The 85,974-nt window shown below is 61.4% G+C and carries 74 protein-coding genes and 4 tRNA genes; 27 read left to right on the top strand and 51 right to left on the bottom strand.

Annotated features, from left to right (window positions below):
- Positions 1-785 precede the first annotated feature (785 nt).
- From VMA09_03485 to VMA09_03500, 4 genes are all read right to left on the bottom strand, one after another.
- A tRNA-Lys gene (locus VMA09_03485) sits at positions 786-861 on the bottom strand.
- Positions 862-891: 30 nt separating this feature from the next.
- Positions 892-967 (bottom strand) — tRNA-His (locus tag VMA09_03490).
- A gap of 46 nt (positions 968-1,013) precedes the next feature.
- Positions 1,014-1,090: transfer RNA gene (locus VMA09_03495), tRNA-Arg, on the bottom strand.
- 6 nt (positions 1,091-1,096) lie between these two features.
- Positions 1,097-1,170, bottom strand: a tRNA-Pro gene (locus VMA09_03500).
- 545 nt (positions 1,171-1,715) lie between these two features.
- Here VMA09_03500 and VMA09_03505 point away from each other — a divergent pair.
- Positions 1,716-2,699, top strand: a complete 984-nt coding sequence (locus VMA09_03505) for a Gfo/Idh/MocA family oxidoreductase (protein ID HUA32641.1) — start codon at positions 1,716-1,718, stop codon at positions 2,697-2,699.
- On the opposite strand, the gene VMA09_03510 is transcribed toward VMA09_03505, so the two are convergent.
- Positions 2,663-3,400 (bottom strand): YqgE/AlgH family protein, encoded by a 738-nt coding sequence (locus tag VMA09_03510; GenBank protein ID HUA32642.1) that lies wholly within the window; start codon positions 3,398-3,400, stop codon positions 2,663-2,665. The genes VMA09_03505 and VMA09_03510 overlap by 37 nt on opposite strands.
- 148 nt (positions 3,401-3,548) lie before the next feature.
- Between VMA09_03510 and VMA09_03515 the strand changes: the two genes are divergently transcribed.
- Both VMA09_03515 and VMA09_03520 read left to right on the top strand, forming a co-directional pair.
- A complete protein-coding gene (locus VMA09_03515; protein HUA32643.1) occupies positions 3,549-4,433 on the top strand; it encodes an alpha/beta hydrolase in 885 nt (294 codons plus the stop codon).
- Positions 4,434-4,493: 60 nt separating this feature from the next.
- Complete coding sequence (locus tag VMA09_03520) at positions 4,494-5,354, top strand: dienelactone hydrolase family protein (protein HUA32644.1); 861 nt, start codon at positions 4,494-4,496, stop codon at positions 5,352-5,354.
- A gap of 358 nt (positions 5,355-5,712) precedes the next feature.
- Here the strand turns inward: VMA09_03520 and VMA09_03525 are convergent, their stop codons facing one another.
- The gene (locus tag VMA09_03525; GenBank protein HUA32645.1) at positions 5,713-7,155 is read right to left on the bottom strand and encodes an amidase; all 1,443 of its coding nucleotides are present in this window, start codon (positions 7,153-7,155) and stop codon (positions 5,713-5,715) included.
- 58 nt (positions 7,156-7,213) lie between these two features.
- Between VMA09_03525 and VMA09_03530 the strand changes: the two genes are divergently transcribed.
- Entirely contained in the window at positions 7,214-7,591 is a 378-nt protein-coding gene (locus VMA09_03530; GenBank protein HUA32646.1) for an MmcQ/YjbR family DNA-binding protein, read from the top strand.
- 32 nt (positions 7,592-7,623) lie between these two features.
- Positions 7,624-8,508 (top strand): LLM class F420-dependent oxidoreductase, encoded by an 885-nt coding sequence (locus VMA09_03535; protein ID HUA32647.1) that lies wholly within the window; start codon positions 7,624-7,626, stop codon positions 8,506-8,508.
- A 426-nt stretch (positions 8,509-8,934) separates the two neighbouring features.
- Here the strand turns inward: VMA09_03535 and VMA09_03540 are convergent, their stop codons facing one another.
- Both VMA09_03540 and VMA09_03545 read right to left on the bottom strand, forming a co-directional pair.
- On the bottom strand, positions 8,935-10,266 hold the full coding sequence (locus VMA09_03540) for an LLM class flavin-dependent oxidoreductase (GenBank protein ID HUA32648.1): 1,332 nt from the start codon (positions 10,264-10,266) through the stop codon (positions 8,935-8,937).
- A 24-nt stretch (positions 10,267-10,290) separates the two neighbouring features.
- Positions 10,291-11,076 carry an alpha/beta hydrolase gene (locus VMA09_03545; GenBank protein HUA32649.1) on the bottom strand — a complete coding sequence of 262 codons (786 nt, stop codon included), beginning with the start codon at positions 11,074-11,076 and terminating at the stop codon, positions 10,291-10,293.
- Positions 11,077-11,297: 221 nt separating this feature from the next.
- Here VMA09_03545 and VMA09_03550 point away from each other — a divergent pair, with 221 nt between their 5' ends.
- Positions 11,298-15,191 (top strand): DUF748 domain-containing protein, encoded by a 3,894-nt coding sequence (locus VMA09_03550; protein ID HUA32650.1) that lies wholly within the window; start codon positions 11,298-11,300, stop codon positions 15,189-15,191.
- A gap of 9 nt (positions 15,192-15,200) precedes the next feature.
- On the opposite strand, the gene VMA09_03555 is transcribed toward VMA09_03550, so the two are convergent.
- A complete protein-coding gene (locus VMA09_03555) occupies positions 15,201-16,613 on the bottom strand; it encodes a M20 family metallopeptidase (GenBank protein HUA32651.1) in 1,413 nt (470 codons plus the stop codon).
- A gap of 100 nt (positions 16,614-16,713) precedes the next feature.
- Here VMA09_03555 and VMA09_03560 point away from each other — a divergent pair, with 100 nt between their 5' ends.
- Positions 16,714-17,940: an MFS transporter gene (locus tag VMA09_03560; GenBank protein ID HUA32652.1), complete on the top strand. Its 1,227-nt coding sequence runs from the start codon at positions 16,714-16,716 to the stop codon at positions 17,938-17,940.
- A gap of 93 nt (positions 17,941-18,033) precedes the next feature.
- Positions 18,034-19,077 (top strand): PHB depolymerase family esterase, encoded by a 1,044-nt coding sequence (locus VMA09_03565; protein HUA32653.1) that lies wholly within the window; start codon positions 18,034-18,036, stop codon positions 19,075-19,077.
- Between the two features lie 80 nt (positions 19,078-19,157).
- Here VMA09_03565 and VMA09_03570 read toward each other — a convergent pair whose 3' ends face one another.
- The 12 genes from VMA09_03570 to VMA09_03625 all read right to left on the bottom strand — a co-directional run bounded on the left by VMA09_03570 (position 19,158) and on the right by VMA09_03625 (position 36,776).
- Positions 19,158-20,171, bottom strand: a complete 1,014-nt coding sequence (locus VMA09_03570; GenBank protein HUA32654.1) for an aldo/keto reductase — start codon at positions 20,169-20,171, stop codon at positions 19,158-19,160.
- A gap of 24 nt (positions 20,172-20,195) precedes the next feature.
- Complete coding sequence (locus tag VMA09_03575; GenBank protein HUA32655.1) at positions 20,196-21,353, bottom strand: efflux RND transporter periplasmic adaptor subunit; 1,158 nt, start codon at positions 21,351-21,353, stop codon at positions 20,196-20,198.
- A 15-nt stretch (positions 21,354-21,368) separates the two neighbouring features.
- On the bottom strand, positions 21,369-24,551 hold the full coding sequence (locus VMA09_03580) for an efflux RND transporter permease subunit (protein HUA32656.1): 3,183 nt from the start codon (positions 24,549-24,551) through the stop codon (positions 21,369-21,371).
- Between the two features lie 167 nt (positions 24,552-24,718).
- The gene (locus VMA09_03585) at positions 24,719-26,050 is read right to left on the bottom strand and encodes a sigma-54 dependent transcriptional regulator (protein ID HUA32657.1); all 1,332 of its coding nucleotides are present in this window, start codon (positions 26,048-26,050) and stop codon (positions 24,719-24,721) included.
- Positions 26,050-27,837 (bottom strand): ATP-binding protein, encoded by a 1,788-nt coding sequence (locus VMA09_03590; GenBank protein HUA32658.1) that lies wholly within the window; start codon positions 27,835-27,837, stop codon positions 26,050-26,052. Before VMA09_03590 ends, VMA09_03585 begins: the two co-directional genes overlap by 1 nt.
- Entirely contained in the window at positions 27,834-28,994 is a 1,161-nt protein-coding gene (locus VMA09_03595) for a universal stress protein (protein ID HUA32659.1), read from the bottom strand. The genes VMA09_03590 and VMA09_03595 overlap by 4 nt, the downstream gene beginning before the upstream one ends.
- 172 nt (positions 28,995-29,166) lie before the next feature.
- On the bottom strand, positions 29,167-29,796 hold the full coding sequence (kdpC, locus tag VMA09_03600) for a potassium-transporting ATPase subunit KdpC (GenBank protein HUA32660.1): 630 nt from the start codon (positions 29,794-29,796) through the stop codon (positions 29,167-29,169).
- An 11-nt stretch (positions 29,797-29,807) separates the two neighbouring features.
- Complete coding sequence (gene kdpB, locus VMA09_03605) at positions 29,808-31,853, bottom strand: potassium-transporting ATPase subunit KdpB (GenBank protein ID HUA32661.1); 2,046 nt, start codon at positions 31,851-31,853, stop codon at positions 29,808-29,810.
- Positions 31,854-31,873: 20 nt separating this feature from the next.
- Complete coding sequence (gene kdpA / locus VMA09_03610; GenBank protein HUA32662.1) at positions 31,874-33,601, bottom strand: potassium-transporting ATPase subunit KdpA; 1,728 nt, start codon at positions 33,599-33,601, stop codon at positions 31,874-31,876.
- A 410-nt stretch (positions 33,602-34,011) separates the two neighbouring features.
- Positions 34,012-34,362 (bottom strand): hypothetical protein, encoded by a 351-nt coding sequence (locus tag VMA09_03615; protein ID HUA32663.1) that lies wholly within the window; start codon positions 34,360-34,362, stop codon positions 34,012-34,014.
- 197 nt (positions 34,363-34,559) lie between these two features.
- Positions 34,560-35,807, bottom strand: a complete 1,248-nt coding sequence (locus VMA09_03620) for an aldo/keto reductase (GenBank protein ID HUA32664.1) — start codon at positions 35,805-35,807, stop codon at positions 34,560-34,562.
- A gap of 117 nt (positions 35,808-35,924) precedes the next feature.
- Positions 35,925-36,776 (bottom strand): LLM class flavin-dependent oxidoreductase, encoded by an 852-nt coding sequence (locus tag VMA09_03625; protein ID HUA32665.1) that lies wholly within the window; start codon positions 36,774-36,776, stop codon positions 35,925-35,927.
- 197 nt (positions 36,777-36,973) lie between these two features.
- Between VMA09_03625 and VMA09_03630 the strand changes: the two genes are divergently transcribed.
- Complete coding sequence (locus VMA09_03630; protein ID HUA32666.1) at positions 36,974-37,231, top strand: hypothetical protein; 258 nt, start codon at positions 36,974-36,976, stop codon at positions 37,229-37,231.
- A gap of 47 nt (positions 37,232-37,278) precedes the next feature.
- On the opposite strand, the gene VMA09_03635 is transcribed toward VMA09_03630, so the two are convergent.
- On the bottom strand, positions 37,279-37,527 hold the full coding sequence (locus VMA09_03635; protein ID HUA32667.1) for a zf-HC2 domain-containing protein: 249 nt from the start codon (positions 37,525-37,527) through the stop codon (positions 37,279-37,281).
- A 263-nt stretch (positions 37,528-37,790) separates the two neighbouring features.
- On the opposite strand from VMA09_03635, the gene VMA09_03640 reads away from it, so the two are divergent.
- Entirely contained in the window at positions 37,791-39,773 is a 1,983-nt protein-coding gene (locus tag VMA09_03640; GenBank protein HUA32668.1) for a sigma 54-interacting transcriptional regulator, read from the top strand.
- 116 nt (positions 39,774-39,889) lie between these two features.
- Complete coding sequence (locus tag VMA09_03645; protein HUA32669.1) at positions 39,890-40,762, top strand: sigma-70 family RNA polymerase sigma factor; 873 nt, start codon at positions 39,890-39,892, stop codon at positions 40,760-40,762.
- A 6-nt stretch (positions 40,763-40,768) separates the two neighbouring features.
- Here the strand turns inward: VMA09_03645 and VMA09_03650 are convergent, their stop codons facing one another.
- Positions 40,769-41,173 (bottom strand): hypothetical protein, encoded by a 405-nt coding sequence (locus VMA09_03650; GenBank protein ID HUA32670.1) that lies wholly within the window; start codon positions 41,171-41,173, stop codon positions 40,769-40,771.
- A gap of 161 nt (positions 41,174-41,334) precedes the next feature.
- Between VMA09_03650 and VMA09_03655 the strand changes: the two genes are divergently transcribed.
- Positions 41,335-43,263, top strand: coding sequence for a hypothetical protein (locus VMA09_03655; protein HUA32671.1), 1,929 nt, complete (start codon positions 41,335-41,337; stop codon positions 43,261-43,263).
- Here the strand turns inward: VMA09_03655 and VMA09_03660 are convergent.
- Positions 43,258-44,139: an alpha/beta hydrolase gene (locus tag VMA09_03660; protein ID HUA32672.1), complete on the bottom strand. Its 882-nt coding sequence runs from the start codon at positions 44,137-44,139 to the stop codon at positions 43,258-43,260. The two genes, VMA09_03655 and VMA09_03660, sit on opposite strands and share 6 nt — an antisense overlap.
- Positions 44,140-44,250: 111 nt before the next feature.
- Between VMA09_03660 and chrA the strand changes: the two genes are divergently transcribed.
- The 7 genes from chrA (at position 44,251) to mscL (ending at position 51,309) form a co-directional block, all read left to right on the top strand.
- On the top strand, positions 44,251-45,423 hold the full coding sequence (gene chrA, locus VMA09_03665; GenBank protein ID HUA32673.1) for a chromate efflux transporter: 1,173 nt from the start codon (positions 44,251-44,253) through the stop codon (positions 45,421-45,423).
- Positions 45,424-45,455: 32 nt separating this feature from the next.
- Entirely contained in the window at positions 45,456-45,875 is a 420-nt protein-coding gene (locus VMA09_03670) for a cytochrome c (protein HUA32674.1), read from the top strand.
- A 194-nt stretch (positions 45,876-46,069) separates the two neighbouring features.
- Positions 46,070-46,945, top strand: coding sequence for a fatty acid desaturase (locus tag VMA09_03675; GenBank protein ID HUA32675.1), 876 nt, complete (start codon positions 46,070-46,072; stop codon positions 46,943-46,945).
- Between the two features lie 49 nt (positions 46,946-46,994).
- Complete coding sequence (locus tag VMA09_03680) at positions 46,995-47,852, top strand: ribose-phosphate diphosphokinase (protein ID HUA32676.1); 858 nt, start codon at positions 46,995-46,997, stop codon at positions 47,850-47,852.
- Positions 47,849-49,255, top strand: a complete 1,407-nt coding sequence (locus VMA09_03685; GenBank protein ID HUA32677.1) for an MBL fold metallo-hydrolase — start codon at positions 47,849-47,851, stop codon at positions 49,253-49,255. The genes VMA09_03680 and VMA09_03685 overlap by 4 nt, the downstream gene beginning before the upstream one ends.
- Positions 49,256-49,266: 11 nt before the next feature.
- The gene (locus VMA09_03690; GenBank protein ID HUA32678.1) at positions 49,267-50,772 is read left to right on the top strand and encodes a thymidine phosphorylase family protein; all 1,506 of its coding nucleotides are present in this window, start codon (positions 49,267-49,269) and stop codon (positions 50,770-50,772) included.
- 96 nt (positions 50,773-50,868) lie between these two features.
- Positions 50,869-51,309 (top strand): large-conductance mechanosensitive channel protein MscL, encoded by a 441-nt coding sequence (mscL, locus tag VMA09_03695; protein ID HUA32679.1) that lies wholly within the window; start codon positions 50,869-50,871, stop codon positions 51,307-51,309.
- 7 nt (positions 51,310-51,316) lie between these two features.
- Here mscL and VMA09_03700 read toward each other — a convergent pair whose 3' ends face one another.
- Together VMA09_03700 and VMA09_03705 are read right to left on the bottom strand one after the other, a co-directional pair.
- Positions 51,317-52,978 carry a multicopper oxidase gene (locus tag VMA09_03700; GenBank protein ID HUA32680.1) on the bottom strand — a complete coding sequence of 554 codons (1,662 nt, stop codon included), beginning with the start codon at positions 52,976-52,978 and terminating at the stop codon, positions 51,317-51,319.
- A gap of 88 nt (positions 52,979-53,066) precedes the next feature.
- Positions 53,067-54,737 (bottom strand): alkaline phosphatase family protein, encoded by a 1,671-nt coding sequence (locus VMA09_03705; GenBank protein HUA32681.1) that lies wholly within the window; start codon positions 54,735-54,737, stop codon positions 53,067-53,069.
- 230 nt (positions 54,738-54,967) lie between these two features.
- On the opposite strand from VMA09_03705, the gene VMA09_03710 reads away from it, so the two are divergent.
- Positions 54,968-55,456, top strand: a complete 489-nt coding sequence (locus VMA09_03710) for a VOC family protein (GenBank protein HUA32682.1) — start codon at positions 54,968-54,970, stop codon at positions 55,454-55,456.
- A 2-nt stretch (positions 55,457-55,458) separates the two neighbouring features.
- On the opposite strand, the gene VMA09_03715 is transcribed toward VMA09_03710, so the two are convergent.
- The 13 genes from VMA09_03715 to VMA09_03775 form a co-directional block, all read right to left on the bottom strand.
- Positions 55,459-56,715 carry an aminotransferase class III-fold pyridoxal phosphate-dependent enzyme gene (locus VMA09_03715; GenBank protein ID HUA32683.1) on the bottom strand — a complete coding sequence of 419 codons (1,257 nt, stop codon included), beginning with the start codon at positions 56,713-56,715 and terminating at the stop codon, positions 55,459-55,461.
- 31 nt (positions 56,716-56,746) lie between these two features.
- Positions 56,747-57,550: a class I SAM-dependent methyltransferase gene (locus VMA09_03720; protein ID HUA32684.1), complete on the bottom strand. Its 804-nt coding sequence runs from the start codon at positions 57,548-57,550 to the stop codon at positions 56,747-56,749.
- Positions 57,551-57,601: 51 nt separating this feature from the next.
- Positions 57,602-58,789, bottom strand: a complete 1,188-nt coding sequence (locus tag VMA09_03725) for a cytochrome P450 (GenBank protein ID HUA32685.1) — start codon at positions 58,787-58,789, stop codon at positions 57,602-57,604.
- An 11-nt stretch (positions 58,790-58,800) separates the two neighbouring features.
- On the bottom strand, positions 58,801-59,202 hold the full coding sequence (locus VMA09_03730; protein ID HUA32686.1) for a RidA family protein: 402 nt from the start codon (positions 59,200-59,202) through the stop codon (positions 58,801-58,803).
- Between the two features lie 29 nt (positions 59,203-59,231).
- Positions 59,232-59,573: a DUF190 domain-containing protein gene (locus tag VMA09_03735; GenBank protein ID HUA32687.1), complete on the bottom strand. Its 342-nt coding sequence runs from the start codon at positions 59,571-59,573 to the stop codon at positions 59,232-59,234.
- Between the two features lie 2 nt (positions 59,574-59,575).
- Complete coding sequence (gene crcB / locus VMA09_03740) at positions 59,576-59,968, bottom strand: fluoride efflux transporter CrcB (GenBank protein HUA32688.1); 393 nt, start codon at positions 59,966-59,968, stop codon at positions 59,576-59,578.
- Between the two features lie 3 nt (positions 59,969-59,971).
- Positions 59,972-60,172: a hypothetical protein gene (locus tag VMA09_03745; GenBank protein ID HUA32689.1), complete on the bottom strand. Its 201-nt coding sequence runs from the start codon at positions 60,170-60,172 to the stop codon at positions 59,972-59,974.
- 24 nt (positions 60,173-60,196) lie between these two features.
- On the bottom strand, positions 60,197-61,213 hold the full coding sequence (lpxD, locus tag VMA09_03750; GenBank protein HUA32690.1) for a UDP-3-O-(3-hydroxymyristoyl)glucosamine N-acyltransferase: 1,017 nt from the start codon (positions 61,211-61,213) through the stop codon (positions 60,197-60,199).
- An 86-nt stretch (positions 61,214-61,299) separates the two neighbouring features.
- Complete coding sequence (gene waaF / locus VMA09_03755) at positions 61,300-62,391, bottom strand: lipopolysaccharide heptosyltransferase II (protein HUA32691.1); 1,092 nt, start codon at positions 62,389-62,391, stop codon at positions 61,300-61,302.
- A 96-nt stretch (positions 62,392-62,487) separates the two neighbouring features.
- Positions 62,488-63,009 (bottom strand): UGSC family (seleno)protein, encoded by a 522-nt coding sequence (locus tag VMA09_03760; GenBank protein ID HUA32692.1) that lies wholly within the window; start codon positions 63,007-63,009, stop codon positions 62,488-62,490.
- On the bottom strand, positions 63,006-64,595 hold the full coding sequence (locus VMA09_03765; GenBank protein HUA32693.1) for a TlpA disulfide reductase family protein: 1,590 nt from the start codon (positions 64,593-64,595) through the stop codon (positions 63,006-63,008). The genes VMA09_03760 and VMA09_03765 overlap by 4 nt, the downstream gene beginning before the upstream one ends.
- A 7-nt stretch (positions 64,596-64,602) precedes the next feature.
- On the bottom strand, positions 64,603-65,895 hold the full coding sequence (locus tag VMA09_03770) for an ACS family MFS transporter (protein ID HUA32694.1): 1,293 nt from the start codon (positions 65,893-65,895) through the stop codon (positions 64,603-64,605).
- A 5-nt stretch (positions 65,896-65,900) separates the two neighbouring features.
- A complete protein-coding gene (locus tag VMA09_03775) occupies positions 65,901-67,175 on the bottom strand; it encodes a kelch repeat-containing protein (GenBank protein HUA32695.1) in 1,275 nt (424 codons plus the stop codon).
- Between the two features lie 99 nt (positions 67,176-67,274).
- Between VMA09_03775 and VMA09_03780 the strand changes: the two genes are divergently transcribed.
- A complete protein-coding gene (locus tag VMA09_03780) occupies positions 67,275-67,727 on the top strand; it encodes a hypothetical protein (GenBank protein HUA32696.1) in 453 nt (150 codons plus the stop codon).
- Here the strand turns inward: VMA09_03780 and VMA09_03785 are convergent.
- Both VMA09_03785 and VMA09_03790 read right to left on the bottom strand, forming a co-directional pair.
- Entirely contained in the window at positions 67,719-68,396 is a 678-nt protein-coding gene (locus tag VMA09_03785; GenBank protein HUA32697.1) for a hypothetical protein, read from the bottom strand. The two genes, VMA09_03780 and VMA09_03785, sit on opposite strands and share 9 nt — an antisense overlap.
- 467 nt (positions 68,397-68,863) lie before the next feature.
- Positions 68,864-69,643 carry an SDR family oxidoreductase gene (locus VMA09_03790; protein HUA32698.1) on the bottom strand — a complete coding sequence of 260 codons (780 nt, stop codon included), beginning with the start codon at positions 69,641-69,643 and terminating at the stop codon, positions 68,864-68,866.
- A 145-nt stretch (positions 69,644-69,788) separates the two neighbouring features.
- On the opposite strand from VMA09_03790, the gene VMA09_03795 reads away from it, so the two are divergent.
- A complete protein-coding gene (locus tag VMA09_03795; GenBank protein HUA32699.1) occupies positions 69,789-70,616 on the top strand; it encodes an enoyl-CoA hydratase-related protein in 828 nt (275 codons plus the stop codon).
- A 17-nt stretch (positions 70,617-70,633) separates the two neighbouring features.
- Positions 70,634-71,356 (top strand): phosphatase PAP2-related protein, encoded by a 723-nt coding sequence (locus tag VMA09_03800; protein ID HUA32700.1) that lies wholly within the window; start codon positions 70,634-70,636, stop codon positions 71,354-71,356.
- Here the strand turns inward: VMA09_03800 and VMA09_03805 are convergent.
- The 4 genes from VMA09_03805 to VMA09_03820 all read right to left on the bottom strand — a co-directional run bounded on the left by VMA09_03805 (position 71,324) and on the right by VMA09_03820 (position 77,151).
- Positions 71,324-72,490: an acyl-CoA dehydrogenase family protein gene (locus VMA09_03805; GenBank protein ID HUA32701.1), complete on the bottom strand. Its 1,167-nt coding sequence runs from the start codon at positions 72,488-72,490 to the stop codon at positions 71,324-71,326. The genes VMA09_03800 and VMA09_03805 overlap by 33 nt on opposite strands.
- Before the next feature lie 8 nt (positions 72,491-72,498).
- Positions 72,499-73,995, bottom strand: a complete 1,497-nt coding sequence (locus VMA09_03810) for a CoA-acylating methylmalonate-semialdehyde dehydrogenase (GenBank protein ID HUA32702.1) — start codon at positions 73,993-73,995, stop codon at positions 72,499-72,501.
- Between the two features lie 619 nt (positions 73,996-74,614).
- Positions 74,615-75,844, bottom strand: coding sequence for an acetyl-CoA acetyltransferase (locus tag VMA09_03815; protein HUA32703.1), 1,230 nt, complete (start codon positions 75,842-75,844; stop codon positions 74,615-74,617).
- 20 nt (positions 75,845-75,864) lie between these two features.
- The gene (locus VMA09_03820; GenBank protein HUA32704.1) at positions 75,865-77,151 is read right to left on the bottom strand and encodes a 3-hydroxyacyl-CoA dehydrogenase family protein; all 1,287 of its coding nucleotides are present in this window, start codon (positions 77,149-77,151) and stop codon (positions 75,865-75,867) included.
- Positions 77,152-77,479: 328 nt separating this feature from the next.
- Here VMA09_03820 and VMA09_03825 point away from each other — a divergent pair, with 328 nt between their 5' ends.
- Positions 77,480-78,292 (top strand): enoyl-CoA hydratase/isomerase family protein, encoded by an 813-nt coding sequence (locus tag VMA09_03825; GenBank protein ID HUA32705.1) that lies wholly within the window; start codon positions 77,480-77,482, stop codon positions 78,290-78,292.
- Between the two features lie 2 nt (positions 78,293-78,294).
- Here the strand turns inward: VMA09_03825 and VMA09_03830 are convergent, their stop codons facing one another.
- From VMA09_03830 to VMA09_03855, 6 genes are all read right to left on the bottom strand, one after another.
- A complete protein-coding gene (locus VMA09_03830) occupies positions 78,295-79,443 on the bottom strand; it encodes an FtsX-like permease family protein (protein HUA32706.1) in 1,149 nt (382 codons plus the stop codon).
- A 155-nt stretch (positions 79,444-79,598) separates the two neighbouring features.
- Positions 79,599-80,147 (bottom strand): hypothetical protein, encoded by a 549-nt coding sequence (locus VMA09_03835; protein ID HUA32707.1) that lies wholly within the window; start codon positions 80,145-80,147, stop codon positions 79,599-79,601.
- Positions 80,147-80,743 carry a hypothetical protein gene (locus VMA09_03840; protein HUA32708.1) on the bottom strand — a complete coding sequence of 199 codons (597 nt, stop codon included), beginning with the start codon at positions 80,741-80,743 and terminating at the stop codon, positions 80,147-80,149. The genes VMA09_03835 and VMA09_03840 overlap by 1 nt, the downstream gene beginning before the upstream one ends.
- 347 nt (positions 80,744-81,090) lie before the next feature.
- Positions 81,091-82,299: a CoA transferase gene (locus VMA09_03845; protein HUA32709.1), complete on the bottom strand. Its 1,209-nt coding sequence runs from the start codon at positions 82,297-82,299 to the stop codon at positions 81,091-81,093.
- 113 nt (positions 82,300-82,412) lie between these two features.
- Positions 82,413-82,859, bottom strand: a complete 447-nt coding sequence (locus VMA09_03850; GenBank protein ID HUA32710.1) for a hypothetical protein — start codon at positions 82,857-82,859, stop codon at positions 82,413-82,415.
- Between the two features lie 265 nt (positions 82,860-83,124).
- Positions 83,125-83,865: a methyltransferase domain-containing protein gene (locus VMA09_03855; protein ID HUA32711.1), complete on the bottom strand. Its 741-nt coding sequence runs from the start codon at positions 83,863-83,865 to the stop codon at positions 83,125-83,127.
- Positions 83,866-84,011: 146 nt separating this feature from the next.
- Here VMA09_03855 and VMA09_03860 point away from each other — a divergent pair, with 146 nt between their 5' ends.
- From VMA09_03860 to VMA09_03870, 3 genes are all read left to right on the top strand, one after another.
- Positions 84,012-84,344 (top strand): carboxymuconolactone decarboxylase family protein, encoded by a 333-nt coding sequence (locus tag VMA09_03860; GenBank protein ID HUA32712.1) that lies wholly within the window; start codon positions 84,012-84,014, stop codon positions 84,342-84,344.
- Positions 84,345-84,392: 48 nt separating this feature from the next.
- Positions 84,393-85,535, top strand: coding sequence for a (E)-4-hydroxy-3-methylbut-2-enyl-diphosphate synthase (gene ispG, locus VMA09_03865; GenBank protein ID HUA32713.1), 1,143 nt, complete (start codon positions 84,393-84,395; stop codon positions 85,533-85,535).
- A gap of 224 nt (positions 85,536-85,759) precedes the next feature.
- On the top strand, positions 85,760-85,974 hold a 215-nt coding region (locus VMA09_03870), incomplete at its 3' end, for a tetratricopeptide repeat protein (GenBank protein ID HUA32714.1).

An 85,974-nucleotide genomic window follows, 5' to 3' on the forward strand; every position in this document is an offset into this window, starting at 1 on the left:
CCAACGACTGCGGCATGCTGCGCGAGCGGACCAAGGCCTGCAGTTTCAGGCGCTCAGCTTCGCCAATCAGCAACGCCGTGTTCGCTCTGCTCATCCTCGCCACCTCCCTCGCTACCCTAGCAGTCCGCTACCAATCTGTAAGGTTTTTAATGGGACGTCACACTAGGTTGCCCTTGGTTTTGTGGCGCGACGACTTAAAAGGGCCCTTTTGGATCGAGCGGCAACAATCGTCCGGAGGGCCAGCGCGGCGCGGCACCAGCCACTTACCCGGCAGGCGGCACAACTCCCCGCAAACAAGGGACTTTCCTTGACAGGCAGCTTGGAGCGCCTAACCCACAGTTATTGGGTCGCAATGCCGTAGTCGCTCGCGAGCAGCGGCTTCGCGCAGGCGCGTGCCGCGTGCGTAAGCGACACGTAATCGGAGGGCGCAATTTGCGGCGTCAGTTTTCCTTGCCGTAAGCGAGGCCGGGCAGCCAACCGCGATGCGCCAGCGGCCACGCAGTAGCGCCGCACGTCGGGGGACAGGCGGACGAGAAAGCGGCGACAAGCGCACCCACGGCGCGGCACGCAGGGCCCCGACCCAAACCCTCGCCTGCCAAACCTGCCAAGCACCTGCCAACGAGATATTCTGCACCAATCCTACGGAATCTGACATAATTGGCAGGAATGGCAGGTAAAAGTATACGACACGTACGGGGCGATTACGTCTGATCGCAACGCTTACGCGGCGCTTACTCGGGTCCGATCCGGTTATTCGCCAAGTGCGAGAAAAGCGAGGTATTTATTGGTGGGCCGTTCCGGGCTCGAACCGGAGACCCGCTGATTAAGAGTCAGCTGCTCTACCAACTGAGCTAACGGCCCACCGAGGACTGTTCTTCGTAGCAGGAAGCTTGGGGTGAGTGAAGGGATTTGAACCCTCGACCGCCGGAGCCACAATCCGATGCTCTGCCAACTGAGCTACACTCACCTCTGTATCAACGATCTTCATCGCCGCACGCGGCGATTCCCTCTACTGGCGCGCCAGAAGGGATTCGAACCCCTGACCCACGGCTTAGAAGGCCGTTGCTCTTTCCTACTGAGCTACTGGCGCTTTAAATCGGGGCGAGCCGATTTGAACGGCCGACCCCCTGCTCCCAAGGCAGGTGCGCTACCAGGCTGCGCCACGCCCCGAGCCTTAAAGAGGTACCACAGGGCGGATCCGCTCTCAACATTGTACCGCTTTTCTGTGCCTCTTCTATCAACCGAAGTTTCTGCTTGTGCATTCTTCCGATATGCAGGTGCAAGAAAAAAGATCGTCAGGCTGCATCACAGCTGCGGCACTATCTGCTTTGAATGTTTCGCACTCCGCAACTGCGCGATCGCGTTCGCATCGTGCAAACCTCGGACTCGCGCCGAATTTATGCGATTTTCGCGAGGAATCGCGACGATTGATCGCAAAACGAGAAGCGGGCTCTCGAAGCCGTCAAGGTTTTATGCAGGATTTTCGTCGGCACAGCGATTGCTGTCCATCTCTCCAGCGCTGAAATCTCCTCCCCCGAGAATGACAGCGCCTGTCCCCAAGCTAGGCCGGGCTACTTAACCGTTGGCTCCCCACCCACGGTCCCCACATGTAGCCCGGCCATTTTTTATCTTCACCATCGAGTTCCCGCACAGACGAAATCGCGCGCCTTTGCTAGATTGCCTGCGGTCACGCGACCGCGATCACAGGAGCGACGATGCCATCGACGTTACGAATCGGGACCCTCGGCGCCGCGAGGATCACACCCAACGCTCTCATCAAGCCGGCCGAACAAATCGACGGCGTCGAAGTCACCGCTATCGCCGCGCGCGATTCTCGCCGCGCCGAGGAATTCGCCAAGGCAAATCGAATCCCGCGCGTGCTCGCCACTTACGACGATCTCATCAGCGACCCCGGTATCGACATCATTTACAATCCACTGCCCAACTCGCTTCATTGCGAATGGACGATCCGCGCGCTGCATGCCGGCAAGCATGTGCTGTGCGAGAAGCCGCTCGCGTCCAACGCCGCGGAGGCCGAGCGGATGGCGCAGGCCGCATCGGCATCGGGACGGATCCTCGGTGACGCGTTTCATTACTGCTATCACCCGCTGGCGGCTCGCGTGCGCGAGCTCATCAGCAACGGCACGCTGGGCAAGCTGGTCTATGTCGAAAGCAGCTTCGCCGCGCCGATCGCGCCACCGAATATCCGCTATGACTGGAGCCTCGCGGGGGGCGCGACGATGGACCTCGGATGCTACCCGCTGCACATGATTCGATTCTTCACCGGCATCACTCCGCGCGTCGTGCGCGCCGCGGCCAGCACGGTTGCAGAGAATATCGACGTCGCGATGGACGTGAATATGGAGCTCGGTCCGGGCGTGACGGCGCGGATGACGTGCGCGATGGGCAAGGATGTTCAATTCGGTGCAAGCTTCATCGCGCGAGGCGATCGCGGTGAGGGGAAGGTCGTGAATCCCATCGCGCCGCATCGCGGGCATCAGCTCACCATCAAGACCAACGCCGGAGAAACGCAGGAATCGGTGCCCGGGGATCCGACCTACACTTACCAGTTGCGCGCTTTCGCTGATGCCGTCCGAGGCCAGGGAAAATTTCAGACCGATGGCGCGGATGGTGTCGTCAGCATGCGCATAATCGATGCGGTCTATCGCGCCGCGGGACTTCCGCCGCGCGGCACCTGAACCGGCCAGGCGCATCGGAGCAGCTCGAAGGCGGCGGGCGGCGCAGGTACATAGACCTCGAGCAGTTGCGAATGCTTCACGAGGTCGCGCCACACTCCGATCGGGTCGGCGGTGAAGACATCTTCCACTGTCGCCGGCGCCTTGTACCATGAGCCCTCGGCAATCTCGGCATGCAACTGATCGTCGGTCCATTGCGAGCGGCCCATGATCAGGCGCAGGTCGCCACCCGTGGCGCCCTTCTTCAAGAGGTCCGCGACCGCGTCCGGATCAGTCACGAGATAGAGATCGTCCAGCAGGCGCATCGAGCCCTTGGCGTTTGCGCCGTCCGGGCCACGCATCAGGATCGAGGGATCGCTGGGTTCGACCGGGCCGCCAAAAAACGCGCTCACCGCTTTGCCCTTTAGGTCTCCCGACTTGGGAAAGATCTGCTTCACCTCCACCGACGTCGGCTTGTTGACGATGAGCCCGACGACGAGCTGCTCTTCGCCCGAGCCTTCAGCCTGCGGCAGTATCAGGATTACGGATTCCTCGAACACCGGATCGGGCAGATCGGGAGTTGCTACCAGAAAGTAGGGTTTTCCTTCTGCGAATGCGATCCTAGGCGCGAGTAGCAGAACGAGCAGCGTCAGCGCGCCGGCCAGCAGCCCGAAACCGGCGCGACGCCGATACGAGCGTGAGCAACTGGAACTAAACGGCGCCATCGTCATCGTCGCATCACAAGGTTACGCCTTTTCCTTTTTGGGAGCATAGCGGAACGTCAACTTTTCGCCGTTGTTCGACGATGGACGCGAGCCTGTTTCGATGTATAACGAAAATGCGCCCTTACACTCGAGCAAGGAGACTCCGCCGATGGCAAGCGAGCAGAACAAAAAGGTAATCGAGCTGATCAAGTCGCGGCCGATGAACCCCAACGCCTCGATCGAAGCGCGGCGCGCCGGCATGGAGAAAATATCGGAGCGCGTCGCGGCCGATATTTCCTGCACGCCGGTCGATGTCGGCGGAATGCGCGGCGAATGGGTTTCAGCGCCGGGCGCAGATCCGAACCGCGCGATTCTTTACCTGCATGGCGGTGGCTACGTGACCGGCTCAATCGTGACCCATCGCGCGATGGTGGCGCGGATGTCGCGGGCCTCGGGAGCGCGCGTGCTTATCATCGACTATCGCCTCGCGCCGGAGCATCCGTATCCGGCCGCCGTTCAGGATGCGACTGCGGCGTACAAATGGATGCTGGCGCAAGGGCTGACGCCGAGGCATATCGCGATCGCGGGAGATTCGGCGGGCGGCGGACTCACGATCGCGACCTTGCTCGCACTGCGCGATTCGCATCAGCCGATGCCGGCCTGCGCCGTCGCGATTTCACCGTGGACCGATATGGAAGGCACGGGGGAATCGGTGAAGACCAAGGCCGCAAAGGATCCGATGGTTTCGGGCGGCAATCTGACCGACTCAGCCAAGGCGTACTATGCGCATCACGATCCGAAGCATCCGCTGATCTCTCAGATTCACGCCGATTTTCACGGACTGCCGCCGTTGCTGATCCAGGTCGGCGAAGCGGAGATCCTGCTCGACGACTCAACCCGCGTCGCCGAGCGCGCCAAGGCGCACGGCGTCAAAGTCGAACTCGAAATCTGGGACGAGATGGTCCACGTCTGGCACGTCTTCGCCAAGATTCTCCCCGAGGGCCAGCAAGCAATCGACAAGCTCGGCGCATATGTCCGCGCGCAGATGAAATAGGCAGGGGGGCCTCTCTGTCCGCCATGAATTCGGCGCGCTGCGCGCTCTCGACGCCGCATAATGGAAGTGCGAAAAGGCTCGCACATCTTAATTAACGATCCATCAAATCCGGCGCAGGACTCAATCTTGCTCTCACGTCTGCTATCATTCTGTCTTGTAGCAACAGCATTGTTAGTCTGTCAGCGCTCTTACGCAGGAGTAGAGCCCACCGCCGGCACGTTCATTTACGACGGCACGCCAATCGATGAGTTTCATTGTGTACCGGCGGATAGCGGCCAGCATCCGGCTGTTATCATGATCCACTCGTGTGGCAAAATTGGCTTCGGTCACGAAGAGTACCGACAAATGTGCAGATCTTTGGCAGAACATTCCTACTACGCCGAGTTTGTCGAATACTATTCAAAAACCGGCGCCCCGAATTGCGCTCAATTCTCAATCGATCCCGAGAATAATCTTTCCGCCCAATTGCCTCTCCCATCTGAAGTCTATATTCGGACGATCCACGCAGCCATCGATTCGCTGCAGGACAACCCACACGTGGATGCGACTCGTATAGGACTACTGGCCTTTGGAGATGGCGTTGTCGAAGCCTTGACGATAGGACCCGACCGTCCGGCCAATGTGCGTGCAATAGTTGGATACTACGCCAATGTGACGCCTCGCCTTAAAGCGGGCGTCATCAAAGCAAAACTATTTCCACCCACCTTGATGCTTCGTGGTGATGGCGACAGCCGAGTAAGCGGCAGCTACTCCGCCGAACTGGAGGATGACATCGCGGAACACGGCGGGGAACACGAGGTCCATGTATATCCAGGTGCGGAGCACGGGTTTAACTTTCACGAGGCTCGCGGGTTTGATGCTTACGCGTCGAAAGATGCGTGGACGCGAACTCTCGCGTTCCTCGACGCTCATCTACTGTAGCTGCGCTGGGATTCCTGCCGGCAGTCGCCACATGCTCGTCCGATCCTGTCCATGCACGTTGGTCTTCGCCTAAGAGTCGCCGCAGTGTCTTACCGCGTCCCTCTAAATATTGAAAACGTCGATTGACGCTTAATGGCGAGCAGCGACGGTCGCCTTACTACTTTTTCTGCTTTTGCTCAGTTCCCTCTCCTTATCCCAGGAGAGGGTAAGGGAGGTGCAACGCTGGAAACCACACTCCGCAATGACTTCAGGCAATAATAGACGACCCTCACCCGGCGGCGCGATGCGCCGCCGACCTCTCCCTGGTCAGGCAGAGGGATTACTCACTGATGCGCAAATATCGTTTAAAGGTCTATAATTACTTAGTAGCTATTGGCGGTGGATATTTAGTTACCCATTCCGTGGCTTGGTCGTAGGCGTGCGCAAGTTGAAGACAGGCAAATTCGGAGTGATTGGGGCCGACGATTTGTATGCCCATTGGCAAGCCGGCGGTGCTGAATCCGGCGGGGGCCGCTAATGATGGGCAGCCGGACATCGTGACGGGGATCATCACTTCCATCCAGCGATGATAGGTGTCCATCGCGCGGCCGTTGATTTCCTTGGGCCAGTGCATTTTCGCGTCGAATGGGAAAACCTGGCCTGCCGGCAGGATCCAGAAATCGTATTTCTCGAACATCGCGCGCACCGCCTGGTACCAGTGGCTGCGCACTGCCGACGCGTCGGCGATATCGAGCGCGGTGATCTTGAGCGCGCTTTCGATTTCCCATTGCGCTTCGGGCTTGAGTAGTTCGCGCCGCGCCGGATCGCGATACGCGCCGTGCAGCAATGCGGCCACCTGCCAGGCGCGGAGCTTAAGCCAGTTGCGCCAGACCTCTTCGATCGGAAAGTCGGGCGCCGCCTCTTCGACGATACATCCGAGATCTTCGAATGCTTTCAGCGCGCGTTCGCATAGATCGATCACGCCGGGCTCGAACGGCAGGTAGCCTTTGAAATCGCGGCTCCACGCGATACGCGGGCCCTTAAAGTCGCGCTCGAGCGGCGCAGCGAATTGCGCGGGATCTTCCCGAATCGAAAGCGGCACGCGCGAGTCGTGACCGGCGATCACCGACAGCAGCATCGCCAGATCGCGCGGGTTGCGCGCCATCGGTCCGTGCACCGAGAGCGCGGGCATGAAAACTTCGCTCGCGTCGGACGGCACGCGGCCGAACGCGGTGCGAAATCCGAAGACGTTGTTGAACGCAGCCGGATTGCGTAGCGAGCCGCCGTGATCGCTGCCGTCCGCCACAGGAGCCATCCTGAGCGCGATCGCGACCGCGGCACCGCCGCTGCTGCCGCCGCTGGTTCGCGATTGATCGTACCCGTTGAGCGTCGTGCCGAAGATCGGATTGTAAGTCTGCGAGCCGAGACCGAACTCGGGAACGTTGGTCTTGCCGATAATGATCGAGCCGGCGCGCCGAATACGCTCGACCATGATCGAGTCGGTCTTTGGAATGAAATTGCGAAACAGCGGCGAGCCGAGTGTGGTGCGAATTCCGGCGACGGGCTCCAGGTCCTTCACTGCGTGCGGAAACCCATGCATCCAGCCGAGATACTCACCGCGTGCGAGCTGCGCGTCGCGCTCGCTCGCCTCTGCAACGAGCGCCTCGCGATCGCGCATCGAAACGATCGCGTTGACGACAGGATTCAGCCGCTCGATGCGATCGAGGTACGCGTTCATCACCGCGACGCATGACACGTGCCGCGATTTGATTGCGTCCGCCAGCGCCACTGCGTCGAGCATCGCTATGTCGTTCGTCGCCATCGCGTTGGTTTACCGTATCGTTTGTAAGGAAGCGCTGCCAAGGCTAGGTTTCGATCCGATGAAGAAGCCGCGCACCGATCCGCTCGAGCGCGTGCGCAAGATCGCTCTCGCGCTGCCTAACGTCTTCGAGAAAGAGGCGTGGGGTGAGGCGACTTTCCGCGCGCCGGGCGGGATGTTCGCGATGTACTCGAACAACCATCATAACGACGGCAAGATCGCGATCACGTGCAAGGCGCCGCTCGGCTACCAGGCGGAGATGGTGCGGATCGCGCCCGAGCGCTTCTACGTTCCGCCTTACGTCGGCGTCAGCGGATGGGTCGGGTTGCGGCTCGACGTAGATGTCGATTGGGACGAAGTCGCGAGCGTTATCGAGCAGGCCTATAAAATGTGCGCGGAGAGATCGAAACCTCGCCGCACGCCGCGCAATCCAAGCTAGAGCGCAAAACGGCCGCGCTGAAGGAGTATCGCATGAAGATCGGAGCATTCTCACTGTCACTCGCAATGGCCAAAGGCAACAAGCTTTCGGCCGCCTTCGCCATGAACGCCGAGCGCCTCGGATACTCGACGCTGTGGGTGCCGGAGCATGTCGTGCTGCTCGACAAATACTCGTCGAAATATCCCTACAGCACCGACGGCGTCTTGCCCGCGCCGACCAACGCGCCGATTCCCGATCCTTTCATTGCTCTGTGCGCGATGGCCGCCGTCACGGAGAAAATCCGGCTCGCGACCGGAATCTGTCTGGTGCCCGAGCACAATCCTGTCGTGCTCGCGAAGGTCATCGCGTCGCTCGACTGGCTGAGCGACGGACGGGTTGCGCTGGGCGTCGGCATCGGATGGCTCGAAGAGGAATTCGTCGCGATAGGTATCCCGTGGGAGCGGCGCGCGCAGCGCACGCGCGAGTGTATTGAGGCGATGCAGAAGCTGTGGGGCGACGATGTCAGTTCATACAAGGGCGAGTTCGTGAGCTTCGAAGGCGTCCGCTCGTATCCGAAACCAGTAAGCGGCGCGAAGCTGCCGATCATATTCGGCGGCGAAAGCACGCCCGCACTCAGGCGCGTCGCCGAGTACGGCACCGGATGGTTCGGCTTCAATCTCCTGCCCGATGAAGCCGCGGCGAAAATCAAGAAGCTCGAAGATCTGCTCCGCGCCAACGGCCGCAAGCTCTCGGACGTTGAGCTGATCGTGTCGCCCAGCGGCAAGCCGATCACGCCCGACGACCTGAAGCGCTACCGCGACGCCGGCGTCTCCGAGGTCGTGATCACAACGCTCGGCCTGCCGCGCACGCCGGAGCAAGCCAAGGAAATCCTCGAAAAAGGCGCAAAGAACTGGCTCGAACCCGCGTCGAAGCTTTGAGTCTCTGGTCCCTCTCCTTATTCTAGGTGGGATAAGGAGAGGGGACAGAAAATGAGCGCGCGCAAACCGTCTGACAGCGCAAAATAAATCAAAAAGGAATACGACTTCCGCCGCGCACGCCGCGGGCCTCTCTTGTTCCACCGACGCCGGGCAAGACTCGAATCACGATCCGGCTCGATAGCTCGGTTATCGAGCACTTTCAGAAGATCGTCGATCAGGCCGGCGGCGGCAACTGTCAGTCGCTGATCAACGGCGCACTGCGCGAATACATCCGAAGCGAACGCCTCGAGGATGTCGTTCGCGAGACGATCCGCAAAGAGTTGCGCGCGTTGAAAAAGACCGCCTAGCTCAGTTCGATTTGGTTCCCAAAAAAGAAGCGAGCGGCGGGTGCCGCTCGCTTTTCGTTTTCGTGATTCGATGCTCCGCCTACGCGAGGCCGATTTCTTTCAGCGGGCCTTTGTCTGATACCGGGACGCGTTTGGCGCCCGACTGGATCTTCGACTGGCCCGGATGACGCTCCAGCGCATCGACGAGGTCGATCTGGCTCGCGTGCTCCTTCAGCGCCGGCATCACTTCCTGCGCGATGAGCCGCATGCTGGTCTGGCGATCCTCATTGCTCACGGGGCCTTGCACGCTGAACAGCACCACCGCTCCGGGGCGCAGCACGCTCATGATCGTCTTGAGCTTCTTGGTCACGTTCTGCGGATTGCCGATGACGAATTGCAGGTTTTCCTGGGCGCGCTTGTAGCCGGGCTCGAGCTTCCGGTGGATTTCCGCGATATCGATCTTCGTATCTTTGGTTTCCTCGGTATGCTGGCGCATCTTGTCGCCGCTAACTCCTAGCCAACTTCCCTGCGGCTGCTTGGCAAGCCGGCGAATCGCGTCCTTCGAGTTGTATCCTGGCGGCAGCGTGTGCTCGACGCGGGCGAAGCTGTTCTGCCCGCCGCCGTAGAGGAATCCCTTGCCCAGTTCCTGCGCGCGCTCCTCGGTCTCGGCGCAGAACGTGGGGATTACATAGCCGAAATTTTCGGGCCCGGCCTGGTAGCCGTGTTGCTGCGCGATATCGGCGTAGTACTCCCACAAGTCGCAGGTCGGACCGAGCGAAGTGCCAAGGCCGAAGTACGGATAAGCGTGCTCAGCGCACCACTTCACTGTCTCAGGGCTGATTACGCCGGGTATCCACATCGGCGGATGCGGCTTCTGATATGGCAGCGCCCAAGGATTCACGTGGCGATAGTGAAAATGCTTGCCCTCGTAGCGCCACGGCCCGGGCCTGGTCCATGCCTGCACGATAAAATCGTGCGCCTCTTCGAAGTACTCGCGATTGTAAGCGGGATTGGCGTTGTTGAAGAACTGCTCGCTGCCCGCCCCGCGCACCCATCCGGTGATGAGGCGTCCGCGCGAGATCAGATCGATCTCGGCAAGCTCTTCAGCCATCCTGAGCGGATGCTTGATAACCGGCAGAGGATTTCCGATCAGCAGGATGCGCGGCTTCTTGGTCAGGCGCGCCAGGATTCCGGCCTCGACGTTCATTACGCTGCCCATGCAGAAGGGATTGCCGTGATGCTCATTGAGCGCGAGGATGTCGTAGCCGAGTTCCTCGCCGTAAAGATATTCGTCGATCCAGTAGTTGTAATCGTCGGCGGCCTTTTCGCGATCGAAGTAGCTATTCGAGACCGCGAAATGCGCGCCGTTTTTGAGGATGACTTCCTCGGGGACCCAGCGGACGGGGCGTTCGGTGAAATATCCAACTTTCATGACGGCCGCACCTCTTAAGATTTTTCAGGCGGACAAAAAGGTCCGCACCACGCGCTCGAACTCGTTTGAATTTTCAATCTCCGGTCGATGTCCGGCTTTATCGATCAAGGCGACTTGCGGATTTCCGATCGCTTCCTTGTATGCGTCGATACATCCGCGCGGCACGACGCGGTCCGCCGTGCCCCACACGATGAGCGTCGGAGTCTTAATCCCGCGCAGGCGGTAGGGCAGACTCGGATCGTGCATGTAAGGTTCCCATCCGATGCGCGCGGTCTCGGCCCGCGCATCCTCGAAACCCTCAAAGACTTCGGGCGTCATCTCGCCGCCGTAGAGGCGCGAGAACTCCGGACTGTTGACCGGATCGGCGACAGTCGCCAGCAGATGCGTGCGAATCGTAATCGGAAAGATGTCCATGATCTCGCCCTGCCTGGGCTTGATACCCATCGGCGCGACCAGAACCATCTTTGAGAAGATCTTCGGGTCGGCCGCGGCCATCTCCGCCGCGATATATCCGCCTGCCGAAAATCCGATCACGTCGATCGGGTCGAGCTTCATCTCACGCACCACTTGCGCGTAGAAGCCGGCCAGGTCGCGATAATCGCGCACCCAATCGATACGCGGTGACTTGCCGAAGCCTGGCTGCAGCGGAATCAGGAGAGTGTGTTCGTGGCCGAAGCTCTCGTTCCACGTCATCCAGCCGGGGTAGCCGAGTTCGTCATGGAAAATGAGCAGCGGCTTGCCCGTACCGCCCTTGACCATCGTCAGCGTTTGTCCGGCCGCCTTAAGATTTTCTTCTGTCGTTTTGATCACTGCACTAATCCTCAACCGCGGTGGCTCGTCTCGCTTTAAAAATATTCCTTAGCACAGGATTGGAAATTCTGTACGACCTACCGATCGGTATGGTGAGGCCGATTGTTCATTTCTTACAGGCCTCTGCTTCGGCGGTTAGTCGCAACACGGATGGCAGGATGCTATACGGTTCGGTGACTTGCGGGGGCGAGGGACTCTGAAACGGTGCGGGAGCGGCGCGATTGAGTCCGAATCTCAACGATGAACGCGCGCGCGAGGTGCTCGCGCGCGCGGTGGAAATCGGTCGTTCACGGCGCACACGCAAGATCGTCACGATCGTTCTCGCCGTCGTCGTTTTCCTCGGAATCGCAGCCTACTTCGCGGTGCCGCGCATTCTGCGCGGTGTCCTGAGCAAACAGGTCGCGACCGCGCTCCATCGCCCTGTCACCGTTGGCGACGTCAGCTTCAATCTCTACACGCTGCGGCTGAAGATCCACGACCTGCATATCGGCGAGCCGAGCGGCGACGGTAGCTTCGTAGATCTCGGCGGATTCAACATCAAGGTTTCCTGGAAGACGCTCTTTCACCTGGCTCCGGTCGTTTCCGATGTAACCGTCGAGCGGCCGCGGATTCACGTTGTCCGCAACGCCGACGGCACCTTCAACTTCAGCGACCTCCTGCAGAAGCCCGCGAACGCTCCGCCGCCGAAACCCGAAAAGCCGGGTGCCCCGCTCAAGTTCGCGGTCTCGAATATCCGGCTTATCGACGGCGACGTGAGATTCGACGACAAGATGCTGAATCAGCAGCACGCCATCGAGAAGATCCAGATCGGCGTGCCGTTTATCGCGAATTTCACTTCCGACGTCGATGTCGTCGTGAAGCCTCTGCTCGAGATGCTGATCGACGGCAGCCCGGTGCTTATCACCGGTGAGACCAAGCCGTTCGGCGCGACGCGCGATTCAGTCGTCGATCTGAAACTCCATCGCCTCGATCTGCCGCGCTACGCCGCGTATATCCCGAAGAGCGTTCCTATCAAGCTCAACTCGGGCGCGCTCTCCTTCGATGTGTTAGTGCACTTTGTGCAGACCGAGGCAGCGCCAAGTATCCGCGCTAACGGTGCGATTGCGCTCGATCAGTTCGACCTGCGTGATGCGGCCAACGCTCCCGTGCTCGCGCTGAACCATGGCGAGATTCGGATGAGGGACGTCGAGCCGCTGTCGCGAATCGCCTATATCGAAGCGATCGTTATCGACGGACTCAAGTCGAATCTCGTGCGCAATCACGACGGCACGACGAATCTGTCAGCGCTGAGTTCACCCGCGGCCGCGCCTGGAGCACCCGCGCCCGCCGCCACACCCACGCTCTCGATGCCGACGCCGGCCGCGGTGCCGACGTTCGCGCCTTCGCTCGTTGCATCGGCGCCCTCCGCGCAGGCGTCGATTACCGCTGCGGCGCCGCCTCCGTCGGCGCAGTTCGACGCGGCTATCGACTCGTTCCAGATGACCGACAGCACCATGAACCTCACCGACCTGACCGGTGCAAAGCCCGCCGTGTTAGAGCTCGATGGAATTCATGTCGCGGCGAGCAATCTGCGCACGAGCGGACAGGCGCAGGGAAACTTTGACGTCGCCGCAATAATCAAAAGCGGCGGCGCGCTCGATCTCAAAGGCACAGTGAACCTGCCGTCGTCGCAGGCCGAGCTGAATCTCACCGCTGACAAGATTGATTTGCCGGGATTGCAGGATTTCGCGCAGGCGGCGTTCGCGGGCACGATCGATTCGGGCAAGGTCACGGCGCATGCGGACGTGAAGGCGCTTTTTGCTCCTGGTAAATTCAATGTCAGCGTTGAGCCTGCAGATGCATCGCTCGATGATCTCGCGATCAGCGCGCCGCGCAGCAAAGAGAAACCGATTACCTGGAAGCACTTCGGCGTCACGCTGGGCCAGTTGGATCTCGCGTCGAAGCACGCGACGGTCAAGGAAGTTCAATCCGACGGCTTGCACGTTTACGCGATGCGCTCGTCCAATGGCACGCTCAGCCTGATGTCGCTGATGCGCAAGCCTGGGCCTCCGCCGCGTGAGACTCGCGAAGAGCGGCTCGAGCGTCTGCGCAAAGCTCGCGAGGAACGCTTCGCGCGTCTGCGCAAAGAGCGCGAAGAACGCGAGGCGGAACGAAGAGCGCGCCGCAATCGAAGGATCGCGAAGGCGGCGCCGCCGCCAGGCCCCGCGCAGCAGCCGTGGACTTACGATGTCGAGTCGATCGCGTTCACCGACACCGACGTGCGCGCCTATGATCGCGGCGGCAACCGCCCGGTGCGCGTCGACCTCGGCCCCGTCACGCTTCATGTGAAGGGCGTGAGCAGCGATTTCGCCAAGCCTTTCGATCTCGACCTCGAAGGCGCACTGAACAAAACCGGCACCTTCAAAGTGTCGGGAACGGCCGCGATCGATCCGCTCAAAGCTGATCTGAAGATCTCAACCAAGCGGCTCCAGCTTCGCGAGGCGCAGGCCTACGTGAACACCAAGCTCAACGCGGAGATCACGAGCGCCGCGCTCACGATGGAAGGCGACGCGCATGTGTCGCGAAAGGGCAAGGACTTTCACGCGAGCTATCTCGGCGACGTGTCGCTGGTCGATCTCGCCGCGATCGACAAGCTGACCGGCGACGACTTCTTGAAATGGGACGTGCTGCGCTTCGCGAAGATCGACGCCGACATCGGCGACGGTCCGCCCAAGGTCAGTATCGAAAAAATTTCGCTCGCGGATTTCTACGCCCGAATCATCCTGAACAGCACGGGCAAGATGAACCTCAACGACATCGTTGCCAAGCCCGAGCAGGCTCCTACTTCATTGACGCGCGCCGAGGGTGAGCCGGGTGCGACAGCGCCGCAGCCGACGGCCGCGGCGACTCCCGCGCCAGCGCCGCCGGCTAGCGCAGCCGCGGCACAATCGCAGCCGATTCCTGCCGACATCAAGGTCAACGAGACGGTTCTCGAGGACGGCAAGGTCGATTACACGGACGATTTCATTCAGCCGCATTATTCAGCGAATCTCAGCGATATCGCGGGCAAGGTTGGCACCATCGGCACCCAGGTCAACGAGCCCGCCGACGTTGATCTCCAGGGACACGTCAACGGCAGCGCGCCGCTAAATATCAGCGGCTCGATAAACCCCCTCGCGCCGATGGCATCGCTCGATATCAAGGCCAAGGCCGACGGAATCGAGCTGATGGGACTGTCGCCCTACACGACCAAGTACACGGGCTACCCGATCGAGAAAGGCACCCTGACGGTCGACGTTCACTACCTGTTAAATCAGGGCGAGCTCAAGGCCGACAATCATATCTTCATCGAGCAGCTCACTTTCGGTGACAAGGTTCAGAACTCGACTGCGATGAATCTGCCGATTCGTCTTGCGGTCTCGCTGCTCAAGAACTCCAAGGGCGAGATCGATCTCAACATCCCGATTTCGGGCTCACTGTCGGATCCGAAGTTCAGCCTCGGCAGTGTGATCCTGCATGCCTTCGTCAATCTGATCATGAAGGCCGTCACCTCGCCGTTCAGTCTGCTGGCCTCCGCGATCGGATCCGCCAACGGTCAAGATCTCTCGTACGTCGCGTTCAAGCCCGGGTACTCGACGCTCACTGCCGACAATAAGTCGCAGCTGGATGCGATCGCGAAGGCGCTCCAGGAGCGGGCGTCACTCAAGATGAGCATCTGCGGCCGCGTCGATCCCAGTCTCGATCGCGACGGACTTAAACACGCGAAGGTCGATGACGCGATCGAAGCCCAGCAGATCAAATACCTCGGCAATGACGCGAAGGATAAGAAGGTGTCGGAGGAGGAATACGACAAGTTCGTCAAGCGCGCCTACTCCAAGGCGGATTTCAAGAAGCCGCGCGATGCGATCGGACTCGCGAAATCGCTGCCGACCGACGAAATGAAAAAGCTGATGGTCGAGAACACCAAGGTCGGCGACGATGATTTGAAGAAGCTCGCCGACGCGCGCGCCGACGCCGTGCGCAGTTATATCGGCAGCAAGATCGATCCGGCGCGGCTCTTTCTCGTCACCCCCAAGCTCAACGCCGACGGTATCAAGGACGCGCCGACCACGCGCGCCGATCTCTCACTGCAATAGCGCTTCCTTCTACCTGGTGCGGCGATGATGATCGGCGATCACGCTCGCGACGCATGCCGTCAGTTTCTTCGCCGTCGGGATATGCAGGAACTCGTTGGGGCCGTGTGCGTTCGCGTGCGGGCCGAGGACTCCCGTGATCAGGAACTGCGCCTCTGGAAAACGCTCGCCGAGCATGCTCATGAACGGAATCGTTCCACCTTCACCCATGAATGCTGGAGGCTTGCCGAAGAATGAGTGCGACGCCGTCTCGAGCGCGCGATGCAGCCACGGCGCGAGCGGAGGCGCGTCCCATCCCTGCGCGCCCCAGTTCGGCTCGAACTTCACCGACGCGCCGTGCGGAGGATTTTCCTCGAGCATCGATTTGAGCTTCGGCAGCGCCTTTTTCGGATCGCAGGTCGGCGGCAGCCGCAGCGACAGTTTCACAGTCGTCGTTGGCCGCAGAACGTTGCCGGCGTTCTCCGCGGGTGGCAGGCCGTCGGCGCCGATCACAGCAAGGGCAGGGCGCCACGTGCGATTCAGCACCAGTTCCGTCAGATGCTCCGTCATCGGGCGCATCCGCGAGACAAAAGGAAACTTGCGATAGAGCTCCTCGCCGAGCACCGCCGCAGTTTCCGCTGCCTGCTGGCTGCGCTCCTCCGGGATCGCGGCATGGAACTCGTCGGCGCGGATCGCGCCGGTCTCTTCATCCTCGACCCGGCTTAACAACTGGCGAACGATTCGAAAACTATCAGGCACCACGCCGCCGGCGTCGCCGGAGTGCATTCCCTCGGTGAGCACATCGACCTTGAGCGTGCCGCCGACGAGTCCGCGCAGCGAAGTGGTGCACCATAGCTGCTCATAGTTGCCGCATCCAGAATCGAGCGCGATCACGAGGCTCGGCTGGCCGATTCGCGGCGCTAGATGATCGATGTACGGCGGCAGATCGAAGCTGCCGCTCTCCTCGCACGCCTCGATCAGCACGACGCATCGCGCATGCGGAATCTGCTGCGCCTGGAGCGCGCCAATCGACGCGAGACACGCGAATGTGGCGTAGCCGTCGTCGGCGGCGCCGCGCCCATACAGGCGATCGCCTTCGCGCACCGGAGTCCACGGACCGAGCCCGTCGCGCCATCCCGCCATCTCGGGCTGCTTGTCCATGTGACCATAAAGAAGGATGCAATCGTTCGACGCGCCCGGGATATCCATGAAGATCACCGGCGTGCGATTTGCGAGCCGCACCACCTCGACCGTCATCCCTTTGATATTCTGGCTGCGCGCCCACGTCTCGAAGCGGGCGACGACGCGATTCATGTGCCCGTGGGATTCCCATTGCGGATCAAAGGCGACCGACTTGTTTGGAATGCGGATATATTCGGTGAGCTCCGCGATAATCGAGCGGTCCCACAGGTCATTTGCGAAAGCGGCGATCGCCTTGGTGTCCATAGTCGAGAGCCTACGCAGATACGGCGCGCCACGCAAAATCCTCTGCGCGACGGAACGCGATTGAGCTTGGCATCATCGCGGGATAGTTAGAGCGGCACTGATGGCATCGCAAAGCAAATGGCTTCCCTCGAGCGCATCAGCCGACGGCTTGCGCCTGCTCACCTCGCGCGGACTGCGTGGATTCGCCGACGGCGCGGTGAGCGTGCTTCTGCCGAGCTATCTCACCGCGATCGGATTCGGCTCGGCGCAAATTGGCGCGATCGTCTTCAGCACCTTGCTCGGCTCCGCGGCGCTCACGCTTTGGGTCGGCCTTCTGAGTCATCGCCTGGGACGGCGGCACGTGCTGCTCGCGTCCGCCGCGTTGATGTTTCTGACCGGGCTCGGATTCGCATTAGTGACGAGCTTCTGGCTTCTGCTCGTCGTTGCTTTCGTGGGAACGCTGAATCCATCGGTGGGGGACGTCAGCCTGTTCCTGCCGATCGAGCAATCGTCGCTCGCAGAAAGCGTCGTCAGGTCTGATCTCACTTCGATGTTCGCCGTTTACAATGTCGCCGGCGCCTTCGCTGGCGCTCTGGGAGCGCTCGCGAGCGGATTGCCTGTCGCGGCCGCACCCTCACTGGGATGGACCTCGGCCGGGGCGCAGCGCACAGGCTTTTTTGTTTACAGTGCAATCGCGATTGTAGCCGGCGTCGTGTATTGGCGTCTCTCGCCCGCCGTCGAGGGCGACAACGAGGCGGCCAAGGCGGCGCCGCTGGCCAAGTCGCGGCGCGTCGTTATTCAACTCTCAGCGCTTTTCAGTATCGATGCGTTCGGCGGCGGATTTGTAGTGCAATCACTCCTCGCACTGTGGCTGTTTCGCCGCTTCAACATGTCGGTTGCGACCGCAGGAACATTCTTCTTCGTAGCGGGTCTGCTCGGTTCTCTTTCGCAATTCGTTTCAGCGCGGCTCGCGGCGCGCTTCGGCCGAATCAACACGATGGTCTTCACGCATCTGCCGGCGAGCCTCTTCCTGATTCTTGCCGCGATGATGCCGAATGCGAAACTCGCGATCGCATTTCTGCTGTTGCGCTCCGCCGTATCCTCGATGGACGTGCCTGCCCGCCAGTCGTACGTGATGGCGGTCGTGCCGCCCGAGGAGCGCGCCGCGGCGGCCAGCGTCACCAACGTACCGCGCAGTCTGGCGTCGGCGTTCGCGCCATTACCGTCGGGCCTGATGCTCGAATACTCGACCTTCGGATGGCCGCTGGTCTGCTGCGGCGCGCTCAAGGCGCTGTATGACATTTTGCTATTGATTCAGTTCCGCGCTCATCGCGCGCCGGATGAGTAATGCTCGATCACATATGGAGTCGCCCACACCTTGCGCGGCTGATACGCTTTCCCGATGACTTCTAGTTCCTCAGCCACCAGACAAGCGACGAGTTTGTTAATTCTAGTATTACTGTCGATCGCATCTGCGCTCGCGTTCGCGGCGGACTCGACGTGCGGTCCGTTTGGTGACGCGCCGGCGCAGATTCAGACGGGACTATGGCCGAGCCTGGTTGTTAATCACGGGCTGCGATGTTTCGGCGGCGAGAAACTCGGTCCCTGGCTCGATTCCGACGGCACGCAGCGCTACGCCTGTCTCTACGATTACGTATCATCGCAGAGTAACGACGCTTATCCACTCGTCGTTTTTGTGCACGGCTCACTGGCGAATGCGGATTCCACGATCGCAACGGGATTAATCCCGAAGTCCAAGTCGACGAATCTTGGAACATCACATCCGGGTTTTGTCCTGCTGGCGCCGGAGGGCCGCGAGACCACGCACTACTATACGGCGCCCGACGACAGAGGGATGGGGTGGGACAACTGGTATCGGCAGTTCAGTCGCGGGGATGTTATCGCAAACGGCACTACCTACAAGGAGAACGTTGACGCGGCGGCGATCGATCATTTCATCCAGCAGGTTGAGGCATCGCGCAAGATCGATCGAAATCGAATATATATGACGGGATGGTCCAATGGCGCCGCGATGGCGTTGCTCTACGCTCTGAATCGTCGGAATATTGCCGCGGCCGCCGTTTACTCGGCGCCTGATCCATTCTCAGCCTTCGACGACGCCTGCCCGCAAACGCCAGTAGCGGGGGCGCCGGCCAGCACCAAAGAAATCTCACTGACTAATCCAAAAGTGCCTATCATGCACGTCCGCAACAGCTGTGACATCGGCGGCATCTGTCCCAACGGCCTGAAATTCGTCTCGCAAATCAAGGCACTGGGTAATCAGATTGACGATATCATAGTTAACCCGGAGGGAATCCGGGTTCAGCAATGCGATCCGTTGTGTGGAACCAATCCCGATGGCGGCGGTGATATATCCACTTCGGGCTCGATGCTCGGGTTCAAGCATCACCTCGCATGGCCCAGAACCTGGAATGACAGGATGTTCGACTTCATGAAGAACCATCCGCTGCCTGCGGGACAATAGTCAAAAAATGGCGTGGCGGTTGTGAGGGGGAGAGCCATACCGCCACGCCGCGCCCTGGGGAGGAGGCGCAAGTGAAATTTCTAAGCTGCCAGACGCTCGCGCGACGGCGGCGCCATGAATTCGGGACCGACCGGGTCGAGTATCGACTCGCGCAGGAGGCGATCGATCTGCCGCAGCGCTTCGTGACTGAGCGACCAGCCCATCGCGCGGCTGATTGGTGCGAGCTGTTCCGGACGCCGTGCGCCCCAGAGCGCAACTGACACGCCGGATTGATCGAGCACCCATCGGAGCGCGAGCTCGATCACATGCTTGACGAATTTCTCGTTGGCAAAGAGGTCGAGGCGCTCGACAGTCTGCAAATATTGCGCGTAACGCTCGCCCTGGAACTTTGGATCCGTTTTACGCAGATCATCACCGTCGAATACGGTGTCGATTCGCATCCGGCCGCTGAGCAAGCCGCGGCAGATCGATCCGTAAACGACAGTTGAGATTCCGTTCCGTAGACAATAGGGCAGAATCTGCTTTTCGATATCGCGCTCGAACAGGTTGTACGGAGGCTGCAAGGTATGAATCGGCGCGACCGATCGAAAACGTTCCATCTGTGCAGATGAAAAGTTACTAACGCCAATCGCGCGGATTTTGCCCTGCTTGAACAGCTCGAGCATCGCGCCCGCCGTTTCTTCAATCGGAGTTTCAGGGTCGGGCCAATGCACCTGATATATATCGATATAGTCAGTGTGCAGGCGCTTGAGCGATGCGTCGATCTCAGTGAAAATTCGCGCGCGCGATGCGTTGCGAAAAGGTTGGTCGCCGTTCCAGTCGAGACCAACCTTGGTGGCGATCACGACACGTTCGCGCAAACCGCCTTCGAGAGCTTTGCCGACGATTTCCTCAGAGCGGCCGAAGCCATATACGGGAGCAGTATCGATTAGTGTGATTCCGCTATTGATCGCGGTGTGAATAGTCTCGATCGATTCCCTTTCGTTGCTGCCGCCCCACATCCAACCGCCGATCGCCCAGGTGCCGAGTCCAACTCGCGATACCTCGAGGCTCGTTCCCTGAATCTTTATCGTTTCCATGATAGTCAGATGCATTTGCGGTACTAGCGGTTTCGCGTGCTAGAGATTGCTCGACTTCTGGCTGACCGGCTGGACTGCTTCGCCGTCACGAACCGCTTGTCCGACGCTCATTGCGACCAGGTCACCGTCGTGGATATCGCCGTTTACCGCAACCTCGAGCCCATCGTCGTGGCCGAGCCTGACGTCGACGAGGCGCATCTTGCTACTGCGAACGATCGGCAAATAGACTTTGCCGTCACGAAATACCAGCGCATCGTCGGGAGCAACCAGCGCTCCGGCCGTCGATGCGGTCTGAAGATGCAGGTTGCCATACATTCCGGGCAGAAGCTTCAGATCGCGATTAGGCAAATCTACTTCGACAAGCATCGTCCGCGAGCCTTCGTCGAGTGCCGACGGGTGTCGCGTCACCGTGCCGTCAAAGCCGACCCCGGGATACTCGGCGACGATCACCGAAGCCTTGTCGCCATCATGCACCAGCGGTGCGATCGTTTGGGGGACATTCGCATAAATGCGCAGCGGTTGGAGCGTTGCCAGCGAAACGATCGGCGTGTTGCTGGCGAAGGTCGATGGCGACGTCGATTGCGGAATCAACGCGCCCTGGTCGAAAAACCTGGCCGTGACGACGCCGTCGAATTGCGATCTGACTATTTCATAACTCTGTAGCGCCAGCATCTGCTCGTACGCGGCCTTCGTCTGAAGCATCGCGGCGTGGGAGTCATCGGCGATCTGCTGTGCGATTACGCCTTGCTGGACCAGGGTTTGATTGCGGCGATCGGTGACCTCCTGATACCAGTAGGCGGCTTTGGCGTCGGCAACTTGCTTGTCGAGCTCAGGCGATTCGAGCACCGCGATAATTTCGCCGTTCCTGACGCGGTCGCCCTTGTCCACGTAGATCTTCTTCATATATCCGGCGACCTTGGCGTAAATCGAAGTCTCAACATAACCACGAATAGTCACTGGAATGTCGTAATCGCCTCCCGTCGTCGAACGATGAATCGGCTCGACAAGGACGTGGGGTCCGAGGGCAACCGCGGCGGCCAATTGACCGGTCTGATGTTGCAGGCGGAGCTGAGTTGCCAGTACGATTCCGCCCGACGCGACGAATGCGAGCAGAACTCCAATCGCACAGACGGCGATGAAGCGTTTGCGATTCTTACGTGTCTCAGTTGTTTTTGGAACAACAATTTCGGATGCCATCTAACTACTCCCTACTCACGCACCCGGCATCGCGATTGCCGCGATCTTTGCGTCGCGCTGATGCTTGCCGACCAGACTGCGGCTGAAGATTGAGTAAATTGCCGGGACGACGAACAAAGTCATGAGCGTTGCGGCAAGCAGACCGCCGATGACGGCACGGCCCAGGGGTGCGTTCTGCTCGCTGCCTTCACCGATCGCGAGCGCCATCGGCAGCATTCCAAGGATCATCGCGAGCGCCGTCATTATGATCGGGCGAAAGCGGATGCGCCCGGCCTCAATGGCGCTGGTAACAGGGCTATGACCCTCCTCGCGCATCTCATTGGCAAAGGTGATTAGCAAATTGCCATTGGCGACGCCGACTCCAACCGCCATGATCGTGCCCATCAGCGATTCGACGTTGATCGTCGTTCCCGTCAGCACCAGCATCCAGAGCACGCCGGCGAGTGCGCCCGGAATAGCCATTGTGATGATGAACGGTTCGAGCCAGGACTGAAAATTCGCCGCCATGAGCAGATAAACAAGTATAATCGCGAGCACGATACCGAAGCTCAGGGTGCGGAACGAGCTGCGCATGGCCTGGCTCTGCCCGCGAATCGTGATAACGGTGCCGGGTGGTAGCTTACCCAGGCCATCGATGGCTGTTTGCACCGCGTCGGTCGCACTGCCCAGATCGCGACCCGAGACCGCGCAGTTCAGATCGATGACTCGCTGAACTGAGTAATGCTCCACGACCGAAGGATCAACATCGTGATGAATGTTAGCGACATTCAATAGCAACTGTGCGGAGCCTATGGGATTGTTTATTGCTCCTGGCGTGAGAGGTGTATTAGCGAGCGCATCGACGGAATCGACCAGATGATAGGGCGATTGCGTGATAACGTCGTAATTGACGCCGTTCTTTGGGTCGAGCCAGAAGTTTGGTTGGAGCAGCGTCGCACCGCTGAGGGTCGCCAATAGACTCGACGCCACCTGTTGTTCCGTTACCCCGACCTCGAGTGCCTTGGTGCGATCGACATCGACCTTGAAGGCCGGATAGTCGAGCGGTTCGGCGATTCGCAAATCGACTAGCCCTGGAACGCGACTCAGTTTGTTTTGCAGGCGCGAGGCGAATTCGTAGTCGGAGTTCAGATCATTTCCCGATACCTGAACATCGATCATCGCGGAAAGGCCGAAGTTTAGAACTTCGCTCACAATGTCGGCGGCCTGAAAGTAGCCTTGGACTTCGGGGTAGTCAGTCGAGAGCATCGCGCGAATCTTGTCTTCATACGATGCAGTCGGATGATGCTTGGGCCTTAGTTGAATGAGAATGTCGGCGTCCTGCGCCGCGACGCTGTCGGTCTGGTAGAAGGCAAGATCGTATGAAATCGGCAGGCCGATGTTGTCGCTGACACTTTCGAGCTCGTCGGGCGGAATGATTTGTCGAATTGAGCGTTCGATTGAATCGTCGATCTGCTCGCTGCGTTCGATGCGAGTGCCGATGGGTGAGCGGACGTGAAGGCGCATCATGCCCGCGTCGACGCGGGGAAAGAAATCCTGCCCGACGACGGCGAAAAGGGGCAGCGAAGCGATGATCAGGAGCGCTGCGGCGCTGAGGCCAATCGCACGATTGGCGACGAAGATCGTGAGGAGGCTGGCGTAAGCCTCGCGCAGGCGCTCGAAACGCGCTTCGAAGCCGCGCAGGAATTTGCCGGCGAAGGTATTCGGGTCGGGCTCCTGGTGCTGCTCGGGCAGAATGTAGGAGGCCATCGTCGGCACGAGAGTTCGCGACAGCAAGTATGACGTCAGCATCGCGAAGACGACGGCCAGCGCGAGGGGGGTGAAAAGAAAACGCGCGACGCCGGTCAGCAGGACCACGGGGAAGAAGACGATGCAGATGGAGAGGGTTCCAACCAGCGTCGGCGTGGCTATTTGATGTGCGCCGTCGAGAATCGCGACGAGCAGCGGCTTGTGCATCGCGTGGTTGCGATGGATGTTTTCAACTTCGACCGTGGCATCGTCAACGAGCATCCCGACCGCGAGCGCGATTCCGCCGAGGGTCATGGTGTTGATCGTTTGACCCATGAGATTGAGGCAAATGATCGAGGTCAAGATCGAAAGCGGGATCGAAGTGATGACGATCAGCATGCTGCGCGCGGAGCCGATGAAAACCAGCACCATCACCGCGACGAGGAACGCCGCAATCAGCGCTTCGCGCAGCACCTCGTAAAGGGCAGCGCGCACGAAGGTCGATTGATCGAACGTAAGATCGACTTTCAGGCCTGCGGGCGCGGTGGCGCGGATGAAGGGCAGACGCTCCTTGACGGCATTGACGACCGCCATCGTCGAGGCGTCGGCATGCTTGATCACCATCAGGTAGGTCGCGGGTTTGCCGTCGATGCGCACGACGTTTTCCTGCGGCTGATGCGTATCCGTTACCGAGGCGACATCGCCCAGAAACACCGGCGCGCCGTTGACGACCTTTACCGGCAGATGGTTGAAATCGCGCACCGTCGGCGGACTCATGTTCACATCGACGTCGTATTCGAAGTGGCCCATGCGCGCGGTGCCCGACGGGATGATGACGTTCGAGGTCGCGAGCGAGTTGCCGATGTCGTTGGCGGATACGTTGTTGGCGTAGAGCTGGGTCGGATCGATATTGACCATCACGGCGCGCTGCACACCGCCCAGCGGGGCCGGCGACGAGAAACCGGGAATCGTGAAGAGCTGCAGGCGCAGGAAGTTGAACGCGTAGTCGAAAAGCTGCGGCACTGACAACGTGTCACTCGAAATATTGAGCTGCGCGACGGGAACGTTGGCCGCGTTGTATGAAATGATGTTCGGCGGCTCGATGCCGCGCGGCAGCGTGGTCAGGATCGTTTCGGAGACCGCGTTGACCTGCGCGATAGCGCTGGCGATGTCGGCGCCGGGCTGGAAGTACACTTTCAGCATCCCGATGCCGAGCATCGATTCGGATTCGATGTGCTCGATGCCGTTAACGGTGGTCGAGTAGGCGCGCTCGCTGATGATGACAACGCGCCGCTCCATGTCGAGCGCTGCCAGACCCGGGTAGTTCCATACCACCAGCACGACCGGGACGTTGATGGCGGGAAAGATGTCGATGTTCATCATCGAGAACGACAGCGTGCCGAGCACGAGCATCAACAGCGCCATGACGGCGACGGAAATGGGACGGCGAAGCGCGAGTCTGACGATCCACATGACGAGTGTTCATATGATGAAGCACTCGCGCGACAAGTTTCAGATTTGCGACAGCGAAGATGGGCGAAGAATGCGCACGGCGCGCCGCTTATTAGGCGCGCCCTGCGGGTGGATTAGTTGCGGTTGATTGCTGCGCCGAAAATGTTCGCGCCCGTCAGGATTTATCGCTACTCGATGCCGTAGCGGCGGCGCTTGCGCCATAGCGTTGTGACGTTGATGCCCAAAACCTCGGCAGCCTCTTCCAGCGTCGCACTCTCGCCGAGGACGCGCCCGATATGCTCGCGCTCGACCTCCTCGAGGCTCGCGGAATGCGGAATTCGCGCGATCGCCTCGGACGCATCGCGGAAGAGCGAGTCGGGCAGATCGTCCGGGGCGATTTCCTCGCCACGGGTCAGGACTGCGGCGCGCTCGATCGCGTTGCGCAGCTCGCGCACGTTGCCGGGCCATCGATAACGCATAAGCGCGGCCGATGCGCCCTGCGAAAGCTTCAGCGCCGGACGCTGATTGCGCATGCTGGCGGCAGACAGAAGCCATTCCGCGAGCGGCAGGATGTCTTCGCGACGTTCGCGCAGCGCAGGCATGCGTAGCGTGATGACATTGAGGCGATAGAAAAGATCCTCGCGGAAGTGGCGCGCGCCGACCTCGGCTTCGAGATCGCGATTGGTCGCGGCGATGATGCGGGTATCGACGCGGATGGTCTGCTCGCCGCCGACGCGCTCGAATTGCTGTTCCTGGACGAAGCGCAGGAACTTGGTTTGCAGCCGCGCCGAGAGGTCCGCGATTTCATCGAGAAACGCGGTGCCGCGATCGGCGGCCTCGAGCCGGCCCGGCTTGTCTTTCACGGCGCCGGTGAATGAGCCGCGCATGTGGCCAAAGAGCTCGCTTTCAAGCAGCTCCTCGGAAAGTGTCGTGCAGTTAACGACGACGAACGGTTGGTCACGCCGCGGACTCCAGCGATGCATCTGGCGCGCGAGCATGTTCTTGCCGGTGCCGCTTTCACCCGTCAGCAGGATCGTTGCGTCGCTGACAGCGGCCTGGCGCGCGGTCTCGAGCAGCCGCATCATGGCCGGGCTTTTGGACTCGAGCATCGGCGCTTCTTCGATCGTGTTGCGCAGCGCGCGATTCTCGGCGCGCAGCCCCTGCATCTGCAGCGCGCGTTCGACGGTGTGCTGAATCTGCTCGAGGGTGAACGGCTTGGTGACGTAGTCGTAAGCGCCGGCTTTCATCGCCGCGACGGCGCTTTCAACGGTCGCGTACGCCGTCATCAGGATCACGAGGGTTTCGGGATAGCGCTTTTTGATGTCGCGCAGCAGGTCGAGGCCCGTCATCTCGGCCATGCGGAAATCGGTGAGCACAAGGTCGAACGTTTTGTCATTGAGAAGTTTGAGCGCGTCAGTGCCCGAATCGACGGCGCTCACATCATGTGAGAGCGATTCGAAGAATGTCGCCAGATTGCGGCGGATGTTCTTCTCGTCATCAACGATAAGCAGGCGAGCCATTACGCCTCCATGGCCTCGGGCAGCTCGACAATAAAGCGGCTGCCATGGCCGTTGTTACTTTCAACATAAATGCGCCCGCCGTGGGCTTCGACGATGTCCTTGACGATGGCGAGGCCGAGGCCGGCGGAGCCGCGCTCGATATCGTTGGCGCCGTATTGCGCGAAGCGCTCGAAAATGTAGTCGCGCAGTTCGGGCGCGATACCGGGGCCCGAATCGGCGACCTCGAGCCGCGCGACGTTATCGCCCGGGCGCGCGATCACTTCGATCGTGCCGCCCTCCGGCGTGTAGCGCAGCGCGTTGCCGATAAGATTGGCGATGACCCAGGAGAGCTTCACCGGATCGCCAACGATCTCCGGTGTGCGTTCGATCTTCGCCGCCAAATTGACGTGCTTTTCGTCAGCCTGGATTCCGAAGCGATGCACCGCGTCTTCGGCGATGCGCGCGACGTCGAGGCGCTGACGCTGCACGGAGATCGAAGGAATCTCGCCGCGCGCCAGGTTGAGCAGGTTGTCGGTGAGCTGGCGCATCCGCGTGCATTCCTCGAGGATCGCGTGCAGCAGCTCACGTTGCTTGGGCGTGAAGGCTTCTTCATCGCGGCGTAACAGCTCCGCCGAGAGCGCGAGCGAGGTCAGCGGGGTGCGCAGCTCATGCGACAACGTCGCCACGAGGTTGGTGCGCGCACGATCCTGATCGCGCAGGTAAGTGACATCCTGGAGAATCAGCAGGGTGCCGAGGGTGCGGCCGTCGGACTCGCGCAGCGGCACCGGTTTGAGCACATAAGAATGATCGCGGCCGCGCACGTGAAGCTGCACTTCGATTCGCTGCTCGAGCGGGCCCGATTTGCGCAGCGTGCGCAACGCGTCGCGAACCCGGATGTAGTGCGGATGGTTGCTGCTCAGATCGTCGAAGGGACTGCCGAGCGCCTCGCCCGGCTCGAGTCCCAAGATGAGCGAGGCGATCTCGTTGATGTGCGCGACGATACCGGCGGAGTCGATCAGCACGACGCCGTCTTCGAGGCTCTCGATAATCGCCTCGGTCTTGCTCTTCTCGTAAACGAGGCGCTCGACGTTGAGTTTGTCGTATTGCTCGAGCCGCTCGGCCATCTGGTTGAACTCGCGCGCGACGGCTTCGAGCTCGGCGAGGTTCTGCGGCCCAAGGCGCACCTGGGTTTTGCGCTGGCTGACGCCGCGCAGCCGATCGGCCAGCTCGCTGAGCGGCTTTGAGAGCCGATAGCCGAGCAGCCAGGCGACAGCCGCGCCGAAAAGCAGCACCGCGACGAGGCCGCTGGTGTACTCGTATGCGAGGCGGCGGCTGATCTTTGCGGAGCGGCTGTCGGCGCGGAACATCGCGGCCTTGTTCATCTGGATCAGGTCGTTGATCTTCTCGCGCAGCTGGTCGAACTGAACGTCATGGCGCGCGGCCGGCGGATCGTCGGCGACCTGTGTGAAGAGTTTCTCGGCGCGCGATTGAATTTCATGCGCGAGCTCGGGCTCCCCGATCTCGGTGTAGTCATGGTTCTCGATGTCCATGTACTGCATGAATTCTTTCTGCGCGTCGGGTAGCTCAGCGCGACCATCGTTGTCGCGCTCGGCGAGCTGCAGGCGCGTGAGGGCCGCGTGCATGTGCTGCGCGGCATCGATGCTGACGTAGTTGCGATACAGCGTGTTGCGGATCGCGCCGCCCAGCGAATAGAGGCGCGGCAGCGTGTAGATTCCCAGCAACACCACCAGCGCCAGCATGATCAGGGTACCGTTGCGAATCCGGGTTCTCAGCGACGGCGGGCTCATTGCGCTTCCTCCGGCTCGAAGGTCGACAGGAATTCGATGTCGATATCGAGCGCTTGCTTGACGAGCTGCATCGGCACGTCGCGCCCCAGCATCCGCTTCCAGAGCGGCTGCTGAGTGCGGCCGACGATAATCTTGGTAACGTTCTTGTCGCGGGCGAAATCGAGCAGGGCCTTGGTGACGTCCTCGGCCTTGAGCCAAACGGTCTCGGCGCCGAGGTCGCCGGCGAGATTGATATTGTCGAGCAGCGCGACGAAGTCGCCGGTGCTGATTTTCTTGACCGATTCGCGCGGCGTCTCGACGTGGACGGCGTACCAGTCGGCGCCGAGCTGAGTCGCGACGCGCGCCGCCTTGCGCAGGAGCTTGCCGGTGTCGCTCGCGTTGGACGAGATGCCGACCATGATCCGATCGTGGACCTGGGGGCGGCGGCCGCCCTCGCGCTTTATCGCCTCTGCGCCCTCGCGTTGACGATTGAGGCTGCGCGCGGTCTCGCGCAGCGCGAGCTCGCGCAATGAGGTCAAGTTGCCGGGTTGAAAAAAGTTGCGCAGTGCCTGCTCGATCTGCGATTGCGGATAGATCTTGCCTTCGCGCAGCCGCTCGCGCAGCGCCTCAACGGTAACATCGACGTTGACGACCTGGTCGGCGCGCGACATGAACGAATCGGGCACGGTCTCACGGACCTCGATGCCGGTGACCTGCTTCATCAGGGGGTTGAGGCTTTCGACGTGCTGGATGTTCATCGCGGTGATGACGTTGATGCCTGCCGCCAGCAGGTCTTCGACATCCTGGTAGCGCTTTTCGTGCTTGGATCCCGCGACGTTGCTGTGCGCGAGCTCGTCGACGATCGCGAATTCGGGATTGCGCGCGATGATCGCGTCGACGTCCATCTCGTCGATCGTCACGCCGCGATAGTTGATCTTCTTGCGCGGGACGATTTCGAGGTCACCGACGCGCGCAACCGTGTCGGCGCGATTGTGCGTTTCGACCAGGCCGATAACGACGTCGTGGCCGCGGTCGCGGAGCTGATGGGCCTCCTCGAGCATCCGGAAGGTCTTGCCGACGCCAGCGGCGGCGCCGATATAAATCCTGAGTTTGCCCTTCTGCGGATTTGGTTCGAGGTCGAGGAACGATTCCGGAAGCGGGCGGCGCTCTTCCTTCATTCAAGGCTCCGCTGCGGAGCACGCGCGGCGAGGTCGTGCGAGGTTCGCCGCTGTGCGCATCGCTTTATGCAGCGTTGATTTGAGGAGCGACGGTTCCATTAGAAGCGCCGATGCTGCCAGCAGGAAGTATCCCACTGGCAGCATCGTCCCGCGAGGGGTGTAAAGGGCCGCCTTATTGAGCGGCGCGCGCGGTTTGAGCGGGCGAATGAGCTTCGGCGGCCGCCTTCGGCGCGGCGCTCATCGCGTCGAGCGCCAGGTTCAGATCGAGAACGTTAACCGCGGGTTCGCCCAGGATACCGGCCCAGCGACCTGTAGTGTTCTGCTCGACGAGCTGGCGCACGGAATCAGGGCTGAGGCCGCGAGTACGCGCGACGCGATCGATCTGAAGGTCCGCCGACGCCGGACTGATATCAGGATCAAGGCCGCTGCCCGACGCCGTCACCATATCGACCGGAACCTTCGATGCGGGCACGCCGCCTTCAGCCTCGATCGTATCCTTGAGGCGTTTCTGCACCGTGTCGATCAGAGTCTTGTTGGTCGGTCCCAGGTTCGAGCCGCCCGAATTGCTCGCGTCATATCCGTTGCCCGCGGCCGAAGGGCGCGAATGAAAGTACTTGCTCGAGCTGAAGTTCTGACCGATAACCTCCGCACCAACCACGGTGCCGTCGCGCGTGATCAAAGTGCCGTTGGCTTCATGCGGGAACAGCACGTGCGCGATCACAACCATCACGAGCGGATAGACGAGGCCCAGCAGAATCGTCAGCACAATCGTCATTCGAACCGAAATCCAGAAAGCACGCATCGCAATATCTCCTAGGCAAGCCTCAGCGCGACCACCACGAGGTCGATGAGCTTGATGCCGATGAAGGGAATGATCACGCCGCCCACGCCGTAGATGAGCAGGTTGCGGGTGAGGATCGAGGCCGCGCCGAGCGGGCGATATTGCACGCCGCGCAGCGCGAGCGGAATCAGCGCAATGATAATGAGCGCGTTGAAAATGACCGCCGACAGGATCGCGCTCTGCGGATTGGCCAGATGCATGATGTTGAGCGCTTGCAGCTCGGGATAGCCGAGCACGAACATCGCGGGGATGATTGCGAAGTACTTGGCGACGTCGTTGGCGATCGAAAAGGTCGTCAGCGCGCCGCGCGTGATCAGGAGCTGCTTGCCGATCTCGACGACCTCCATGATCTTGGTTGGATTGGAATCGAGATCGATCATGTTGCCGGCTTCGCGCGCGGCCTGGGTGCCCGCGTTCATCGCGATTCCGACATCGGCCTGCGCAAGTGCCGGCGCGTCGTTGGTGCCGTCGCCGATCATCGCGACCAGCTTGCCTTGCTGCTGTTCTTCGCGGATGAGCCGGAGCTTGGTTTCGGGAGTCGCCTCGGCCTGGAATTCATCGACGCCCGACTCGTGCGCGATCGCGGCGGCGGTTAGCGGATTGTCGCCCGTGATCATCACGGTCTTGAGGCCCATCGCGCGCAGGCGCGCAAAGCGCTCGCGGATGCCTTCCTTGACGACGTCCTTCAGATGAATCACGCCCAGCACACGCGACTTGTCGGCGACGACCAGCGGCGTGCCGCCGCTGTGCGCGATCCGCTCGACGATTCCGGCGAGCTCGGGCGGAGGCGTGCCGCCGTTCTCCTTGACGAAGGTCACGACCTGCTCGGTCGCGCCCTTGCGGATCTGGCGGCCATTGAGGTTCACGCCGCTCATGCGGGTCTGGGCCGAGAACGGGATGAACTCGGCCTCGCGATCGGCGAGCTCGCGGCCGCGGATATTGAACTCGCGCTTGGCCAGCGCCGTGATCGAGCGGCCCTCGGGAGTTTCGTCGGCGAGCGACGCGAGTTGCGCGGCGTCCGCGAGTTCTTCAACCGCAACTTCGAGGACCGGGATGAACTCGGTCGCCATGCGGTTGCCGAGCGTGATCGTTCCGGTCTTGTCGAGCAGAAGCGTGTCGACGTCGCCGGCCGCCTCGACCGCGCGACCTGACATCGCCAGCACGTTGTGTTGCACCAGGCGATCCATGCCGGCGATTCCGATTGCGCTGAGCAGGCCACCGATTGTCGTCGGAATCAGGCATACCAGCAGGGCGACCAGCACCGGCAGCGAGAGGACCGTGCCGCCGTACTTGGCGAACGGGAACAGGCTCACGCACACCAGCATGAAGACGATAGTGAGGCCGGCGAGCAGGATGCTCAGCGCGATTTCGTTGGGGGTCTTCTGACGTGCTGCGCCTTCGACCAGCGAAATCATGCGATCGAGGAAGGTCTCGCCGGGGTTGGCGGTGATCCGGACTTTGATCCAGTCCGAGATGACGGTGGTGCCGCCGGTGACCGCGCTGCGATCGCCGCCGCTCTCGCGAATGACGGGAGCGGATTCGCCCGTGATTGCCGCTTCGTTGACCGCCGCGACGCCTTCGATGACTTCGCCATCGCCGGGAATCACGTCGCCGGCTTCGACCATCACGACATTGCCACGGCGCAGTTGAGGCGCGGCAACGACCGTCGTTTTACCGTCGTCGCCGACCAGCTTGGCCATCGTCTCAGTGCGCGTCTTGCGCAGGTTGTCGGCCTGCGCCTTGCCACGTCCTTCAGCCATCGCTTCGGCGAAGTTTGCGAACAGGACCGTGAACCACAGCCAGATAGCGATCTGAAATTCGAACCCGGCATACTGCCGCTCTCCAGCGGCGAACATGTCGTGGAGGAGAATGATCGAGACCGCGAGCGCAGTGACCTCGACCACGAACATGACGGGGTTGCGGAGTTGGATGCGTGGGTCGAGCTTTTTGAGCGAATCGACCAGCGCAACGCGAACGATGTCGCCATTCCAAAGTGAAGGTGCTTTACGATCAGCCATCGAAGTAACTTCCGTTTTTCCTAGTAGAGATGTCCGGCGCGCATCGCGAGCTCTTCGACAATCGGTCCCAGCGCATCGGCCGGGAAGAAGGTCAGAGCGGCGACGATCATGATCACGCCGACCAGCAGCACGACGAAGATAAAACCCGTAGTCGGAAAAGTTCCGGCGCTCACCGGGACGGCTTTCTTGCCGACCAGTGAACCGGCCATCGCGAGCACCGGGATTTTCATCATGAAGCGCCCGAACAGCATCACGAATCCCAGCGTCCAGTTGTAGAATTGCGAGTTCGCGTTGAGGCCGGCGAAGGCCGAGCCGTTATTGGCCGAGGCCTCGGTGTAGGCGTAAAGAATCTGCGAGAATCCGTGCGGTCCCGGGTTGGAGATTCCGGCGAGGCCGGCCTTGCTCACGATTGCGACGCCTGCGGGGAGCAGGATGACTGCGGGGAAGATCAGGATGAAGAGCATCGCGAGTTTCATTTCGCGGCCTTCGATCTTCTTACCCAGGTATTCCGGTGTACGCCCGACCATCAGGCCCGCGATGAACACCGACAGCACCGCCATCACGAGCATCCCGTAGAGGCCCGAGCCGACGCCGCCGAAGATAATTTCGCCGATCTGCATGTTGAGCAGCGGCACGAATCCGCCGAGCGGCGTGTAGCTGTCGTGCATCGAGTTGACGGCGCCGCAGGAGGTGTCAGTGGTGACGGTCGCCCACAGCGCGGAATCGACGATGCCGAAGCGGACCTCCTTGCCCTCCATGTTGCCGCCGCTCTGCGTGGCGGTCGGGGCCTGGTCGATGCCCATCGCGGCGAACTGCGGGTTGCCTCTCTGCTCGCACCAGGTTGCGACGAAGGCGCCGACGATAAACAGGAACGCCATCGCTCCGAACAGAACCCAGCCCTGGCGCCGATCCCCTGCCATCTTGCCGAAGGTATGAGTCAGCCCGGCGCCGATGGCGAAGATTGCGACCAATTCGATGATGTCGGTGAGGGGCGTTGGATTTTCGAACGGGTGCGCCGAATTGGCGTTGAAGAAGCCACCGCCGTTGGTGCCGAGCTCCTTGATCACTTCCTGGGACGCAACCGGCCCCTGCGCAATCACCTGCTCGACGCCTTCGAGTGTCTTGGCGTGGGTATAAGGATGGAGATTCTGCGGCACTCCCTGCCAGACCAGAACCAGAGTCAATACGATCGAAATCGGAAGCAGAACCCAGAGGATGGTGCGGGTCAGGTCGTACCAGAAGTTGCCGAGGGTTTGCGAACTCTTGCGGACGAAGCCGCGGATGACGGCGATTGCCACCGCGATACCTGCGGCCGCCGAGACGAAGTTGTGAAAAGCCAGCCCGGCCATCTGGGTCAGGTAGCTCATCGTGGTCTCGCCGCCGTAGGCCTGCCAGTTCGTGTTAGTGGTGAAACTGGCTGCGGTGTTAAAGGCGAGATCTGAGGCCACCGCACTGAGACCTTGCGGATTGAACGGCAATAGCCCCTGCAAACGCTCGATCGCGTACAGCAAGAGCATCCCGACAAAGGCGAACAAGAGCATCGAGATTGTATATTCCTGCCAGGTCATCTCAACGCCGGGTTTCACTCCGGTGGTGCGATAGATGAACCTCTCGATTGGCAGAAGGACAGGATCCAAAAACGTATGCTGGCCGCTGAAGACTCGCGCCATATACAGTCCCAGCGGGACGCTGACGGCGGTTACCAGCAGCAGGAAAAAGCCGATCTGAACAAGTGCATTCGATGTCATCTGAGTCTTCCGTCAGAACTTCTCAGGCCGAAGCATCGCGTAGACCAGGTAGACAGTCAGCGCGATAGCGCAAACGAGACCGAGGGTCATTTCGAGGTTCATAGTTTTTCACATCCTCGTACGTAGGCGATTGAGATCGCAAAAAACACGACAGTTGCCAGAATTGCGATTACATCAAGCATGATGGACCCCGTTGAGCACTATCCGTACCAGTGAATAATACATTGGATTTCATTCACGTTTTTTTGCGCCGGGGCTGCCGCACTACTAATTGCATCGTGCATCCGATGCATTTGGCATCGAGGTAGTCTCTAAAAGCTGTGTATCCGAAGGGAACAACGAACTACATTTAGTTGCAATACTGCAATCAGGAATGTTGCGGAGATATTAGCGACTAAACTGAGAGCGGGTCAGAGCGACGGGCGAATGTCGGGCCGTCGTTCCTGCGTAGCGCGGCGATCGACCAATGCAAGCCGCGGTGACGGGCGGTGAACACGCACCGGCAGGTGATGCAGAATGTCGAGACTCGGACAGGGTCCGGCGCCGAAGCTCGCCAGACGCTCGGTAGCCTGATGCTCAGGCAGCGGAGCCAGATCGTGATCGACGGCGCTGATCACGCCGCGGCGACCATCGTTGACGACGAAAGTCCATTTGCATCGGAGGCACAGGTAGACGTAGCGATGGGGTTTGAGCAACCCGGGCAAGCGCCCCAGGGACTTCACGACGTACTCATGCCGATGCTCGCTCGGATGGCTGAGCATTCGGTCGTGGAGGGGGGCCAGACGAGCGTCGCGTCGATCGCGAGCACTCCGGCGCCGCTGAAGCAGTTGCAGCATCGGCCGCTATCAGCAGCGGGCGTGCCACGGAAAAAGGCCGCGAAAATGCTCGAATTTTCGAAGCACAGGCAGCTCAGATTTCGATTTGCATCGTGCCCAACAATGCAAACTGCACTATTGAACTAGGTCAGCAGCCTGTGAGTTGGCGCTGTCAGTTCCGCCGTCGGGATCCCGATCGGACAGGCGTTCGCGCACGGTTTAGCCGCGCAATCGATGCACGCTGAGGCATTGACCGCGAGCATCGCATACTCGCGGCGCGCGAACTCCATATCGCGATAGTCGCGTGCGTACATCCCGGTGCGCAGAACTTCAGCGATCGGGACCTCGCTCGGACACGAGCTCTCGCAGACGTTGCATCCATGGCGGCAATATGAAGCTGAGTTGAACGCCATGTAGCGCCGCAGCAGGGTGGTATCGCCGACGGCGGTTGAATGCGCTCCGGAAGCGCCCAGGTACTCGTCGATAAGCTCGCGGCTCGTCATCGACACAATCAGCGCATCGACGTTGCCTCCGGAAAGCACCCATCGGAACGCCGCCTGGGCGAAGGTCGCGCCGTCCTTCTCGTATGGACGCATGTCGTTGAGACGCGCGCCCATCAGCGTCTTCATCACGACCGTGCCCATGCCCTTGGACTTCGCCTTGGCGAGCAGCCGCGGCAGCTCGGGTTGGACGGCGATAAAATCGAAATTGTGGAAATAACGTTTGAAGAACGACGGATCCTGCCCGAAGTTGTGGGCGGCCAGGATCACGTCGTAGTGGCCGGAGTCGATCGCATATTCGAGGCATTCGCCGAGGTTGCCCGCGTGACCCGACATCGCGGTGAAGCGCAGTTTGCCCTGCTTTCGCGCCTGCGCGACGAACTCGTACCATTCGGGATTCTTGAGGCGCGCCACGTCGTTAACGGCGTGGTTGAAGTAGATATCGACGTGATCGGTCTGGAGGCGCTTCAGGCTGCCTTCGAGCGACGACATGATCACATCGCGGCGATCGTCGGGCATCGCGAAGGTCTTGGAGGTGAGCACTACTTTATCGCGCTTGCCGCGCAGCGCGTTACCGAGCGTGGTCTCGGATTCGCCATCGGTGTAGTCGGACGCGGTATCGAAGTAATTGATGCCGGCGTCGAACGCATGATTGACGAGGTCTTCCTGGCCCGCGCGCAGACGGCTCGATCCAAAGGAAATGTCAGAAATCTTGAGGCCGGTCTTGCCGAGCGCAACGTAGCGCTGGACTTTGGGCGGCGGGCTGATCGAGGCGGAGGTCTCGGCGGCGAGGCCAAGGAATCCAACGCCGAGGCCGGCCAGCGCGCCGCACTTCAGGAACTCGCGGCGATCGATAGAGGGGCGGTCGAGCGGATAATCATCGCGTGACATCAGCACACCTCCGACGCGGCCGCGGGTGCATCGCGCCGCACGCGATCAATTTGAACACCGCGCCAGTGAGATCACAATGTGCGAAAATGAATACGCGGCGCCGCTCCGCTTCTGCGCCTAAAACTTCGCGATGACTGTCTCGCCGAAGCGGCGGATGTCGTCGAGCATCTGCTGGCCTTCGCTCACGAAGCCCGCGACGGTGTCGGTCGCGCCGATGTCGCCGAGGCGTCTGTAGTCCTCGAGCTTGCTGGCGGTTATGTCCATGACGTGAATCTCGTAGTCGCTGCGGCCGAGGGTTCCAAACTCGCCGCGATAGGCGTTGAGCTCGTCGATCATCGTCTTCAGCGCAGACGTCTCGGCGTTGGCGGAGATCCAGCCGTCGCATAGCTTCGCAGCGCGGATTAGCGCGGGCTTGCTATGGCCGCCGTACAGGATCGGCACTGGACGGTCGGGCACCGGGTTCAGCTTCATCGGGCCGATATCGTAGTTGCGGCTATGAAATTCGAAATATTGCCCCGTCATCGCGCCGCGGATGATCTCGATAGATTCGTTCATCAGCTCGCCGCGCCGGTCGAAGTTCATCCCGTTGTAGGCGAAGTCCTCGCGCCAGGGGCTCAGGCCAGCGCCCAAGCTGACGCGATTATTCGATATGACCGCAAGCGAGCTGAGCGCCTTGGCGAGCACGAGCGGCTGGCGCACCGGAACTTTCATCACCGCCGGATAGAAGCGCAGCGTCTTTGTCACCGCGGCCATCCAGGTCATCGCGATGAGCGGTTCGATAAACGGCGTCATCGAAATGTACACGCGAATATTTTCGGTATCCGCATATGGATATTTCGAGGTCGTCGTCACCGGAAAGAACAGGCTGTCCGGCATCGTGATGGACGCGAATCCCGCCGCCTCCGCCGCTTGTGCGATGGCGATGAAGTCCCGGTATTCGCCCCGGGAGAGCATCAATGTGAAACGCATAACAGCCTCCCCGCGTCTTTCATTATCACGACGAGTCGTGACGGGATTAGCGCTCGGAAGTCAATAGATTTGCTACTAGCGCGAATGATGCACGCGCTCGCTCATCGCCATAGGCTTAATCAGTGAGGAACTTGAACTTCGCCGCGCCTGAAACCGTGGCAAGGGAGCTAAAGATGAAGATTCGACGAGTTTTGGTAATGACTGCTGTAGCGATCGGGTTTGCGGTGCTGCCGGTCGTTGCCCGCGCACAGGGCCATCCGCCGGGGATGGGCGATTACGATCAGCATCACGAATGGCACGATGCGAGCTGGTGGAGCAAGCACGATCCCAAGTGGGTCCAGGAGCATCATGCCGATTGGGGCGCCTACGACGACCACCATCATTGGCATGACCGCAAATGGTGGATGAAGCACCATCGCGACTGGGTCGAGAAGAACCATCACGACTGGTTCTAATTCGCAGCCAGATTAACAGACCGGCTCAGTTGGAAAGGCTGAGCCGGTCAGTTCTTCTGCCGCCTGATCGCCGCCATTACTGCATCGACGAGTTCTTCCGGAGCTTCATCGGGCACCTCGCTGTCCGGATTCGCGTAAGCACCCTTTGCCAGTGCGATTACGTTTCCGTAGTCGCGCAGGTAGTCCACGCAGGGCTTGCATCCTGCGACGTGCTTCTCGAACTCGAGCAGAACTTCCCCACGAAGCTCGCCCTCGCGATAGGCACAGATGAACTCGACAAACTCCCTGCAGTTCATAGGTCTCTCCAAGAATGAAACGCGCTCTTCCCCACCCGAGCGGCGCGTGGCAGCTTGCGCCAATTGGGAATTCGTCTCAGGATCATAGGCAATCATTATCGATGGAGCTCCCGGTTGGTCGGGCTGAGCCCGAAATTCGGCAAAACTGCTCGATCGTTAGATGCCTCTCGTAGGTGCAAAGTTTCCGCGAATTTAATTATCGCCATTAGTCGATAAACAAAGCAAAGCGGAACTCTGAGAGCTTTCTTAGGCTCGAATCTTCTATGGCTGCGCAGATTGATCCACCGGCTAGTGTGTCTGAGAGCCAGGCGCTGTGGACCATCGTCCAGAGAATCAAAGGCGAAGTCGGCGAGGGGTACATCCGCGCCCTGGTCCAGAACATGGCGCTGGCACTCGGCGTTCAGTACGCGATCATTTCCGAGCGCATCCCATATGCTGAACGCGTCCGCACCCGAGCGCTGTGGGGCCGCGGCGAGTTCCTCGACGATTTTGAGATCCCTTTCGTCGGCTGTCCGTGCGAGACCGCGCTCCGCGGCGAGATTATCCACGTTGCCGAAGGCGTGCGAACGAAGTATCCCGACGCCCCTTACCTTGCGGATTGGAAAATCGAGAGCTATTGCGGCGTTCCTCTAATAGCCAATGACGGCAGCGTGATCGGGCACATCGGCGTGATGGACGACAAGCCGATGCCCGATGGCTCGCGCGCGATCGCGCTGCTCGAGATATGCGCGGCGCGGACCTGCGGCGAGATCGAGCGGATGGCGGCGGAGCGCGCCATTGCGGCTGCCAGGGAACGGGTCGAGCGAATTCTCGCCTCGGCGATGGACGCCATCATCACGATCAACGCGCGCGGGCGTATCGTGCTGTTCAACGAAGCGGCGGAGAAAATCTTTGGTTGCTCGGCCAGCGATGCAATCAGCACGCCCGTCGAGCGATTTATGTCCCCCGGCCTCAGCCGCTCCTATAACGAGATCGTCGAGCGGCTCGATGCGGGCGAAATCCAAGGTCACTACGTGTGGGCGCCCGATGGACTGAACGCGCGCCGCGCCGATGGCGGCGAGTTTCCAATCGAGGCGACGATCTCGCACGCGGTTACGCAGGACGGCTGGCTCTACACGCTCATCCTGCGCGACGTCGATGAGAAACGCCGCGCCCGCGAGGAGATCCAGCAGCTCGGTCGCCAGAACGAATACCTGCAGGAAGAGATCAAGCAGGAGCATCACTCGGACGAAATCGTCGGGCGCAGCCCCGAACTCGGGCGCGTGCTCGACCAGGTGCGGCTCGTCGCCAATACCGACTCGACGGTGCTCCTCCTGGGCGAGACCGGCACCGGCAAGGAAATGATCGCGCGTGCGATTCATGCTGGCAGCTCGCGCCGCGACAAACCGTTGATCAAGGTAAACTGCGCGGCGCTTCCAGCCGGGCTAATCGAGAGCGAGCTTTTCGGCCACGAGCGCGGCGCATTCACGGGCGCGATCGAGCGGCGAATCGGGCGCTTCGAGCTGGCGGACGGCGGGACGATTTTTCTCGATGAAATCGGCGAGATGCCGCCGGAGCTGCAAGTCAAGCTGCTGCGCGTTTTGCAGGAGCACGAATTCGATCGCGTCGGCGGCCGCGAACCGATCAAGGTCAACGTCCGCGTGATCGCCGCGACCAATCGCGATCTCGAAACCGAAGTGGCCGCCGGTCACTATCGCCAGGACCTCTACTATCGTCTCAACGTGTTTCCGATCGACGTGCCTCCCCTGCGCGAGCGTGTCGAGGATATCCCGTTGCTCGTGCATTACTTCGTTGACCGCTATGCGGCGCGGATCGGGCGCAAGATCGCGCGCGTTCCGGACGCAGCGATGGAAGTGTTGCGCGAGTATGCGTGGCCGGGCAACGTGCGCGAGCTGGAAAACGTCATCGAGCGGGCGGTTATTCTCTCACCGGGATCAGAGTTACGTGTCGATGACTTCGCGCTGCATTCTGCGCGATCGGTGCCCCCGTCATCTGTCGTTATCTCGAACGACGCGATGCATGAGCTGCCGCCGCAGGCTCTTGTTACTGCCGATGATCGTCTTTCGTTAACCGACATCGAGCGCCGCCACATCATGTCGGTGCTCGAGCGCACCGCGTGGCGCGTCGATGGCCCAACCGGCGCAGCGCGCCTGCTCCATCTGAATCCCAGCACCTTGCGCAGCCGAATGAAGAAGCTCGGAATTCAACGAAGCTATCGCGATATTTCGAGGATCCGCGAAATTTGATGGCGCGGCTCGCAAATTTGCGAAGAGCGCGCGCTCGGATCTTCGCATAATCCCAGCAGCTGCTGATTATTTCTCAGCGCGCGTGCTCGGTACGGCCCTTGCTCTGATCGCGCCCCATGATACGCATCAGCCGAAGCGAACAATCCGAGGCCGCCACGCGTCTCATCGTCGAAGGACAGCTAACTGGAGCTAACGCCCGCGAGCTCCGCAACTCGTTCGAGGGCGCACACTTTGGCGATCGCCGCGTGGTGATTGATGTCGCCGGGGTGACATTTGTCGATCATGCAGCGGCGAAAGTCGTACATGACCTCGAAGGCCGGGGCGCCAAAGTTTCGGGCGCCTCGAACTTCGTTGGCGAACAGCTCCGCGACGGCCATGATCCTTATTCCGATGAAGATGACCTCGTGCGCCGCCTGCGCGAAGGCAATGAAGACGCGTTCGAAGCGATGGTCCGCAAGTACGGCGGCCGGATGCTCGCCGTCGCGCGGCGTTTCTTGCCCGTCGAGCAGGACGCGCGCGATGCCGTGCAAGAGGCGATGATCTCCGCATTTAAAGCGGTTCACAACTTTGCCGGCGACGCGAAGCTCTCGACCTGGCTGCATCGTATCGTCGTCAACGCGTCGCTGATGCAGCTGCGCTATCGCCGCCGCCGCGCCGAGGAATCGATCGAAAGCCTGCTGCCGCGCTTCGATGAAGACGGCCAGTGGGCCGACGAGACGATGCGTTTCGTGCGCGACGACGATCTGCCGCTGGAACGTCGCGACACTCGTGAGATGGTCCGCAAGTGCATCGACCGGCTGCCTGAGAATTATCGAACGGTGCTGCTGCTCCGCGATATCGAAGAGCTCGATACGGACGAGGTGGCGAAGATCCTCAAGGCGACGACCAACACCGTCAAGGTGCGCCTCCATCGCGCCCGCCAGGCGCTGCGCGCGATCCTCGCGCAGGAGTTGCGCGCGAACGGAGAACTACCCGAGGTCCGCGCCTGAGCCGCCTCAGGTCAGCTCGGCGCGGCGTATCGTCAGGAGAATAGCGGCACCGCACGTGACGCCCGCCGCGATAATGAAGTAGGCGATCACAAAGCCGAGCGAGTGTTCGACATCGAGCTGCGGGCTGCGCACGCGAAACAGGATCATGTTGGAAACCACGTAGGCGGCATAAATCCACGCCAGCGGCAGCGCATACCACTTCATCCGCCAAATCCCCGCTGCATAGATCAAAAGATAGAGCCCAAAGAGCGGCGCGATCACCCGATCGATCGTGTCATGTAACCGGATTCCGAAGAACACCAGTCCCACCCGCGGATTATGCGCAAACGGTTTGCCAAAATCCGAAAACGCCATCAGCAGAAACAGGAAAGTGCACAGCGTCAGGATCGGCCCGCGTCTGGATTCGTTCATGTGAGCGCCTCAATGCTCTCGCGATCGTAGTCGAGAGGGATCACCTACAAAGCATCATTGCCCAGTTGCATGGCGGGGCTTCAAGTTTCCTTTGTACCGCTCGCGAGCGCATCGCTATGTGCTTCGCGCTGAGGGACTGGTAGCGTGACTACGATTCACTGATGTCCACTCTGCGGTTCGGAGCGCTACTGATCGCGCTCGTTGCGTGCGCCCTGTGCGGATCCGTCGTGACGGCGGCGCCCGCATTTGCCGACGCCATGCCGATTTTCAACGCCGATTTTTCGAAGGGTTCAGGCGGCCAAGTGCAAGGCTGGTACGCCGCCGCGATGCATCATAAGGAGGCCGACTTCGGCTGGAGCCGCACCGCCGGCGGCTACCAGGTCTCGATCGTGAGCCATGTCCTGAACTATGCGACGTGGCGGCAGGCGATGATGCTTGGGCCCGGATGGTATCGCGTGAGCGCATTCGCCCGCGTCGATGATGCAATTCCGCCTGGCGCCGGCGCGACGCTCGCAGTGCAAACCTTTCGCGGCGCGCGGCTCGTCTCAAACGAAATTCACGGCACCAGCGCATGGACGCCGCTGGTGCTCTACCTCAAAGTCGAGCGCTGGGGACAAATCACTCAAATCCTGCTGCAAGCGGGCGAGGAGCACACCCAAGGCTCGGGCAGCGCATACTTTCGCGATCTGAGAGTTGAATCGATCGCGGCTCCTTCCGCGGACGCGTCGAACGTCTACGACTTGAGCACGATCGCGATGGCCCACGTGTCGCCACTCAACGCCATCGACTATCAGCGTCCGCTCGGAATTCTCTGCGGCCTCTTTCTGCTCGGCGCTTTCGCGGTCTGCCTGGCGATCATCTGGAGATCCGCGCTCGCGCATCCCACGCCCGCGATGATTGCCGGCATTGTCGTGCTGCTCGCGATCACCGTAATTGAGTTCGTCGGTCTGTTTCATTTCGAGGGCTATTTCTGGGATGCGCTGGCGAAGACCAACCGCTCGATACTCGCCGCTGCGCTCGGCCCGCGCAGGATTTACGATCAAGGCTTGCCGGTCGATTCGTATCCCCCCGGATCGCTCTACCTGCTGTGGCTCTCAGGATGGCTCGGGCAGGTCATCGAGCCTGGTTACAACGCCTTCCGCGTACTGGTCGAGACGCCGCCGCTTATTGCGAGCCTCGTGACAGGGCTCACGCTTCTTTTCGCCTATGCCGGGCGCGGGCGCGGATGGCGCGGCTTCGTGGCGATGCTGCTCTTCGCCGCCAACCCGACGCTCATCTTCGACACCGTAGTGTGGGGCCAGAGCGATGCGGTCGTCGCGCTCGCGATGCTCGTGGCGGCGTTTCTCATTCTTCGCGGACAATATCGTCTCGGATGGATCGCCGCGGGTATCGCGCTGCTCACCAAGCCGCAGGCGGTCGCGATGATTCCGCCGCTCGGACTCTGGACGCTAATCAACACCGGCCTGACCGAGACCGCGATTTGCGCGGCGCTGTCGGTCGGCGCATTCATCATCGGCGTGCTGCCCTACGATGCGGGCCATTCGATCCATCGCATGATCGAGGTCTATCAGAGCCTCGGCGGGCGCTTCACCGACGCCTCGGTCGGCGCATTCAATCTCCATGCGATGCTGGGCGGTCTCGAAACCCCCGACTCGACGCGGGTCGGATTCGTTTCATACTACGCGCTCGGAATCTCTATGCTACTCGGCGCGTTCGCCGTGGTGCTGTTTCTCGTGTGGCGGGCGCGAAACGCAACGGCCGTGATGCTCGCGACGTTCATCGCGATGTTTGCGCTGTACACCTTGGCGCCGCGGATGCACGAGCGATACGTTTACTATCCGCTCGTGTTCCTGGTGCCGCTCGCATTCGAGTCGCGCTTCCTTGCGGCAAGCTTCGCCATTCTGACCGCGACCTCGTTCTACAATCTATATTTCATGAAGTGGTTGGCCGACACTTCGACATTTTTTTCGGACCATGCGGCGTGGCCGATCGTGACCGCCTCGGCGATCAACGTGCTGCTCCTCGCTGCGATCATGGCGTACGCGCTGTTTCGGCTGCCGCTGCGCAATGGCCTCAACAGCTCGTCATGATTTCAGGAAATCGAGCACCAGCCAGTTCACGAAATCCTGCTTTTCCTGATGCACGAAATGGCCGGCTTCCGGAACGATTTCGATCTTGAGTCCGCGCGGGAAGTGCGCCGCCATCCCTTCGAGCATATCGACGCCGATACATCCGTCATCGCGGCCGTGAACCATCAGCGCGGGAACGTTGATCGGAGTCGGCGTCATCGCCCGCATCTGCGCTGGATCGATCGGCATCCGCAGCACCGGGCCGAGCGTCGCGCGATAATATTCGATCGCGTTCCTGGTCGTGGTGCCGGCGCGGAAGCTTTGCTTGAGCGCCTCGATATCGTCGCGCGTCCAGTTCCATCCCGGCGACCAATCCGACCACATCTTTTCCAGGAACGCGAAATCGTTTTGCGCGACCGCAGCCTCGGCCAACGCGGTCTGGAAAAAGAACATGTACCAGGAGCGGCGCTGCTGCGGGTAATCGGCAACGAACGCTTGAAACAGACGATTGCCATACGGCACCGCGGCGGTGACCAGCTTGCGCACGCGATCCGGTGCGGCGGCCGCGACGCCATACGCGGCGACCGCGCCCCAATCGTGGCCGAAGATGAACGCGTCCTTGTAGCCGAGCGCATCGATCAACGCGAGCGCGTCTTCGGACAGCACCGGAGAATCATAGCGGCCGTCGGGCGCGGGCTCGGTCGGATGATATCCGCGCATGAACGGCGCGACGGCATGAAATCCCGCGGCGGCAAAGGCCGGTAGCTGATGGCGGAACGAATGCGCCGTGTCGGGAAAGCCGTGCAGGCACAGCACCAGCGGACCGTCACCCTGCTCGAGCACGGTGAAGTTCATGTTGGAAGCCCGAACCACGCGCTGTTTCATTTCCGATGCCATAAAAGCCTCGCGACGACTCTGAACGTGGCTAACAGAACATAGAATTTGTAGCTCTCAAGCAAGAACTTTTGCTTCGTAGATTCGCGCCCTTGATATGATGCCGCTCGCGACATGAGCGAAGTTTCACAGACGCAGACCGACTCCGCCACGCACGGCACGACGCTGCGCGAGCTTGCGACGCTCTTCCTGCGCCTCGGCACGACGGCGATGGGCGGGCCGGCCGCGCATATTGCGATGATGGAAGACGAAGTCGTGCGCCGCCGGCGATGGCTTTCGCGCGAGTATTTTCTCGACATGCTCGGCGCCACGAATCTCATCCCGGGTCCCAATTCGACCGAGATGGCGATTCATATCGGCCATCAGCAGGCGGGATTCGCGGGCCTGGTCGTCGCAGGCGCATGCTTCATCGTTCCGGCCGTGCTGATCGTGCTCGCCGTGGCGTGGGCGTATGTGCGGTTCGGCGCGATGCCGTCGGTGCGCGGCCTGCTCTATGGCGTGAAGCCGGTGATCATCGCGGTGGTGCTGCAAGCGTTGTGGGGTCTGGGCAAAACCGCGATCAGATCGCGGATTCTCGGCGCGCTCGCGGCGCTATCGCTCGTGGCGGCGATGCTCCAGGTGAACGATCTGGTCGTACTGCTCGGCGGCGGGTTTGTGATGATCGCGATCAAAGGCGCGATGGACAAAGGCGGCATCCGTGCGAGTATCGCGATACCCTCGCTTGCCGCGCTCGGTGCCGGCGCGGCGGTGGTGCCCTTCAGCCTCACCAAGCTGTTCCTGTTTTTCCTCAAGGTTGGATCGATTTTGTTCGGCAGCGGCTACGTGCTGCTCGCGTTCATCCGCACCGACCTGGTCGAGCGATTGCACTGGCTCAGCAACGCGCAACTGCTCGACGCGGTCGCGGTCGGACAAATCACGCCCGGGCCGGTGTTCACCACTGCGACCTTTATCGGATACCTGCTTGGCGGCGTGCCGGGCGCGATCGTCGCGACGCTTGGAATCTTCCTGCCGTCGTTCGTGTTCGTCAGTATCAGCGGCCCGCTGATTCCGCACGTAAGGCGCTCTCCGCTCGCGGGCGCTTTTCTCGACGGCGTGAACGTCGGCGCATGGGCCCTGATGGTCGCCGTGACGTACTATCTTGGCCGCGATGCGATCGTCGATTGGATCACGCTGATGCTCGCCGCGCTCAGTGCGATCGCATTGCTGCGGTACCGTGTGAACTCGACCTGGCTCGTGCTCGGCGGCGGCGCGATCGGTCTTGCGCTCGGGCCATGGCTGGGGCGATAACGCTGATGACCTTTTGCATGACCGAGGTTCCCGTGAGACGAAGCTCTCTGACTTGCACCGCCGTTGGCCTCGCGGTCGCGATCGCGATCCAGTTCGGCGCGCGCGCCGCGCTGGCCGAGACTCCCGGCAAAGCCGATTACGATCAGAACTGTGCGAGTTGCCACGGCGCCGACGGCAAGGGCAACGGCCCGGCGCTCTACACGATTCCCGGAATCCATCCGCCGGACCTCACGTTGCTGACCACGAAGAATGGTGGCACGTTTCCCAAGGAAGAAGTCACCGACGCGATCGACGGCCGCAAGCAGATCCCCTCGCACGAGCGGCTCAATATGCCGTTCTGGGGCGTAACGATGCAGCCCGAAGGTCAGGAATTCACGCCAGAGAGCGACGCCAAGGTAAAGCAACGAATCGCCGCCGTCGTCAGCTACGTCGAATCGATTCAGCAGAAATAGCGCCCCGCGGTCGCAGGTGGGGATGGTTTGCCTACGCGCGATCCTATAGTCTGCGCGTGAACAATCCGGCTGACGACCGCTCTGAAAAGTTCCCCGAGAACATCGTGCCAGATCGACCAGTCTCCCCAGCACGTCAGGCGTGCGCGCGGAGATGACCACAAGGTGAAATGAATCAACCGACAGATTATATAGAAGTGAACCGCACATCTTTGCCCGCCGCCTGGGAGCAGCCTTGGTATCGAACCGACAAGCACGGCGCGCCGATTCTTTTTTGGATCACCCTGATTCATGTGACTGCGCTCGTCGGCCTCGTGTTGTATCCGATACCGCCGCTCCGCGTCTTGATCCCCGCTCTCGTCCTGATGTTCCTCGGCGGACTCGGTACGACCGTCGCATACCATCGTACGATTGCCCATCGTTCTCTCACGCTGAATCCCTGGGTTGAGAACCTGCTCATCTTCTTTGCGGTCTTCAACGGCTCGGGAAATCCGCTCTCGTGGGCCGCGCATCATCGGTTGCATCACGCCAAGGCCGACACGCCCGAGGATATCTCGAGTCCAATGTGGGGCGGTTTCTGGTGGTCGCATCTGCGCTGGCTGTGGCAGATGACCAAGGCGCCCATCGATCGCTACTGCGGCGATATGAGGGGCGTGTCTTATCGCGTGTGGCGCGCAGCTCAGGGGCCGATACTGGCGCTCTCTTACCTCGGTGGTCTCTATTTCGGCTGGGCGGCGTTTTTCTGGATCGGCGCGATCCGGCTCTGCTTCGCGCTGCACGCGCAAAGCTTCGTCAACAGCATCTGCCATACCGAACCGGGCATTCAGCCGGGTCAGGACTCGAGCCGCAATGTCGGATGGCTCATGCTGGTGCATCTGTTCCAGGGCGAGAATTGGCATCGCAATCATCACGCGCGCCCAGGCTCGGCGCGACTCGGATGGAACTGGCGTCAGCCCGATGCGGGCTGGATGCTGATCGTTGCGCTCGAGCGCCTCGGTCTCGCAAGCGAGGTCCGTCGCCCTGCAGCGCGGAGCGCCGCTGCGATCGGTGAGGCACTCGACCCCGCAGCCTAATTCGCACGCGCCTCAGCAGCGTTCCTCCGCGTCGCCCAGCGCTGCGCGGGTGCACGCGTTCGACGACAGCTACGGCTTCGCGCGGCGTCTCGCGCGCGCCGCGCAAGAAAGGCTCGCTGGGGTCGCGGTGCGTCGCTTTCCCGATGGCGAAACGTTGGTCCGCGTGGCGCAGACCGATCGCGACGCAATCCTGGTTCGCTCCCTCGCCGATCCTGATTGCAAATTGTTCGAGACGATCCTTGCCGCCAACGCCTTGCGCGAGGCGGGCGCGCGCCGCGTCACCCTTGTTGTTCCCTACCTGCCGTACATGCGGCAGGACAAGGTCTTTCATCCCGGCGAGCCGATTTCGCAGCGCGTGATCGGAGATCTTCTCAGCACGAGCTTCGATGCGGTGCTCACGATGGAACCGCATCTGCATCGCGTGCACTCACTCCGCGAGGTCTTTCGATGCCGGGCCGTCAACATATCCGCCGCACCCGCGATTGCAGGATGGATTCGCCGCAACGCCCGCCGCGCGATCGTCGTCGGCCCCGACGAGGAATCGGCGCGCTGGGTGAAGTCGATCGCGCGCGCCGCAGGAATCGACCACGCCGTGGGGTCGAAAGAACGGTTCGGCGATCGGCGGGTACGCGTTCACTTCGAGCCGATTCGTGCGCGCCACGCGGTTATCGTCGATGACATCGCGAGCAGCGGTGCGACGCTCGCCGCGGCGGCTCGCGCGCTGCGCGCCCACGGCGTCGTGCGCGTCGATGCGCTCGTCGTCCATGCGATTTTCGCCACTGGCGCGCTCGCGACCGTCCATCGCGCGGGCGTTCATCGCGTCCTGTCATGCGATACAATTCCGCATCCGACGAACGCGATCTGGTGCGCGCCCCTGTTCGCGGATCGTCTGAGAAAACCGTCATGAGTGACAAACCACGCACCTTCGTTCCGATGCTGCGATTTCTCGGCGCCGCAGGCACCGTCACCGGCAGCAGGTTTCTGCTGACGACCGACGCGTCGTGCGCGCTCGTCGATTGCGGCCTCTTCCAGGGGCTCAAGGAATTGCGCCTCAGGAACTGGGACAAGTTCCCGGTGCGGCCCGCTGGGATCGACGCCGTGATGCTCACCCATGCGCATCTCGATCACAGCGGATATATCCCAGGGCTGTGCCGCGATGGGTTCCGCGGCCGCGTGCTTGCGACGCCAACGACACAGGCCCTGGCGCGTATCGTGCTGCCGGACAGCGGCCATCTGCAGGAAGAAGAGGCGCAGTATGCCAACCGGCGTGGCTACTCCAAGCATACGCCGGCGCGCCCGCTCTACACCGAAGAGGATGCGCTCGATGCGCTGAAGCATTTTTCCGCGGTCGCCTTCGAGCAAACGATCGAGGTGGCGCCGCGGATCAGTGCGACGTTCCGCTTTGCGGGCCATATCCTCGGCGCATCGTCGATCCTTGTCGAAATCGACCAGCGGAAGAAGCGTCGCGTGCTATTCAGCGGCGACCTCGGCCGCCCGCGTCATCCGATTCTGCATGCACCGTCGCCGGTTCCGGACGCCGATGTGATCGTTGTCGAATCGACCTATGGCGATCGCCGGCACGACGACGACGAATCGCTCAAGAATTTCGAACAGGCGATCGTGCGCACGGCTGAGCGTGGCGGCGTGATCATCGTGCCGTCGTTCGCCGTCGATCGCACCGAGGTTGTGCTGCACTACATCCGCAAGGCGGCGCAGCAAGGCCGCATCCCGCAACTTCCAATCTACGTTGACAGTCCGATGGCCTTGGCGGCGCTCGCAATTTACACGGGTAGCATTGCGCAACGTTCCGCCGAAATCCGCAGCGACGTCAGCGCCGCCGATCTTGATCCAGGAAATCTCACCCAGGTTCGCAGTGTCGATGAGTCGATCGCCCTCAACGCTCTCCACGGACCGATGATCATCATATCCGCGTCCGGAATGGCGACCGGCGGCCGCGTGCTGCATCACCTGGCGAACCGGCTTCCCGATCCGCGCAACACCGTTATCCTCGTTGGCTATCAAGCTGACGGCACGCGCGGGCGCTCGCTGCTCAACGGCGATAAGACGATCAAGATGCTGGGCCGCTACATCGCGGTGCGCGCCGAGATCGTCAACGTGCCGGCGTTTTCGGTGCATGCCGACCAGGCCGAGCTCATCGGATGGCTGCGGACCGCGCCGCACGCTCCTTCGACCTGCTACGTCGTTCACGGCGAGCCGGCCGCCGCCACCGCCCTGCGTGATGAGATTCGACACCAGCTCGGCTGGAACGCGGTCGTGCCCAGGCACCTCGAAGCGGTGCGTATCGATTGAGGCCGGATGCGATGTTCCGCGTGAAACATCTGCCGCTCGATACGCTCCGCGAGCACGTGATCGTCATCCATCGTCAGGCGGTGCAGGCCGGCAATCTCGGCTTCAATCCTCTGGACCGCGCCTACGTGTTCGGAGCCGATCCGCAGAGCGGCGCTACACACGAAGTTACCGGCGTGATCAATTTCTGCGGCGACGAGCTCGTCAAGGCCAACGAGATTGGCCTCTCCGAGGAGGCGTTTCGCGATCTTGGTCTCGCCGAAGGCGCTCTCGTTCAGGCGACTCTCGCGGTGTCGCCGCGCAGCGTCGATCTGGTGCGCAACAAGCTGCGCGGCGCGCGCCTCGATCGTGCCGCGTATGACGCGATCCTGGCCGACGTGGTGCGGCGCCGATACTCGCGCGTCGAGCTTTCGATGTTCGTGCTGGCGTGCGCGATGAGGCCGATGGAGCCGGCGGAGCTGGTGGACTACACCCGCGCGATGATCGGCACGGGCACGCGTATCGACTTCGGTCCCGGCCCGATCGCGGATAAGCACTGCGTCGGTGGTATCCCCGGCAATCGCACGACGATGGTCGTCGTTCCAATCCTTGCCGCGCACGGCCTGCGCACGCCCAAGACTTCGTCGCGCGCGATCACGAGTCCGGCAGGAACCGCGGACACGATGGCGACGCTGGCCGAGGTCGCATTGCCGCCGGCGCGCCTCAAGCAAGTCGTCAGCCAGACCGGCGGCTGCATTGCATGGGGCGGCGCCCTCGAACTCGCGCCCGCCGATGACATCCTGATTACAGTCGAACGCCCGATGGAGATCGACAGCGAGACGCAGATGGTCGCCTCGATCCTCGCGAAGAAGAAAACCGTCGGCGCTACTCACGTTCTGATCGACATTCCGGTCGGCGAGACCGCCAAGGTGCGGTCACATGCCGATGCCGAACGGCTCGCAAGCCTGTTCCGTGTCGTTGGCTCCGAGATCGATTTGCATGTCGAAGTCGTGATCACCGAGGCGCGCGGCCCGGTGGGACGCGGCATCGGTCCGCGGCTGGAAGTGCTCGACGTTCTGTCTGTGCTGCGGCGCGAGCAGGGAGCGCCAGGCGATCTGCGCGAGAAGTCGCTCTACCTGGCGGCTCGCCTGCTCGAGATCACGGGCGCCGTGGCCCCCGCAGCCGGGTATCGCACCGCGGAGCGGATTCTCGATTCGGGCGCGGCGCTCGACAAGTTCAACGAGATCGTCCGCGTACAGGGCGCGCGCGAGTTTCCGCCCGAGGCCGCGTTCAAGCGCGCGATCGGCGCATCGTTCGACGGGCGTATCCGCGAGATCGATTGCTGGGAGATCGCGCGCGTCGCCAAACGCGCCGGCGCTCCCGCCAACGTGGCGGCCGGCGTCAGACTCCTCAAGCAGATCGGAGACGTGACTGCGCGCGGCGAGCCGATGTTCGAGATCCACGCCGAAAGCGAGGCGCAGCTTGCGTTTGCGCAGGCCTACGCCGAATCGCATCCCGACATTTTCCGCTACGGATTCTAAGCCGCGCGCCGATCTTTGGTCTGAAATTCACCGCCGCCAATTTACTTGCGGCGATCGCGATGCTCTTGTAGGCGAGAACCGGGAGGAACTTCGATCATGTCGATAATGTCTGAATTCAAGCAGTTCGCGATGCGCGGCAACGTGATCGATCTGGCCGTCGGCTTCGTCGTGGGCGGCGCCTTCGGCAAGATCGTGAGCTCGCTCACCGCGGATCTCATCATGCCGCCGATTGGACTGCTGCTCGGCAAGGTCGATTTCTCGGGATTGTTCATCAACCTGTCGGGCAAGCATTACGACACTCTCGCGCAGGCCAAGGCGGCGGGCGCGGCCACGCTCAACTACGGCGCGTTCATCAACACCGTGATCGATTTCCTGATCATCGCCTTCGCCGTGTTCCTGCTCGTGAAGTGGGTCAACCATCTGACCGGCGCTGACAAGGCCGCACCGACCACCAAGGAATGCCCGTTCTGCAAGAATGTGATTCCGCTCGCCGCCACCCGATGCGGGCACTGCACGTCGGAGATGCAAGCCGCGTAATGTTCGATCAGCGCAGCAGATTGCCCTTGTAGCAAATCGGAATCGCGGCGGGCGCTGCCGCGGCGACTCGATCGGATTCCGCGGCAGTCGCGACGACTTCGTACGGCCGCATCATCTCGTTATCTTCATGCTCGAGGTTGTGGCAGTGCCACACGTAGCGGCCCGCGTAGCCCTCGAAGCGCACGATGATCCGCGTTACCGCACCGGATTCGGCGCGCACAGTGTCCTTCCAGCCGGCCTCATTGGGGGCAGGCGGCATCGGATCGCCCATGAAGCGCAGCGTATTCTTCAACTGATATTGAAATTTGTCGAAGCGGCGGCGGTCGAGCACCTGGAATCGCACCAGGTGCAGATGAATCGGATGCGGATCGTCAGTGGTGTTGATCAGGTTCCAGATTTCCACCGAATTGAGCAGCGGTTTTTCGGTGATCGGATCATGCCAGCGCGATCCATTGAGAAGCATGATCATCGAATCGCCGAAACGGTCGCTCCATTCGTCGAGCGAGAGCATTCGATTTTTCCTGGCGAGCGATTCTTCCGTCCTGGGTACCGGGCGCAGCGCGCCGGGCAGCGGAGTCGAATCGGGCGCGCCGCTCTTCACGCGGAACTGCATCAGCGGTTGGTTCGAGTCGAAGAGGAAAATCTCCTGGCCGCGATACTTGGCGAAGTCGATCACAAGATCGGCGCGCTCCGCGGGCGCAATCAGGAGCTTAGGTAGCTGCACCGGGGCCGCCAGCAATCCCTGGTCGCTGCCGATCTGAATCAGCGGCTCCTTGTTTGAAAGCGCCAGATTGAAAAAGCGCGAGTTCGCGACATTCAAGAACCGAAATCGATACTTTCGCGGCTCGACGTCGAGATAAGGCCGAACCTTGCCGTTGACTAGTAATATGTCGCCGGAAAAATCCGCAATCCACGGCGCCCCGGGCTTTAGTGAATCCGGATAATATAATTGTCCCTTGGTGTCGAGCATCCGATCGCAAATGACTAATGGGATTTCATATTCCCCCCGCGGCAAATGCAATGAGTCCTCAAAGTCGTCGCGTATAATATATGCACCGGCTAATCCCGCGAATATATTCAGCCGATTGATGCCCATCGCATGGTCATGGTACCAGAGGACCGCCGCGTCCTGCTGATTCGGATAATGATAGACGGCGGATTTGCCCGATTCGTACCAGTCTTCCGGATAGCCATCGTTATGCGCGCGCACCTTCGCACCGTGGACGTGAACTACGGCCCGCACTTCAGGCTGGTCTCGTTCGGCGCCGTGGAGATGATAGTCAATCGGTAGGAAATGCCTGCGCGGCAGGTCGTTTGACCATTCCACGATCAGCGGAGATCCGGTTCGAGCCTCGATCGTGGGCCCGGGGAAGCTTGAATTGTAGCCCCACATCCGGGTGGGCGGGAGATCGCGATGCAATTGCATATCGAACTCACGCATCGAGACGCGGTAGAATGGTACCTCGCGATGCGAATCGGGATCGGGATCGGGACGAGTGCCAGTGCGGTGCGCGACGGGAGGCAGCGGCAGCGCGTCGACAAACGGTTTGAGCGACGCGCCATTGAATGCTGGCCGGACGCGAACCTGGTCTTGCGCTACCGTATGCAGCGCTGCAGCCGCAGTGAGTATTCCGGTTTTCTTCAGGAATTCGCGTCGATTCAGTCTCACGATCACCTCGGATCCTGTTTAACATAAAAAACGACGGGTGCCTCATCGGCACCCGTCGGGTCAGGGCGATCTACCTAATCCAGCCTGATTAGAACGTAACCTTAGGCGCGAAAAGTACCCGCTGGCCCGTGTTGGGATCAAGGAAAACCGGAAACAGCGAGCTCTTGCTGAAGTTCAGCATGTTGGTAATCGGCCCCGCAATCGCGTCGAACGAACCGCCGCCAAGACGCTCGCCCTTGAGCCAGTTGTCCTCGATGAAGCGAATCGTCGAGCTCTGATCGGTCAGCGTGTGATCGACGAAATTCTGCTTGGCAAAGGGCGAGATCACCATGTACGGCAGACGCGGTCCGTAGCCGCAACGGCCCTGCGCATGGAGCGTGCTCGCACTCACACCCGGCAGCGCGCTGTTGGTGCCCTTGCCGCAGGCGCCCGGACCAGTCAGCGCATCAGCTTCGGTCGTCGACTGGTTGATGATCGGGCTCATCTGATGGTCGTACCAACCGTCCGAATCGTCGTAATTGATGATTACCAGGGTCGAACTCCACTCTGGTCTTTGCTGGAGGAAGTTCAGCACGTTGACGACGAAGGTCTGTTCATCGATCGGATCGGAATAGCCCGCGTGAGCATCCTGAAACCCGGGAGCCTTGAGAAAGCTGACCGCGGGAAAGTTGCCGGCCGAGACCGCCGTATAGAAATCGTTGATGTCGTATTGATGATTTGCAGCATCACCATTACGGCCGATCATCGCGGTCGAAGTCGGACGCGTGTGATTGGGGTTCGCCGTCGTCGCGTAGTACTGGAACGGCTGATGATGTGGGATGTAGTCGGCCTTGGTGGATCCTGTGATGGCCGATTTCGTGGTGCGCTTGCATCCGGTCGTGCCGTTGGGGTTTGTCAGGCTAAGGTTGAAGCCGCCTTCGAAGAACCCCCAGCTTACGTTGGCAGCGGTCAGAAGGTCGCCGATATTCTGCCCGCCCATCTTGAAGGTTTCGCCGCTCGTGGTCGAGCACATATCCCCGGCCGGGTCCGCGTCGCTGATGTCGGTAAGTCCACCGTTGCCGTCCCCGATTAATGCGCCGCTCGGATTAGTGTCATCGAAGGCGCCGTTGGTCTGCCCCGAAGCCAGGTTGAGCGCCCCCGGCGTTGAGGGCCCAAAGGTCGAACCATAAGAGTTGTCATTCAGCGCAAAGTTCTGAGCGTAGTTCCACAAAGCGGTAACCGTATTACCGTCGTAGTAGCCCATCGTGAGCGCTTTGGTGGTGGCCTGCGCCGGACTGCTCGGCGGGGGTCCAGGAACGCCAACCGACAGCGGAAAGAGGTCCATCAGTCCATTGTCAAAGGCCATCTGCTCAGGGCCATAGTCGTGGTCCTGATCCGATGTCGCAGCCTGCGAGCGATCGAGACGGAACGGATTGGCCGCCTCGCTGGTGATGCCACCCGACGTGACATTGTTGGCGGTGTTGGTGAAGTTCGGATTTTCGGTGACCAAGCCGAACGTCAGACCATTGACGCTCGGCGTGCCCGGCAGCGCGTTGAATTTGGGCTCGCCACCGGGGTTGGTGGCAGCAGGGTAGGTCCCGAAATAGTGATCGAATGAAATGTTCTCGCCGAAAATCACCACCACGTGTTTGATCGGCGTCGCCGTGGCTGGTCCTGATCCGCCGCCCAACACGATAGGGCCGGCAAGCAGCGGCGCAGTTGTGAACGTTATCCCCGCGAGCGCACTGGTGGCGCACGCGAGCAGCTTTTTTGCTCGCATCCTCAAATTTCCTCCTCCCGATGTGGGTGCACGATCGCGTCGAGCGACCGAGCGCGCGCAATCTAACCCGCGCGAATGAAGGGTAGATGATTCGATATTTTCGCAACGCGGAAGTTTTTGTTACAGAATGTCGGGTTCTGAAGGCAGCGCATCGATTAGCGTATTCGAGGTAACGCGCTCGTTATCGATGATCGTTTGAGCGGCGCTTATCTCGGTGCCAGACTGGAATGATGGCTGTGGATCTGACGGCGATCGATCACATCTATCTGTCAGTCTCGAATTTTGAGCGCTCGGAAAGATTCTACGACGCTGTGATGCAAGCGCTTGGTTTTCGCAAGAGCACGGCGCCGATCGCAAGCGAGCCGCACTGTCATTATTGCAACCGCGATTTTCAGATCACGATTCGACCGGCGCATATGATCGATCGCAATCATGAGCCATACGCGCCCGGGCTTCATCATCTTTGTATGCGCGCGGCGGATGACGCCGCGGTCGATGAAGCCGCGCGCGCTCTCAGTTTAATCGGAATCGCGATCGACGGGCCTCGCCACTGCCCCGAGTACGCGCCCGACTACTACGCGGTGTTCTTCAACGATCCGGATGGAATCCGCCTCGAGGTCATGAATCATTTGGAACGGCGGCGCGTGATCCGCGCGCGCTGGGACGAACTCGAGGGTTTCGTCGATCCGCTCGGCCGCTTGTTGCGCAAGAAACCTTAGATTCAGCTCACGCCTGCGAGGTCGGCCATCGCATCGGCGGCGCGCTCGCAAATCTCGCTGAGCAGCTCGTCGCTGATCACGGTCGAGAGCGCAATCAAGCCGCGTGCGGCAAAGAACAATCCGTGATTGAGCGCCGCCAGGTGAAAGTTCGCGATCGCGCGGCTATCCTCGCGCGCGATCGTGGCGGGCGGCGGCTCGCGCGTGAAGAAGATATTCGTCAGCGACCCGCACTGGCGCACCGAAAACGCCAGTTCCAGATCGCGCGCGATGCGAGCGAGCTCGGCCGCCAGCCGCTTCGCCTGCGCGTCCATTTTGTCGATTCGCGCCTGCGTCAGTTCGCGCACGGATACCGCACCCGCGGCGCATGTCACCGGATTTCCGTTGAAGGTACCGGAATGGAACATTGCGCCCCGCTGGCTCGGGTCGAACGCCTTCATGATCTCCGCGCTGCCGCCGATCGCACCGACCGGAAATCCGCCGCCGATGATCTTGCCCATCATCGTGATGTCGGGGCGCACGCCGAGCATCTTCTGCGCCCCGCCTTCATCGAGCCTGAGCGTGATCACTTCGTCGATCACGAATAGCGCGCCCGCTTTTCGCGTCGCATTCGCAACGCGCTCGAGGAATCCAGGCGGCGGTGTCACCACGCCCGCCGATCCCATCACCGGCTCGAGGAAGACCGCGGCAATCTCTTTGCCGCGCTCATCGAGCACGCGCTCAAATGACGATGCGTCGCCAAACTCGCCGAGCAGCGTCTCCTCGCCGTCATGGCCTGCCAGTCCCAACTCGAGGTCGTCGTAAGAGCCGTGGTAGCCGTAGCGCGCCATCACGATGAGCTTCCGGCCAGTGAGCCGGCGCGCGAGCTGTGCTGCGAGCATCCCAGCCTCGGAGCCAGAATTGCAAAACCGCACGCGCTCGATCGACTCGACGCGCGAGCACAGAAGCTCGGCGAGCTCAATCGCGGCTTCCGATCGCGCCGGCCACGCCGTTCCGCCGCGCACCGTCTTCGTGACCGCCTCGACGATCGGCGGATACGCGTTGCCGTGCACGAGACTCGTGTAGTTGCCGATCAGATCGACGTAGCGATTGCCGTCGGCGTCCCACAGGAACGGACCTTCGCCGCGCAGCATCGTGAGCGGGTAGGGCCGATGAAACGTCGTCGTGCGAGTGTCGCCGCCCGGCATCACACGCTCGGCGCGTGCCGCGAGCGCCGCGGACCTGGCGGTGGCGGCGCGAAATCGTTCCTCGATCGTGCTCATGCCGCATTAGCCCGCATGATCGCGATCACAGTCAAGCGCGCCGCCGCGCAGCTCGTTTCGATGAACGCCTCTTCGCGGGTTGGGGCGGTGAAGGCTTCGGAACAAGCTCGTAGAGCGATACATGGAACTGCGACGACGCATCGAACGGCTCGCGATTCCATCCGCCATAGCGCGCGCGCAGCCGCATCCCGGCGAGCCGTGCCATTAAATCCAGCTCGGCGGGCCAGGCGTAGCGAATTTCGATCGGATAAAGCTTCACCCCCTGTTCGCTCAACGCCACGTGCACCGAGCGCGTGTGTTGCCGCGCGGCATCGTGCGTCGAAATCTCGAATCGTACGTCATCGGTTGACAGTTCGAGAGCGCCAACGCGCTGCCCGCGATCAAAGCGCGTGAGGTCGGGCACGAAGCCTTCGAGGACGAAAACGCCATCGTCGCTAAGATGACGCGCCACCCTTTCCATGCATCGCACCTGCCGATCTTGTGTGAGCAGTGCGAAGAAAGGGTTGAACGCGACATAAATGAGGGAGAATTTGCCGCCGACTTTGACATCGGCGAAATCGCCAATCTCAACCGGGATGTCAGCGCCGCCGGGTTTTTCGCGCAGGCGCGCGACCATCTTCTCTGACGCGTCTATACCATGGACCTTCAACCCCCGCGCCGCGAGCGGCAGCGCGATTCTGCCCGTCCCGATGCCCAATTCGAGCACGCGCCGCCTGCCTGCGTGACCGGCGAGAAACTCGACGCAGGCATCGGTAAATTGCGTCACGCGAAATGTGAGACTGTCGTAAACGTCTGCGACTTTGTCGCCGTAAGTGGATGGTCCGAAGGTGTCCATCGGCGAAGGTCACCAAAGTGTCGCGATCAAGTCAACATCGAGAGGGCAGGATCAGAATTCGACGGGGAGCGCGACAAGGCCGCGGAAGCGGCCCATCTTGTGCCATTTGAATTCGTTGGTCGCCAGCCGCAACGACGGCATTCGCTCCACCAGCGCTCCGACCGCGATCTGCGCTTCAAGACGCGCGACCGCCGAGCCTACGCAGAAGTGAATTCCGTGGCTGAAGCTCAGATGCTCGTTGTCGGCGCGCGTGATATCGAAGTGATCGGGCTCGGCAAATCGCGCAGGATCGCGATTGGCGGCGCCGAGCAGCACCGAGACGCGCTCGCCCGCTCGAATCGTGCGCCCGCCAACCTCGACATCCTCAAGCGCGATCTGCGGCGAAGGCGCCTGCGTCGGCGGATCGTAACGGAGCGTCTCTTCGATCGTTCCCTCGATCAGAGCCGGATTCTCGCGCAGCCGCGCGAGTTGCGCGGAATTCCGCAGCAGCGCTAGTACAGCATTGCCGATCAGGTTGCGCGTCGTCGCATGACCGGCAGTGAACATCTGCTCGGCGATCGTTGCGGCTTCATCGTCGGAGACTCGGTTGGTTTCGAGCAGGGCGCTCAGGAAGTCGTTACCTGGATGCGCGCGGCGATCGCGAACGAGGCCGTCCAGGTATTCGACGAATTCGCGCGCAGCCCGATCGCCCGCCGCGATCATCTCCGGCGTGCGTACAACGCCGCGCGCAAGCACGACGCCTTCGACGTACTCGCGCATCCGGATACGATCCGGCTGCGGCACCGCGAGCATCGTGCACATCGTTTCGGCAGGCAGTTCGTATGCGAAATCGGCGATCACATCCATGCGATGCGCGCCGGCGAGGTGATCCAGCAGCCGCGCGACGAGGGATTCGACTTCGGCACGCATTGGCTCGATAACCTGCGGCGCGAGCAGCTTGCCGAGCACGTTCTTGAGGGCGGTATGCCGCGGCGGATCGAGGAACGCAAGCTCGCCACTCTGCAGGCGCAGGATCGGGCCGTCGCCGAACTGTGCGCGCATTGCATCAAGGAGCTTTGCGCGGCTGAAGCGATGGTCGCGCAGGTAGGCGATCGCATCCGCGTAACGCGTCAGCACCCAGCCGTTCATGACGGGACTGAAATGTACGGGATCGTGCTCGCGCAGCGCGTGAAAATACGGATAAGGATCGGGATGTCCCGGCAGCGTGGGATCGGCGTCGTCGGGAAAGAAATCCGCCATCGAAGTCGCGATTACTTGACGATCGCGATCGCTTCCATCTCGATTAACAATCCGTCAACGGCGAGCGCGCTGACTCCGACCATGGTCGAGGCCGGCGGACTTCCGCCCGCGGCGAGCTCGTTGCGCGCCGCCGCAAAGCCCGGGTAATCGGCCGGCTTGTAGTTGACGATATAAGTGTTGAGCTTGACGATATCGGCGGGTGTCGCGCCGGCGGCTTCCAGAGCCGCCTTTAGGTTAGTCACCACCTGGCGAGTCTGCGCGCCGAGGTCGCCCGCGCCAACCAGCTTGCCATCTTTGCCGAACGCGACCTGGCCCGAAATATACACGATGCGGCCGGGAGCATCGACGCTGACGACGTGGGTGTAGCCGCGCGGCGCCATCAGGGTATCAGGATTGATGTGCTTCTTTTCCATCTTGGTCTCCGTCGAGGCGCGCGGCCGCGTCACGATTTTTTGTTGTGGCCGTAGTGCAGGACCTGCACCTTTTCGAGGGTGACGAGGCCCGAACCCATCATCGAGTCGAGCACCGGCAGAAACGCGTTGATCTTTTGCGGCGAGTCGGCGATCTCGATCACGATCGGCAAGTCGGTCGAGAGGCGCAGAATTTTTGCCGAATGAATCTGGCTATTGGCGCCGTAGCCCATCGGACCGCGCAGCACCGTCGCGCCGGCGAGTTTCAATTCGCGCGCCTTGAGCACGATCGCCTCGTAGAGCGGCCTGCTGCCGCTGCGCTCCGCTTCGCCGATATGAATTCTGAGTAATACCGCGTCTTCGAGTGGCTGCATCGTCATGCCCCCTGGCTAAGCGCCGACGCGGCAACGTAGCCCGCCCACACCGCGATCATGCATAGCATCACCGACATTAACACGTTGGTGCCGGCCGCCAGCCATTGACCATCGTTGATCAGATTCAGCGTCTCGAGAGAGAAACTGGAGAAAGTCGTGTAACCGCCGCAGATTCCGACCATTACGAACTGGCGCGTATATGCCGAGGCGAGCACGCGTCCATCGGGGCCGGTCAGGGTCGCGAAAAATCCGATGATGGCGGCGCCGGTAACGTTCACGAACATTGTGCCGTAGGGAAAGGTCGCGCCAGTCGCGCGCGCTACCAAACCGCTAAAGCCGAAGCGCGCCATCGAGCCGATTGCGCCGCCAATCGCAATTAACAGGTAGGAGAGCATTGTTCACTCGATGCTACTGTCAGGAACCTGCTGCTGCGACGATTTCTTCTGATTGTTGTCGGGCTGGGTCGATTGCGCTTCTGGCGTGCCCTTCTCTTCATACTTGTAACCCTGATAGGCGAGGCCGGGTATCATCAGCGCCGGACATCCGCTGCATCCGAGGCCGATCGCGGCGAAGGCCGCAACAACGAGTGATTTGTGCATCTTGGTCATACTGCGGTCTGATTTCTACTCTCGGCTTTCTATTCCTACATGCCGTTCGATCACGCGCAGGCGCCGGAACAGCTCCGGGAGTCGCGGCAGGATTGCCATGTAGCGCCGCGCCTTGCGCACGTCAATCGCGGGACTGCCGAGTACCACCGCGCCTTCTTCGATGTCGTTGTGAACGCCGGCCTGCGCCCCGATCATCGCGCGATCACCAATCTTTATATGGTCGGCGCTGCCGGTCTGCCCGCCCCACTGCGTCCACTTGCCGACCCGCACCGAGCCGGACACTCCAGCAAACGCGCTGAAGCGCGAATACTCGCCGATCTCGCAATTGTGGCCGATATGCACCTGGTCGTCGGTCTTCACCCCGCGATGCAGGATCGTCACGCCGATCATCGCCCGATCGACGGTGGTGTTGGCGCCGATCTCGACATCGTCCTCGATCAGCACGGTGCCGACCTGCGGAATCTTCACGAGGCCGCCGTCCGCCTCGACGTAGCCGAAACCGTCGGCGCCGATGACGGCGTTGTTCATGATCGTGACGCGATTGCCGATCGTCGTGCCTTCGCGGATCGACGCGTGGCTGTGGCAGGTAAAATTGTCGCCCGCGGTGACATTCGGATAGATCGTCGCATGCGGATGAATGACGGCGTCGCGGCCGATTCGCACACCCGCGCCGATCACAGCATAGGCGCCGACCGAAGCATTCTCGCCGAGCTTGGCATCAGGCGCGATCTTCGCGGTTGGATCGATTCCGGGCGCAGGCCGATACGGCGGAAAGAAAATTTCCAGCACGCGCGAAAAGTCCGCGTAGGGATTTTTGCTGATCAGCGTCGCGCATTTCGCATCGGCGGCGAGTTCGGCGGTCGTGATTGCGGCCGACACTTTCGATTGCAACGCGGATGCGTACTTCGGCGCTGCGACGAAGATGATCGTGCCGGGGCCGGCGGCCTCGACCGGCGCGGGCGTGAAGATTTCGATCGCGCCGTCGCCGCGCAACGCGAGGTTCAGTCGTGATGCGAGTTCACTGAGTTTCATCTGATCACCGAGTGATAGTTTCCTCCCGCGATAAAGCGCGGGCACGTTCATCAGGATATTAGACGCGGCACTCCGCGCGAAACGCTTCAGGCGGGTTTGTTCAGAGCGAGCAAAGCGTCGGCGACTTCGCCGGGAACGACCTGGCGCAGGCAGTTGTAATGACCGAAGCGGCAGGTGCGCGCGAGACAGGGGCTGCATTCGAGGCGATGATAGATCACGCGCGTCCTCGGACCGAGCGGCCCCGTGCGATCGGGATTGGTCGAGCCGAAGATCGCGACGGTGGGAATTCCGAGCGCGCCCGCCAGATGCATGCATCCCGAGTCGTTGCCGATGAAGGCGTCGCTGAGCGAGAGCATCGCGATCAGCTCGCCGATCGTCGTCTCGCCGGCCGCGACTGCCGCGTCGATACGTGACGCGCGCACTACGTCCTCGCAGCGCGCACGTTCTGACGGTGCGCCAACGAGAACGCAGTCAGCGTCGTAGCGCTCCGCGAGCAGATCGATTAGAGCGCCGTAGTTCTCCGCCGGCCATTCCTTGGCCGGACCGTATGCTGCCGCGGGTGCGATCGCGATGAGACGTGAGCGCGGCGCTTTGCGATGCGCCCCGAGCCATTCGCGCATGCGATCGCGATTGGCTTCGTGAACATCGACCGCGTAGTCGCCAGCGTCTCCGCTGATGCCGAGCGTTTCGTGAATCATGGATAGCCAGTAGTGAACCTGGTGCTTGGCCATCGCCGCGGGCGGCGCGACCGCGCGATGCGTGAGCATCGCTCCCCGCGCATCGGCGACAAACCCGGCGCGCCGTGGCACGCGCGCCATCGTCATCCAGAACGCGGACTCGAAGCTGCGTGGAAACAGGATGGCCAGATCGAAGCTCCGCGATCGAACCTCGCCGACGGTTCGACGCCGATCGAAAATGCCGGCCAGTCCGCCTCGAACGACGTATGGAATTACTTCATCAATCCACGATGCGCCGTCGAAGAAGCTCGCAAGCTCCTTTTTCACGAGCACCGCGAGATGAGCTTGGGAAAATTCGCGGCGAATCGCGCGCAACGCCGGCAGGCTCATCACGAGGTCGCCCAGCCAGTTGACTTCCTTGACGATGACCCGGCGTGGCGCCGATTCGAGCGCACGCAACGCGCTAAGATGAGGGGCGCTCTGCGCGAAGGTACTTGTCATTCCGGCGGGATCCACGACAAGGCAATGATAGCATCGCACGCGCGGGTAGAATGACACCCACACGCATCGCAAACAGTTGCCGGATCGAAGCGCGCGCTATCTCTTCAGCGCGTCGATAACCTGATCGACGATCGCGTCGGCTTTGGCGCGCATCTCGTCGTCAGTCGCGTCTTGGATCGGATGCGGCACGAAGACGCGATGCAGCTCGGGGAGGCCGAGCGCAGCGGCCTGTTTTTCTGCGGCGTCGACAAAAGTATTCGACGCGATCATCACCGCGGGCTTGCGATTATTTTCGAACCATACTGAATCGTGCACACTGCACGTTGTGCATGACCCTCAATCGGCTAGCGCTTCGATAACGAAGTCGCTTTCCTCCGCGATGCGGCGGCGCAACTCGTCGGGCGCCGGCTTGGTGAACGTGGGTTTGCGATAGCGCTTCACTTCGACGCCGGGTAGCCGATCGATGAGATGATCGGCAAGACGCTCGATCAGCACGTCGCCACGCGGCTTGGAAATGTCGAGGATCGCAACGCGGCCGCGAATTTCGCCGGACCGCGGCGTGAGCGTGCGGCGAATCGGCACGCGCTCGTCGGTGGGATCAAGAATGACCTGCTTCATGGCACCTCCTCGATGCGCCGGCTCACGCTGGATGAGCCCATCGGGCCGGAAACCCAGCCCGCGAAGATAGCGGAGAACTTACCGGCCTCGCCGCCCGCGACGATCATATTTATATTCTCGGGCCGGCGGAACTTCGGAATTTTTTGTTCGAGCTGTTCGGGCGTCGGATTCGTGAGGCCCAGCGCCTTGAGCGGAACTCCTTCGCCGCTCTCGTCGTCGGGGATCAACTCGCGCAGCGGCCGCGACGTGATCTCCTGGATGCGCGCGCGAATCTGACCCTTGGTCCATTTGTCACGCGCAATCGTGTCGGCATGCTCGGGGCAGATGATGAGCAGCACCTCGCCCGAGCCATGCTGCTTCGGATGCCAGCATGCCTCGAGGCCAAGGCCCAGGCTGCCGACGAGCGCGCGCGCCGTGCGCGACGTTTGATCGGCGATCTGCCGCGAGCCCGCTTCGAGTCCGAACACCGTCACGACATTTTCGTCCTTGCCGAAGCCGCGCTCGACATGAAGCGGCTCGAAAGGGCTGCGCTCTTCCCATTCGGCGAAACAAGTTGTGAACTTGCCAATCGCGCCGAGCGTCGAGCGCTCGATGTCGCCGGGCTTCGCGCCGCCGACGTTGCGCAGCGCGAGCTTAACCGCGCGGCCGATTGTGGCGTTGGCGCGATTACCGTAGCCGAGCGCCATCATGCCCATGTTCATGCCGAGGCGGCGACGAATCGGACCGTTGACGACAATCACTGGCGTCGCGCCCCACGTCGTGGACATGATGCCGTGGATATTGAACTCGTCGGTGCAGACCGCTTCGAGCACCGCGTTGACGACCGGCAGATACTCGGGCCGGCATCCGGCCATCACGGCATTGATCGCGACTTTTTCGATCGTCAGCGGCGCCAGATTTGGTGGCACCGTCGCGATCACCTCGCGCGGATCGCGCATCGTTCCGGTGAGCATTCTGGCTACGCGCTCGGGCGTCGGCGGCACGGCCGGCAAGCCGTCGGTGAGGCCGCGCTCGAACATGAACTCGAAGACATCTTCGTGGTCGCCGAGCTCGATACGCCGCGCGACCATCCGTTCGCCGCGCGCCTCGGCCTCGAGCCGCTCGGCGATTTCGGGATCGACGGACTTCGAGCCGCATCCCGGCCGCAGCTCGGGATACGAATTCCAGTCGAGCGCAGGCGGCGGCTTGCCAGTCCGGCGCGCCGCTTCATTCATCAGGTTACGCCAGTCCTCGCGACCGAACCCGACGAAGCGGCGCAGCTCGGCGCCGTTTGCGTCGGCGAGAATGATCGTCGGTACCGTGTCGAGATCGTAGGCGAACGATATTTTGAGCGCCGAGTCATCGAGCATCGGTGTCGTGAGATGATGCCGCTCGACGAGCTTGGCGTTGCCCTCGCGATCCTGCCCGATCGCCCACACGTCGATACCATCCGAGAATGCGCGATGCGCCGCCTCGATCAGCGGCATCGTGAGGCCGCAGGTCGGGCAATCTTCCTTGACGAAGCAGAGCAGGGCGATCCGTCCGCTGGGAAATTTGCGCTCGCGCGCGCCGTCGCCGAGTGCGAACGACGGAAGTGTCGCGGGCATCGAGCTTTCAGATTTTGCGTTCACCGCTTCCCATTGCGACGTAACACACGACGCCGATGAGGTAAATCGCGGCGGTGAGATAGAACGCCGCGGCGAACGAGTCGGTCTTTTGCAGGATGAAGCCGGTCGCGGCGACGCCGACGATTCCCGGGATCGTTGCGAACGTGTTCGACAGTCCCATCAAGATTCCGGCGTAGCGCGGCGCGACATCAAGATGATTCACCGCGAACGCGCCCGCGCCGAGACCGCCGCCGCCGATTGACAATGTGACAAGTGCAACCGCCATCGCCGCGGAATGCGCTGCCGGCAATGCGATCAGCGGGATTGCGCCGAGCGTGAACGCCGTCGCCTGCATCCACTTGCGCACCGCAGTGAGCCCGATGCCGCGGCGATGAAGGTTGTCAGCGATCCATCCCGAAGCATTCTGCATTACAAATGTGGCGGCATACGGGATCACCGAGAGCGCGCCGAGCCGCGCCATCGGGACCTGGAAATTGTGCGCGAGGTAACTCGGCAGCCAGAGCAGGATTATGTAGAAGCCGAAGTTGTTGCAGAGGTGCGCGATCACGATCGCCCACACCGCTTTCTCGCGCAGGATCGCGCCCCACGGGATCTGTTCTGCCAGAGGAGCCTCGGGCCGGCCCGCCGCGATCGCCGCCATTTCATGGCGCGATACGCCAGCACATTTTTCGGGACCGTCGGCAGCTTTGATCTGCCACGCCACCAGCCAGACGATCCCGAGTACGCCGGAAATGTAAAAGACCGCCGGCCAGCCGATCGCAAGGATGATCGCGGGACTGATAAGCAGCGCGATCATCGTGCCGAATGCGACGCCGCTGAAGTGAAACGAGATCGCCCGCGCGCGCTCGGATGCGATCGTCCAGCGCGCCGCGATACTGTGTACTGCCGGAAAGTTCAGCGCCTCGCCCGCGCCGAGCATCGCGCGCATCGCCAGCAGAGCGCCGAACGAGGCCGACGCCGCGAGCGGCGTGAAGAACGTCGCGAGCGACCACGTTGCCACTCCGGCCGCCAGCACGCGCTTGCCGCCGAAACGATCGGCGAGCCATCCGCCGAGCATCTGCAGCCACAGGTAGCCCCAGAAGAACGACGACAGCACGAGGCCTTTGGCCTCGGCGTCGTAACCCTTGTCGCGCGCGAGCGGGATGATCGCGATCGAGATATTGACGCGGTCGACGTAGCAGAGCGCGGTGCCGAGCGCGAACAGCAGGACGACGGTGTAGCGGCGGGGCCAGGCGCTCGCGCCAGTTTCGATCGTAGCGATCCCCGGCGAACTCGCCATCCGAATTATTCTGTCGGCCCTTCGGGTTCGAGCTGGAAGATGCGGCGGGTCGGAACGTAGAACTCGATCGACGCGCTGATATTGCTGTTGGCGTCGATTCCGCCGGCGACCAGCACTTTGCCATTGGGCAGCAGCGTCGAAGTTTCCTCGAGGCGCGCGACGTGCGTCGGCGCGACGTGGACGAAGATTCCCAGGTTGCGATCGTAGAGGTCGGCGTCGTACATCCCGACCACGGTCGGACCTTGCTGGCGATAACCACCAATCACAATCACTGAACCGTCGGTGAGCATCGTCGCTGTGCCGAGGTAATGCGGCGCCTTCATCCCCGGTCCTTTGTGAAAACTGTGCGACTCAGGATCGTAAAAGTCAGTCGTGTTGAGCGGCGCGAACGATGCGATATTGCGCGTGCCGCCGAAGAATCCGCCGGTCAGGACTTTGCCGCTCTTGCCGCCGACGATAAGCGCGCGGCCGTCCTGTAGCAGCACTGCGGCCGGACCGACGCGATCGCTGGTCATGTGCGAGTTGATCGGGCGAAACGTGCTGCTATTGGGATCGAACATCTCGGCGGTGTCATATGAAATATAGCCGCCCGGCATTCCGCCGCGGCCGCCGCCCGCGATCAGCACCTGGCCGCTCAGCAGCAGCACCGCGACGTGCGCCTCGCGCGGGACGGTCAGGTGGCTGGCGGGCTGGAACGTGCTCGAAACCGGATCGTAAATTTCAGCTGAGTCCGAAGTTGTGATGCCGTTGGTGCTGCCACCCGCGATCAGCACGCGGCCATCGCGCAGCAGCGTCGCGGTGTGGCCCTCGCGCGGCTTCGACATCGAGGCGGTCGGGGTGAAGGTGCCGCTCGACGGATCGTAAATCTCAGCGCTCGCGAGCGCGGTGCGATAGCCGATGTTGCGCTGACCGCCGGTGACCAGCACGCGGCCATCGTTGAGTATCGTGATCGTATGCCCCATGCGCGGCACGCTCATGCCGCCGGTCGGCATCAGCGTTTGGGTCGCGGGATCGTAAATTTCGGCGCTCGAGAGCACGCCGCCGACTGTACCGGTCGCAGTGCCGCCACAAATCAGCACGCGCCCGTCGCGCAATGCGATCGCGGCGGCGTCGGCGCGCGCCGTTGACATCTGGAGTGCCTCGACGCGCTGGCCAGTCGGACTGTTGATATAAACCGGCGCTTCGGCGACGCCGCCGCCCGCACCGCATCCCGCGATCGCAAGCGCGATCGCGCACAAAACCAGCTTCGTAATCTCGCAACGCAAACGTGGAATCGCCATGCTGATCGAACCGCCTCAGCGCGGGCTATAGCCGCCCGCACATACAAGCGTCAACTGGCGAAATCGGGCCCGGATTCGTATCGACGCGAGCGCTGCGCGATGTTAGCGTCGCCGCCGATGGCAATTCCCGCCCAGCGCCGCCAATGGCCGCGCGACCTGAAGATCTTCGCCGGGATCTGCGTGGCCTGGGGCGCGATGCTGCTATTCCGCGTGGCGTTCGATCACGGCTCGGCGGCGAATCCGTTCCAGGACGTTTTCCTGGGCGTGAAGCAATACGGGCAAGCAGCCCGCATCACGATGGCGATCCAGGCCGCGATTTTTTTGGCCTTCGGCATCGGCATCCTGATGCGCCGTCGGTGGGCGCTGCTGCTGGGCCTGCTCTATTTCGCGCAAGTCGTCTTCGGCCACGTGATCTTCTTCGTGCGCAACGTGCGAGTGCCTGACCAGGCGATACACGTGAAGATCACCGCGATCGAAGCGCCGATCGTATTCGCGATCCTGATCTACTTCTGGATCCGCGCCCGCCCGCTGCTGAAACACAAGTCAGCGTGAAGTGGTCGACTGATGGACCCTTGAGATCCTGCCATCGACGTAGTCATACCAAGAGGCGAGTCCTTCTGTATTGGTCAAAGGAATTTCGATCTCCCGGCTGCGAGCACGTATTTTCCCCAACTTCGGATAACCTGTGAAGGCGGACTCATCCACGCTCGGCACCGGTTTCTTTGCGGCGACCGTCCACGCGCCATTGACGAGTTTCCATACCTCAAGCCGGCGTGCGGTCGATTCGCCGTGAGGATCGACTACTGCGACAATCTCTTTGTGATCATCAGCTGGGACGCCCACGATCTGCGCGTAAATGACGTACGGCGGAGATTTCCAGTTTGGCCACCAGAGCTGATAACCGTGGCCGTTCCATCGAAATAGCGCCGCGCCCTGCGAGGCCGTGCGATCGCGACCGCGCGCCTCGACGAAAATCTCCGCGGTTCCGTCCTTGTCGATGTCCTCGAAGGAGACACCATGCGGAATTTGGTTGCCCTCGATGTAGTAGCTCGCCTTCGCGAGGTCAGTGATCGGCGTTAGCGAGCTATTGTGCGCGTCCAGATAGACGAGGCATCGGCCGAAAGAACCACCGCAGCGAGTCATCACGACCACCTTCCGCGGCGACTCGATCAGAAACCAGGCGTGAGGCGCATATCCCATCGTCGGAGAACTCAGCTTCATGAAAGGTTGATAGCCGTCAGGATTACGTTTCAGCACGTAGAGAGATATGAAGTCGCAGCCGTCGTTGGTGTTGGTCTTTTCCCGGTCCGCGCAACTGCTATCCTTTAACTCGGGCCACCACTCGAGAAATACATCCAGCTTACCGTCAGCATTAAAGTCGAAAAGTCCATCGAGGGTGCAGTATCGGTCTCTGCACTCGTCAAGTATGCCTTCCGGAATTTTTCCGAGTGGCTCGCATTGAGGAGGATCACCCTTCGTTCGACAAATCGTTCCGTCTTTGAGGAGTGCCGCCGGAATTGAACCGTAGCCGATCGCCGGCGATAGCACTTGATCGTTCTTGATCGGGAACGGTGCGCGCGCGGCGTTCGCCGATGGCCGCAACAAAGCGGCTGTCGCGATCACAATCACACAAAGGAGAACCCTGCGAATCCTCACGTGTCCTCCCCTTTGAGTACGACGACGATGCATCAAGCGTTGCGGATTGTTAACCCTCCATCAACTGGGATTACTGCGCCTGTTATGTATGACGATGCCGGCAGGCAGAGGCTGAAGGTGATGTGCGCGACTTCCTCGGGATAGCCGTAACGCTTAAGCGCCGTGCGGCGCTTGCCGAAGATCGTCTTGTGCTCCTCGGGAATCGCATCGGTCAGGCTCGTGCGGATTGGTCCCGGGCAGATGCAGTTGACCGTGATTCCCTCGGGGCCGAGATCCACCGCCATTGCACGCGTGAGTCCCGTCACCGCCGTCTTGGCGGCGACGTAGGGGCTGTCGCCGGGAGTAGCGCCGAGGCCCTCGGTCGACGCGATATTGACGATTCGCGCCGCGTCGGACTTGCGCAGATGCGGCAGCGCCGCGCGCACCAGCCACTGTTGCGAAGTCAGCAGACCGGTCAGCGCGCGATCCCAAATCCTGTCGTACTCGGGACCGTCGAGCGGATGGAACGCGCCGAAGCCGGCGTTGTTGACGATGATATCGAGGCGGCCGAACTTCTCCGCGACCTCGGCGACGACGAATCTGATCTCATCGTGATTCATCACGTCGAGCCTCCAGGCTTCGGCCTTGCCGCCTGCTTCTTTGATCTCGTGCAGCACGTGCGCGAGACCAGCTTCATTGATATCGGTGATCGCGACCGTCGCGCCTTCGGACGCGAACACGTGCGCCGTGGCGCGGCCCATCCCGCTCGCGGCGCCGGTGATAAGTGCCACGCGATCCTTGACCGAGCGGCTCAGCTTTCTGATCGGTTCCATTTGCATCTCCTTCGTCTCGCGCGGCGCGTCGACCGCGTGCCGCTCTTACATCTACTTCATCGCGGCCCGCAAGCGTGAGCAGCGCGATAGGCAAGCGCCCGCCGAAGGTTGTATAGAGTCGGACAAACAGCAGGAGGCCACGGTTATGGGAATCGACTATAGCGACTACGAATTCCTCAAAGTGGACGTTGTCGACCGGGTCGCGACCATCACGATCAACCGGCCCGACTCGCTCAACGCGGTTAATGGCATCGTGCATCACGAGCTCGAGCAGATCTGGATCGATGTGCGCGCCGATCACGACGTCAATGCGATCATTCTGACCGGCGCGGGGCGCGCGTTCTGCGCCGGCGGCGATGTCAAAGGGATGGCGGAGGGCAACCTGGCGGGCGGCGGCAAGAAAGGCAAGGGACGCGGGCGTGGCCCGATCGCGGCCTCGAACGGACGGCGCCTCGTTGAGAACATGCTCGATGTCGAGCAGCCGATTATCGGCGCGATCAACGGCGACGCGGTCGGCCTCGGCGCAACGCTCGCGCTGCTGTGCGATATCACGGTCGTCTCGGAAAAGGCGCGCTTCGCCGACACGCACGTCAAAGTTGGAATCGTTGCGGGCGACGGCGGCGCGCTCATCTGGCCGCTGCTCATCGGGCCGCATCGCGCCAAGGAATTCCTGATGCGTGGCAATTTCATCAACGGCGCTGAAGCCGGCCGCATCGGGATGGTCAACTATGCAGTCGCACCCGATGAGGTGATGTCCAAGGCGCGCGCGCTCGCGCAGGAGCTGGCCGACGGCCCGACTTTGGCCATCAGATGGAGCAAGCTGTCGGTTAACAAATGGCTGAAGCAGCAGGCCAACCTGATAATGGACGCGTCGCTCGCGTACGAGATGATGACGTTTAACACCGACGATCACAAAGAAGCGGTGCGAGCGTTCGTCGAAAAGCGCAAGCCTAACTTCGTGCGCGCGAAGTAGAGAGAATTTAACAGCGGATGAAACGGCGATTTGCGGTAGCGGCGACGATCAAGTTTGTCCTGGCGTTCCTCCTGTTGATGACATGGCATGGCAGCCAGACCATCCTCGATCATGCCAAGAGAGCAATGGGAGGAACGTCATTCGATCGCGGCCACGCGCTGCTCGCCCCGGTCAATGAGTTCCTGCATCACCATGACCACATAGCCAATGCGGTACTAATAGCGACATCTGGACATATCGACCTGGTATTAACCGGCATGGTGTTGTGGGGGATATTCGGTGAGACTATCCGGCCGACAGTCGCGATATTTTTCATCCTGCTATTTCGCCAGTTCAGCCAAATCTTCGTCAGCGCACCGATCCCGCAGGGAATGATCTGGCACTATCCGGGATTCCCTTCCCTGATAGTCACTTACTACACGACTTTCGATTTCTTTTTTTCAGGCCATACCGCGTCCGCAACGTTGAGCGCTTTGGAAATCGGCCATCGCGGATACAAAAACAAAATCTATGTCATTCTTGCCACTATAATGGTCGGGTTTGAGATTTTCTGCATCCTGTCAATGAGGTTTCACTATACTGCGGACGTGATCACCGGCATTTTCGCGGCGGTGACCGCGTTCACTCTGGCCGTGAAAGTATCGCCCAAGCTGGATACTATGTTCGATAACCTGGTCAACCGCATCACGGGCGCGAGCGATTCAACCTCAGAGCTGGAAACCCGACTGGTCGCCAAGTAGCGCGGCACCAGCGCCAGACAGCCACGTCTCCGCAACGGCAGCATGCTGCGTCAGCGTATGAATATCGCGCAGGCAGCGCTGCAGCGGCGACGTCTCGTAAGGCGCCGTTCCACCGCCGGCCGCATAACAGGTATCGACGACAGAAGCTGCAGTATGCGCGGACCATGTGACACTGCCCATGATACGTGCGCGCTCGGCGGGCGGCACCACGCGGCCTTCGCAGGCGGATTTCCAAACCAGTTCCGCTTCGCTGCGCAACAGTCCGCGGATTGCACGAACGGTCGTTTCAGCATGCCCTATGCGATACTGAAACAACTGGCTATTCGCGATCGTTGACTGAGTATAGAGCCGCTGCTTGTTCGTCGCCGCGAGTTTGAGTATCTCTTCCACGCCTCGGGTCGCGATTCCGAGTCCGACGGCGCCGATATGCAGTGCTGCGTAAAGCAAAGGCTCGGCGAAGCAGGGGCCAGGAATAGTGGATTTGCCGCCGAAGATATCGAAAGTGTCTTCGCCGGAGATAGTGAGATTCTCGACCGCGATATCGTGGCTGCCGGTACCGCGCAGTCCGCTCACCGACCAGGTATCGATGATGCTGCCGCGCTCCGGCGCGAACATCATCGCGCGTGTTTCGGGAGCGCCGGGAATCGCGCCTGGCTTCGCTTGACCATTCTCGGTAACTACGCAATTGCCGAATAGCCAGTCGGCGTGCTGGCATCCGCTGGCGAAAGCCCATCGGCCGCTGACTATGTATTTGTCGCCCTGCCGCTCCGCCTGGCCGCGAGGCGCGAAACCACCGCCGATTATCAAGTCCGGCCCCGGCGCATAGAGCTCGTCGAAGCGTTTCGGCGACATCAGCGCGAGCAGCATCGGCGTTTCGCATCCGATCATCACGACCCAGCCGGTCGAGCCGTCCGCCCTTGCAAGCGCCTCGATAATTTCCATGCTGGTCGGGAAGTCGATTTCGAGTCCGCCATGAGTTTTCGGCGTGAACATCCGAAAGCATCCGGCTGATTTAAGCTGAACCAGCAGATCGAGCGGAAGACGGCGCCCCGATTCGATGTCGAGGCTGCGCGCGCTGATTGCGGGAGTGAGATCGATGACGGATTCGAGGAGTCGCGCGGCGTCAGATGCCATCGGCAAGCCTATTTCGTGGTTGGGATGTCGAACTCGGCCCGCATGCGATGCTCATGCTCGGGCCATCGCGCCGTTATTGTTTTGAGGTGCGTGTAGAAGCGGATGCCTTCGGATCCGTGCATCGCAGTGTCGCCGAAGATCGATCGCTTCCATCCGCCGAAGCTGTGAAAAGCCATCGGCACCGGGATCGGCACGTTCACCCCCACCATCCCGATTTGAACGCGGCTCGTGAACTCGCGCGCCGCGCATCCATCGCGCGTGAAGATCGAAGTGCCGTTGCCGTACTCGTGCTCGTTGATGAGCCGCAGCCCCGTTTCGAAATCGGGAGCGCGCACGACGGAGAGCACTGGGCCGAAAATCTCTTCGCGGTAGATCTTCATTTTGGGTGTTACCTGATCGAAGAGGCATCCGCCGATGAAAAATCCGTCTTCGTGATCGCGAACCTTGAGTGCGCGGCCATCGAGCACGAGCCTTGCGCCCTCTTTGATGCCGGAATCGATATAGCCGCTGACCCGCTCCACGAGCTGTCGCGAGACAAGCGGACCCATCTCGACGCCGTCCGCAGTGCCGGGACCGACCTTCAATTTTTCGATGCGCGGCACGAGTCGCTCGACGAGCGCGTCGCCGGCTCTGCCGACCGCAACAGCGACCGAGATCGCCATGCATCGCTCGCCCGCCGAGCCGTATGCCGCCCCGACTAGCGCATCGGCGGCCTGGTCGAGGTCGGCGTCGGGCATCACCATCATGTGATTCTTGGCACCGCCGAGTGCCTGCACTCGTTTTCCGCGCGCCGCTCCGGTTGCATAGATGTACTGCGCGATCGGAGTCGAGCCGACGAAGCTCACCGCCGCGATTCCGGGATGTTCGAGGATCGCATCGACGGCGCGCTTGTCGCCATGAACGACATTGAAGACGCCGTCAGGCAGACCGGCCTGCTTGAGCAGCGCGGCGATTCGCACGCTCGCAGATGGATCGCGCTCAGAGGGCTTGAGGATGAAGGAGTTGCCGCAAGCGATCGCGACCGGGAACATCCACATCGGCACCATCGCGGGAAAGTTGAACGGCGTGATTCCGGCGCACACGCCGAGCGGCTGGCGCATCGACCATGAGTCGATGCCGCGCCCGACCTGCTCGGAAAATTCGCCCTTCAGCAATTGCGGGATGCCGCACGCGAACTCGACGACCTCGAGGCCGCGCGTCACTTCGCCGCGCGCATCGGACAGCACCTTGCCGTGCTCGGCCGTGATGATCTCCGCGATCTCGCTCGAGTGTTTGTCGAGCAGTTCACGGAACGCGAACATCACGCGCGCTCGCGCGGGAGCGGGAGTCGCAGCCCAACTTGGAAATGCCGCCGCGGCCGCCTTCACGGCGGCATCGACTTCCGCCGCGCCGCCCATCAGAACCTTGCGAGCGCATTTGCCAGTCGCGGGATTGAAGACCTCGCCGAGCTCGCCGCCGCCGTGAGCAAATGAAGAGCCGCCGATAAAATGAGCGATCGCGTCCATGCATCCTTGTCCCGCGAAAACGCACGAGCCGCAAGCTCATTAAAAACAAAAACGGCGGACTGCTCTCGCAACCCGCCGCGCACAACTCTTAGGATCGTTCTATTCTTTTGCAGCCAAGCGAAGTTCCGCGCTTAGGGGAACTTCAAATGTGTCGCCGCGAAGGAGGCGAGCCGAGAAAAACAAAACCTCAAGATTTTCGACTTCGCTGGTGTCTGGATTGAGTCGGGCGATAGTTTCATCGCCAATCTCCTCCGATTCCTGCCCCGCGTATGGCGCGCACTTGCTGATGTAAAGAATGTCTGCCAGCGGCGGCTCGAAGCGGCGTCACTCACGACTAATACAGTCAGATGCTTCCCGCCTTTCAAGTTAGCGTGGAAGCGAGTGAACAGCCTCGCCGATCGGAAACGCCTGCTGATCCTTAGTCGGGATCTGCAAGCGTACTCGCTAAGAGGTCGCGATGGTCTGGCAACAGGTCTGGATGATTGTCCGCGATGTGCCCTTCGCGTTCGTTTCCAAGCTCAACTTCGGCTTGCAGACGAGGGCACGGAAAGCGAGTCTTCGCATCACGCGACGTGAATCGCTTTCGCGCTTTACCTAGCGTTGCCGGCCCGGCAACTTCCTACTTGCCGACGATGAAGACGCAGCTGGTGGTGCCGCTGCCGCCGATGTTCAGCATCGCCATCGTCTTGGCGTTTTCTACCTGGTAGTCGCCGGCGGTGGCGGTGAGCTGGCGATGTACGTCGAGCATCTGGCGCACTCCGGTCGCGCCGACAGGATGGCCGGCGCCGATGAGGCCGCCGCTCGGGTTGATCGGGCACTTGCCGCCCATCTCGATCACGCCTTCCTCCACCGCTTTCCACGATTCGCCCGGTTTGGTCAGACCGAAGTGATCGATCGCCATGTACTCGGAGGTGGTGAAACAGTCGTGGGTCTCGATCGCGGAGAGCTGCTCGACGCCCGCGATACCGGCGCGCTTGAAGGCGTCGAGGATCGTCTGGCGCGTATGCGGCAGCACGTAAGGATCATCCTTGCTCTCGAGGACTTTGGCCTCGAACTCGAGCGGCGCGGTGTGATGGCCCCATCCGAGGATGCGCGGGATGTCGCTGAGGCTCTTGCCGTTGCGCTTGGCCCACTTCGTCGCGAATTCTTCCGACGCCAGGAAGACCGCGACCGAGCCGTCTGTTACCTGCGAGCAGTCGCTCACCTTGATGCGCCCGCCGATCACAGTGTTGAACTTGCTCTGCTGCTGCGCGTGGCTCTCGCTCATGAACCAGTTGCGCGTCTGCGCGTTGGGATTGCGTTTGGCGTTGGAATAATTGACGGCCGAGATGTGCGCGAGATGCTCATCCTTCAGGCCGAAGCGCTTGTCGTATTCGTCACCGAGGCGGCCGAAGAGTTTTGGAAAGGGAAACTCGATTCCCTTGGCTTCGCGCTCGTACCATGCGGCGGTGCCGAGATAGTCGCCGCCGGTGGTGGAATCAACGGTCTTCATCTGCTCGACTCCGCATACGCAGGCGAGATCGTAACGGCCCGCCTCGATTTCGGCCGATGCCGCCAGCAGCGCGATCGATCCCGAGGCGCAGGCGGCCTCATGCCGCGAGGTCGGCATCCCGGAAAACTGTGGATCGATCTCGACGAAGAACGCGCCGACGTGACCCTGCTTGGCGTAGAGTTCGGCGGCGAAGTTGCCGACGTGCGCAGTCTCGACTTCGCGCGGTTCGATCTTCGTGGCCTCGAGACCGCCGAGCGTTGCCTCGCGCATCATCGCGACAAAATGTTTGCCCTCTTTAGACCAGTTGCGAGCAAAGTCAGTCTGCGCGCCACCAAGGACATAAACGGGTTTAGCCATCGCGAGCTCCTTCTTCGATTCTAGCCGACCAGCGTGCGGCCGTATTCGAGCACGCCGCCTTTGAACAGTTTACCATCGTTGGCCGCGAGTTGCTCGATCGCATGCGGCACCACGAGCTTCGCATTCTTCAAGAGCGCGACCGTGTTTTTGGCGCCCAGCAGATCGACCAGCGCGCACGGCGGCGCCCAGTTGAAACCGTAGCTCATGATCGTATCGACATCGGCCGGCGATTCGGCCACTTCGCCGACGCGATTCAGCCCGTAGCTCACATAGCCGAGCACGACGCGCCGGCACAAGTCGGCGTCGGCACCCTCGGCCTCGGCGAAGACCTTCATCGCCGCGCGATACTTGCCGACGCGGTTGAGCGACTTCATCTTCTCGACGAATTCGATCGGCGCCGGCTTCTCGAGCGCTTCATGCTTGCCGGTTTTCGGATTGAGCGCGAAGACGGCCTTGCCTTCCTTGCGATAGAAGCCACCGCGCTCCGGAGTCTTGTCGCCGAGGCATCCCGCGGCGAGGCCTTTTTCCATGTAGGCGGGCATCTTGAAGCACTCGTGCGCCTCGTCCTCACAGTTGGCAAAGACGTTATCGACGATCGCCTTGTGCACGTCCCATCCGACGAGATCGATTGTCGCAAGCGGCGCCATAGCGCGCCCGGTATGCGGGCCGATTAGATAGTCGATGTACGCAACGCCATGCTCGCCGGCGAGCTGCGCCGTTTCGTTGAGAACTTTGAATCCGACGCGATTGCCGACGAAGGCCGGGCGATCCTTGGTCACGATCACTTTGCGCCCGAGATGTTTGGTCAGCATCGCGACGACGTTTTTGACCACGGCGGGATCGGTGTCGCCGTGAGGGATAACTTCGGTGCCGACGATCACGTGCGGCGGATTGAAAAGATGGATACCGAGGAAGTTGCGGCGGAAGGAATCGCTGCGCCCGCGCGCCATCTCCGCGATCGAAAGTCCAGATGAGCCGGTCGCGACGACAGAATCGGGGCGACGGTACTTATCAACCAGCTCGAAGAACTTTTTCTTGAGCGCGAGGTCTTCGGCCAGCGACTCGAATATGATTGCGGATTCGGAGACGCTGCGCTCGAGGTCCTTGTCGTAGCACCCGAGCCTGATCCGCTCGGCGATCGCCTCGGCGCGCGCGTCATTCTGCGTATCGGTGAGGCCCTCTTTGGCTTTCGCGTCGTCGCGCGCGAGCATCGTCACGTCATAGCCCGCGCCGGCGAAGACGCATGCCGCACCCGCGCCCATCGTGCCGTTCGCGCCCAGAATTACGACCTTGTTGTTATCGGCCAAGCGATTCTATTCCCCGCGTTTGGATTTTTGCGTCAGAGGCATTTCTTAAATGTGATCATCGCCGGGCGCCTGCGCCAGTGTAGGGGCGCCAGAGAAATCGAGCTCATGCAGGCTGCGAACGATTCCGCCGGGCTGGATCGCAGAAATGTTATCCGAGCCCGATGAGCCGCGCCACAGGCGAAAGGCCCTACCGAACACCCGTTAGGCTGCGCGATGCCTTCAGCCTGTCCGACCTCGTCACGCGGAATTCGGCCGGCGCTGGCGTCGCTCTGGATTCCCGCGCTGTGGTACAGGTCAACCTTGCATATAGCAGCTGAGGTACAACAGCGTGACTGACACTCGAGATTTCCAGACGATCAAGGTCGAAATCGAAGGGCCGCTCGGGCGGCTGACGCTCAATCGGCCGGAGCGGCTGAATGCGATCGGGGCGACGATGCTGCGCGAGCTGGCCGAGGCGGCGCGCTGGTTCGATACGCATCGCGATTTGCGCGTCGTGATCGTGAGCGGCGCGGGGCGCGCGTTTTCAGCAGGCGCCGATCTCAAGGATTCTCCCGCTGCTGCAGCGACTGCCAGCAGCGGCGGCTCATGGCTCGCACGGCGCGAGGCGGGACAGCTCGGATTGCGCGCGGCCGACGCGCTTGAGAACATGCACGCCGTCACGATCGCGCAGGTTCACGGCTATGCGGTCGGCGGCGGGCTCGTGCTCGCGGCGGTATGCGATCTGCGCGTGGCGGCCGAGGACGCATTGTTCTTCATCCCGGAAATCGAGCTCGGCATCCCGCTCGCATGGGGCGGCATCCCGCGTCTGGTGCGTGAGATCGGACCGGCGCTCACCAAGGAACTCGTGATGACGTGCCGCCGCTTCAGCCCGGCGGAGGCCAAGGCGGTCGGATTTCTAAATCGCGTCGTTCCCGCTTCGAGACTGCAACACGAGGTCGAGGAGTTGGCTCAGCAACTGATCTCGATGCCATCAGTGCCGATCGCGATCACCAAAGAGCACGTCAACTCGGTAGTGCGCGCGATGGGCACCGGCACGACGGCGTTCTCAGACGGCGACGTGCTGATGGGCTCGTTCGGCGAAGAGGAGTCCCGCGCCGCTGCCACCAAGTATCGCGAAAAAGCTCTCGGCAAAAAGAAATAGATTCAAACTGCGCGGAGCGTGGTTGAGATATCGCCGCGGGTTGCTGACTCGGCCGGAATAAAGGTGCTGACGACGCCGATCGCGGCGGCGATCGCGATTCCGTTGACGATACTCTTGTGCGGAATCGAGATCGCGTAGGCCAGCATCCCGATTGAGGCCGAGGCGTGCGGCAGGAACTTGAGTCCGATCCATGCGCCGCCACACCCGAGGATTCCGCCCACGATGCCGATCACCATTCCCTCGGCCACAACCATCGCAACGACCGCTCTGCGCGTGAAGCCGATCGAGCGCATCACGGCCATCTCGCGGCGCCGCTCCCGCACCGACATCGCGGCGGTATTGGCGGCGACCAGGCCGATCGCAATTACGACCACGAGCGCCAGGAACTTCGCGCCGTTCAGCAGCACGCTCATCTGCGCGACGCGATTCTCGGAGACCGCGAGCTCGGACTGGGTTTTGGTCTCGAACGACGCGTTGGCGAAAGTCTCGTCGATATCGCGGATGACCTGGGGAATATTCTGTGCGTGATCGACCTTGACCCAGAAGATGTTGTCGGTGCCCGGACTGTTGAGCACCTGGTCGAGGTAGTCGTGATGGAATACGACGACGAAGCTCGCGGTCGAGCCGGTTAGCTGGCCGACGACCTTGAGTTGGATATCGACGGGTACGTTGAGGCCGTGGAGCATCACCTGGTCGCCGACCTTCCAATGAAAGCGATCCATCAGCGTGCGCCCGACCATCGCGCCTGTGCGCTCCGCCACGAAAGCATCCGCTGACTGCTTATTAATTCCGTAGTCGCTGAAGACCTCGGCGAAGTGCTCGTGATCGGCGGCGAGCGCCGGCACCTGGTCGTCGGGATTGCGATAGGTGGCGAGAAAAATCGACTCGCCGATCACGCGTTCAACGTGATCGATGTTCTCGATCCGCCGGGCATAGGCCGACGGCAACGTCGTGTTGAAGTATCCGCCTTTGTTGTACACGACGAGGCGCAGCGAGTTGGCTCGCTCGCGAAGGATCTGGCTGACGAGGCTCGGCAGGCTCATGAGCGCGGCGAAGATAAAAATCGAAACGGCGATCGAGAGAATCGTGAGAATAGTGCGCCGCGGATTCCGGGTAATATTGCGCAAGAGCAGCGGGAGCAGGGCGAGCATCGAAGGTCACCGGCTTCAACGCTACACCCGCATGCATCACGATTGCAGTGGCGCTCGATCTGCTTCTAATAGTGGTCGCTGGCTGCGTTCGAGTCCGTCATCCGGCCAGCGATGACGGCCAGTTCATCGAGATGACACCAGGAAGGCGCTACTGACTATAGTAAAGCGCCGCGGAAAGGTTCGTCTCTGGGTGGGGGATATTGCAGCAGGTTGATTGCCCACTTGCGGGCCTGGCGCAGCGCTTCTTCGGCGCGGCGGAAGATACGCTCGCGATGCATCACGCTCCAGACGTACACGTCGACCGACGGTTCGTCGTACATCGTCACATCGATCATCCAGTCCTCGAGCTGCGGGCCGCATATGAGGAGCCTCAGTAGCCGCCCGTGATCGAGTACGACGCCGCGCGCCTCGCGCGGGAGGCGGAACTCGTCCTTAATGCGTTTGACCAGATGCTGCGGATACTGGTCGGGGGTCATCGCAACATAAACCCATTCGCCGGGCTCGGGATTCGCCGCGCGCGCGATGCGGAGATTGTTGTCGGTGAGATCGTCCTTGGCGCGATCCTGATCGTAATCGCGCGCGACCTGGTAGAAGGACATCGCGATCGGCAGCTGAGGCATCTCCGCCTCGTCCTTCACCTTCTTGGGTTTCTTGACGACGGTCTCAACCCACCAGCGATTTTCGACGTTAGGCTTGTGGGCCATCAGGAGATCCCGCGCGCCCGGCGCCTCGGCTTGGTATTGCGCGCGCGGCGCAAGCTGGCGACGCTCAAGCGCCGACGCGCTCCGGCCAAGGCTGTCGCCCGGCGCGCCGCAGATCGAGTGCTGGCGGCGCGCCGCGGAGCGGCTTTGCGCGCCGCGATACGCTTTTCGGAGACGCGACGGCTCGCTGCAGTACTTCGCGCCGCGGTGCGCTTCGCGCGGCGCGCGCGTGCACGCAGTCCCGTGATCATTCGCCGCGCAAACATATCGGCCTTACGCTCCGCATCGGTCCAAAGCAGGAAGTGACCCATCTCGTGATAGATCATTTGCACCCATAGCCGCTCTGTATAGTAGATGCGGCCGCGCTTCCAGCGCATCGGATGCACCAGATGGATGCGCCCGTCTTCGTAGGTGCGGCCCGCGGTCTTGCCCCAATCGATATACTCGAACCATTCGACGCGCGGACGCTTGACGCCGTAATAGCGGCAGAGCGCCGCAATCGCACGGCGAAACGACGCGACGCGATGAGTCCGGAAGAACTCAGACAGGCCATGGTCGATTTCCCGGCGGTAAGAGATCGGCGGAACCAGCATTCGCACGATGAAGAGCCTCCGGATGCAGGTGCTGCGATCATATTGAGGCACATCGCGTTCAGTCAAATGAAGGCGCACAAACGCAAGGAAACCCAATAATTTCACGCGTTTAGGCGCTGGCATCCGGTTCTGGCGATGCTTTTCGACGCGGTGTCGGCGAAGCTAGCTGACGCTCAGGATAGCGATTCAAGGATGTGCAAGACGTGCACTCTATAACCCTGCCATCGCGTTCGGAACGTTCGTTCAGAGCAAGAAGAAAATGATCACCACTATGGCACGAAGACTACAAAGACCACGAAGTTAAAAGTTTTGAAACTTGCTGTTCTCCGTGTCTTGGCGGTGAGTCCGATCTTTTAGCCGAGCGCGCCGGATTCTTTGAGGCGGGTGATTTCTTCCCAAGTATAGCCGATTTCGAGCGCTACTTCTTCGGTGTGCTGGCCGAGTTCCGGGGCGAGGCGATGCGTTGGCGGCTGGTCGTCGCCGAACTCTACTGGGCTGTTCACCAGGCGCATGTTCTTGAGCGTTGGATGATCGACGGGGGCGAATGCGCCGATCGCCTCGGCCTGCGGATCATTGAGGACCTCAGCGTCGGTCTGGACCGGCGCCCAAATCAGATGGTGCCGGTCGAAGATCGGCGCCCATTCGGCGAATCCCCGCTGCGCCAAGGCAGCGTCGATCTCTGCAGTCAGCGCCGCGCAGTTCTTTGCTCTCGAGCCTGCGCTGGTAAAACGCTGATCATCGCGCCATGCGGGATTGAGCGCGGCGCAGAAGTCCGGCCAGAAGCGATCGCTCTGGATCATTACGAAATAAACCCATTTGCCGTCCCGGCACTTGTATGAGCTCCACATCGGGTTGATGCGTTCGGAGCGATCCTCCGCGACGGGAGCGTTGCCGGTGAGCATCGCGCCCGTGAGATCGGTCGCGTTCATCCAGAGGCCCATCGCGAAGAGCGAGATCCTCACTTCACGGCCGCGGCCGGTGCGCTCGCGGGCGAAGAGCGCTGCCGAGATCGCGCCGGCAAGGCTCGCACCCACAGGATGATCGATCATCGCCGGACGCTGCGCCGGCGGCGGCTGGCCCGGTTGCGCAATTGTCGCCATCAGGCCTGAGCGCGCCCATGCCGCTGCGTAGTCGTATGCGGGACGATCCTTGTCTGGCCCACGATGCCCGTAGCCGTTGAGCGACGCGTAGATGAGCCGCGGATTGCGCGCCGAGAGCGTCGCGTAATCGAGATTCATGCGCGCGATCGCTTCAAGGCGCAGGCTCGTGATGAACACGTCGGCGCGTTCGATCAGCTTGTGCGCGAAGGCTTGGCCGCCGCCGCTGCGCAGATCGACCGCCACCGACCTCTTGTTGCGATTATCGAGCTCGAATGCCGGCCGGATGTTGACGTTCGAATCCGCGACCGAGCGCGTGACGAAGCCGCGCGTCGGGTCGCCGGTTTTGGGATCCTCCAGCTTGATAACATCGGCGCCCCAGTCCGCCAGCACGACTGCGGTTGACGGTCCCGCCACCCACATCGCAAGCTCCACCACCTTCACGCCCGACAGCGGACGATCCATACGCGAGTCTCCCTTCGAATTCGATTCAGAAACGAATTGCTAGCAGGAGTCGCCGGCCGTGCAAACCCGTGGCGCAAGGGTGGGATGCGCCCCACCGCTTGGCCGAACGAGTTCTAGTGTGAGCGCGCCGCACGCAGCATCCGGTTCGGATGCCGCCGTCTGACGCGATTGACCGTGAGCCGCTGCATCCGGCTGGCCTCCTTGAGGCGCAGCCTGATGGGCGATACGCGGCCCGTGGTCACCATCTCCTTGAGCCTCCATCGCAGCCCTTGGGGATCCATGCCCAGCGCGTCGCATACGCTCTCGAAGGCGAGCGGCGACGACGGGCTGCGGCCGAAGATCCAGTGCCAGGCTTCGTTGAAGCAGTTGCGCTTACGGAGATTCTGCGCACTGTGAAATTCCTGCACGACGTTGATCGCGTCGGCGAGCACGGCGAGCATCAGGCGCTGCTCACTGGTGAGCGCCCGTGTACCGACCAGCTCGAAGAACTGGCTGCGAAGGATAACGTCGGGGAACGGTCTCGAATCCGATGCTGCCGCTGGCTGATTAAGCTCTTGCATGGCTCAACCTCCGCCGCCGCTCGCGCGGATCCCAATATATTTTCTGCGCATACGCACCTCCAGCCTCCCTTATGCGACGCGCGCTCCGAGCTAATGTCTCGGTCGGGATACGAAACATAATGAGAACAAAGCTTCATTGCAAGGGAATCAGCATGTCGTAATGAAAATCGGCATTCGACGAAGCGCCTTGGATTAAAGTCCGAGCCGCGCGTCATCAAACAGCGTAATGCTATCGCGTACGCGCAGTGCAGTCGTGGAACCGTGATCAGAGCAGAGCTTCGATGCAGATGAGCGGGGGTCGATCGATCATGTCCTGCCAGAACTCCCGCCCGTAGGATTTCTCACCTTCGGGTGAGAGCTCCGCGCGGTGCCACCTTATGTCGCGAAAGCCGGCCGCGCGCAGGAGTTCTTCGTGGGTCTGGATACTGAGGTAGTAGTTCTCGATCTCAAACTCGCGGCCATCTTCGAGAAAGAAGTGCCATGTGATCGGCGTGCCTTCGCGCCATTCGCCGACCGGCGTCGTTTCGAAGCCGTATTTGCGATACGACGGCGCGGTGGGGAAGTAATTTTCCGGATTGCAGTTCACTGTCACGAAACGCCCGCCCGGCTTGAGGCATCGCGCGATCCCATTGCACATGGCGGCCAGCTCCGCGCGATCGTGCGCGTAGTTCAGCAGGTACGCCGCGACGGCGATGTCATATGAAGCGTCGAGTCCGAGATTGCGCGCGTCGCCAACGCGATAGTCGATTCCGAGCCGCTGCTCGGCTTCACTCGCGCGCGCGAGGTTGATCATTTCCCGCGACAGATCGACGCCCGTGACTTGCGCGCCGCCGCGATGCCGCAGCATCCGGGTGTAGAATCCCTCGCCGCACGCGATATCGATGACCGAGAGACCTGAAAGATCGCCAATGTGTTTCAGCAGGATGAAGCCTTCGACGTGGGCGCGCCACGGCTGCAGCTTCGACATCTTGTATTGCTCTGCGATCGGATCGTAATTCGTCGTCATGGTGATTCGTCCCGATCGCACTTAATCAGTTGCGGAATCTATTCGCTATCAGCGGATGCATGGCGCGGGGGACTCTTGCTATGCTCGGGCGAGCTTCAACTGAGAAAACATTCGGGCTGAATCGATCCGCCCGGGGAGCAAATGCCATGGCAGATTTCTACGGCAAAGATACCTCTAAGCACCTGCGCGAACTGCGCCAGAACGCGCCCGACGCCTTCAAGGGCTTTCTCGAATTCGATCAGCAGGTTTTCAAGGACGGCGCGATCCCGAGCAAGACCAAGGAGCTGATGGCGATCACGGCCGCACACGTCACGCAGTGCCCGTGGTGTATCGAGGCTCACGTCTCGCGCGCCAAGGAAAAAGGATGCACCGACCAGGAGATCGCTGAGGCGGTATGGGTTGCCGCTGCGATGCGCGCGGGCGCGGCCTTCAGCCACGGCGCGATCGCGATGGCGGTGGCGGCAGAACATAAGCACTAGAAACGCTTTCACCTGTCGGGCACGATATTAGAGATGACTCAGGCAAGCGTGGCTCGTAAGACCCGGCAGGTCGATATCGGCGGAACCATGGTCGGCGGCGGCGCACCCGTCGTTGTGCAGTCGATGTGCGCGACGCGCACTATCGATATCGATCAGACGGTAGCGCAGGCGCATCAGCTCGCCCGCGCCGGCGCGGGGATCGTTCGAATCGCGGTCGACAGCGAAAAAGAGATTCCGGCGTTGGCCGAGATCCGCAAACAGACCAAGGGCGTCGTGCTCTCGGTCGATTTGCAGGAGAACTACAAGATCGCCGACCGCGTCGCGCCGCACGTCGACAAGATCCGCTACAACCCGGGCCATCTGCATCATATCGAGAAGGCCAAGACCATCGAGCAGAAGGTGAAGTGGCTCGCCGGCGTGGCGCGCGACAACAACCTCGCGATCCGCATCGGTGTCAATTGCGGCTCGGTCGCGCCCGCTTTTCTCGACAAGTATCCCGGCGACCAGTTGAGCGCGATCGTCGAGTCCGCCGCGTATCACTGCGACTTGATGGACGAGTACGGCTTCACGCGCTTCGTCGTGTCGCTCAAGGATTCCGATCCCAACAAGGTTATTGAGGCCAACCGCCGTTTCGCCGAGCGCCGTCCCGACGTGCCGATTCATCTCGGAGTTACCGAGGCGGGACTCCCGCCCGACGGTATCACCAAGACCCGCGTCGCGTTCGAGAAGCTGCTTGCGCAGAGTATCGGCGAGACGATCCGCGTCTCGCTGACGCTGCCCAACGAGCGCAAGCACGAGGAAGTAATCGTCGGCCACAAGATCATCGAAGATGTGAAGCAGGGCCGCTTCATCTCGGTGCCGGATCTCCCGGGCCTCAACATCATTTCGTGCCCGTCGTGCTCGCGCGTCGAGAACGAGAAGTTCGTCGAGCTCGCGCAGCAGGTGAAGGAACTCACCGAGTACGCGCGCCGCTACAAGATTACGATCGCGGTCATGGGCTGCCGCGTGAACGGCCCGGGCGAGACCGACGACGCCGACCTCGGCCTATGGTGCGGGCCGACGACGGTGAACCTCAAAAAGAAGGATCGCAAGATCGGATTCTTCGGCTACGATGAGGTTCTGCCCAAGCTCCGCACCGAACTTGACAAACTGATAGCGCAACGCCAGGCCGATAGCGCCGCCGCGAATTGAACTTCATCTCCATCTCCCGATGCTCATCGCTGAGCTCCCTCTCCCAGGATAAGCAGAGGGATCGAAGGCCGGGCATGTAAACAGCATGTCATATGACAGTCGAGCGATGCGATGGCGATTAGAAAAGGTCTCGCTGCAATTGGACTTCCTTTGTTAGTACTCGTCCTGATCGCAAACTCTTCCTTCGCACAGGGCTATTCGCTGCAGGGCGCGCCAATGCTTAGGTGCAATCGAAAGATTGGAATGGGCTGCTCTCGTATGCGCAGGGATGGACACAGGCGGAGCCTGAGAATGCGACCGCATGGTTTTATCTCGGCAATACCTATGGGATCGGTTTGAACGATCCGGCAAGCGCGGCGCCTGCTTTTAAACACGCAGTCAGCATCAATCCGAACTGGCCTGAGGCCTGGAACGCATTGGGACAGGTTTACGCTGCGAG

The sequence above is a fragment of the Candidatus Binataceae bacterium genome, assembly GCA_035508495.1.
Taxonomy (GTDB): Bacteria; Desulfobacterota; Binatia; order Binatales; family Binataceae; genus JASHPB01.

Bases quoted from the DNA above. Each gene is read 5' to 3' on its own strand.
- VMA09_03505 (HUA32641.1), top strand. From the start codon at position 1,716: ATGCCATCGACGTTACGAATCGGGACCCTCGGCGCCGCGAGGATCACA.
- VMA09_03510 (HUA32642.1), bottom strand. From the start codon at position 3,400: ATGGCGCCGTTTAGTTCCAGTTGCTCACGCTCGTATCGGCGTCGCGCC.
- VMA09_03515 (HUA32643.1), top strand. From the start codon at position 3,549: ATGGCAAGCGAGCAGAACAAAAAGGTAATCGAGCTGATCAAGTCGCGG.
- VMA09_03520 (HUA32644.1), top strand. From the start codon at position 4,494: ATGGAAGTGCGAAAAGGCTCGCACATCTTAATTAACGATCCATCAAAT.
- VMA09_03525 (HUA32645.1), bottom strand. From the start codon at position 7,155: ATGGCGACGAACGACATAGCGATGCTCGACGCAGTGGCGCTGGCGGAC.
- VMA09_03530 (HUA32646.1), top strand. From the start codon at position 7,214: ATGAAGAAGCCGCGCACCGATCCGCTCGAGCGCGTGCGCAAGATCGCT.
- VMA09_03535 (HUA32647.1), top strand. From the start codon at position 7,624: ATGAAGATCGGAGCATTCTCACTGTCACTCGCAATGGCCAAAGGCAAC.
- VMA09_03540 (HUA32648.1), bottom strand. From the start codon at position 10,266: ATGAAAGTTGGATATTTCACCGAACGCCCCGTCCGCTGGGTCCCCGAG.
- VMA09_03555 (HUA32651.1), bottom strand. From the start codon at position 16,613: ATGGACACCAAGGCGATCGCCGCTTTCGCAAATGACCTGTGGGACCGC.
- VMA09_03560 (HUA32652.1), top strand. From the start codon at position 16,714: ATGGCATCGCAAAGCAAATGGCTTCCCTCGAGCGCATCAGCCGACGGC.
- VMA09_03570 (HUA32654.1), bottom strand. From the start codon at position 20,171: ATGCATCTGACTATCATGGAAACGATAAAGATTCAGGGAACGAGCCTC.
- VMA09_03575 (HUA32655.1), bottom strand. From the start codon at position 21,353: ATGGCATCCGAAATTGTTGTTCCAAAAACAACTGAGACACGTAAGAAT.
- VMA09_03580 (HUA32656.1), bottom strand. From the start codon at position 24,551: ATGTGGATCGTCAGACTCGCGCTTCGCCGTCCCATTTCCGTCGCCGTC.
- VMA09_03585 (HUA32657.1), bottom strand. From the start codon at position 26,050: ATGGCTCGCCTGCTTATCGTTGATGACGAGAAGAACATCCGCCGCAAT.
- VMA09_03590 (HUA32658.1), bottom strand. From the start codon at position 27,837: ATGAGCCCGCCGTCGCTGAGAACCCGGATTCGCAACGGTACCCTGATC.
- VMA09_03595 (HUA32659.1), bottom strand. From the start codon at position 28,994: ATGAAGGAAGAGCGCCGCCCGCTTCCGGAATCGTTCCTCGACCTCGAA.
- kdpC (HUA32660.1), bottom strand. From the start codon at position 29,796: ATGCGTGCTTTCTGGATTTCGGTTCGAATGACGATTGTGCTGACGATT.
- kdpB (HUA32661.1), bottom strand. From the start codon at position 31,853: ATGGCTGATCGTAAAGCACCTTCACTTTGGAATGGCGACATCGTTCGC.
- kdpA (HUA32662.1), bottom strand. From the start codon at position 33,601: ATGACATCGAATGCACTTGTTCAGATCGGCTTTTTCCTGCTGCTGGTA.
- VMA09_03615 (HUA32663.1), bottom strand. From the start codon at position 34,362: ATGCTCAGCCATCCGAGCGAGCATCGGCATGAGTACGTCGTGAAGTCC.
- VMA09_03620 (HUA32664.1), bottom strand. From the start codon at position 35,807: ATGTCACGCGATGATTATCCGCTCGACCGCCCCTCTATCGATCGCCGC.
- VMA09_03625 (HUA32665.1), bottom strand. From the start codon at position 36,776: ATGCGTTTCACATTGATGCTCTCCCGGGGCGAATACCGGGACTTCATC.
- VMA09_03630 (HUA32666.1), top strand. From the start codon at position 36,974: ATGACTGCTGTAGCGATCGGGTTTGCGGTGCTGCCGGTCGTTGCCCGC.
- VMA09_03635 (HUA32667.1), bottom strand. From the start codon at position 37,527: ATGAACTGCAGGGAGTTTGTCGAGTTCATCTGTGCCTATCGCGAGGGC.
- VMA09_03640 (HUA32668.1), top strand. From the start codon at position 37,791: ATGGCTGCGCAGATTGATCCACCGGCTAGTGTGTCTGAGAGCCAGGCG.
- VMA09_03645 (HUA32669.1), top strand. From the start codon at position 39,890: ATGATACGCATCAGCCGAAGCGAACAATCCGAGGCCGCCACGCGTCTC.
- VMA09_03650 (HUA32670.1), bottom strand. From the start codon at position 41,173: ATGAACGAATCCAGACGCGGGCCGATCCTGACGCTGTGCACTTTCCTG.
- VMA09_03655 (HUA32671.1), top strand. From the start codon at position 41,335: ATGTCCACTCTGCGGTTCGGAGCGCTACTGATCGCGCTCGTTGCGTGC.
- VMA09_03660 (HUA32672.1), bottom strand. From the start codon at position 44,139: ATGGCATCGGAAATGAAACAGCGCGTGGTTCGGGCTTCCAACATGAAC.
- chrA (HUA32673.1), top strand. From the start codon at position 44,251: ATGAGCGAAGTTTCACAGACGCAGACCGACTCCGCCACGCACGGCACG.
- VMA09_03685 (HUA32677.1), top strand. From the start codon at position 47,849: ATGAGTGACAAACCACGCACCTTCGTTCCGATGCTGCGATTTCTCGGC.
- VMA09_03690 (HUA32678.1), top strand. From the start codon at position 49,267: ATGTTCCGCGTGAAACATCTGCCGCTCGATACGCTCCGCGAGCACGTG.
- mscL (HUA32679.1), top strand. From the start codon at position 50,869: ATGTCGATAATGTCTGAATTCAAGCAGTTCGCGATGCGCGGCAACGTG.
- VMA09_03705 (HUA32681.1), bottom strand. From the start codon at position 54,737: ATGCGAGCAAAAAAGCTGCTCGCGTGCGCCACCAGTGCGCTCGCGGGG.
- VMA09_03710 (HUA32682.1), top strand. From the start codon at position 54,968: ATGGCTGTGGATCTGACGGCGATCGATCACATCTATCTGTCAGTCTCG.
- VMA09_03715 (HUA32683.1), bottom strand. From the start codon at position 56,715: ATGAGCACGATCGAGGAACGATTTCGCGCCGCCACCGCCAGGTCCGCG.
- VMA09_03720 (HUA32684.1), bottom strand. From the start codon at position 57,550: ATGGACACCTTCGGACCATCCACTTACGGCGACAAAGTCGCAGACGTT.
- VMA09_03725 (HUA32685.1), bottom strand. From the start codon at position 58,789: ATGGCGGATTTCTTTCCCGACGACGCCGATCCCACGCTGCCGGGACAT.
- VMA09_03730 (HUA32686.1), bottom strand. From the start codon at position 59,202: ATGGAAAAGAAGCACATCAATCCTGATACCCTGATGGCGCCGCGCGGC.
- VMA09_03735 (HUA32687.1), bottom strand. From the start codon at position 59,573: ATGCAGCCACTCGAAGACGCGGTATTACTCAGAATTCATATCGGCGAA.
- crcB (HUA32688.1), bottom strand. From the start codon at position 59,968: ATGCTCTCCTACCTGTTAATTGCGATTGGCGGCGCAATCGGCTCGATG.
- VMA09_03745 (HUA32689.1), bottom strand. From the start codon at position 60,172: ATGCACAAATCACTCGTTGTTGCGGCCTTCGCCGCGATCGGCCTCGGA.
- lpxD (HUA32690.1), bottom strand. From the start codon at position 61,213: ATGAAACTCAGTGAACTCGCATCACGACTGAACCTCGCGTTGCGCGGC.
- waaF (HUA32691.1), bottom strand. From the start codon at position 62,391: ATGACAAGTACCTTCGCGCAGAGCGCCCCTCATCTTAGCGCGTTGCGT.
- VMA09_03765 (HUA32693.1), bottom strand. From the start codon at position 64,595: ATGCCCGCGACACTTCCGTCGTTCGCACTCGGCGACGGCGCGCGCGAG.
- VMA09_03770 (HUA32694.1), bottom strand. From the start codon at position 65,895: ATGGCGAGTTCGCCGGGGATCGCTACGATCGAAACTGGCGCGAGCGCC.
- VMA09_03775 (HUA32695.1), bottom strand. From the start codon at position 67,175: ATGGCGATTCCACGTTTGCGTTGCGAGATTACGAAGCTGGTTTTGTGC.
- VMA09_03780 (HUA32696.1), top strand. From the start codon at position 67,275: ATGTTAGCGTCGCCGCCGATGGCAATTCCCGCCCAGCGCCGCCAATGG.
- VMA09_03785 (HUA32697.1), bottom strand. From the start codon at position 68,396: ATGAAGCTGAGTTCTCCGACGATGGGATATGCGCCTCACGCCTGGTTT.
- VMA09_03790 (HUA32698.1), bottom strand. From the start codon at position 69,643: ATGGAACCGATCAGAAAGCTGAGCCGCTCGGTCAAGGATCGCGTGGCA.
- VMA09_03795 (HUA32699.1), top strand. From the start codon at position 69,789: ATGGGAATCGACTATAGCGACTACGAATTCCTCAAAGTGGACGTTGTC.
- VMA09_03800 (HUA32700.1), top strand. From the start codon at position 70,634: ATGAAACGGCGATTTGCGGTAGCGGCGACGATCAAGTTTGTCCTGGCG.
- VMA09_03805 (HUA32701.1), bottom strand. From the start codon at position 72,490: ATGGCATCTGACGCCGCGCGACTCCTCGAATCCGTCATCGATCTCACT.
- VMA09_03810 (HUA32702.1), bottom strand. From the start codon at position 73,995: ATGGACGCGATCGCTCATTTTATCGGCGGCTCTTCATTTGCTCACGGC.
- VMA09_03815 (HUA32703.1), bottom strand. From the start codon at position 75,844: ATGGCTAAACCCGTTTATGTCCTTGGTGGCGCGCAGACTGACTTTGCT.
- VMA09_03830 (HUA32706.1), bottom strand. From the start codon at position 79,443: ATGCTCGCCCTGCTCCCGCTGCTCTTGCGCAATATTACCCGGAATCCG.
- VMA09_03835 (HUA32707.1), bottom strand. From the start codon at position 80,147: ATGGCCCACAAGCCTAACGTCGAAAATCGCTGGTGGGTTGAGACCGTC.
- VMA09_03845 (HUA32709.1), bottom strand. From the start codon at position 82,299: ATGGATCGTCCGCTGTCGGGCGTGAAGGTGGTGGAGCTTGCGATGTGG.
- VMA09_03850 (HUA32710.1), bottom strand. From the start codon at position 82,859: ATGCAAGAGCTTAATCAGCCAGCGGCAGCATCGGATTCGAGACCGTTC.
- VMA09_03855 (HUA32711.1), bottom strand. From the start codon at position 83,865: ATGACGACGAATTACGATCCGATCGCAGAGCAATACAAGATGTCGAAG.
- VMA09_03860 (HUA32712.1), top strand. From the start codon at position 84,012: ATGGCAGATTTCTACGGCAAAGATACCTCTAAGCACCTGCGCGAACTG.